General features: G+C 63.7%; 95 protein-coding genes. 52 read left to right on the forward strand and 43 right to left on the reverse strand.

Annotated elements, in window-relative coordinates:
* Window positions 1-24: 24 nt before the first annotated feature.
* Together RA21_RS09600 and RA21_RS09605 are read right to left on the reverse strand one after the other, a co-directional pair.
* Window positions 25-798, reverse strand: coding sequence for an inositol monophosphatase family protein (locus RA21_RS09600; protein WP_039148213.1), 774 nt, complete (start codon window positions 796-798; stop codon window positions 25-27).
* A 191-nt stretch (window positions 799-989) separates the two neighbouring features.
* Complete coding sequence (locus tag RA21_RS09605; protein WP_039148216.1) at window positions 990-1,787, reverse strand: helix-turn-helix transcriptional regulator; 798 nt, start codon at window positions 1,785-1,787, stop codon at window positions 990-992.
* A gap of 98 nt (window positions 1,788-1,885) precedes the next feature.
* Between RA21_RS09605 and speB the strand changes: the two genes are divergently transcribed.
* Together speB and RA21_RS09615 are read left to right on the forward strand one after the other, a co-directional pair.
* Window positions 1,886-2,857, forward strand: a complete 972-nt coding sequence (speB, locus tag RA21_RS09610; RefSeq protein ID WP_019297001.1) for an agmatinase — start codon at window positions 1,886-1,888, stop codon at window positions 2,855-2,857.
* A 25-nt stretch (window positions 2,858-2,882) separates the two neighbouring features.
* Window positions 2,883-3,968, forward strand: coding sequence for an extracellular solute-binding protein (locus tag RA21_RS09615; protein ID WP_039148217.1), 1,086 nt, complete (start codon window positions 2,883-2,885; stop codon window positions 3,966-3,968).
* Here RA21_RS09615 and RA21_RS09620 read toward each other — a convergent pair.
* Window positions 3,957-4,643: a TetR family transcriptional regulator C-terminal domain-containing protein gene (locus tag RA21_RS09620; RefSeq protein ID WP_039148220.1), complete on the reverse strand. Its 687-nt coding sequence runs from the start codon at window positions 4,641-4,643 to the stop codon at window positions 3,957-3,959. The genes RA21_RS09615 and RA21_RS09620 overlap by 12 nt on opposite strands.
* 237 nt (window positions 4,644-4,880) lie before the next feature.
* Between RA21_RS09620 and RA21_RS09625 the strand changes: the two genes are divergently transcribed.
* The 7 genes from RA21_RS09625 to RA21_RS09655 all read left to right on the forward strand — a co-directional run bounded on the left by RA21_RS09625 (window position 4,881) and on the right by RA21_RS09655 (window position 13,781).
* A complete protein-coding gene (locus tag RA21_RS09625; protein ID WP_039148224.1) occupies window positions 4,881-5,744 on the forward strand; it encodes an ABC transporter permease in 864 nt (287 codons plus the stop codon).
* A 32-nt stretch (window positions 5,745-5,776) separates the two neighbouring features.
* Window positions 5,777-6,592: an ABC transporter permease gene (locus RA21_RS09630; RefSeq protein ID WP_082008927.1), complete on the forward strand. Its 816-nt coding sequence runs from the start codon at window positions 5,777-5,779 to the stop codon at window positions 6,590-6,592.
* Between the two features lie 14 nt (window positions 6,593-6,606).
* The gene (locus RA21_RS09635) at window positions 6,607-7,707 is read left to right on the forward strand and encodes an ABC transporter ATP-binding protein (RefSeq protein ID WP_082008928.1); all 1,101 of its coding nucleotides are present in this window, start codon (window positions 6,607-6,609) and stop codon (window positions 7,705-7,707) included.
* Between the two features lie 20 nt (window positions 7,708-7,727).
* Window positions 7,728-8,786: an ABC transporter substrate-binding protein gene (locus tag RA21_RS09640; RefSeq protein WP_039148460.1), complete on the forward strand. Its 1,059-nt coding sequence runs from the start codon at window positions 7,728-7,730 to the stop codon at window positions 8,784-8,786.
* A gap of 76 nt (window positions 8,787-8,862) precedes the next feature.
* Window positions 8,863-10,938, forward strand: coding sequence for an oxidoreductase (locus RA21_RS09645; protein WP_082008923.1), 2,076 nt, complete (start codon window positions 8,863-8,865; stop codon window positions 10,936-10,938).
* Window positions 10,938-12,137: an aromatic ring-hydroxylating oxygenase subunit alpha gene (locus RA21_RS09650; RefSeq protein ID WP_039148465.1), complete on the forward strand. Its 1,200-nt coding sequence runs from the start codon at window positions 10,938-10,940 to the stop codon at window positions 12,135-12,137. The genes RA21_RS09645 and RA21_RS09650 overlap by 1 nt, the downstream gene beginning before the upstream one ends.
* A 72-nt stretch (window positions 12,138-12,209) precedes the next feature.
* Window positions 12,210-13,781, forward strand: a complete 1,572-nt coding sequence (locus RA21_RS09655) for a trimethylamine methyltransferase family protein (protein ID WP_039148227.1) — start codon at window positions 12,210-12,212, stop codon at window positions 13,779-13,781.
* 15 nt (window positions 13,782-13,796) lie between these two features.
* Here RA21_RS09655 and RA21_RS09660 read toward each other — a convergent pair whose 3' ends face one another.
* Both RA21_RS09660 and RA21_RS09665 read right to left on the reverse strand, forming a co-directional pair.
* Entirely contained in the window at window positions 13,797-15,005 is a 1,209-nt protein-coding gene (locus RA21_RS09660) for a mandelate racemase/muconate lactonizing enzyme family protein (RefSeq protein ID WP_039148468.1), read from the reverse strand.
* 13 nt (window positions 15,006-15,018) lie between these two features.
* Window positions 15,019-16,677 carry a GMC family oxidoreductase gene (locus RA21_RS09665; protein WP_039148229.1) on the reverse strand — a complete coding sequence of 553 codons (1,659 nt, stop codon included), beginning with the start codon at window positions 16,675-16,677 and terminating at the stop codon, window positions 15,019-15,021.
* 105 nt (window positions 16,678-16,782) lie between these two features.
* On the opposite strand from RA21_RS09665, the gene RA21_RS09670 reads away from it, so the two are divergent.
* Window positions 16,783-17,670, forward strand: a complete 888-nt coding sequence (locus RA21_RS09670; RefSeq protein ID WP_039148232.1) for a LysR substrate-binding domain-containing protein — start codon at window positions 16,783-16,785, stop codon at window positions 17,668-17,670.
* Between the two features lie 51 nt (window positions 17,671-17,721).
* Here RA21_RS09670 and RA21_RS09675 read toward each other — a convergent pair whose 3' ends face one another.
* The 3 genes from RA21_RS09675 to RA21_RS09685 all read right to left on the reverse strand — a co-directional run bounded on the left by RA21_RS09675 (window position 17,722) and on the right by RA21_RS09685 (window position 21,733).
* Window positions 17,722-18,837 carry a cystathionine gamma-lyase gene (locus tag RA21_RS09675; RefSeq protein WP_039148235.1) on the reverse strand — a complete coding sequence of 372 codons (1,116 nt, stop codon included), beginning with the start codon at window positions 18,835-18,837 and terminating at the stop codon, window positions 17,722-17,724.
* A gap of 115 nt (window positions 18,838-18,952) precedes the next feature.
* A complete protein-coding gene (locus tag RA21_RS09680; RefSeq protein WP_019296987.1) occupies window positions 18,953-20,644 on the reverse strand; it encodes a thiamine pyrophosphate-binding protein in 1,692 nt (563 codons plus the stop codon).
* Between the two features lie 165 nt (window positions 20,645-20,809).
* Window positions 20,810-21,733 carry a LysR family transcriptional regulator gene (locus tag RA21_RS09685; protein WP_019296986.1) on the reverse strand — a complete coding sequence of 308 codons (924 nt, stop codon included), beginning with the start codon at window positions 21,731-21,733 and terminating at the stop codon, window positions 20,810-20,812.
* Window positions 21,734-21,885: 152 nt separating this feature from the next.
* Here RA21_RS09685 and RA21_RS09690 point away from each other — a divergent pair, with 152 nt between their 5' ends.
* The 7 genes from RA21_RS09690 to RA21_RS09720 all read left to right on the forward strand — a co-directional run bounded on the left by RA21_RS09690 (window position 21,886) and on the right by RA21_RS09720 (window position 31,812).
* On the forward strand, window positions 21,886-22,896 hold the full coding sequence (locus tag RA21_RS09690) for a TAXI family TRAP transporter solute-binding subunit (protein ID WP_019296985.1): 1,011 nt from the start codon (window positions 21,886-21,888) through the stop codon (window positions 22,894-22,896).
* A gap of 118 nt (window positions 22,897-23,014) precedes the next feature.
* Window positions 23,015-25,240 carry a TRAP transporter permease gene (locus RA21_RS09695; protein WP_039148471.1) on the forward strand — a complete coding sequence of 742 codons (2,226 nt, stop codon included), beginning with the start codon at window positions 23,015-23,017 and terminating at the stop codon, window positions 25,238-25,240.
* Complete coding sequence (locus RA21_RS09700) at window positions 25,237-26,502, forward strand: NAD(P)/FAD-dependent oxidoreductase (protein ID WP_039148237.1); 1,266 nt, start codon at window positions 25,237-25,239, stop codon at window positions 26,500-26,502. Before RA21_RS09695 ends, RA21_RS09700 begins: the two co-directional genes overlap by 4 nt.
* Window positions 26,499-27,227: an aspartate/glutamate racemase family protein gene (locus tag RA21_RS09705; protein WP_039148240.1), complete on the forward strand. Its 729-nt coding sequence runs from the start codon at window positions 26,499-26,501 to the stop codon at window positions 27,225-27,227. Before RA21_RS09700 ends, RA21_RS09705 begins: the two co-directional genes overlap by 4 nt.
* A 119-nt stretch (window positions 27,228-27,346) precedes the next feature.
* A complete protein-coding gene (locus RA21_RS09710; protein ID WP_039148242.1) occupies window positions 27,347-28,600 on the forward strand; it encodes an aminotransferase class V-fold PLP-dependent enzyme in 1,254 nt (417 codons plus the stop codon).
* A 154-nt stretch (window positions 28,601-28,754) separates the two neighbouring features.
* Window positions 28,755-31,172 carry a GcvT family protein gene (locus RA21_RS09715; RefSeq protein WP_039148245.1) on the forward strand — a complete coding sequence of 806 codons (2,418 nt, stop codon included), beginning with the start codon at window positions 28,755-28,757 and terminating at the stop codon, window positions 31,170-31,172.
* A gap of 106 nt (window positions 31,173-31,278) precedes the next feature.
* Entirely contained in the window at window positions 31,279-31,812 is a 534-nt protein-coding gene (locus RA21_RS09720; protein WP_039148249.1) for a GNAT family N-acetyltransferase, read from the forward strand.
* A 28-nt stretch (window positions 31,813-31,840) separates the two neighbouring features.
* Here RA21_RS09720 and RA21_RS09725 read toward each other — a convergent pair whose 3' ends face one another.
* The 3 genes from RA21_RS09725 to RA21_RS09735 form a co-directional block, all read right to left on the reverse strand.
* A complete protein-coding gene (locus RA21_RS09725; RefSeq protein WP_039148252.1) occupies window positions 31,841-32,227 on the reverse strand; it encodes a type II toxin-antitoxin system death-on-curing family toxin in 387 nt (128 codons plus the stop codon).
* On the reverse strand, window positions 32,224-32,448 hold the full coding sequence (locus RA21_RS09730) for an AbrB/MazE/SpoVT family DNA-binding domain-containing protein (RefSeq protein ID WP_019296977.1): 225 nt from the start codon (window positions 32,446-32,448) through the stop codon (window positions 32,224-32,226). Before RA21_RS09730 ends, RA21_RS09725 begins: the two co-directional genes overlap by 4 nt.
* 81 nt (window positions 32,449-32,529) lie before the next feature.
* Complete coding sequence (locus RA21_RS09735; RefSeq protein ID WP_019296976.1) at window positions 32,530-33,417, reverse strand: LysR substrate-binding domain-containing protein; 888 nt, start codon at window positions 33,415-33,417, stop codon at window positions 32,530-32,532.
* A 209-nt stretch (window positions 33,418-33,626) separates the two neighbouring features.
* Between RA21_RS09735 and RA21_RS09740 the strand changes: the two genes are divergently transcribed.
* Entirely contained in the window at window positions 33,627-34,979 is a 1,353-nt protein-coding gene (locus RA21_RS09740; protein ID WP_039148255.1) for an MmgE/PrpD family protein, read from the forward strand.
* A 29-nt stretch (window positions 34,980-35,008) separates the two neighbouring features.
* Complete coding sequence (locus RA21_RS09745) at window positions 35,009-36,547, forward strand: trimethylamine methyltransferase family protein (protein WP_019296974.1); 1,539 nt, start codon at window positions 35,009-35,011, stop codon at window positions 36,545-36,547.
* 71 nt (window positions 36,548-36,618) lie between these two features.
* Here the strand turns inward: RA21_RS09745 and RA21_RS09750 are convergent, their stop codons facing one another.
* The 5 genes from RA21_RS09750 to RA21_RS09770 form a co-directional block, all read right to left on the reverse strand.
* On the reverse strand, window positions 36,619-37,359 hold the full coding sequence (locus tag RA21_RS09750) for a maleate cis-trans isomerase family protein (RefSeq protein WP_039148258.1): 741 nt from the start codon (window positions 37,357-37,359) through the stop codon (window positions 36,619-36,621).
* On the reverse strand, window positions 37,356-38,423 hold the full coding sequence (locus RA21_RS09755; protein ID WP_039148261.1) for a pyridoxal phosphate-dependent aminotransferase: 1,068 nt from the start codon (window positions 38,421-38,423) through the stop codon (window positions 37,356-37,358). Before RA21_RS09755 ends, RA21_RS09750 begins: the two co-directional genes overlap by 4 nt.
* A complete protein-coding gene (locus tag RA21_RS09760; RefSeq protein WP_039148263.1) occupies window positions 38,420-40,081 on the reverse strand; it encodes a hydantoinase B/oxoprolinase family protein in 1,662 nt (553 codons plus the stop codon). Before RA21_RS09760 ends, RA21_RS09755 begins: the two co-directional genes overlap by 4 nt.
* Window positions 40,078-42,180, reverse strand: coding sequence for a hydantoinase/oxoprolinase family protein (locus RA21_RS09765; RefSeq protein WP_039148266.1), 2,103 nt, complete (start codon window positions 42,178-42,180; stop codon window positions 40,078-40,080). The genes RA21_RS09760 and RA21_RS09765 overlap by 4 nt, the downstream gene beginning before the upstream one ends.
* 256 nt (window positions 42,181-42,436) lie before the next feature.
* Window positions 42,437-43,885 carry an aldehyde dehydrogenase family protein gene (locus tag RA21_RS09770; protein ID WP_241483496.1) on the reverse strand — a complete coding sequence of 483 codons (1,449 nt, stop codon included), beginning with the start codon at window positions 43,883-43,885 and terminating at the stop codon, window positions 42,437-42,439.
* Between the two features lie 282 nt (window positions 43,886-44,167).
* Between RA21_RS09770 and RA21_RS09775 the strand changes: the two genes are divergently transcribed.
* Window positions 44,168-45,577: an efflux transporter outer membrane subunit gene (locus tag RA21_RS09775; RefSeq protein WP_039148477.1), complete on the forward strand. Its 1,410-nt coding sequence runs from the start codon at window positions 44,168-44,170 to the stop codon at window positions 45,575-45,577.
* Between the two features lie 33 nt (window positions 45,578-45,610).
* Here RA21_RS09775 and nqrM read toward each other — a convergent pair whose 3' ends face one another.
* From nqrM to RA21_RS09790, 3 genes are all read right to left on the reverse strand, one after another.
* Window positions 45,611-45,856 (reverse strand): (Na+)-NQR maturation NqrM, encoded by a 246-nt coding sequence (nqrM, locus tag RA21_RS09780; protein WP_019296967.1) that lies wholly within the window; start codon window positions 45,854-45,856, stop codon window positions 45,611-45,613.
* Window positions 45,857-45,892: 36 nt separating this feature from the next.
* Window positions 45,893-46,939 carry an FAD:protein FMN transferase gene (locus RA21_RS09785; protein ID WP_082008924.1) on the reverse strand — a complete coding sequence of 349 codons (1,047 nt, stop codon included), beginning with the start codon at window positions 46,937-46,939 and terminating at the stop codon, window positions 45,893-45,895.
* Between the two features lie 79 nt (window positions 46,940-47,018).
* Window positions 47,019-47,207, reverse strand: a complete 189-nt coding sequence (locus tag RA21_RS09790) for a hypothetical protein (RefSeq protein WP_019296965.1) — start codon at window positions 47,205-47,207, stop codon at window positions 47,019-47,021.
* 112 nt (window positions 47,208-47,319) lie between these two features.
* On the opposite strand from RA21_RS09790, the gene RA21_RS09795 reads away from it, so the two are divergent.
* Window positions 47,320-47,844: a CBS domain-containing protein gene (locus tag RA21_RS09795; RefSeq protein WP_019296964.1), complete on the forward strand. Its 525-nt coding sequence runs from the start codon at window positions 47,320-47,322 to the stop codon at window positions 47,842-47,844.
* 394 nt (window positions 47,845-48,238) lie between these two features.
* Here RA21_RS09795 and RA21_RS09805 read toward each other — a convergent pair whose 3' ends face one another.
* A complete protein-coding gene (locus tag RA21_RS09805) occupies window positions 48,239-49,129 on the reverse strand; it encodes a LysR substrate-binding domain-containing protein (RefSeq protein WP_039148272.1) in 891 nt (296 codons plus the stop codon).
* 105 nt (window positions 49,130-49,234) lie between these two features.
* Between RA21_RS09805 and RA21_RS09810 the strand changes: the two genes are divergently transcribed.
* The 6 genes from RA21_RS09810 to tcuA are packed head-to-tail and all read left to right on the forward strand — an operon-like array spanning window position 49,235 to window position 60,053.
* A complete protein-coding gene (locus RA21_RS09810) occupies window positions 49,235-50,782 on the forward strand; it encodes a trimethylamine methyltransferase family protein (RefSeq protein ID WP_039148275.1) in 1,548 nt (515 codons plus the stop codon).
* The gene (locus RA21_RS09815) at window positions 50,779-52,068 is read left to right on the forward strand and encodes an aspartate aminotransferase family protein (RefSeq protein ID WP_039148278.1); all 1,290 of its coding nucleotides are present in this window, start codon (window positions 50,779-50,781) and stop codon (window positions 52,066-52,068) included. The genes RA21_RS09810 and RA21_RS09815 overlap by 4 nt, the downstream gene beginning before the upstream one ends.
* Complete coding sequence (locus RA21_RS09820; RefSeq protein WP_039148281.1) at window positions 52,065-54,470, forward strand: GcvT family protein; 2,406 nt, start codon at window positions 52,065-52,067, stop codon at window positions 54,468-54,470. Before RA21_RS09815 ends, RA21_RS09820 begins: the two co-directional genes overlap by 4 nt.
* On the forward strand, window positions 54,463-56,874 hold the full coding sequence (locus tag RA21_RS09825; protein WP_039148284.1) for a GcvT family protein: 2,412 nt from the start codon (window positions 54,463-54,465) through the stop codon (window positions 56,872-56,874). Before RA21_RS09820 ends, RA21_RS09825 begins: the two co-directional genes overlap by 8 nt.
* 4 nt (window positions 56,875-56,878) lie before the next feature.
* Window positions 56,879-58,573 carry a thiamine pyrophosphate-binding protein gene (locus tag RA21_RS09830; RefSeq protein ID WP_039148287.1) on the forward strand — a complete coding sequence of 565 codons (1,695 nt, stop codon included), beginning with the start codon at window positions 56,879-56,881 and terminating at the stop codon, window positions 58,571-58,573.
* Between the two features lie 4 nt (window positions 58,574-58,577).
* Window positions 58,578-60,053 carry an FAD-dependent tricarballylate dehydrogenase TcuA gene (gene tcuA / locus RA21_RS09835; protein ID WP_039148290.1) on the forward strand — a complete coding sequence of 492 codons (1,476 nt, stop codon included), beginning with the start codon at window positions 58,578-58,580 and terminating at the stop codon, window positions 60,051-60,053.
* 657 nt (window positions 60,054-60,710) lie between these two features.
* Here tcuA and RA21_RS09840 read toward each other — a convergent pair.
* Window positions 60,711-61,889: an MFS transporter gene (locus RA21_RS09840; protein WP_039148292.1), complete on the reverse strand. Its 1,179-nt coding sequence runs from the start codon at window positions 61,887-61,889 to the stop codon at window positions 60,711-60,713.
* An 89-nt stretch (window positions 61,890-61,978) separates the two neighbouring features.
* Here RA21_RS09840 and RA21_RS09845 point away from each other — a divergent pair, with 89 nt between their 5' ends.
* The gene (locus RA21_RS09845) at window positions 61,979-63,313 is read left to right on the forward strand and encodes an aminotransferase-like domain-containing protein (RefSeq protein ID WP_039148295.1); all 1,335 of its coding nucleotides are present in this window, start codon (window positions 61,979-61,981) and stop codon (window positions 63,311-63,313) included.
* A gap of 230 nt (window positions 63,314-63,543) precedes the next feature.
* Here RA21_RS09845 and RA21_RS09850 read toward each other — a convergent pair whose 3' ends face one another.
* Window positions 63,544-63,987, reverse strand: coding sequence for a MarR family winged helix-turn-helix transcriptional regulator (locus tag RA21_RS09850; RefSeq protein ID WP_039148298.1), 444 nt, complete (start codon window positions 63,985-63,987; stop codon window positions 63,544-63,546).
* 151 nt (window positions 63,988-64,138) lie between these two features.
* Here RA21_RS09850 and RA21_RS09855 point away from each other — a divergent pair, with 151 nt between their 5' ends.
* A complete protein-coding gene (locus RA21_RS09855; protein ID WP_019296952.1) occupies window positions 64,139-64,720 on the forward strand; it encodes a YceI family protein in 582 nt (193 codons plus the stop codon).
* 148 nt (window positions 64,721-64,868) lie between these two features.
* On the opposite strand, the gene nqrF is transcribed toward RA21_RS09855, so the two are convergent.
* The 13 genes from nqrF to RA21_RS09920 form a co-directional block, all read right to left on the reverse strand.
* Window positions 64,869-66,092: an NADH:ubiquinone reductase (Na(+)-transporting) subunit F gene (gene nqrF / locus RA21_RS09860; protein ID WP_039148301.1), complete on the reverse strand. Its 1,224-nt coding sequence runs from the start codon at window positions 66,090-66,092 to the stop codon at window positions 64,869-64,871.
* A gap of 16 nt (window positions 66,093-66,108) precedes the next feature.
* Window positions 66,109-66,717, reverse strand: a complete 609-nt coding sequence (nqrE, locus tag RA21_RS09865; RefSeq protein ID WP_019296950.1) for an NADH:ubiquinone reductase (Na(+)-transporting) subunit E — start codon at window positions 66,715-66,717, stop codon at window positions 66,109-66,111.
* Window positions 66,717-67,370 (reverse strand): NADH:ubiquinone reductase (Na(+)-transporting) subunit D, encoded by a 654-nt coding sequence (locus RA21_RS09870; RefSeq protein WP_019296949.1) that lies wholly within the window; start codon window positions 67,368-67,370, stop codon window positions 66,717-66,719. Before RA21_RS09870 ends, nqrE begins: the two co-directional genes overlap by 1 nt.
* Window positions 67,370-68,173, reverse strand: coding sequence for a Na(+)-translocating NADH-quinone reductase subunit C (locus tag RA21_RS09875; RefSeq protein ID WP_019296948.1), 804 nt, complete (start codon window positions 68,171-68,173; stop codon window positions 67,370-67,372). The genes RA21_RS09870 and RA21_RS09875 overlap by 1 nt, the downstream gene beginning before the upstream one ends.
* Window positions 68,166-69,374, reverse strand: a complete 1,209-nt coding sequence (locus tag RA21_RS09880) for an NADH:ubiquinone reductase (Na(+)-transporting) subunit B (protein ID WP_039148304.1) — start codon at window positions 69,372-69,374, stop codon at window positions 68,166-68,168. Before RA21_RS09880 ends, RA21_RS09875 begins: the two co-directional genes overlap by 8 nt.
* A gap of 5 nt (window positions 69,375-69,379) precedes the next feature.
* Window positions 69,380-70,723: a Na(+)-translocating NADH-quinone reductase subunit A gene (locus RA21_RS09885; RefSeq protein WP_039148307.1), complete on the reverse strand. Its 1,344-nt coding sequence runs from the start codon at window positions 70,721-70,723 to the stop codon at window positions 69,380-69,382.
* Between the two features lie 357 nt (window positions 70,724-71,080).
* Complete coding sequence (locus tag RA21_RS09890) at window positions 71,081-72,205, reverse strand: mandelate racemase/muconate lactonizing enzyme family protein (RefSeq protein ID WP_039148309.1); 1,125 nt, start codon at window positions 72,203-72,205, stop codon at window positions 71,081-71,083.
* A complete protein-coding gene (locus tag RA21_RS09895) occupies window positions 72,202-73,296 on the reverse strand; it encodes an alcohol dehydrogenase family protein (RefSeq protein ID WP_039148312.1) in 1,095 nt (364 codons plus the stop codon). Before RA21_RS09895 ends, RA21_RS09890 begins: the two co-directional genes overlap by 4 nt.
* Before the next feature lie 96 nt (window positions 73,297-73,392).
* A complete protein-coding gene (locus RA21_RS09900; protein ID WP_039148315.1) occupies window positions 73,393-73,632 on the reverse strand; it encodes a hypothetical protein in 240 nt (79 codons plus the stop codon).
* Window positions 73,633-73,635: 3 nt separating this feature from the next.
* On the reverse strand, window positions 73,636-75,087 hold the full coding sequence (locus RA21_RS09905; protein WP_039148318.1) for an aldehyde dehydrogenase family protein: 1,452 nt from the start codon (window positions 75,085-75,087) through the stop codon (window positions 73,636-73,638).
* Window positions 75,084-76,238, reverse strand: a complete 1,155-nt coding sequence (locus RA21_RS09910; protein WP_019296941.1) for an aromatic ring-hydroxylating oxygenase subunit alpha — start codon at window positions 76,236-76,238, stop codon at window positions 75,084-75,086. Before RA21_RS09910 ends, RA21_RS09905 begins: the two co-directional genes overlap by 4 nt.
* A gap of 96 nt (window positions 76,239-76,334) precedes the next feature.
* Window positions 76,335-77,249, reverse strand: coding sequence for a LysR substrate-binding domain-containing protein (locus RA21_RS09915; RefSeq protein WP_039148321.1), 915 nt, complete (start codon window positions 77,247-77,249; stop codon window positions 76,335-76,337).
* A gap of 169 nt (window positions 77,250-77,418) precedes the next feature.
* On the reverse strand, window positions 77,419-78,369 hold the full coding sequence (locus RA21_RS09920; RefSeq protein WP_019296939.1) for a GlxA family transcriptional regulator: 951 nt from the start codon (window positions 78,367-78,369) through the stop codon (window positions 77,419-77,421).
* 212 nt (window positions 78,370-78,581) lie between these two features.
* Here RA21_RS09920 and RA21_RS09925 point away from each other — a divergent pair, with 212 nt between their 5' ends.
* From RA21_RS09925 to RA21_RS09940, 4 genes are read left to right on the forward strand one after another with little or no spacing between them, the layout of a single operon-like run.
* On the forward strand, window positions 78,582-79,292 hold the full coding sequence (locus RA21_RS09925) for a GntR family transcriptional regulator (protein ID WP_039148325.1): 711 nt from the start codon (window positions 78,582-78,584) through the stop codon (window positions 79,290-79,292).
* A 7-nt stretch (window positions 79,293-79,299) separates the two neighbouring features.
* A complete protein-coding gene (locus RA21_RS09930; protein ID WP_019296937.1) occupies window positions 79,300-80,217 on the forward strand; it encodes a dihydrodipicolinate synthase family protein in 918 nt (305 codons plus the stop codon).
* A 3-nt stretch (window positions 80,218-80,220) separates the two neighbouring features.
* Entirely contained in the window at window positions 80,221-81,720 is a 1,500-nt protein-coding gene (locus tag RA21_RS09935; protein ID WP_039148329.1) for an aldehyde dehydrogenase, read from the forward strand.
* Window positions 81,717-83,057 carry an NAD(P)/FAD-dependent oxidoreductase gene (locus tag RA21_RS09940; RefSeq protein ID WP_039148332.1) on the forward strand — a complete coding sequence of 447 codons (1,341 nt, stop codon included), beginning with the start codon at window positions 81,717-81,719 and terminating at the stop codon, window positions 83,055-83,057. The genes RA21_RS09935 and RA21_RS09940 overlap by 4 nt, the downstream gene beginning before the upstream one ends.
* Window positions 83,058-83,127: 70 nt before the next feature.
* Here the strand turns inward: RA21_RS09940 and RA21_RS09945 are convergent, their stop codons facing one another.
* The 3 genes from RA21_RS09945 to RA21_RS09955 form a co-directional block, all read right to left on the reverse strand.
* Window positions 83,128-83,862 (reverse strand): SDR family NAD(P)-dependent oxidoreductase, encoded by a 735-nt coding sequence (locus tag RA21_RS09945; RefSeq protein WP_039148335.1) that lies wholly within the window; start codon window positions 83,860-83,862, stop codon window positions 83,128-83,130.
* A complete protein-coding gene (locus RA21_RS09950; protein WP_039148338.1) occupies window positions 83,859-84,593 on the reverse strand; it encodes an SDR family NAD(P)-dependent oxidoreductase in 735 nt (244 codons plus the stop codon). Before RA21_RS09950 ends, RA21_RS09945 begins: the two co-directional genes overlap by 4 nt.
* Before the next feature lie 66 nt (window positions 84,594-84,659).
* Entirely contained in the window at window positions 84,660-86,216 is a 1,557-nt protein-coding gene (locus RA21_RS09955; RefSeq protein ID WP_019294361.1) for a trimethylamine methyltransferase family protein, read from the reverse strand.
* Between the two features lie 470 nt (window positions 86,217-86,686).
* On the opposite strand from RA21_RS09955, the gene repA reads away from it, so the two are divergent.
* From repA to hutU, 8 genes are all read left to right on the forward strand, one after another.
* Window positions 86,687-87,862: a plasmid partitioning protein RepA gene (repA, locus tag RA21_RS09960; protein ID WP_029204611.1), complete on the forward strand. Its 1,176-nt coding sequence runs from the start codon at window positions 86,687-86,689 to the stop codon at window positions 87,860-87,862.
* Window positions 87,862-88,836: a plasmid partitioning protein RepB gene (gene repB, locus RA21_RS09965; RefSeq protein WP_039148482.1), complete on the forward strand. Its 975-nt coding sequence runs from the start codon at window positions 87,862-87,864 to the stop codon at window positions 88,834-88,836. Before repA ends, repB begins: the two co-directional genes overlap by 1 nt.
* Before the next feature lie 181 nt (window positions 88,837-89,017).
* Window positions 89,018-90,160: a plasmid replication protein RepC gene (gene repC, locus RA21_RS09970; protein ID WP_039148341.1), complete on the forward strand. Its 1,143-nt coding sequence runs from the start codon at window positions 89,018-89,020 to the stop codon at window positions 90,158-90,160.
* 349 nt (window positions 90,161-90,509) lie between these two features.
* Complete coding sequence (locus tag RA21_RS09975; RefSeq protein ID WP_039148485.1) at window positions 90,510-91,835, forward strand: MFS transporter; 1,326 nt, start codon at window positions 90,510-90,512, stop codon at window positions 91,833-91,835.
* 105 nt (window positions 91,836-91,940) lie between these two features.
* Window positions 91,941-93,149, forward strand: coding sequence for an imidazolonepropionase (hutI, locus tag RA21_RS09980; RefSeq protein ID WP_039148344.1), 1,209 nt, complete (start codon window positions 91,941-91,943; stop codon window positions 93,147-93,149).
* The gene (gene hutH / locus RA21_RS09985; protein WP_039148346.1) at window positions 93,146-94,669 is read left to right on the forward strand and encodes a histidine ammonia-lyase; all 1,524 of its coding nucleotides are present in this window, start codon (window positions 93,146-93,148) and stop codon (window positions 94,667-94,669) included. The genes hutI and hutH overlap by 4 nt, the downstream gene beginning before the upstream one ends.
* Window positions 94,666-95,451 carry an N-formylglutamate deformylase gene (gene hutG, locus RA21_RS09990; RefSeq protein WP_039148349.1) on the forward strand — a complete coding sequence of 262 codons (786 nt, stop codon included), beginning with the start codon at window positions 94,666-94,668 and terminating at the stop codon, window positions 95,449-95,451. Before hutH ends, hutG begins: the two co-directional genes overlap by 4 nt.
* Window positions 95,448-97,130, forward strand: a complete 1,683-nt coding sequence (gene hutU / locus RA21_RS09995; RefSeq protein ID WP_039148352.1) for a urocanate hydratase — start codon at window positions 95,448-95,450, stop codon at window positions 97,128-97,130. Before hutG ends, hutU begins: the two co-directional genes overlap by 4 nt.
* A gap of 89 nt (window positions 97,131-97,219) precedes the next feature.
* Here the strand turns inward: hutU and RA21_RS10000 are convergent, their stop codons facing one another.
* Window positions 97,220-97,894, reverse strand: coding sequence for a GntR family transcriptional regulator (locus tag RA21_RS10000; protein ID WP_039148354.1), 675 nt, complete (start codon window positions 97,892-97,894; stop codon window positions 97,220-97,222).
* A 107-nt stretch (window positions 97,895-98,001) separates the two neighbouring features.
* Between RA21_RS10000 and RA21_RS10005 the strand changes: the two genes are divergently transcribed.
* The 7 genes from RA21_RS10005 (at window position 98,002) to RA21_RS10035 (ending at window position 104,050) form a co-directional block, all read left to right on the forward strand.
* Entirely contained in the window at window positions 98,002-98,604 is a 603-nt protein-coding gene (locus RA21_RS10005) for an amino acid synthesis family protein (RefSeq protein ID WP_019294371.1), read from the forward strand.
* Window positions 98,576-99,379, forward strand: coding sequence for an alpha/beta fold hydrolase (locus RA21_RS10010; protein ID WP_039148356.1), 804 nt, complete (start codon window positions 98,576-98,578; stop codon window positions 99,377-99,379). Before RA21_RS10005 ends, RA21_RS10010 begins: the two co-directional genes overlap by 29 nt.
* Window positions 99,376-100,302 (forward strand): flavin reductase, encoded by a 927-nt coding sequence (locus RA21_RS10015; protein WP_039148360.1) that lies wholly within the window; start codon window positions 99,376-99,378, stop codon window positions 100,300-100,302. The genes RA21_RS10010 and RA21_RS10015 overlap by 4 nt, the downstream gene beginning before the upstream one ends.
* Complete coding sequence (locus tag RA21_RS10020; RefSeq protein ID WP_039148364.1) at window positions 100,299-101,336, forward strand: LLM class flavin-dependent oxidoreductase; 1,038 nt, start codon at window positions 100,299-100,301, stop codon at window positions 101,334-101,336. Before RA21_RS10015 ends, RA21_RS10020 begins: the two co-directional genes overlap by 4 nt.
* Window positions 101,337-101,348: 12 nt before the next feature.
* Window positions 101,349-102,812: an aldehyde dehydrogenase gene (locus RA21_RS10025; RefSeq protein ID WP_039148366.1), complete on the forward strand. Its 1,464-nt coding sequence runs from the start codon at window positions 101,349-101,351 to the stop codon at window positions 102,810-102,812.
* Between the two features lie 179 nt (window positions 102,813-102,991).
* Window positions 102,992-103,198 carry a dodecin gene (locus RA21_RS10030; RefSeq protein ID WP_039148369.1) on the forward strand — a complete coding sequence of 69 codons (207 nt, stop codon included), beginning with the start codon at window positions 102,992-102,994 and terminating at the stop codon, window positions 103,196-103,198.
* An 81-nt stretch (window positions 103,199-103,279) separates the two neighbouring features.
* Entirely contained in the window at window positions 103,280-104,050 is a 771-nt protein-coding gene (locus tag RA21_RS10035) for a complex I NDUFA9 subunit family protein (RefSeq protein WP_241483497.1), read from the forward strand.
* Between the two features lie 156 nt (window positions 104,051-104,206).
* On the opposite strand, the gene RA21_RS10040 is transcribed toward RA21_RS10035, so the two are convergent.
* Entirely contained in the window at window positions 104,207-105,181 is a 975-nt protein-coding gene (locus tag RA21_RS10040) for a GlxA family transcriptional regulator (protein WP_039148372.1), read from the reverse strand.
* A gap of 128 nt (window positions 105,182-105,309) precedes the next feature.
* Between RA21_RS10040 and RA21_RS10045 the strand changes: the two genes are divergently transcribed.
* From RA21_RS10045 to RA21_RS10060, 4 genes are all read left to right on the forward strand, one after another.
* The gene (locus RA21_RS10045) at window positions 105,310-107,256 is read left to right on the forward strand and encodes an acetoacetate--CoA ligase (protein ID WP_039148375.1); all 1,947 of its coding nucleotides are present in this window, start codon (window positions 105,310-105,312) and stop codon (window positions 107,254-107,256) included.
* Between the two features lie 18 nt (window positions 107,257-107,274).
* On the forward strand, window positions 107,275-108,192 hold the full coding sequence (locus RA21_RS10050) for a 3-keto-5-aminohexanoate cleavage protein (protein ID WP_019294380.1): 918 nt from the start codon (window positions 107,275-107,277) through the stop codon (window positions 108,190-108,192).
* Window positions 108,193-108,280: 88 nt separating this feature from the next.
* Window positions 108,281-109,702: a carnitine 3-dehydrogenase gene (locus tag RA21_RS10055; protein ID WP_039148378.1), complete on the forward strand. Its 1,422-nt coding sequence runs from the start codon at window positions 108,281-108,283 to the stop codon at window positions 109,700-109,702.
* 230 nt (window positions 109,703-109,932) lie between these two features.
* Complete coding sequence (locus RA21_RS10060; RefSeq protein ID WP_039148381.1) at window positions 109,933-111,624, forward strand: BCCT family transporter; 1,692 nt, start codon at window positions 109,933-109,935, stop codon at window positions 111,622-111,624.
* Window positions 111,625-111,699: 75 nt separating this feature from the next.
* On the opposite strand, the gene RA21_RS10065 is transcribed toward RA21_RS10060, so the two are convergent.
* The 3 genes from RA21_RS10065 to RA21_RS10075 form a co-directional block, all read right to left on the reverse strand.
* Window positions 111,700-112,044, reverse strand: coding sequence for a RidA family protein (locus tag RA21_RS10065; protein WP_039148384.1), 345 nt, complete (start codon window positions 112,042-112,044; stop codon window positions 111,700-111,702).
* 95 nt (window positions 112,045-112,139) lie between these two features.
* Window positions 112,140-113,801: an acetolactate synthase large subunit gene (locus tag RA21_RS10070; RefSeq protein WP_039148387.1), complete on the reverse strand. Its 1,662-nt coding sequence runs from the start codon at window positions 113,799-113,801 to the stop codon at window positions 112,140-112,142.
* A gap of 32 nt (window positions 113,802-113,833) precedes the next feature.
* A complete protein-coding gene (locus tag RA21_RS10075) occupies window positions 113,834-115,342 on the reverse strand; it encodes an FMN-binding glutamate synthase family protein (protein WP_039148390.1) in 1,509 nt (502 codons plus the stop codon).
* Window position 115,343 lies beyond the last annotated feature (1 nt).

The raw sequence follows: 115,343 nt of genomic DNA on the forward strand, positions 1-115,343 counted from the left end.
AGAAAAGTCAGTATTGCCATATGGTTATCCTTTGATCAGCGCCAGCATCTCGGCGTGCAGCGCAGGCGTAGCTGCCGCAACCACCCTGCCATCAGATGCCAGATCCAGCGGCTGGCCGTTCCAATCGGTGATCATCCCTCCCGCGGCCTCGACCACTGCCGAAACGGGCAGATAGTCATAAGGCTGAAGGTCATAGTCGATCACCGCATCCACATGCCCGGCCGCCAGCAGTGCATGCGGGTAGCAGTCATAGGCGAAACGCCGGGTCTGGCCCGCCTGCATCAGCCGGTTGAACAGCTCTGGATGATCGCGGTGGATCTTTTCGCCTTCATTCACATAGAGGACCGCTTGGTCCAGCCGGGTCTGTTCCGACACATGGATGGACTGCCCGTTCAAGGTGGCACCCTGGCCGCGCACCCCGAGATAGGTTTCTCCCAGCGCTGGCATGCCGATTACCCCCAGCTGCGGCACGCCGCCCTGCAGGAAACCCAGCAGGAAACCGAACAGCGGATGCCCCGACAGGAACGAGCGGGTGCCGTCGATCGGGTCGATGATCCAGACCTCCGAGCGATCCGAGCCTGCAAAGCCGTGCTCCTCGCCAAAGATGCCGTGGTCCGGGAAGTGCTGCTCCAGATAGGCGCGCACCTCGTTTTCGACCGCCTTGTCGGCTTGGGTGACAGGGCTTTCATCTGCCTTGAACTCAATCCCCAGGCGGCCGCGGAAGTAGCCGCGCGCGGCCTCCGCGGCGATCCCAGCGATCCGTATGGCGTGGTCAGCATGGGTTTCTGTGGTGAGCATCGTTGCGGCTTTCCTTCCTGAGGCCGGAGACGTTGGCTCTGCGACCGGATTCACCGCCAGAATTTGTAAAAATGTGGGTTTCGTCAACATAATATCCCAAAAAATGACCGAAAAACCAAAGTTTCGCGCCGAGAAATTGCGTTTTCTGCGCAGCTTTTGGGATTTCGCGGGTTTGATGAGCCTGGGCCGGGCTACCCGGCACCCGCCAGATGCCTTGTGGCCATCGAAAACAGCTCCGCCTGCGAAGCGATGCCCAGTTTGGAATAGGCGTGGTGGCGGTGGACTTTCACTGTGCCTTCGGCAATGCCGAGATAGGCGGCGGCGGAGGGGGTTGAATGGCCCTGCAGGATCAGCTGCACCACCTCCCGCTCACGCGGGCTGAGCACACCGGTGCCGAAGGTCTGCATCCGGTCCTCCCAATCCGCAGGCTGATGGGCCGCGGTGGTGTCTTCGCTTTGACCCCACTGGCGCCGGATGGCTGCAGCAATCAGCGTGAAAACCGCATTCAGCCGTTCCGTGTCTGCTGCCTCAAATCTCTGCTGGCGGGCAAACCGTGCCAGCGAAACAATAAACCAGCGCTCTGCCCCGTCCCGCACCAGGATACCGATCTCGTCGCTGATGCTGATCTTGCGATAGAAGGCACGGTAGTATTCGGAGCGGTAGAATGCCTCTGGCGCCAGGTCCATTAGCCGGTAAGCGCCCGGGGTGCAGCCATTGCGGCAGGCCTGGTAAAGCGGGTCCAGCAGATAGGGGCCACTGGCGTAGAACTCCACCGTGATCGCTGCCTGCAGCTCATCTAGATCCTGATACAGCGGCACCGGCGGCTGCGCGCCCGCGTAATGCGAGATGACCATCGAATCAAAGCTGCAGCATTGCGACAGGATCTGCCGCAGCGCGCCGGGAAAGCGCTCCGTTGCGATGGATTCCGCCAGCGCCGTCATCGCCTTGGCCCAGCCGTCGGGCAGCGGCGGGAAGGTAGTGCCACTCATGCCTATAACCAAAGATATATATCCTTGGCCAAGTTTGCCGGCATAACCGCGAAAGTCAAACTGGGTCCAAATGAATTTTCAACATGACGGAGACCCACATGACCGATTCCTCCAGCGTGAACCCCGTGCAGGGCGATCTGGCCTTTACCCGCGAGAGCGACCGCGGCGTGGTGGCCGAGGCCAGCTATGCCGGCGCGCTCAGCTTCATGCGGCGGCGTTATTCGCGTGACCTCAGCAGCGCCGATGTCGCGGTGATGGGGGTGCCCTTCGACTTGTCGGTGTCCAGCCGGTCCGGCACCCGGCTGGGGCCGCGGGCGGTGCGCTCAGGCTCCAGTCATATCGCCTGGTCGGCACCCTGGCCGTGGAAGGTTGACCCTTATGAGGCGCTGCGGGTGGTCGATTACGGCGACTGCGAGTTTGACTATGGCTATCCGCACAAGGTCCCAGGTGAAATTGCCCAGGCGGCAAGGGATATTCTCGAAACCGATACGGCGCTCTTGTCGATCGGCGGCGACCATTTCATCACCTATCCGCTGCTGCAGGCGCATGTGGAAAAGCATGGGCCGCTGAGCCTGATCCAGTTCGATGCCCATTCCGACACTTGGGCGGATGAGGAAGGCCGCATCGACCATGGCACCATGCTGTGGCACGCGATCCGCGAGGGGCTGGTGGACCCTTCCCGGTCTGTTCAGGTCGGCATCCGGACCCACAACCCGGATCCGCTGGGCATGAACATCATCGACGCCATCGAGGTGCAGAAGACTGGGCCTGAAGCGGTGGCGGAAAAGATCCGTGGCATCGTCGGCAACCACAAGACCTATGTAACCTTTGACATCGACGCGCTGGAGCCGGCCTCTGCCCCTGGAACCGGCACGCCTGTGATTGGCGGCCTGTCGCCCTATCAGGCACAGGAGATTATCCGCGGATTGGCAGGCACCGACGTGGTGGGCATGGACGTGGTCGAGGTCGCCCCGGCCTATGACATCTCTGAAATCACCGCCATCGCGGCGGCCACCATCGCCAACGATCTGCTCTGCCTCTACGCTGCCGGGCCCTCCGGCCAGCGCTGAGGCAGCGCACAACAGGGAGGAAACAATGATCAATAACAATATCATGACTGCAACCTTGCTGGCCGCCGCCCTGGCGGCGCCAGCCTCTGCCGGCGATCTGGCGATCTACAATTGGGCGGACTATTTCGGCGAAACCACCATTTCCGGTTACGAGGAGGCAACCGGAACCAGGGTCACGCTGGATTACTTCGACAGCAACGAAGTGCTGGAAACCAAGATGCTGGCGGGCGGCTCGGGTTACGACGTGGTGTTTCCCGCCGCCTCCAACGCCGAACGGCAGCTGCAGGCGGGAGCACTGCATCCGGTCGACACCGCGCGGCTGAAAAACTACGGCAACCTGCGCCCTGAAATCCTGGCTTCGCTTGACCAGGTGCCGGGCGGGCGGCAGCTGGGCGTGCCGTATACCTGGGGGACCATCGGCATCGCCTACAACCCGGCGCTGGTGGTGGAGCGGCTGGGGGACATCCCTGTCGACAGCTGGGACCTGCTGTTCGACCCGGCCAATGCTGCCAGGCTGCAGGACTGCGGCATCGGAGTGCTGGATTCGCCGGTGGAGATGCTGTCGGTGGCCCTGAATTACCTTGGCGCCGACCCCTATTCCGAGGACAAGGCGGACATCGCTAGGGCGCAGGAGCTGCTGGCCGCTGCAGCGGAAAACGTCAGCTATTTCAACAATCAGAAACCTTCCACCGACCTGCCAGCAGGCAACGTCTGCATGGCGGTGATGTATTCCGGTGACGCAGGCATCGCCCAGGCCCGCGCGGCGGAGGCGGGGAATGGCGTCGAAGTGCTTTATTCGATCCCGAAGGAGGGCACCCTGATGTGGATCGACCTGATGGCGATCCCGGAAGATGCGCCCAATGTGGACGCGGCTTATGCCTTTATCGACTACATGCTGCAGCCCGAGGTGATTGCCGGGGTTTCCAATGCCGTGTTCTTTGCCAATGCAAATGCGGCGGCGGACGCCCATGTGCTGACGGAGGTGCTGTCCGATCCGGGGATCTACCCGGATGCTGCCACCCTCGCCCGCCTGTTCCCGGACAAGAGCCTGGGTGCCAAAGCGTTGCGCCAGCGCACCCGGGCCTGGACCAAGGTGAAGTCAGGAATCTGACGCTGCGGGGGCTGCGGGTGCGGCCCCCTTCGACGGCTGGGGTTGGACCGCCCCTTCAAGCGAGAAATGCGCCGGGAACATCGCAGCCAGAAAGCGGAATATGATCCGCGCGGCCTCCCCTCGGTCGAACCGGTCAGGGTGTAGCAGGAAGTCGGTCCACATGCCCTCAAGCAGTGCCAGCGTGCCATGGGTGGCATCGCGCGCAGCACCGGAGGCATCCGGTGTTCCGGCCTCGCGCACAATCCGGGAAAAGGCGTTGTGGATCATGCCGCGCAGGCGTCCGTCACGGGTGTCCGAATGCTCGGCAATGGCGGTGCGGTTGCGGGATTCACCGCGGAAAGCGTACCAGATGTTGACGTTGCGCCGGTTCAGCACCCGCTCGCTGAGGTCGCCGCGCACGATCATCTCGATCCGCTCCTGCGGGCTGTCGCCAGCGGTCTGCAGCAGCGCCTCCAGCCCGTCGTAATATTCTTCCGAGGAATGATGCGCCGCGGCCTGAACCAGGTTGTCCTTGCCGCCGAAATGCAGGTGGATCATGCCGCGCGACAGGCCGGCGCGCTGGATGATTTCGCTGACAGAGGTTTCGGAAATCCCCTTTTCCGCCACCGAATCCAGCACCGCGCCTATCAGGGCGAGGCGGTTCTGCTCGCGATTCTGTTCCCGTTTTCCGGCCATCTTTCCCTTGGATTCTGGTCGTTTCCACCGCTGTTACGCGGTTCAATCCTGTGCGGCAAGCGATGCCGCCTGCCCAGTTTAGGCACAAGCCGGATAGTTTCTCCAGCAAAAATGGACGTTTGTACATTTTTTACAAAATCCTGTTGACAGAACCCCCTGCCAGCCGTCAGATTTTGATGGACGATTGTCCATTTTTAATGGCAGCGCCCACCGAAACCCTGGATGCTACGGAGACACATGGCCGGATTTCTCAGAACCGAGGCTGGAAAAGGCCTGGCGCTCAGCGCGCCCGCTTCGCTTTATGTGGGGCTTCTGGTGGCTGCGCCGCTGGGGATCCTGGTGGCCTACAGCTTCTGGACTCAGACCTATGTCGAGATCGACAAAACGCTGACCTGGGCCAACTACCTGGAGGCCGCCACCGACCCGCTGGTGCGGCATCTGATGCTGCGCTCGATCCTGATTGCCGGGGCGGTGACGGCGGCGACCGTGGCGCTGGCCTATCCGATCGCCTATTTCATCGCTTTCCGCACCCAGAAGAAAACCCTGTGGCTGCTGCTGATCACCATCCCCTTCTGGTCCAGCTACCTGCTGCGGGTGTTCAGCTGGAAACTGATCCTGGGCTTCAACGGGGTGATGAACTCGGCGCTGATCTCATTGGGGCTGATCGAGGAGCCGCTGACCTTCCTGCTCTATAACGAATTCGCGGTGGTGCTGACCCTGGCCCATGCCTGGGCGCCCTTTGCGATCCTGCCGATCTATGTCTCGCTGCAAAAGATCGACCGCTCGCTGCTGGAGGCGGCTACCGACCTGGGCCTTACCAAGCTGGAGCGGTTCATCCGCGTCACCCTGCCCTTGACTGTGCCGGGCATCATCGCCGCTAGCCTGATCATCTTCATCCCGACCGTGGGCGACTACGTCACCCCGTCGCTGGTCGGCGGCTCGCAGGGCAAGATGGTAGCGAACCTGATCCAGGTGCAGTTCGGCCCGGCCAACAACTGGCCGCTTGGCGCGACGCTGTCGCTGGTGGCGATGGCCTCGGTCGGTTTTGTCGCCATCCTGTTTGTCATCCTGGCCACCGCCTTGGGGAGGAGGATCCGTTGAGCACTCCGGTAAGCGAACCCCTGAACAAGCCGTTGAGCGCTGCTGCCAGCAAGTCCCGGCGCAGACCTATCCGCTTCCCCTGGCTGCTGGCCTATGCCATCGGCTACCTGATTTTCCTGTATCTGCCGGTGCTTCTGTTGCCGCTGTTCTCCTTCAACGACGGCACCATCGTGGCCTTCCCGATGAAGGGCTTCACCCTGAAATGGTACGCCCAGCTGGGCGAGCAGGACACGCTCTTGCAGGCAATGGTGAACTCGCTGATTGTCGGCGCGGTGACCGCGCTGGTGGCCACCTCGCTGGGACTGTTCGCGGCCCGCGCCTATGTCCGCTACCGCTTCAAGGGGCGTGAGCTGTCGGAGGGTCTGGTGATGCTGCCCTTGGTCATTCCGGGCATCATCGTGGCGTCCTCGATGCTGGTGCTGTTCATCTCGCTGGGGCTGAAGCCGTCGCTGACGACGGTGATCCTGGGCCATGTCTTTGTCGCGCTGCCCTTTGCTGTCTCAATCATGAAATCGGCTTTCGACGACTTTGACCAGTCGCTGGAGGAAGCCGCCTTTGACCTCGGCGAGAGCGTCATTGGCACCTTCCGCCGGGTGACCCTGCCGATCGTGGCGCCGGGGATTGTTGCCAGCCTGCTGGTCACCTTCACCGTTTCGTTTGACGAGTTTGTGCTGGCCTTCTTTCTGTCCGGCAACCAGCCCACGCTGCCGGTCTATATCTGGAGCCAGATCCGCTTCCCGGCCAAGCTGCCGAACACGCTGGCGCTCGGCTCCTTGCTGCTGCTCGCCTCGGTGCTGCTGCTCCTGACCGCCGAATACTTCCGCCGCCGCTCCGCCAAGTCCGCCTGATGAAGGATACGCAGATGACCACTCAGAACATCATCGAAATCTCCGGGGTAGAGAAACGGTTCGGCACCTTCACCGCGGTGCGCGACCTGAACCTGACGCTTAAGGAGGGCGAGTTCTTTTCCCTGCTCGGACCCTCCGGCTGCGGCAAGACCACCGCGCTCAGGATGATCGCGGGCTTCCAGGACCACGACGCCGGCACCATCCGCATCGGCGGCCAGGACATGGCCCATATCCCGGCCAACAAACGGCCCACCAACATGGTGTTCCAGTCCTATGCGATCTTCCCGCATCTGAACGTCGGCGATAACGTCGCCTTTGGCCTGCGCAAGCTGAAGCTGGGCAAAGCAGAGACCGAAGAACGCGTCGCCGAGGCGCTGGAAATGGTGGAGCTGGGCGGGTTGCAATCGCGCAAGGCGACGGAGCTGTCCGGCGGCCAGCGCCAGCGGGTGGCCTTGGCCCGCGCACTGGTGATGCGGCCCAAGGTCTTGTTGCTGGACGAGCCGCTGTCGGCGCTCGACAAGAACCTGCGCGAGGCGATGCAGTTCGAAATGCGGCGCCTGCAGCAGAAACTGGGCATCACCTTTGTCATGGTCACCCACGACCAGTACGAGGCGATGACCATGTCCGACCGCATCGGCGTGATGTTCAAGGGCCAGCTCAAGCAGGTCGACAAGCCTGAGGTGCTCTATGCCCGCCCCTGCAGCCAGGAAGTCGCGGCCTTCATCGGCGGCATGAACTTTCTGGATGCGGCTGTCACCGGTGAGGTCAATGGCAAGCTGCACGCCGATGTGCGGGGCTTCGGCCCGCTGTCCATCGACGTGAACCCCAACGTGGCGCGGCGCGGGCCGCAGCTGCTGGCAGGCATCCGCCCCGAACAGCTGGAAATCTCGGCGCAAAAGCCGGACGGCTACGACGGCTATCTGCAGGGCACCGTCACCAATGCCGCCTTCTACGGCGAGAACGTGCACTACCACGTCACCGCCGACGGCCTGCCGCAGCCCATCGCGGTATCGGTGCCGAACTACTTCCACACGGTTGATCACAAGCAGGGCGATCCGGTCTGGCTGGGGGTGCAGAACGCCTCCGTCATCGATCTCGGCGCCCGCGAAGCATGAGAATAAAGGGAGGAAGAATGATGAAACACTTCAAAACGGCACTGGCCGCGGCCACGGCTTTGACCGCCTCAGCGGGCATCGCATCCGCCGACGCCGCCAGCCTGTCGGTCTTTGACTGGTCCGGCTACGAGGATCAGGGGTTCTACGGCGATTACGTCGCCAAATACGGCGGCGCCCCCAGCTACACCTATTTCGGCAGCGTCGAGGAGGCCTTCACCAAGCTGCAATCGGGATTTGCGGCCGATCTCGCCCACCCCTGCACCGACGGGCTGCGCAAATGGGTGGCAGCGGGGCTGCTGAAGCCCATCGACACCTCGAAAATCAGCAACTGGGACAGCCTGCTGCCGCAGATCAAAGATGTGGACGGCGTCACCATCGACGGCCAGACCTACATGGTGCCGTTTGAATGGGGCAACACCGGGCTGATCTACCGCACCGACCAGATCGACGAGAGCGCGGTTTCGCTGCAGCTGCTGGGTGACCCCGCCTATCAGGGCAAGATCGCCATTCCCGACGCCGCATCCTCGGCCTATGCGATGGCGGCGCTGGCGACCGGCGCCTCCAGCTATACCGATATGTCGGACGAGGAGTTCCAGAAAGCCTCCGATTTTCTGCGCCAGATCCACCCGAATGTGCGGTTCTACTGGTCCGATGCGGGCCAGCTGGATCAGGCCATTGCCTCGGGTGAGGTGCTGATGGGCTGGGGCTGGAACCAGTCGGAACTGAACCTGATCTGGAACGAGACGCCGGCCAAAATGATGCGGGACGTGGACAAGGGTATAGCCACCTGGGTCTGCGGCTATGTGCATCTGAACTCTTCGACCCAGAGCGATGAGCAGGTCTATGACATGCTGAACGCGCTGAGCGCGGAAGGAAGCGGCAAATACATCATCGAGAACTGGGGCTATGCCCATGCCAATGCCGAGGCGTTCAAATCCGCGGATCAGAGCCTGATCGAGACCTACGGCTTTGCCGATGTGGACAAGTTCTTTGAGGGCAGCCTGTTCTTTGATGCGGTCAATCCGGAGCTGGAAGGCCGGATGCTGAAGGAATTCGAGCGCATCAAGGCCGGGTTCTGATCCCCGCAAGCGGCGGGTCCTGACGCCCCCCGCCCCGCCAAATCCAAACAATCAAGACACAAAAGGATGTGCCAGCATGCCAGGCGCAAATGGGTATTCCATTCTGTTCGAGCCGGTGAAGATCGGCCCCGTCACGACCCGCAACCGCTTTTTCCAGGTGCCGCATTGCACCGGGCTGGGCCATGTCCGCCCGCAGGCAGAGGCCGCGGTACGCGCGATGAAAGCCGAGGGCGGCTGGTCCGTGGTCTCGACCCAGGAGACAGAGATCCACCCGACCTCGGACCTTGGCCCATATGCAGAGCACCGGCTGTGGGACAAGCACGATATCCCTGCGCTGCGGCTGATGACCGAACAGGTCCACGCCAAGGGATCACTGGCGGCGATCCAGCTGGCGCATAACGGCCACCACGCCACCAACCACCTGACCCGCGCCCCGGCGCTGGGAGTCACGGACCGGCCGATTGACCTAGCCTACCCGAAACAGGCCCGCGCCATGGACAAGCAGGACATCCGCGACCTGCGCCGCTGGCACCGGGAAGCGGCGCTGCGCGCAAAGGAGGCAGGCTTTGACATCGTCTATGTCTACGCCGGCCACCAGATGACGCTGCCGCATCATTTCCTGCTGCCGCAGTACAACATGCGCAGCGATGAATACGGCGGCAGCCTCGAAAACCGCGTCCGCCTGACCCGCGAACTGCTGGAGGACACCCGCGAGGTGCTGGATGGCCACTGCGCTGTCGCCTTCCGCTTTGCCGTTGACCAGATGATGGGCGCCGATGGCATGCAGGCCAGCGAGGAAGGCCGCGCCGTGGTCGAAATGCTGGCGGATCTGCCCGACCTCTGGGACGTGAACGTTGCCGACTGGAGCAACGACAGTATGACCACCCGGTTTCAGCCCGAGGATGGCTATCAGATTCCCTACACCGATTTCGTGAAGCAGGTGACGAATAAACCTGTGGTGGGCGTCGGGCGGTTCACCTCCCCCGACCTGATGACGTCCTTGGTCTCCAAGGGTGTGCTGGACCTGATCGGTGCCGCCCGCCCCTCCATTGCCGACCCCTTCCTGCCCAAGAAGATCGAGGAAGGCCGGATCGAGGAAATCCGCGAATGCATTGGCTGCAATATCTGTGTCTCTGCCGACAATCTGGGCGTCCCGATCCGCTGCACCCAGAACCCCACGATGGGCGAGGAATGGCGGCGCAAATGGCATCCCGAGCAGATCGCCCCTAAGCAGCAGGAAGAGGCCGCGCTGGTTGTCGGCTCCGGCCCCGCTGGCCTGGAATGCGCCATGCAGCTCGCCAGGCGCGGCTATCAGGTGACACTGGCAGAAGCGGCAGAGGAATTCGGCGGCCGGGTGCTGAAGGAAAGCAAGCTGAAAGGCTTGTCCGCCTGGAAACGGGTTACCGACAACCGCCTGTGGGACCTGCAGCAGCGCGGCAATGTTCAGATGTTCACCGGCAGCAAACTCGGCGCCGCTGATGTTGCAGAACTTGGCATCCCCAATGTCTTCCTTGCCACCGGCAGCACCTGGCACCGCGACGGGCGCGGGCGCACCTCACCGCTGCCCCTGGAGATCAAGGACATCCCCGTGTTCACCCCCGACGACGTGATGGAAGGCACCCTGCCGCCAGACAATGGCCCGGTGCTGCTGTATGACGACGATCAGGGCTACATCGGCGGGGTGCTGGCCAGCCATCTGGCGGCGACAGGCCGCAAGGTGGTGCTGGCGACGCCTGGCGCCATCGCCTCGGCCTTCACTGATCTGACTCTGGAACAGCACCGGGTGCAGGCGGAACTGCTGGAAGCGGGCGTAGAGATCATTCCGCTGCATTCCCTGCAATCAGCGGATGCTGCCGGTGCAGACCTGTCCTGCGTCTACACCAGCCGCACCCGCCGTGTGGATTGCGCCAGCCTGCTGATGGTCACCTCCCGCCAGCGCGACACCGCGCTGTTTGATGAGCTGAAAGCAAACCACGCGGACAGTTTCACAACACTGGAGCTGTTCGGCGATGCCGCCTCCCCCGGTCTGATTGCCGATGCGGTCTTTGCCGGCCACCTGGCGGCCCGCAACTTTGAACGCGACCCGGCGGCGGCAGACGCCGACTGGTTCCGCCGTGAACTGATTTCCCTCGAAGACATGGGAGGCGCATGATGCCTAAAGACGACCTGCAAGTGATGCGCGAGCTGATGGAGAGCCACCGCGAGGGTTTTGCGCTAGACCGGCATTTCTACACCTCGGAAGCGGTCTATGACCACGACATCAAGATGTTCTGGAACCGCAACTGGATCTGGGTTGGCCACGTCAGCCAGATTTCGGAGCCTGGCGACTATTTCCTGTTCGACTACGGCCCGGAGTCGGTGATCGTGGTGCGCGACCGCGAAGGCGAGGTACGCGCCCATCTGAATGTCTGCCGCCACCGCGGCTCTCGCGTGTGTTTGGAAAAACAGGGCACCGCGCGGGTGTTCTCCTGCCCCTATCACGCCTGGACCTTCGGCCTCGACGGGAAACTGCGCGGCGGCCGCGCCATGGGGCCGGATTTCGACCCCTCGGATTACGGGCTGTTCCCGGTGCAGGTGCAGATTTTCCAGGGGCTGATCTTCATCTGCGCCGATGAAAACCCGCCGCCGCTGGCGGACAGCCTAGACCGTTTGGCACCGCTGTCGGCGCCAATGGGACTGGAAAATCTGAAACTGGCGCATGAGGCCTCCTATCCGGTGCCTGCCAACTGGAAACTGGCGCTGGAAAATTACCTGGAATGCTACCACTGCGCCCCCTCGCATCAGGACTATTCCCGCAGCCACTCGCTCAAGGATCCGGCGGATGTGGAGAAATACGGCGCGGATTTGCGTGAACGCTCCGCCTCCATCGGCCTGCCGGTGGAGGAACTGGACCTGACCGGTCCCAATGCACAGGCGCCGGGATCGGACGTCTATTGGCGCCGCTATCCGCTGTTCCCCGGCTACCAGACCGGCAGCAGGGACGGCGAGCCGCTGGCGCCGCCGCTTGGGGCACTCAGCGGCCATGACGGCGGGGCCACCGATCTGGCCATCGGCACGCTGAACTACTTCCTGATCTATGCCGACCATCTGGTGGGCTACCGCTTTGTTCCCCGCGGGTTGCAGGAAACCGACATTCAGATTGCCTGGTACGTGCGCGGCGATGCCGAAGAAGGGCGCGATTATGACAAGGAAGCCCTTACTTGGCTGTGGCACGTCACCTCGCTCGATGATGAGCGCATCATCCGCCACAACCAGGAGGGCGTGAACTCGCACCGTTTTGCGCCCGGCCCGTTGTCCGAGATGGAATGGAGCCTGCCCGGCTTTTACCGCAGCTATTTCAACATGATCTGAGCCATCAAGGCCCTAATCTCTACTGCAGGCCGCGCCCGCGGCCTGCCCTGACCCCATCCCGGAGACCGCTATATGGTTGACGTCACCAAGACCCGAACCCGCCGCCGCAGCGGCGGCCGCGATGCCCGCGCCGCGGCCCGCACCCAACCCTCAGCCAGCCAGGCGATCTGGCCCGGACTTTCCGGCGGCCGCTACCGGCCTCTGTCCGATGCGGACATGCAGAAGATCCACCATGCCGCACTGACCATTCTGGAACGCACCGGCATCGGCGACCCGACAGAGGAACTGCTGGATCTGGTGCTGCCCAAGGGCGCCATCCTTAGCGAACACGGCCGCCTCTGCTTTCCGCGCGCGCTGATGGAGGACCTGCTGGCCGGTGCGGCCGATGAATTCTACGTCCACGCCCGGGGCAGCCGCGCCGGCAAGGACGACATGCACTGCACCAAGGACAAGGTCTATTACGCCAACTCCGGAACTGCGGTGACGACCTTTGACGCCGCCAGCCGCAGCTATCGCCCCTCCATCATCCGCGACGTCTATGACTTCACCCGGCTGGTGGACCGGCTCGACAACATCCACATGACCGGTGACACCGTGCTGGGCACCGACGTGCCGCAGGATTTCGAACATGACATGTCGATGCTCTATTCCATCCTGGCGGGCAGCGAGAAGCCGTCCTGCCTCACCTTCCGCGACCGCTCCCACATCAAGCCGGCGATCGAGATGTTCGATATTGCTTCGGGCGGCGAGGGGAAATTCCTGCAAAAACCCTCAGTAATTTTCGGGGGCTGCCCGATTGTCTCGCCGCTGCGGCTGGGGCGCGAGAATCTGGAGATCATGATCGACACCGCCAAGCTGGGCCTCACCTGCGATCTGGCGGTGCCGCCGCAGGCCGGTGCGACCTCCCCTGCCCCGCTGGCCGGCACGCTGGCGCAGGCAGTGGCAGAAACCCTTGCCTGCGTCGCCATCGTGAACCTGATCAATCCCGGCACACCGGTTGTCTTTGCCGCCTGGCCCTTCATCACCGATCTGCGCACCGGTTCATTCACCGGCGGTTCCGGTGAGCAGGCGCTGATCGGCGCGGCCGCGATCCAGATGGGTAATTTCTACAACCTGCCCACGTCCGTGGGCTGCGGCATGACCGATTCCAAGATCCCCGACGCCCAGTACGGGCTGGAAAAGGCGCTGACCTTCAGCCTTGCCGCCCACGCCGGCGCCAACCGCCTTTGCGAGTTCGGCGGCATGGTCGGCTCGCTGATGGGCTGCTCCTTCGAGTCGATGGTGATCGACAACGAGGCCGCAGGCATGATCTCCCGTACCCTGCGCGGGATCGAGGTCAGCGATGACACCCTCTCGGTCGATGTGATCCACGACTGCGCCACCGGACCGGGCCATTTCCTCGGCAACACCCAGACGCTGCAGTATATGGAGACGGAATATGTCTATCCCGACCTGATGGACCGGGAACTGACGGATACCTGGGAGAAGGCGGGCAAGCAGACCATGTTCGACCGCGCCCGCGAGGTGTCGGACAGGATCCTGGGTGAGCATTACCCGAATTACTTCGGCAGCAAGTTGGATGCTGAGGTCCGCGCAAGGTTCCCCGTCAAACTGCCGCCGGAGGCGATGCGCCCCGGCAGCTGATGCCGGGGGCCGCGTTCACTGAACCACCGGTTCCTGCGCCAGTTCCAGATGCAGTTCTTTGCCGGTATAGGGGCTGGCAGCGATGGCTTCGTCGTCCAGCTCCACCCCCAGTCCTGGTTCCTTGGAGGGGATCACATAGCCGTCCTCCCAGGTGATCGCGGACTTGAGGCAGGACATATAGGGGCCTTCAAAGGTGCCGATCGACTCGAGGATCAGGAAGTTCGGGCTGCAGGCCGAGATCTGGATGTTCGCCGCCGCCACCACCGGCCCGCAGTAAAGATGCGGCGCGATCTGGGCCTGCCGGGTTTCGGCCATGGATGCGATTTTCTTGGCCTCCAAGAGGCCCCCGACCCGCCCCAGGTCCATCTGCAGGATCGATGCCGCCCCGGTCTCCAGCACCCGGGCGAACTCATGCTTGGTGCAGAGCCGCTCGCCGGTTGAAATCGGCACCGAGGTGAACCGCGCCACCTCCGCCATATCGGCGGGGTTTTCCGGCGGCACCGGTTCTTCGAACCACAAGGGCTCATAGGGTTCCAGCCGCCGCGCCATTCGTTTGGCGCCGGAGACAGTGAACTGCCCGTGGGTGCCGAACAACAGATCCGCACGGGTTCCAACCGCCTCGCGGATGCGCTTCACGAACATCTCGCTGCGCTCCAGGTCCTCAAGCCGCGGCTGATGACCGTCATAGATCGTGTAAGGGCCTGCGGGGTCGAATTTCACCGCGGTAAAGCCCTGCTCCACCCGCTGAAGCGCAACTTCCGCCGCCATGTCCGGGTCGTTGTAGACATTGGGCGTGTCCGGGTCCGGGTAGACGTCGCCCTCCGGCGGATAGAGGTAGGTATAGCTGCGCAGCCGCTCATGCACCTGGCCGCCCATCAGCTCGTAAACCGGCTTGCCCGCGGCCTTGCCGATGATGTCCCAGCAGGCCATTTCCAGCCCGCTCAAAACCCCCATCACCGTCACATCGGGCCGCAGCGTGTAGCCGGCGCCATAGGATTTGCGCCACAGCTTCTCGATATGATGCGGATCGCAGCCTTCGAACTGGCGGGCAAACATCTCCTCCGCCATGGCGCAGCACAGGTCCGGGCCGAAGGTCGCGTTGTATATCTCCCCCACCCCGGTGATGCCGCAAGCGGTGGTCAGGCGCACAAAGATGAAATAGCGCCCGCCGTGGCGCGGCGGCGGGTTGCCGAAAACAAAGGTTTCAATCTTATCGAGCTTCATCTGAAATTCCTTGTCATTCCGCCGCCAAGGGCCTGTTTTCATTATCGTCCAGCACCATCTGCGCACCGCGGGCGGCCAGCATCATGGTGGGCGCGTTGGTATTGCCGGAGGTCACATTCGGAAACGACGAGGCGTCAATCACCCGCAAACCCGCAACCCCATGCACCCTGAGCCGCGCATCCAGCACTGAGTCGGTTGCAGTATGCCCCATCCGGCACGTGCAGCTTGCATGAAACACGCTGCCTGCGCGTTCGCGGAAGTTTTCCAGCAGTGCTGCATCATCCATCCCGGCGATATCCGGCACCCGCCGCTCCCGCGTGACCCGCTTCATGGCGGGGGTTGCTGCCAGCGCCTGCAGCAAGTGGCTGGCGCGGATGGCGGTTGCCTTGTCTTCCTCCGCCGACAGCGAGTTCGGCTCTATCAGCGGTGCCTGGCCGGGGTCGGCGGATTGGATAGTGATCTGCCCGCGGCTTACCGGGCGGCTCGGCTGAACGCACAGCAGGAAGCCGTTGTCCTTGTCGATCTGCGGCTTTCCGTTTGCCTGTGTCGAGTAAGACGCCGGGTTGCAATAGACCTGCACATCCGGCAGCGCCGCGCCCGCGGTGCGGACAAAACCGCTGCACTGATTGACCGGTACGCTCAGCGGCCCCTTGCGGGTCAGGACATACTGTAGACCGGCCTTCATCTGCTTGGCAAAACTGCCCAGCCGGTCGTTCAGCGTCGCGGTGTTGGCCCAGTAGAAATGCGAGACCGCCAAATGGTCCTGCAGCCCCTGCCCCACCTGCGGCAGATCCTTCGCCACCTCGATCCCGTGCCGCTGCAGCAGCGCCGCCGGGCCGATGCCGGAAAGCTGCAAGAGCTGCGGAGAGTTCACCGCACCCGCGCTCAGGATCACTTCGCGCGCCGCCATGGCGGATTGCGGCTGGCCCTTCAGCCGGAATGCGACGCCGGTGGCGCGCCCGCCGCTGGTCAGCACCTTCTCCACCAGCGCGCCGCTGATCACGGTCAGGTTGCCGCGTTTCATCGCAGGCCGCAGGAACGCATCCGCCGAGGACCAGCGCCGCCCGTCTTTCACCGTGCTGCGGACATAGCCCATGCCCTCGCCGGGCAGTGTGTTGGCGCCTTCCTCTGCCGCGGCATTCATGTCCGGCAGGAACGGCCAGCCCATGTCCTGCCCAGCCGCCAGAAAGTTCCTGGCAAAGGGATGCATCCGCTCGCTGAGGTCGGTTACCCGCACAGGACCGTTGCCGCGCAACCGTCGGCGGCCCTGGTGCCATTCGTCGTTTGTTTCCAGCGCCTCATAGCTGCGGCGCACGTTCTCCCAGCCCCAGCCGGTGGCGCCTGCGGCCTCCCAATCGTCGTAGTCATGCGGCAGACCGCGCACATAAGCCATTGCGTTGATGGAGCTGGAGCCGCCCAGAACCTTGCCCCGCGGCCAATAGGCCGCGCGCCCGTTCAGCCCCGGATCCGCTGCGGCGGAATAGCGCCAGTTCACCTTAGGATCCGAGAAGGTGAAGCCATAGCCCACCGGGATCTTGATCCAGAACCGCCGGTCGCTGCCGCCGGCCTCTATCAGCAGCACCTTGTGGCGGCCATTAGCGGTCAGCCGGTCGGCCAGCACACAGCCCGCCGAACCGGCTCCTACGATAATGAAATCAAATGTCTGCGCCATGGCACGCCCGGGTCCGTTGGTTTCCCATCAGATTGCGCAGCGCGAATGGCATAAATCAAACAATGTGTTTTGCCCCTATGGCATAGCTGTGCTTAAAGCTAAGTCATGACCGACCTGCCCCACGTCACCTGGCTCAAGGCCTTTGAAGCCGCCGCGCGGCTGAACAGTTTCTCTGCCGCGGCGGAGGAGCTGGGCTTGACACCTGCCGCCATCAGCCAGCAGATCCGCCTGCTGGAAAAGCATCTGAACACCCAGCTGTTCAAACGTCTTCCCCGCGGGGTGGCACTTACTGACACCGGCCAGGCCTATTCCCAGCCGATCCGCAAGTCCTTCATCGACATGCAGCAGGCCACCGCCGGTCTGTTCGGCAAGAAGCGCAAGCGGGTGGTCCGGGTGCGGGCCTCGATTTCCTGCGCCGCCTTGGTAATCGCGCCCCAGCTTGGCCGCTTTCAGGCGGCGCACCCGGATATTCTGGTAGAGCTGACCACCTCCATCTGGGCCAACCGGTTTGACGAGGAAGGCCTGGACATCGACATCCGCTATGGCGGTGACTGGCAGGAGAGCGAGGTCCTGCATCTGGGCCACGAAAACGCTGTGCCAGTCTGCAGTCCGGGCTACCTGCACGATCTGGGCGGCAGCCCCTCCATTCATGACCTTGCAGGATCCGACGTGGTGCAGATCTTCGGCTCGGAAACTGACTGGGGCCGCCTGTCAGAGCTGCACGGGCTGAACCTGCAGACACCCGCGGATTGGCTCAAGGCGGACTCGTCGTTGCTGGCGCTGCAGACCGTGGCGGCCGGCCACGGGGTGACGATGGTGCTGGAAAGCTTTGCCCGGCAGTACATCGAGCAGGGGATGGTGGTGGTTCCGACCGCGTACAAGCTGCCGAAGCGTCGCTCGCATTACATCGTGATCAACGACCGGGCAGGCCAGCGGGAGGAGGTCAAGGCCTTCTGCAGCTGGCTCATGGCGCTGTACCAGTCGCTGAACTGAAGGGGTTTCCCCGCCGGTCCCCGCGGGGACAGAGACGGAAAACACTGCCCCTTACCCCTGAAGCGTGTCCAGCGCAGCAGCCATTGCGTTCCACAACTCCTCTGCCGGTTCGGTGCCGACCGAGATGCGGATAAACCCCGGGGCCACCGCATCGCCCCAGCGGGCGCGGCGCTCAGCCGAGGTATGCACCCCGCCGAACGACGTTGCGGAGCGGATCAGCGGGCAGCTGTTGATGAAAGCATCGGCCTGTTCCGCGCTGTCCAGGGTGATGGAAATTAGAAAGCCAAACCGCGCCATCTGCTGTTTCGCCAGGTTGTGCGAGGGATCGGATTTCAGCCCCGGAAAGCGGATCGCCTGCACCAGCGGATGCGCGGCGAGCCGTTCGGCAAGCACCTCAGCGGTGCTGCACATCCGGTCAAAACGCACGTCCAAAGTTTCCAGCCCCCGGTGCGCCAGCCAGGCCTCTTGCGGGCCGGGGATGCCGCCGCCGAACTGGCGCCACTCGCGCGCGGCCTGCAAAACATCCGCATTGCGGGTCGCCAGATGCCCCATCAGCACATCCGAATGCCCGCCCGGCGCCTTGGTGTCTGAGGCAACAACCACATCCGCGCCCAGCTCCAGCGGGCGCTGGCCCAGCGGGGTCATAGTGGTGTTGTCGACGATCAGCAGCCCGCCCGCCGCGTGCACCGTCTCCGCAATCGCGCGCAGATCGCAGAGGTCCAGACCAGGGTTCGAAGGTGTTTCCGCAAAAACAACGTCAAATCCATCAAAGCCGCCCTCGGCAAATGCGGTGGTGGGGCGCTGGTGCACCTCAACGCCAAGGCTCTGCAAGAAGCGCTCGCTTAGGCGCCGGGTGACGTAGTAGCCATCCGACGGGATCAGCAGTTTCGACCCTGCTTTGACGGTGGCAAACAGCGCCGCCGAGATCGCCGCCATGCCCGACGGAAATGCCAGCGCGGGCGCGTCTTCCAGATAGCCCAGCACATGCTCCAGATGCTCCCAGGTGGCATTGTCCACCCGGCCATAGCTGGGGCCGCCGGTCCAGTCGCCCGGCAAGTGGTACATCGAGCTTTGCGTCAGCGGCAGCGCCACCGGATCGCCCTCGGACAGGGAATTGCCGCGCAGGTGCAGCATGGCACCGGATTTGGGAGCGGTAGGGGTGTCCATTTGAGCGCCTTTCCTGACTGCGGGTTTCGCAAATTCATAACGGGCGCCCGGCGAAAGAGACAAGGCCGGAAACGCACTGCTCCCGGCCATCAGTTCTTTCCGCTTTCTTGGCCGCTCACCCCATCCAGCGCCGGACAGGCGCGGCGGAGTCCTCCAACGCCTGGCAGACCACGTCAATCAGGGTCGGGCCGTCGTGGGCAAAGGCCTCCTTGATCGCTCCGTCCAGGTCTTCCGGCTTCTCCACCCGCCAGGTCTTGACGCCGAACGCTTCAGCCGCCGCCGCATGGTTGGTGCGGTTGAAGTCCACATTGTAGTAGCGTTTGCCGCAGTCGTCGCGCTGGCTGGCCTTGATCCAGCCGAAGTTGGCATTGGAGAACACCACATAGGAGATCGGTGCGTTGCAGCGCACCACCGTTTCCAGCTCGCCGCAGGTGAAGTTGAAGGAGCCGTCGCCCATCATCCCCACGACTTTGGCTTCGGGACGCCCGAACCATGCGCCCAGCGACGCCGACAAAGAATACCCCAAGGCGCCATGGGCGCGGTTGGTGATGTACTGGCGGCCCGGGTGCTTTTGCTGCGAATAGGCGTTGTAATACGGGCAGCTGGTGCCGGGGTCGGAGACCACGATGGCATCCTCCGGCAGGTTTTGATTGAGGGTGTGGATGATCTGCTCCGGAAGAACCTGATCGGTTTTGCTGTGCGCCAGCTCCTCAAACTTGGCAAACTTGCGCTGCTTGATGTCGGAAATTTTTGCGGCACCACCAAATGAGGGCAATTCGCCCTCCCGGCCATCCAGATAGGCGTTCACCGCCTGCAAGCTGAGCTTCAGGTCGGCCACCACACCAACCTCGGTCGGGTAGTTGGCCCCGATGGTCATCGGGTCGTTGTCAAAATGCACGATCCGCTGCCCTGGCTTCGGTGCCTCCCAGCGCGAGGTGGTGGTGGACCCGGCACGGCAGCCCATGAAAACCACCAGATCGGCCCCTTCCATCATCTCCCAGGTCTCATCCGTGCCGCCGTTGGAACCGACCACGCCCAGCGATTGCGGATGCGTATCGGCCAGCGATCCCTTGCCGGAGATCGAGGTTCCCACGGCAATGTCGAGGCGGGAGGCGAGCCTATCCAGTTCCTCCATAGCGCCCGAGATCACCACACCGCCGCCGCAGACGATCAGCGGCGATTTGGCAGTGAGGATGGCTTCCACCGCAGCCTCTGCCGCGCCCGGTTCCGGAGCTGCACGATAGGCGGGGTAGCTTTGGTGTTTTGGATCGCCCCAGACGTCATCCGCCGGAACATCGTCATACTGGATGTCATAGGGCAGTCCCAGATGCGCCGAGCCGGAGCGGCCGGTGGTCATTGCCCGGAACGCCTGGCGCACCATGCGCGGGATGTGGTCGGCGCGTTTGATCACCGTGTTGAACTTGGTCAGCGGCCCCATCAGAACCTCTTGGTTGACCTCGGTCAGCGGGTATTTCCCGTAAGACCCCACCGAGATGTCTGTAGTGATCGCCAGCACCGCATAGGAGCTTTCGTTGGCCTCGATCAGCCCCGGCAGAATATATGTGGCACCGCCGCCAGAGGGACCCTCGCAAACCCCCACCCGTCCGGTCACGCGGGAAAACCCGTCGGCCATATAGGCCGCACTGCGCTCATCGCGGGTGAGGACATGGGTGATGCCATGCTCCAGCCGGTTCATCGCGTCATAAAAGGGCAGCGTGGTATCGCCGCAGAGGCCGAAGATATGGGTAACCCCATGTGCCTCAAGCGCGCGCACCATCGCCTCGGCACCGTTCATCGTGTTCTTCATCGGGACCTCCTAAAGCCTGATTGATACCTGTCCCGAGGCAAGCCCGGAATCTGCGTTCCAAACTGTATACAATATTGTAGATCAATGTGAAGGCAAAAGGTCAGACACTCTGCACCCGGCTGCGGTTCTTCGGAATGGACGGGGATAAATTGAAAAATCAGATGTTTACCCGGACGTTCGCGCCAAGATTTCTGCCACATGCTCTTGCCAGGCGGCGGTAAAGCTGGCTGCAAGCTGGGACAGCGGACGCTCGCTGGGTGTCAGAATTGAATAGCCAAAGGGAATCGCCGGCTCAAAAGGCAGGAAGCGGATGCGTTCGTCGCCCGCATTGCTGCGGCGGTAGCTCTCGGCGCTCAGCACATCGACGACAGCGCAGGCCTGGCCGGCCGCGACAAAGTGGAACAGCGGCAGGAAGTATTCCGCGTCATAGCGCAGGTTGAAATCCGCATCCGCCTGCACAAAGGCCTGGGCAGTGGCCTGGTGGGTGCTGTGATCGGGCTGCAAGGCCCCCATGGGCTCGCCGCTCAGGTCCTGCACTGAGATGCTGTCCTTGCGGGCAAGCCGATGGCCGGCCGGCACGGCACACAGGCAATTGCAGGGCAATTCCACGGTCTTGTAAAGCTTCCGGTCCCCTTGGTAGCGCGTCATGTCACAGAACCCGATGTCAAAGCTGTTGGCCGCAATCAGGCTGCGGACTTGCGGCGAAGACCGGGTGGCCAGCGTGACATTGACCTCGGGCTTGTCTGCAACAAACCGGCTGACGAACTCCGGCAGCAGGATGACGGATGGCCCCGGCATCGCCACAACCCGGATCGCGCCGCGCACCCGTTCGCGCATCTTCACCAGGTTCTGCTGCGCCGTCTCCAGCCGGTTCAGGATTTCAGACGCTTCGACCATCAGGTAATGCGCTTCCGGCACCGGCACCAGGCGGCGGCCCTCGCGCAAGAACAGTGTCAGGCCCAGTTCCTCCTCCAGCGTCTTGATGGCAGCGCTGACCGCGGGCTGGGTACGGTGCAGGTTGCGCGCCGCCTGGCTCACTGAGCCGGTTTTCATAACTTCGCGGAACACCGCAAGCTGGTGAGAGTTCATGATCTGCTCCCGGCGTAAAGCCAACATAAATTCAATCTATATAAACAGTATAATTTTAAATTTGAACTTATGCTTTGCCTTTTCCATGATGCAAAGATCACAGGTGAATGCTGCGCAAGAGGAGACGCAGCCAATACTCCAGGGAGGACATTATGGGGTTTTTCAAGAAACTGACCGGGGCTGCATTGGCCTGCACCATGCTGACCGGCGCCGCTGCGGCGCAGGACATGACCTTTTTCCGTATCGGCACCGGCGGTGCGGGCGGCACCTATTTCCCGATTGGCGGCATCATCGCCAACGCCATTTCCAACCCGCCCGGCTCGCGCGCCTGCGACGAGGGCGGCAACTGCGGCGTGCCCGGCCTGGTGGCGATGGCGCAGTCGACCAATGCCTCGGCGCATAACGTGAATGCCATTCAGGCGGGCCAGATGGAGGCAGGCCTGTCCGGTGCCGCGACGCTGCATTTTGCCTATCACGGCAAGGGCAAGTTTGAAGGCAATGCCAAGCCCGACCTGCGGGTGATTGCCAACCTGTTCCCGGAAGACCTGCATCTGGTGCTGCCCAAGGGCCATTCGCTGGGCGGGCTCGCCGATCTGAAGGGCAAGCGTGTCGGCATCGCCCAGGCCGGTTCCGGCACCCAGATCGCGGTGGAGCTGATCCTGAATGACCACGGCGTCAACCGCGACAACATCGACGAGGCGGAACTGAACAATGCCCAGTCCGCCGAGCGTATCGCCGACGGCCAGCTGGACGCCTATTTCTATGCCGCGGGCACGCCTGTTGCGGCGATGATCCAGCTCGACAACACTAAGGGCATGGAACTGCACAACTGGTCCGAAGAAGAGATCAAGCAGGCCAACACCACCGTGCCCTACTACATTCCCTCGACCATTCCGGCGGGCACCTACCCGGGTGTGGGATATGACGTGAACACCGTGGCGGTCTCCGGCATGCTGGTCACCAACGCCAATATGGACGAAGAGCTGATCTATCAGATCACCAAGGCGATGTGGTCCGATACCGCCCGCAAGCTCTTGGACAACGGCCACCCCAAGGGCAAGGCGATCACCCTGGAAACCGCGCTGGACGGCGTCGAGGGCATCGGTGTGCCGCTGCACCCGGGCGCTGAGCGTTTCTACCGCGAAATCGGAATGCTCAACTAAACTTCCCCTGAACTGCGGCAGCAGGGTGCGCCTTGCTGCCGTTTTTGTTTCCCGGCGCCCCTGTCCGCAATGCGGGTGAATGGCGCGCGCCGGCACGGCCCCCGGACTGGAGACTCCGATGTCCATGGACACCCATCTCGACAACAAGGCGCTTGAGGAGCTGGAGAAGCAGTATGACTCTGCTCTGAACACGCGCGACAACGGACCCAGGCTGACTGGCGTCATCTATTGGGCCAGCATCGCCTTTGCCCTCTACCACCTGTGGACGGCCGGTTTCGGCACCCCGGTGGACCATGTGCATATGGGTATTCACCTTGCGGGCCTGTTCCTGTTCATCTTTGTGGGCTTTCCGCTGATCAAATCAGCCCGCAGCCTGGAATGGCGCGGACCCCATCCGCTGCGCCCCGGCAATGTACCGCTCTATGACTGGGCGCTGACCGGGCTCAGCATGGCGGCGGCGCTGTTTCTCTGGGTCAGCTGGCGCGGCTTTGACATGTTCGGCTTCGACATCGCCGAACAGGCGCTGCGGCAGGGCAATCCGTCCAGCCTGGATGTGTTCTTCGGCTCGGTTCTGATCCTGACGGTGCTAGAGATCGCGCGCCGCACCATCGGCTTTGTGCTGCCGCTGATCATCCTGGTGTTCATGGTCTACGCGCTGTTCGGGCCATACATGCCCGCGCAGATCCTCAAGCATCCAGGCGTCAATTGGCAGCAGTTCGTCAACAACATGTACTTCCCAGCCGAGGGCATCTTTGGCGTGACGCTGTGGGTGGTCTCCACCGTGGTGTTTCACTTTGTGCTGTTCGGCGTGGTGGCGCAGCGGATGGGGTTGGGGCAGTTCTTTGTCGACAACGCCATGCTGCTCGCTGGCCGCTACACCGGCGGACCGGCCAAGGTGTCGGTGGTGTCATCGGCCTTCTTCGGCACGATTTCCGGATCGTCGATTGCCAACACGGTGTCCACCGGCTCGCTGACCATCCCAAACATGAAGAAACTTGGCTACCCCGGCCATTTTGCAGGCGGGGTTGAGGCCGCGGCCTCGGCCGGCGGCCAGATCACCCCGCCGATCATGGGGGCTGCGTCCTTCCTGATGGCAGAGTATCTGGAGGTGCCTTACACTACCATCGTGATTGCGGCGATTGTGCCTGCGCTGATGCATTATATCGGGGTGATCTCGATCGTGCATTTCACCGCCAAGAAACTAGGTCTGACCGCCTATCCCAAAGACCAGCTGCCCAAGTTCCTGCAGGTCTGGAAGGATGGCTGGTACACGATCATTCCGCTGATCGCGCTTCTTCTGGTGCTTTTCTCCGGATACTCGCCCAACATGGCCGCTTTCATCGGTCTCAGCCTGTGCATCGTTGTCGGTTTCTGCGCCTTTGACAAACCCGCCACGCTGCTGATCCCCTTTGCCCTGCTCGGCTTTATCTTGTGGAAGGCCTCGCCCTACTCCGGCGAGGGGTACACCCCGGTGATGGCCGGGATGCTGGCCGCACTCACCATCATCGGCTGCCTGCACAGGAATGAGCGGCAAAACTTCCGCGACTTGTTCGACAGCTTCCACGTCGGCGTGCAATACGCGCTGGCAGTGGGCGCGGCCTCTGCCGCGGTGGGCATCGTGGTGGGTGTGATCAACACCACTGGCGTCGGCTTCCGCCTCGGCTTCATGGTCACCGGCGGCGCGGCGGACATGGCGGCAGCGATTGCGCCGTTCCTCGACTGGACCTCCATCGAGGCGTTCAGCCAGTCGTCGATCCAGCAGTTCCTGTCTCTGGTGCTGATCGCCATGGCCTGCATCCTGATGGGGGCCGGCCTGCCGACCACGGCGCTTTATATCATGCTGGTTGCTGTTGCGACGCCTGCGCTCAGCCAGCTCGGCGTGCCGCCGCTCGCCACGCATATGTTCGTGCTCTACTACGGTGTGATTTCCGAAATCACCCCGCCGGTTTGCGCCTCGGCTTATGCGGCAGCAGGGATTGCGGGGTCCAACCCGTTCCGCACCGGGCTTAATGCCTTTACCCTGGGGCTGGGCAAACTGATGGTGCCGATGGTGTTTGTCTATGCGCCCACCATGCTGATCGTGCTGCCGGAATACTTCACTCTGCTGAGCTTCACTCAGGTCACCCTGACATGCGCGGCAGGCGTCTTTGCCATCGCCACTGCTGTCTCGGCCTACTTCCTGGCACCGCTCAGCGGCATCTGGCGGCTGCTAATGGCCATTGGCGGCCTGCTGCTGGTGGCGCCTTCCGGCGGCTCTGACATCGCAGCGCTGGTTGTGATGGCACCGGTGCTGATCCAGCAACTGGGCCAGCAGCGCAAACTGCAAGCAAAGGCGGCGCAATGAGCGCATCGTCTTCGCCCGATGTGACGGTCCTGGGCGCCGGGATCGTCGGCATCTGCTCGGCCCTGTCCCTGGCTGGGCGGGGCCTCCGGGTCCGGCTCATCGACCGGGACGCCCCGGGCCAGGCGACGTCTTATGGCAATGCTGGCATCATTTCCCCCTGGTCGGTGGTGCCGCAATCCATGCCGGGCCTTTGGAAAAAAGTGCCCGGCTGGCTGCTGGACCCGCTGGGGCCGGTGGCGGTGAAGCCCGGCTACCTGCCCAAGGTCGCCCCCTGGGGGCTGCGGTTTCTGGCCGAGGGGCGTGACCGGCGGATACATCAGATTTCCGACGCCATGGGCTTTCTGTGCCGTAATTGCGTCGAGGGTTTCCGGCTGCATCTGGCCGGCACCGGCCATGAGGATCTGATCAGGGACAGCTATTATGTCCATGCCTCGCGCAACCCGGAGGAGGCTGATCTGAACAGCCTTGGCAACCGGCTGCGGGCGGCGCAAGGCGCCGAAATGGAGCGGATTGGCGCCGCTGAACTGCGCGATCTGGAACCAGCGCTGACCCCGGAGTTCCAGGCCGCGATCCTGATCAAGGGTCAGGCCCGGGCGCTTTCCCCGGGCAGGATCGGTGCCGTTCTCGCAGAGAAATTTCTATCCATTGGTGGCGAGATTCAGACCCGGACCGTGCGGGGCATCCTGCCGTCTGAAACCGGCGGCTGGACCTATACCACCGAAGCGGGCCAGGACTGGACGCCCAAGCTGGTGCTGGCAATGGGGGTCTGGTCCGGGGAACTGCTGAAGCCGCTTGGTATCAAGATCCCAATGGAAGCAGAGCGCGGTTATCACGTGTCGTTCCCGGCCCCCGGCGTCGCGCTCAATAACTCGATCATGGATATGGACATGAAATTCGTGGCCTCCTCGATGGAGGAAGGGCTGAGGGTGGCCGGCACCGCCGAATTTGCGGGCCTTGATCAGCCGCTTAACCGGAAACGGCTGGACGGGCTGGCGGAACTGGCCAAGGCGCTGCTGCCGGACCTGCGCGCGGATGGCATGGAAACCTGGTCCGGCCAGCGCCCCAGCCTGCCCGACAGCCTGCCCTGCATCGGTGAGGTCGAGGGCTTCCCGGACCTCATCGCCGCCTTTGGCCACAGCCATTACGGTCTGATGATGGCTCCGAAAACCGGGCGGCTGGTGGCGGATATAGTCAGCGGAACGCCCGTGAACGAAGACCTCTCGCCTTTCCGCACACGGCGGTATGAAAGGACCAAGACATGACCATCCACCTCGGCGGCCAGAACATCTGCGGCGTCTCCATTGGCGTGCTGGCATTGGAAAGCTACTTCCCCAAGCCGCCCGGCCATATCAAGAACCCCTCCAGCCTGCCCTTCACCACGCTCTATGAAATGCTGGACGGGATCACCGTGCCGAAACTGCTGGCCAACCCGACCGGCGAAATGAAGAACCGGCTGATCGAGGCTGCCCGGCGGCTGGAGGCCAAAGGCGTGCGGGCGATCACCGGCTCTTGCGGGTTCCTGGCGATTTTCCAGAAGGAGATCGCAACCGCGGTGAATGTGCCGGTGTTCGTCTCCTCGCTGATCCAGGTGCCGCTGGCGCATCAGATGACAGGCCGCACCGTTGGGGTGATCACCGCCTCAGCCGCCAGCCTGACCGAGGCGCATTTGCGCGGCGTCGGTGCAGAAAACACGCCCGTGGTTGTGCAAGGGCTGGATGACGCAGAAGAATTCTCCACCGTGATCCTGCGCAATGAACGCACCGCAATGGATCTGGCCAAGGTTGAGGCTGAACTGCTGGACGCCGCCAGGGCCATGATCGCGCGCAACCCGGAAATCGGCCCGATTGTTCTGGAATGCACCGACCTGCCGCCCTATGCCCACGCCCTGCAAGCAGCGCTGAACCGGCCCGTCTTCGACATCATCACCCTGTCTGAGATGGTGCACAGGGCGGCCTTCCGCGCCCCTTTCCACGGTTTCATCACCTGAAAAATGCGCTGAGGGCTGGCACAGAGATTTCCAGCCCTCAGCCCTGGATATTTTTGTATCTCCGGCTGGGGTAATCCCCCTAATGTGGCGCAGAACAAACCTTTGCTGCTGGACGTGCCATGCCCCATATCTCCGACACCTTGCTGGACCAGATCCGCACCCGTTTTGCCCAGGTGGACAACTGCCCCGAACAAGGTGCCCGTATCTTCTTTGAAAATGCAGGCGGCGCGCTGGCGCTCAATTCGGTGGTGGAAACATCCGCACGCTACGCCGCGATCCCCGACAACCAGGGCCGTGACAACCCCGGCAGCCACGAACTGGTGCGGGTCATCAACAAGGCCAAGGACGACATGCGCGTTTTCATGAACGCACCCGGCGGCCAGTTTTTCGCAGGTGAAAGCGGCACAGAGCTCTTGTTCCGCCTGATCATGAACGCCTGCCTCGGCACCTCCGAAGGCACGACTGTGCTGGGCTCGACGCTGGAGCATCCCGCCACCCGCTCCGCCTGCGCCCGCTGGGCCGGGGTGGCGCGGCAGAAACACGTGCTGATCCCGCATGATGATACCACCGGCACGATTATGGCCGATGCCTATGCTCAGGCGGTTTCGCCGGACACAGTCGTGGCCACAATTGTCCATACGTCTCCTGTCACAGGCATGGGCGTGGATGTCGCCGCCTGCGCTGCCGCCATCCGCGAGGTTGCACCGGAGTGCTTCATCATCGTGGACGGCATCCAACACGCCGCCCATGGGCGTATCGACCTCACCGCCTATGGCGTCGATGGCTATGTAATCTCGCCCTACAAGATGTTCTCGCGCCACGGCTACGGGCTGGCCTGGATCTCCGACCGGCTAACCGCGCTGCCGCATAACAGCCTGATCAATGGGCCTGCGGACAATTGGGAAATGGGCACCCGCGACACCGGCAGCTATGCAACGCTGTCCGATGTTGCAGACTACCTGGAGTGGCTCGGCGGCGAGGTAAGCGATGCAACGGAGCGGCGTGCGAAATTCGTGGCCGCGGGAGAAGCGATCCATGCCCACGAGAAAACCCTGACCGACGCGATGATCCTTGGCACCGGCAATCTGCCGGGATTGGCGGAAATGGAAGGCGTCACCATCCTGGGCGGCCCGGACAACCCGGCCCGCGAGGGGTTGGTTTCGCTGACCGTGGACGGCGTGCCCTCGGTGGATGTGGTCAAACGGCTGAACGAACAGGGCATCCGCACCCACCTGCGCAAGGCGGACCACTACTCCGGCAATATCCTGTCGCCTTTGGGCATGGACAGCTGCGTGCGCGTCTCCATGTGCCACTACAACAGCATCGGCGAAGTGGCGAAGTTCCTGGGCGTGATGAAAGAGATCACCGGGTGATGGCCGGATGACCCATCGAATCCGGGGCCATTGGGTCTGAATTCTTCACGGGTCATCCAGCCCCGCCGCCGCTAGGGTCGCCGGAAGGAATTGGCGGCCCGCCCCGGCCTGCAGGGCGCGCTGTTTCAGGCACGCAGGCAAGGGAACATGACGCATGAAAACCCATGCACAGGCAGTTGTCATCGGCGGAGGCCTTGTCGGCTGCTCGATCCTCTACCACCTGGCCAAGCTCGGCTGGACCGACGTGGTTCTGCTGGAACGCGATGAGCTGACCGCGGGCTCCACCTGGCACGCGGCGGCCAACATCCACGGGTTGCACGACAACAACAACGTGACCCGCATCCAGCACTACACGATGAACCTGTACAAGGAGCTGGAGAAGGAAACCGGCCAGGGCTGCGGCGTTTTCCAACCGGGATCCCTGTACCTTGCAAAGACCGAAGAGCGCGAGCACCAGCTGCGCCTGCAGGAAGCCAAGGCAAAATACTACGGCCTGAACTTCCACGAGGTCAGCCGCGAGCAGGCCAAGGAACTGCACCCGCTGGCCCAGTTCGACGACATCCGCTGCATCATGTTCGAACCCGATGGCGGCAATGTGGACCCCTCGGGCGTCACCATGGCCTATGCCGCCGGCGCCCGCGCCATGGGCGCGCAGATCGAACGCTTCTGCCCTGTGATCGGCACTGAGCAGCAGCCCGACGGCAGCTGGATTGTGAAAACCGAAAAGGGCGACATCCACACCCAATGGGTGGTGAACGCAGGCGGCCTTTGGGGCCGCGAGGTGGCGGCGATGGCCGGCCTCACCCTGCCCTTGCAGCCGACCGAGCATCAGTATTTCGTCACTGAGTCCATCGACGAGGTCGCCAATCTGGGCCGCCGCCTGCCCTCAATCGCCGACCGCGACGGCGAATACTACTTCCGTCAGGAGGGCAACGGCTTCCTGATCGGCGCCTATGAAAAGGACATGCGCTTCTGGGCCGAAAACGGCACGCCGCTGGACTTCGCGCATGAGCTGTTCCCCGACGATCTGGACCGGATCATGGAAAACGTGATCCGCGCCACCGAGCGGGTGCCCTGCGCCGAAACCGCCGGCGTCAAGCGCGTCATCAACGGTCCGATGATCTGGTCGCCGGATTCAAACGCCATCTGGGGCCCGGTGCCGGAGCTGAAAAACTACTTCTGCTGCACCGGCATCATCCCAGGCTTCTCCCAGTCCGGCGGCCTCGGCCTGCTGGCGGCGCAGTGGATGATCGAGGGCGAGCCGCAGTACGACATGTTCGCCTGGGACCTGGCGCGCTTTGGCGACTGGGCCGACAAGAAATTCACCAAGGCCCGTGTCGAGGATCAATACGCGCACCGCTTTGCCATCCATTTCCCGAACGAGGAACGCAGCGCCGGCCGCCCGGCCCGTGTGCGCCCCGCTTATGAGGTGCAAAAGGAAATGGGCTGCGTCTTTGGCCTCAACTGCGGCTGGGAGCATCCCCTGTGGTTCTCCGGCACCCCCGGCACCACCGATACCAACAGCTTCACCCGCCAGAATTGGTGGGAGCCGGTGGGACGCGAAGTGAAGATGCTGCGCGAGAACGTCGGGGTGATCGACATCTCCAACTTCGCCAACTACGTGATCAAAGGCCCGGGCGCGTTTGAGTGGCTGGACAAGCTGGTCGCCAACAAGGTGCCAACCGAGGTCGGCCGCTCCTGCCTCACCCCGCTGATTTCCGTGCGCGGCGGCGTTGCCGGCGACTTCACCATCACCAAGGTGGCGGATGATGAGTACATGATGGTCGGTTCCGGCATGGCGGAACGCTATCACCAGCGGTTCTTCAACATGGTGGAGCTGCCCGCGGGCACCACCTTCGAGGTCGCCACCAACCGCATCGCGGGCTTCAACGTGGCTGGTCCGAAGTCGCGCGACATGCTGCAACGGATGACCAACGCGGATCTGTCGAACGAGGCTTTCCGCTTCATGCGCTCCCGCACCATCGACGTGGCGGGTGTGGAATGCCTGGCGATCCGCGTCTCCTTCACCGGCGATCTGGGCTGGGAACTGCACTGCGCCGAGGAAGATCAAGTCAAACTCTATTCCGCGTTGCTGGCAACAGCCGCAGAATTCGACGGCGGCCCGGTCGGCGGCCGCGCGCTGGGGAGCTTGCGGATCGAAAAGGGCTACGGCTCCTGGGGCCGCGAGTACAGCCAGGAATACTGGCCGCAGGAGGTTGGCCTGGCCGGTCTGATCAAGCTGGACAAGAACTTCCTCAACAAGGACGCCTATCTCAAGGTCAAGGATAACGCCCCGCGCGAAATGCTATCCGCCTTTGAAATCGACGCGGTGAACGATGCCGACGCCTCCGGCGGCGAGCCAGTCTTTACTCCGGACGGCAAGCCGGTGGGCCGTGTCACCTCAGGCGCTTATGGCTACTCGGTCGGCAAATCGCTGGCGCTGGGGTACGCCAACCCGGCCTTTGCCAAGCCAGGAGATGAGGTTGAGGTCTATATCCTCGGCAAGCCGCACAAGGCACGCATTCTGGAAGCGGCAGCCTTTGACCCTTCGGGCGCGCGGCTGCGGGCATGAGCCCTAAAATAGCCGAATGAATACCTGCAGCCCCGGTCCAATGGCCGGGGCTGCAGGCTTTGGCCCGCCGGTAAGGTTGACTATATTATCCGGCAGGGAGCACAGCATGATGCAAGATATCGAGATCATTCACTGCGATGCATTGCCGCCAAAGCAGGAGCTGAACAGAATTCTGGCGCAGTATTACGACCTCATTGTCCAGCGGATGGGCGATATGGGCTTCGCCATCGACCCGGCGGCCCCGCAAAGCGCACTGGCGGAATTCTGGGCCAACGCCAGCGATTACCTGCCGCCGAACGGCTGCCTGCTGCTGGCGCGGAGCGAGACCGGCCAGATCGTCGGATGCGGCATGCTGAAACGGCTGGACCGGGAAACCGGAGAGCTGAAACGGGTCTTTGTCGTCGAGGCCGCGCGCGGCACCGGGACCGGGCGGCGGCTGATCGAGGCGCGCGAGGAGTCAGCTCGTAAAATGGGCCTCAAACGGCTGGTGGCCGACACGCTGACGCCAAATGTCGAAATGCGCAGTCTTTACCCCAAGCTGGGTTTCACAGAGGTGGAGACACCAATGGAAACAACGACCTATCTGGACCAGCCCATGCTGCGGCCACACCTGCATTTCTTTGTAAAAATCATCGGTTAACGCTGCACCCGGCCCCGGCGCACCGGCATCAAAGCGGCTGCATCCCCGCCGTGAGCCATGCTGCAAATGCGGCCTCATCCACGTCCCCCGTGGCCAGATCCTCCATCATCCGCACACCCTCCACCGGGTCCGGGCGGAACTGGTAGCCGTTGAGGCGCAGGAAGGTCACAGCGGTCACAAAGGCCGTGCGCTTGTTGCCATCCACAAACGCATGCGCCTTGGCGATGCCGAAGGCATAAGCCGCGGCAACCTCCGCCACGCCTGCATCGGAATAGGCAGCCAGGTTCATTGCCCGCGCGCATCCCATTTCCAGAAGCGCCTTGTCACGCATCCCCGCCGCGCCGCCATGGCGCGAGATTTGCCGGTCATGGAAAATGGTTACCGCCGCCAGCGGCACCCAGGTGTATGTGCTCACGCCAGCGCCTGAAGCAGGTCGCGGTTTTCATCCATCACGACCTCAGCTGCGGCCAGCGCCTCGGCCACCGTTGGATCATGCGCCATCACCCGCAGGCTGCCATCATCGCCGCGCACCACAAACAGCGTGTCGCCTTCCTTGGCGTCCAGCATCGTCAGCATCTCTGTCGTCAGGGTGATGACGGCAGAGTTCCCGACTTTCCTGATCTTGGTCTCAATCATTGGCAAGCCTCACGTATATATACCCGTATATACGCGAAACACCGCCAGAATTCAATGCTGCCTGCGGCTCGCCTTGATGCCCTACAGTTCCATCTCCGCTGCCGCCTTCAGCAGCCATGCCTTGAAATGCTTGACCGAGGGCGTCGCCGCCTTGTCCTTGAAGGTGGCGAAATAGGTCCAGGGGCAATCCAGGTCGAAATCAAACGGTTCCACCAGCCGCCCGTCTGCCACATGGGACCGGACCAGTGTTTTGGGCAGAACCGCACAGCCCATTCCATTGGCGGCAAACTCCAGCCCCATGTTGGAGGAATTGGTCTGCAAGCCGCCCTTCAGCTCGATCCCGGTAAGCCCGTAATGCTTGGCGATCTTCTCCCAATAGATCGGCCGCCCCAGAATGTGGATCAGTTTCGCCTGCACCAGCTGTTCCGGCCGGGTCAGCGTCTCTCCCGCAACCTGGAAACCGGGCGCACAGACCAGCGCCAGCTTCTCGTCCCACAGCTTAACCGCCGGCCCCATCACATCATCCACATGGTTGATGGTGATCGAAATGTCCGAGACATTGGTCTCCACATCCACCCAGATCGTACTGTGAATGGTCAGGTCGATATCCGGATGCGCCGCTGAAAACCCCTCGATCACCTTCAACAGCCAGCGCTCCGCCAGGCTGACAGGGCAGGAGATCACCACCTCCCGCTTATGGCTTTGCGAGATCAGCAGCTGGGTCGCGCTGTCGATTTCCTGCAGCGCGTGGCGGACAGAGGGCAGATAGGCCTCCCCCACGTCAGTCAGCGACAAGGACCGCGGATGGCGCACGAACAGCGGGCGGCCGATGAACTCCTCCAGGCTGCGCACGTGGTTGGACACCGCCGACTGGGTGCAGTTAAGCTCATCCGCCGCCGAGGTGAAGCTGAGATAGCGCGCCGCGGCCTCAAAAGAGCGCAGGAATGTCAGGTGGGGCAGGTTTTTCATCAAGAGGTCCGCTGGCGGTTTCGGGGCCATGTTCCCATGCAATGGATTGGGCTGCAATTCCAAAGGGATCACGCCCCGAGAGAAGCGAAAAACGACGTCTAGCACGCATTTCGCGAAATATAACGGCCCTATGACCCCGGTTTATTTGCGGGTCACCTGCGGCGGCGGCCCCTAGGCTTTGGCCAACGCCCCCATATGGACCGCCTGACATGACAGCCACATTTGACCGCGCCGCCGATTTCACCTTTGGCCTGACCCCCGGCGATCTGCCGGAAACCACCCGCAAGGCTGCGGCACTGATGTTCCTGGACACACTGGGCATCACCATCGGCGCCACCCCGATGGAGGCCGGGCGCATCGCCCGCGACACCGCCGCAGCGCTTTATGGCTGCGGTGAGGACGGCTTCGGCGCCCGGATGCTGTTCGACGGGCGCCGGGTCAGTGTTGCAGGCGCCGCCTATGCCGCCGCCACTGCCACCGACAATCTGGACGGCCACGACGGCTATTACCCGACCAAGGGCCACATCGGCGTGGTGGTGATCCCGGCAATTGCGGCCTTGGCGGAAACGGTGCCGGATTTCTCAGGGCCGGAGGCGCTGGCGATCACCACGCTGGGCTATGAGCTGGCAGGCCGCGCCGCGCTGTCGCTGCATGCAACTGTCAGTGACTACCACACGTCGGGCGCCTGGAACGCGCTGGGGGTGGCGGCAATGGCCGCCCGGATGCGCGGCCTCAGCCGCGGCCAGCTGCGCCAGGCGCTGGGGATCGCCGAATTCCACGGCCCCCGCAGCCAGATGATGCGCGAGATCGCCAACCCCTCGATGCTGCATGACGGTTCCGGCTGGGGCGCGATGGCAGGCATGTCAGCGGCTGTGCTGGCAGAAAAAGGCTTCACCGGCGCGCCCGCAATCACCATCGAGGAAGACCGGGTGGCGGAACATTGGGAGGACCTCGGCCGCTTCTGGCAGATGGAACACCAGTATGTGAAGCCATACCCGATCTGCCGCTGGGCCCATGCGCCGATCGACGCCGTGCGGCAGGTGATGCTGGAACACGATCTGAGCCACGAGCAGATCGCCAAGATCCACATCAACACTTTCCACGAAAGCGCCTGCCTCTATCCGGGTATCCCCTCGACCACCAGCCAGGCACAGTATTCGCTGGGCTTTGCCGTTGCCAATCAGGCCGCATACGGGCGGATCGGGGTCGAGCATATCTCCGGAGCGGGCCTTGCCGACCCGCTAGTTGCATCAATCCACGAGCGCACCACCGTCTCTGAGGCCGCGCGCCATTCCGTCCGCTTCCCGGCTTGCCGGGTTGCCGATGTGGTGGTGACGCTGACCGACGGACGGGTCATCGAATCCGGCGACGTCCATGCCCGCGGCGGCCCAGAAGCGCCGTTCTCGCAGGAGGACATCGAGCGGAAATTCATGGAGTTCGCCGCGCCTTCGCTGGGCGAGGCCCGCGCCGGTGCCATCCGCGATGCAGTGCTGGGCTTCACCAATGAAGGCAGCAATTTCTCCGATCTGGGGCGTCTCATCTATGACGCGCCCGAAAACTAAGCCACCAACCTGACCAGAAAGACAGACACATGGCACGCGACAGACGCGGCGGCGGGCGCCGCGGCAAATCCTCCCGCTCCGGCGGCAGTATCGACCAGCTCCCCTGGAGCCAGGTAAAAAACACTTACCCTGCGTTTGAGCTCCTGAACACGGAGCAGATGGACCAGCTGCACGCCACCTCAATGCGGATCCTGTCAGAGGCCGGCATCCGGGTGATGGGCGAGAACGTGATGGGCATTTTCGAGGCCGCGGGCGCCATTGTCGACCGCGACACCAAGACCATCCGCATCGACGAAACCATCGTCACTGAAGCGTTGAAGACAGTCCCGGCGGAGTTCACCCTGACCGGCCGAAACCGGGACAAGCGGATCACGCTCGGCGGCAACAACGTGACCTTTGGCCTGGTGGCCGGCCCGCCCAACGTGCATGACTGCATCAACGGGCGCCGCTCCGGCAACCTCCCCGACTACCAGAACTTCATCAAGCTGGCGCATCACTTCAACGCCATCCACCTGATCGGCAACCAGGTCACCGCGCCGCTGGAGCTGCCCGCCAACAACCGCCACTTGGACACCTATCTGGCCAATATCACCTATGCCGACCTCAGCTTCCACTGCTCCGCCATCGGCCGCGGCCGGGCACTGGACGGGATCAACATGATGGCAATCTCCCGCGGCCAGACACCGGAGGAGATGAAGGGAGATCCGGGCGTGATCACCATCATCTCGGTCAACTCGCCGCGGCTGTTTGACGACGCGATGGGCGACGGGCTGATTGCCATGGCCGAATACGGCCAGCCGGTGACGGTGACGCCCTTTACCCTGATGGGGGCGATGACGCCGGTGACCCTGCCCGCGGCGCTGGCCCAGCAGAACGCCGAGGCGCTGTTCGGCGTGGTGCTGACCCAGCTTGTAAACCCCGGCACCCCGGTGATGTACGGCTCCTTCACCTCCAACGTCGATATGCGCAGCGGCGCCCCTGCCTTTGGCACGCCGGAAAACGCCAAGGCCAATATCGTCGGCGGCCAGCTGGCGCGGCGTTACGGCATCCCCTACCGGACCTCCAACGCCAATGCCTCCAACGCGGTGGACCTGCAGGCGGCTTATGAAACCATGATGGCGACCTGGGGCGCGGTGCTGGGCGGTGCCAATATCGTCTATCACGCGGCCGGCTGGCTGGAGGGCGGGCTGACCGCGTCCTATGAGAAGTTCATCCTGGATGTGGAGATCATCCAGAACATGATCGAATTCCTGAAACCGATGAAGTTCGACACGGATGAACTGGGCTTTGATGCCATCCAGTCAGTCCCCACCGGCGGCCATTTCTTTGGCGCCGAACACACGATGGCGCGTTATGAGACCGCGTTCTACCGGCCGATGCTGTCGGACTGGCAGAACTACGAGAATTGGGAGGCGGCAGGTGCCAAGGATGCACTGCAGCGCGCCACCGGCCTCTGGCAGCAGGCGCTGCAGGATTACGAGGAGCCCGCAATGGAGCCCGCCGTTCGCGAGGAGCTGGACGCCTATGTCGCCCGCCGGAAAGAAGAAATCGGCTCCGGCGAGCCTTGATGGGACGGGTGCGAGGGGCCTGCCCCTCGCGCTCCCCGGAGTATTTTCGCAAAGATGAAACAGACGCCAGTTTAGAGCCGATCAAACAGCCGCCCCGGCAGCCCGCGATGCCGCGGCAGGCCAAGCGCCCGCATCACGCAGAACATCATCGCCTGGTTGGAAGTGATAACCGGCTTGCCCAGATGCGCCTCGATCCGCTCCCCGGCCTCTACCGCGCGCATGTCGGTGCAGCTCAGCACGATGGCCTCTGCCTCCGGATGATCCGCCTGGCAGGCCAGATCAAACACCTCCTGCGGCGTCAGCTCCCCCTGGCCGTAGTTGCCCAGCTCACGCCCGATGTCCGCGCATCTGACAGTTTCGATGCCGTTCGCCGACAGGAACTCCATCGCCTGCCTGTTGATCTCCCCTAAATAGGGGGAGGAAAACCCAATCTTCACCGCCCCCAGCGCCCGTATTCCCGCCACCAGAGAACCGGCGGCGGTCAGGGAAACCGCACCCGACCCCGCCTTGATCTGCGCCGCCAGATCCGCATCAAACTCCGGCCCGTGGGTCAGCGTCGCCGAGGTGCAGCCGTAAAGCACAACATCAGGCCGCACCCCTGCAATCATCCGCAGGTCATGGCTGATATCCGACGCCCCCAGCCCCGCCATCTGATCAGAACCGGGGATCTCCTCCACGTCATATCCGCCCATGCGCTGGAAATGCACCGTGGTGTCCGGGCAGCGCATCAGCATCATGTCGGCCTCAAGGTTGGTGTTGGTGAAAGGCACCAGAACGCCGATCTTCGCGCGGGTGCGGGTTTCATGTTTCATGCCAGCACTCCCTTCAGCACGTCCAGCGCCCGGTCCATCACGTCCCGCCCGCACATGGTGGCGCGCAGGCAATCGCCCAGCCCGTAACCGCCCATTCCACGCATCAGCAGGTTCTGCCCCCGCAGCGCCGCGTCCGCCGCCTGCGCCTGACTGGCGGAGGCAAAGCGGATCAGCACAAAGTTGGTATGGCTCTGCGGCACCTCCAGCCCCAGCGCGCGGCAGTCTTCGGCAAACGTGTCCCGGATGGCAGCGGTTTGGGACACCACGTCCCGCATATGCGCCTGATCCCGCATCGCCGCCGCCGCCATCGCTTGCGAGGGAATGGAGATATTGTTGGGGTTCAATAGCTTGCGCACTTCCCCGGCAATCGCTGGCGGAAAATACCCCCAGCCGGCCCGCGCCCCCGCCAGCCCATAGGCCTTGGACAGCGTCCGCAGCACCACGGTATCGCCGCGCTCTGCCAGCGCAAAGATTTCGCCCGGATTGTTGTCCGCATCAGCAAATTCGGCATAGGCCTGATCGACCACCAGCAGCACATCCGCAGGCAAGTCTTGGCGCAGGCGCAGGAGGTCCGCGTTGGGGATCAGCGTGCCGGTCGGATTGCCTGGATTGCAGACAAACACAATCCGCACCTCAGGCGTCACCGCCGCCAGGATATCCTCCACCGACACCGTCAGCTCCCGCTCCCGCGCCTTGACGTAATCCGCCTGCACTTGCGCCGCAGCGGTGGCCGCGAAGGCATAACCGTATTCGGTCCCCAGCACCCGGTTCCCCGGCCCGGCAAAGGCGCGGATCAAGCAGCCGATCAGCTCCATCGACCCGGCCCCGCACAGCACCTTGGCCGGGTCCAGCCCATGCACCTCCGCCACTGCGGCGCGCAAGTCCGGCCACTCCGGATCCGGATAGAGCGGCATCTGCTCCAGCACCGCCCGGCCCGCCGCAAGTGCCGCCGGGCTGGGTGGGAACGCACTTTCATTCTGGGCGAGCGAGACCGTCCCTACCACGCCCAGATCCGCCAGCGCATAAGACGCCATGGCCGCCACATGCGGCACCGCACGGATCATTGGCCACACCCATAGGCGCGCGCGCCTTCTTCCGTCACCAGACCGCGCTCCATGTCCAGCGCCAGCGCCTCCGGGTCGCGCTGCAAGGGATCGCCAAACCCGCCGCCACCTGGAGTTTCAAAGATCAGATAATCGCCTGCCTCCACCCGCAGCTCGCCCTTGCCCGCAATGTCCTGTTCCCCATCGCGGAACCGGATACGCCCCGGCGCGCCGGGCAAGCCGCCCATGCGCCCCAAGGCCGGGAACTTCAGCCGCTCCACCGACAGGAACACGATAAATGGCGCGCCGTTGGAGGATGTCATCTCGATCCGCTGCCCCAGCCCGCCGCGGTATTTGCCTGCGCCGCCCGAGTCGGGCCGCAACTCGCGCCGCCACATAACGACAGGCGCCACCGCCTCGGTGATCTCCACCTGGCTGCCATAAACGCCCGAGGGATAGGCGGTTGCCGACAAGCCATCCGCATGGGGCCGGGCGCCGGTGCCGCCGTTGTGGACCGGCTCGATGGCAAACTCCCGCCCGCCGTCGCGGGCCACTTCCGGCGCGTGCCGCATCGGCAGGTCAAACATGCAGCTGGCACCCTCCGCCGGAACCTGGTCCGGCAGCGCCTGATGCAGGCAGCCCAGCACCAGATCCGGCGCTACCTGCCCCAGCGTATGCCGCATCGCCACCGGCACCGGGCGCTGCGCATTCAGGATGCAGCCCTTGGGGCCATCGACAGTGAAGGGTGCCAGCGATCCCGCGTTGTTCGGAATATCCGGCCCCACAATGCAGCGCAGCGCAAACACCGTATAGGCGGTGGCATAGTTCAGCGGCACGTTGATGCCCTTGCTGGAACAGCCCGAGGTGCCGGTGAAATCCACATGCATACCGCCCTTGGAAACGGTCAGCGCCGCGTGCAGCTCCAGCTCATTCTCGTAGCCGTCCATTTTCAGCACATTGCGGTAGACCCCCTCCGGCACCTCCGCGATGGCCTGCAATGTGCCCCGGCGGGAGGTCTCGATGATATAGGCCCCGAGCGCATTCAGATCGCTGAGGCCAAACTCCTCCATCATCCCTGCCAGCCGTGCCGCCCCGGCCTCGCAGCAGGCAATCAGCGCATATATGTCCCCCTCATTGGCAATCGGCTCGCGGCTGTTGGCACGGACAATGTCCAGCAGCAGCGCGTTCGGCTCGCCCTCCTCCACCAGTTTGCAGGGCGGGATCAGCAGCCCCTCGTCATAGATGTCAGACCCCTCTGGCCCCATGCCCAGCCCGCCCAGATCCACCAGATGCGAGGTGCAGGAGGTGAAGCCGACCACCCTGCCCCCTTTGAACACCGGCATCATCAACAGGAAATCGTTCAGATGCCCCGAGGCCAGCCAGGGATCGTTGGTCATGTAGATATCGCCCGGCTTCATGGTCTCCGCCGGGAAGCGTTCGCGCAGGTGCATCACCGCCTCTGCCATGGTGTTGATATGGCCCGGCGTGCCAGTGACCGCCTGCGCCAGCATCTGCCCCATTGCGTCGAAAATCCCGGCAGAGATATCGCCGCATTCGCGCACGATCGGGGAAAATGCGGCGCGGATCAGGGTCTGCCCTTGCTCCTCGACCACGGCCAGCAACCGGTTCCACATCACTTGCAGGCGGGCTGGCGACAGGTCCTGTGACAAGGCGGTCATTGCTTATCTCCTTTTTGGTCCCGGATCAGGACAAGGTTGCCGATGGCATCCGCATGGGCAGAGAAATCCGCCGAGACCAGCGTGGTGGTCTGCGGCTCAGTGATCAGCGCCGGGCCTGGGATGCGGTCGCCGGGTTTCAGACTGGCCCGCGACACAAATGCCGCCTGCTTTTCGCGGCCATCCACATCGCAGATGATGGGCCGGTGTGAAGCCGGGTTGATGGTCCGCAGCTCCGGCGTCTCCGGCACCGGCGGCACCTTCGCATCCGGTGTTGCCACCCGCACCGCCCAGTTCAGGATCTCGATCTTCATCCCTGGCACGGGACGCGAAAACTGCCGGGCGTATTCCGCCTCAAACGCCGCCGTCAGCGGGCCAAGATCCTGTGCAGCCAGATCACGGTCCGGCAGGGCAATCTCGATCTCATGCCCCTGCCCGCTGTAGCGCATGAAGGCCGTCCGCTGGACCAGCGTTTCAGCATCGCCCGCGCCCTGCGCCACCACCGATTGCGCCTCGTCGATCATCTGGGCAAACAGTGTATTGATGCCGTCCAGATCCAGGTCCTCCAGCAGCGAATAACGCGAGCGCACGATTTCAAAACTGACCGGCGCAAACAGGAAGCCCACGGCTGAGCCAACACCCGGATTGGGCGGGATCACGATACGCGCCACCCCGGCGGAACGCGCGACCCGGGTTGCGTGCAGCGGCCCGTTGCCGCCAAAGGCAATCATCGTGCGCGCGCCCAGATCCTTGCCCGACTCCACCGCGTGCATCCGTCCGGCGCTGGCCATGCTTTCATCGACAATCCGGCTGACGCCGTCGGCAGCGCCAGTGCCATCCAGTTCCAGCCGCGAACCAATCACCCGGCTCAGCGCTTCCTTAGAAGCCTCCAGGTCAATCTGGATATGCCCCTCGGCAAAGGTCTCCGGCACGATATAGCCCAGCGTGATGTCGCTGTCGGTCACGGTCGGCTCCGTGCCGCCGCGCCCGAAGGCCACCGGACCCGGCTCGGACCCCGCCGATTTCGGCCCCACGGTCAGCCGGCCCAGCTGGTCCACCCCGGCGATGGAGCCGCCCCCGGCCCCGATCTCTATCATCTCGATCACCGGGATCCGCACCGGCATGCCCGACCCTTTGATGAAGCGCGCGGCGCGGGCAATTTCGAACTGGCGCGAGGTCTGCGGCCGGGCGCCATCAATCAGGCACAGCTTGGCGGTGGTGCCGCCCACGTCAAAGGACAGCACCTGCTCCAGCCCCGCCTGCGCCGCAATCCGCGCCGCCAGGATGGCACCGCCGGCAGGCCCCGACTCCACCAGCCGGATCGGAAACCGCGCCGCGGTCTGAATGGTGCACATGCCGCCGCCCGCGGTCATCATCAGGATCGGGCATTTGACCCCTTCCGCCGCAAAGCGCTCGGCAAACCGCGCCAGATAGGTCTCCATCAGCGGCTGGATATAGGCATTGGCAACCGTGGTGCAGAGCCGGTCGAACTCCCGCGCCTCGGGGCTGACCTCCGAGGAGACCGAGACCGTCAGCCCGGGCCGCCGCGCCGCCAGAATGTCCCTCAGCCGCCGCTCATGGTCCGGGTTGGAATAGGCGTGCATCAGGCAGACCGCCACCGCCTCCGCACCGCTGGCATCCAGCTCCGCAATCAGCGCCTCTACCGCGCTGTCCTCCATGGGGATCAGCACTTCTCCTGTTGCCGACATCCGCTCCCGAATTGTCAGCGCGCGTTCCCGCGGCACCAGCAGGTCCGGCTTCTCCAGGTTGATGTCATACTGGGAATAGCGCCGCTCATAGGCGATCTCCAGAATGTCCCGGAACCCTTCAGTCGTCACCGTCGCCACCCGCGCCCCGCGCCGCTCGATCAGCGCATTGGTCGCCAGGGTGGTCCCGTGGATAAAACCGGTGACTTCGCCCAAAAACCGGCCCGCCTGCGCCATCACCCGCGCCGCGCCTTCCATCGCGCCAATGCCCGGGTTCTGATGCGTGGTCAGGGTCTTGGTAGAGGCCAGAATATTATCTTCGCCCGCCACCAGAACGGTGTCGGTGAATGTGCCGCCAATATCAATGGCAAGGCGCAGCGCTTGTGATGCTGTCATGTGTCATTCCAATGTCCGCCGTTGAGAAACCGTCAAAGCCCGCGAAGGGCGGCGGAACTCAGGCAGCGACCAGGTTGCACCCGGTTGCGCGGCGGTCCATGCGTTTTGGAACGAAGCTCTGTGTCATGCCCCCATCCTGAGGCGCTGCCGGGCGGCACGCTTTGCGGATTGCGACACGCGCACAGTCAGATAACGGCATCTGACAGGCCAATGGCGGCACCCCTCCCGGCAGTTTCCCGCCGGGAGGAAGGGCTTCTCAGCCGAAATGCAGGGTTTTCACTTCCTGATAATCCTCCAGCCCCAGCATGCCGCCTTCGCGACCGTTGCCGGATTGCTTGTAGCCGCCAAAGGGCGAGCCGTAGTTGAAGCCGCCGCCATTGATATGCACTGCGCCTGCGCGCAAACGGGCGGCAACACGCTCGGCCCGCTCCGGGTCGCCGGTCTGCAAATAGGCCGCCAGCCCGTAAGGCGTGTCATTGGCAATGCGGATGGCGTCTTCCTCGTCCTCAAACGGGATGATCACCAGCACCGGGCCAAAGATCTCCTGCTGCGCGATGACCATATCGTTGGTCACACCGGCAAAGACGGTCGGGCGCACATACCAGCCCTTGTCCAGCCCCTCGGGTCGGCCCAGACCACCCGCCAGCAGGGTGGCACCTTCGTCGATACCTTTCTGGATCATGGTCTGCACCCGGTCGTATTGGATGCGGTCGAACATCGGGCCGATGTGATCGCCCTCCTGGCTCGGGTCGCCAACGGCCTGGCCCTCCGCGGCGGCCCTGGCAATCTCCAGCACCTGATCGTAACAGCTGCGCTCCACCAGCATCCGGGTCGGCGCATCGCAGCTCTGGCCGGTGTTATACATGCACTCCAGCACCGAGGCAGTGACCTTCTCCTCAAGGTCAGCATCCGCGAACACCAGGTTCGGAGACTTGCCGCCCAGTTCCAGCGTCACCCGCTTCACCGTTTCGGCCGCATCCTTGGAGACCGCTATGCCGGCCCGGGTCGAGCCGGTGAAGGACATCATGTCAACGTCCACATGCCGCGACAGGCCCGCGCCCACCGTCGGCCCGTCGCCGTGGATCAGGTTGAAGACGCCTGCCGGATAGCCCGCGTCATGGATCATCTGCGCATAAACGGCGGCGGACATGGGCGTGTGCTCCGACGGCTTCAGCACGCAGGTGCTGCCCGTCGCCAGCGCCGGCAGCACCTTCAGCGCGATCTGGTTCACCGGCCAGTTCCAGGGCGTGATCAGCCCGCAGACGCCGATCGGCTCGCGCACCAGGATGTCGCCATTGGGCAGGGTTTCCCGCAGTTCCTGGCTTTTCAGCGCCGCCAGAATACCCTCCAGATGCCCGATGCCCGAATCGGCCTGCGCGTCCCGCGCCATGGTAACCGGCGCCCCCATCTCTGCGCTCATCGCCTGCGCCAGCTCCTCGCGCCGGTCCCTGCTGATCTCCAGCAGGCGTTCCAGAAGCGTAATCCGCTCAGCACGGGAGGTCTGCGAAAAACTCCCGAACGCCGCCTTGGCCGCCGCAACCGCAGCGTTCACATCCTGCTCATCCCCCAGGATGATGGTGCCGATCCGCTCTTCCGTGGCCGGGTTCAGCACCGGAAACTCGCGGGCCGAATGCGGCGTCACCCAGGCGCCGCCGATATAGAATTTTTGCAGGTCCATCAGGTTGTTCTCACTGTTGCGTCGCATATGCGGTTAAGACCGGGGCAGAGGCGCGGACCATCTGCCTGCGGCGGATGCTGCCAGGAGTTCCAGACAGCGGCATTGATCCGGCAGCCTGCCCGGCTTCCCGCGTACAGGATAGGCCAAAACCGTCACCGGGCTGGCATTATTTCGACATTTTCAGGCTGTGGGATGCACGCATCAGTAGCCGGGAAAGACTCCATTGCAAGCCGGAACCGCTTCGCGGCCGGTTCCCGCCTTGGCTATGCTGTCCGAAAGCCCGCCAAAAAGGGCGCCCAGAGGCAGAATATGAGCAAACCCCATTGGACAGCACGGTCCGTGCTGCTGGCAGGCACGTTCCTGTGCGGCTGTACCGTTGTCGGCATCGACTACCACCGCCCCGATTTCGCGGTGCCGGTCAGCTATTACCAATCCCGCAGCTATGCCACCGCCAAGGGCGCGTCTGAGACCTGGTGGCAGGGCTTGAACGACCCCGCGCTGAACCGGCTGGTTGCCGCAGGCCTGCAGCAGAACCTCGGCCTCAAGGCCGCCAAGGAACGGCTGATCGCAGCCGAAGCCCTGCGCCGGGGATCAGGCCACCGGCAGCAGGTCAGCGGTGATCTGGAGGCCAGCTCGATCTTCTCGCGCCGCGAATCGCAGGACGGATCTACCAGCACCGACACCGCCGCCGTTGGCGCCACCTATGTTTTTGACCTGTTCGGCGAGTTCCAGCGCCGCTCCGAACGGGCCGTGGCGGACCGTGATGCCCAATTCTACCAGCTGGCCACCACCCGGCTGGCGGTGATCGACGCCATTACCCGCACCTATATCCAGGCCCGCTTCTTTCAGCGCGGTGCCGCGGTCACCCGCAAGACCATCCAGCTGCGCCAGCAGATCCTGCAAACGGTGGAGGAGCTGAAAGAAGCCCGTGCCGTGCTGGCACTGGACCTGGAACGCACCAAGCTGCAGGTCGCCAGCGCCAAGGCGGACCTGCCAGCCTTCATCGCCAGCTACGAATCCTCGGTCTATGCCCTGGCCACGCTGCTGGACCGCGATGCGTCAGAGGTTTTTGCGATGATGCAGGGCAGCTCCGGCCAGCCCTCCCCCGCGACTCAGCCGGAACTGGGCGTGCCCGCCACCCTGCTGCGCAACCGTCCCGACGTGCTGCTGGCCGAAGCCCAGCTGCGCGGCGCCACCGCGAACATCGGCGTCACCGAGGCAGAACTCTATCCTTCGCTGGAAATCACCGGATCGGTTCAGGCCATACGCGGCGTGGATGACCTTTATTCCATCGGCCCGGCGCTGAACCTGCCGCTGTTCAACCGCCCGGTTCTGCGCGCCTTCCACCAAAGCGCGATGGCTGAGGCCAAGGCCGCTCAGTACGACTACCGAACGTCCGTGCGCACTGCGGTTGAGGAGGTCCAGTCGCAGCAAAGCAACCTGCGCGCCGCCCGTGAACGCACCGCTGCCCAGGCGCGGGCGGTCAACCTCGGTTCCAAGGTCGCCGATCTGGCGCGTGAAACCTTCAAGGCCAATGAAATCACCCTGTTCGATCTGTTGAACACAGAAGAAGCCCTGCGCGACAATGAGCTGAGCCTGATCACAGCCCGGCGCGACCTGGTGCTGGCCTGGGCCCGCCTGCAGATCTCCCTGGGCAAGGGCTGGGCGCCGCACCAGGATCCGGAAAGCGCGGTGGTTCTGGTTAAGAAGTCAGACTAGGCCAGCCCTGCAGCGCAGACGCGGCAGCCGGCCTCAGGCCTGCTGCGCTTCGCGTTCCATCTGCTCGACCATCTTGCGGGCGCGCTTGCACTGCAGCTTGTCACGCAGCGGGCTGTCGGGGTCGATGTCCTTGGAGCAGACCACGCATTTGTCGGCACCTGAAATCGCATTCAGGCCGCCGCAGCTGCCTTTGATCTTCTTGCCCATCAGAATGACCCCCAGCGACATGCCCAGGGTAACGATCAGCAGCAGGATAAAGGCCAGAAGAAAGGTGCTCATAAAGTGGTCCCTCGCAGGATGGCTTGGTGCGCGGTGTCAGTTGGCGGTTAACGCCTCAAAGGCGCTGCTTGCCGCTGTCATATAGGCATCCGGCCCGGCTTGCACGTCCCGATCAATGAAAAACACGGCAAGTTTATGCTGCTCGGCCAGCTTCAGCCCGTTTTCGCGGCCCAGAACCAGCATTGCGGTGGCCCAGGCATCGGCCAGCATGGCGTTTTCTGCAATCACTGTGACCGAAGTGGTCGCATGAGTCACCGGCCGCCCGGCAACGGGATCGAGGATATGGGAATAGCGCTTCCCCTCATGCTCGAAGTAATTGCGGTAATCGCCGGAGGTCGCCAGCCCATGATTGCTGACCGGCACGATCAGCTGCACCGTCTGCGCCGCCGCATCCGGTTTCTCGATGCCGATGCGCCAGGCCTCGCCCTTGGCATTTTCGCCCTTGGTCACCAGATCGCCGCCGATCTCGACCAAATAATGCTCGACGCCAAATCTCTGCAGCGCCTCTGCCACCGCATCCACGCCATAGCCCTTGGCGATGGCCGACAGGTTGATTCCGGTTTCCGGCGCGGATTTCTTGAGCGTGCCGGCCTCTGCGTCCAGCACCAGCAGCCGCGCCTGCCCGACGCCCTCCAGCGCCTTGGCAATGGCCGCATCCGATGGCACCGGGTCTTCGGGTTTGCGCGGGCCAAAGCCCCACAGCTCGATCAGCGGGCCGAGGGTCACATCGAACTTGCCGCCGGTCTTGGCGTGCACATCATTCGCCGCCGCCAGCACATGGGCAAACTCCGGCGACACCCGCACCGGCGCGGTGCTGCGTTCGGCGGAAAAGGTGGAAACCTCCGAGGCCGGATCCCAGTTCGACATCTTGGCATTGACCGCCGCCAGGGTGCCCTCCACCGCAGACCCCAGCGCCTCCTGGTCCAGATCCTCGCCAATGGCAATCACGCTGTAGGTGGTGCCCATGGTTTCACCGGTCAGCCGCACCTCTTCCGGCGCGCTATCGAACCAGCAGCCGGACACGGCCAGCACCGCGGGCAGGGTCAGGGCGATCAGGACCTTTCTGGGCATCAGGCTGGGCATTCGGCAACCTCCGGCAGCAAAACTGGCGCAGCTATGCCCCTGCCCCGCGCCAGAGTCAAACGGAGCGCCAGGGCAGGCCTCAGAACTTCAAGGGCAGAAAGGCCAGTGCCAAGAGTCCCACCGCGGCAGGCAGCCCGTACAGCCAGGCCCGGAAGCGCGCGTTGGGTGCTTCACTCTTCCAGTTCTGCCGGTACAGGTGGCCGCAGACAACCACCAGGAACACGGTCAGCGCACCGGTCACGGGGGTCAGGTAGAGGCTTTCGAACATGTTGTTTTTCCGCTGTTGTTAGCGCTCGCGTCATTTCGCCCCTTTCCGGATCATAATCCGCCGCTAAGATGGGGGTATGACCTGATGCAGGATACAGGAGGAGACCCCGCGCATGGCACCGTTCTCATACCAGCCTCCCACCCGGGGCGACAAGGCCGGGCAGGAAAGCCACAGCCAATCGCCCGAGTCGAATTTGTCGCACGGCCAGTCGACCGTCGCCAGTTTGCTGGAGGCCAAGGGCGACGCGATCTTTGCGATCCGCCCCAACGATACGGTCGGCCACGCGGTCGAGGCGCTGAAGGCAAAACGCATCGGCGCGCTGGTGGTCACCGACCAGAACGGCGCGCTGCAGGGCATCCTGTCGGAACGCGACATCGTGCGCCGCCTGGCAGACACCCCGGGCCACACCCTGCCGCAACTGGTTGAGGAGATCATGACCCGCGAGGTCAAGACCTGCGCGCCGGACGACCTGCTGATTGATGTGGCCAAGGTGATGAACGAGGGCCGCTTCCGCCACCTGCCGGTTCTGAAGGACGGCAAGCTGGCGGGCATGATCACCGTCGGCGACGTGGTGAACTTCCGTCTGAAGGAGCTGGAATACGAAGCCCTGCGCATGAAGCAGATGATCGTCGGCTGAGGCTCATACCAAATGGTCCGCCTTCGGCCGGATCACCTCTGGCGGCAGGCCTTGCTGCATCCTGCCGCCATTCACGCCTTGCGCAGCAAACACCGGTTTGAACCCAAACTGAATATTCGAAATCCTCGCTGCGTGCGCACACAGCAACCGGAATGCTGCAAACGTGTGAAGTTCGGTGCCGCCACGCATTGGCAGAACCGGTCATTCATGCAGACCGCGGCGAAGACCCGTCGCTGAATTCACAAGAAACGAAGCAAAGTGGCCATCGCCCGAAAGTGATTGAATGTCCGCAATACCAGCGTTTTTGCTTATGTTTTAAAAGAGTAGCTGGCATTGGGCGTTCGTCAGCCCATACAAACAAGCCGGCTTGGCCGAGGCAAATAACAAAAAGGTTTCAGCAGCGGGGAAAATCAGCCTGGGTGCTTTGGGCTGTCAGCCATTCAATGGCGAGCTGTGTCTGGCGGCGCGTATGGCTGCCTTTGCGCACGTCCAGGAAATACCCATGGGTAGGTGTGATGTCTTCGCCGAACAGGCGCACCACTCTGCCTTCGGCCAGATCCTGATCAATCAGCGGCAGCCATCCGACGATCACGCCCTGACCTTCGGCCGCGCCGCGCAGCAGAACATTGGCGTCTTCAAACACCGGCCCGCGCAAGGTGTCCGGAACCCGCACGCCCATGGCTGAAAACCAGTCCAGCCAGCCCCAATGATTCCGTTGGTGCAGCAACGGCATGTGCAGGAGGTCTGCCGGTGTTTCCACGGGGCCGAACCGGGTGAGGAAAGCCTCTGAGGCAATCGCCACCGGGCTGAGTTCAAGCAGTTTGACGGCCCCCTCGGGCATCTCCGATATGCGTTCCCAGCGGATCACGATATCCACGTTTTCGCGGTCCTGCGCGCCGGGCTGATACGTCGGCACCACTTCCAGCCCGGTTCCGGGGTGCTGTTCCCAGAAATTGCTGATCCGCGGCATCAGCCAGCGGGCGGTGAAAATGGGGCCGGCGGCAATGCGCACGGCCCTGCGGGTGGTGCGCCGGAGCGCGCGGACGGCATCCTCGAGCATGCCAAAGGCCTGAACCGCCGTTTCCGCCAGCCGCTGCCCGTCTTCGGTCAGCACCACATCGCGCCCGGAGCGTTTGAACAGCTTGGTGCCAAGCTGCTCCTCAAGGCCGCGGATGTGGTGGCTGATTGCGGTGGGGGTTACGGACAGATGCTCCGCTGCAGCGCGGAAGCTGCCCGTGCTGGCGGCGGCTTCGAAGGCGCGCAGGGCGGAGAGAGACGGCAGCATGCGGAATCCATAGATGAGTACAGCTCATTAGTTGCTGAGCAATGACCATTTGTAAATGGGCGTTTCAAGGGGCACCGTTTGAAAGAAGTTAGCTGGGCTCATGAAATGGCGGCATCCGGAAAACGAAGGCGGGGGCGTAAGGAACGCCTCCTTGAAGCTGAGGAAGCTGGCAGCGTTTCGCCGGTCTGGCCCGGCGTTGAAGGCGGGCGGCTGAAACCGCTTGCGCCGGAGGAGGTAGCGCTGGTGGAGGAAACGGCGCTGTCGCTTCTGGAAACGCTGGGGCTGAGCCAGGCCATTCCGTCCGTGATTGACAAGGTCTGCAGCGCCGGCGGGCGGCTGACCGAAGACCGCAGGCTGCTGTTTCCGCGGGTGCTGGTGCACTGGGCCGTGGAGGGTGCGCGGAAGGCGTTCACGCTGTGCGGCCAGGAGCCGGAAAACGATCTGCAGATCAGTGGTGCGCGGGTCCACATGTCGACGGGCGGGGCGGCACCGGGGGTGTTTGACCTCGACACCGGGGCCTACCGCGACTCCACGCTGGCGGACCTCTATGACTCGGCGCGGATTGTCGACCGGATGGAGAACATCCACCATTTCAGCCGCTCGGTGGTGGCGCGCGACATCGAGGACAACGCGGTGATGGATCTGAACACCGCCTATGCCTGCCTGATGGGCACCTCTAAGCATGTCTCGATCTCAATCAGCGCACCGGAGAACGTGCGGCCAATCGCGGAGCTTTGCTACCAGATCGCCGGCGGCGAGGCCGCGTTCCGGGCGCGGCCCTTCCTGACGGTGATGGTCTGCCATGTAGTGCCGCCGATGCGTTTTGCCGAGGAGGCCTGCGAGGTGCTGGAGGCCGCCATAAAGGCAGGGTTCCCGGTGCAGCTGATCAGCGCTGGCCAGGCCGGGGCAACCAGCCCCGCCACAATCGCCGGGTCGCTGGTGCAGGCGGTTGCCGAAACATTGGCCGGGCTGGTTTTTGCCCGGCTGGTGGACACGGAGGCCAAGGCGATCTTTGCCCCCAAACCCCTGGTGGCCGATCTGCGCACCGGGTCGATGTGTGGCGGCGGCGGCGAGCAGGCAATCCTGATGGCGGGCGCGGCCCAGATGGGGCGGCATTTCGGCCTGCCGGTTTCCTCCATCGCGGGGATCACCGATGCCAAATGCCTGGACGCGCAATACGGCGCCGAGAAATCGCTGGCCGTTGCGATGGCCGCCCATGCAGGGTCCAACATTGTGACCCAGGCAGCGGGCATGCAGGCGAGCCTGCTGGGCGTCAGCCATGCGGCCTACGTCAGCGACAATGACCTGTTGGGCAACATCCTGCGCACAATCCGCGGGGTCGAGGCAACGCCGGAAAACACTGCCGCCGATGTGATCGCCCAGGTGTGCCGCGGCGAAGGCCACTATCTGGGGGAGCAGCACACGTTTGAGCGGATGAAATCAGACTACTTCTATCCGCACATCGGCGACCGCCGGTCCCCGCGCGAATGGCAGGAGGATGGCGCCCGGCCGGTTGGCGACGCCGCGCGGGACACGGCCCGTGAAATTCTGGGCACGCATTTTCCGCAGCATGTCAGCGATGAGACCGACCGCGCGCTGCGCGCGGTGTTTGATATCCGGCTTTCCCGTGAACAGATTGGCAGGCCCGCATGAGCAACAGCGAACTGAGCAGCCGCGCCCGTGCGGCGCTGCCGGGCGGGGTCAGCCACGAGTTGCGCTACCGCGCGCCGCATCCGGTCTTCATCGAACGCGCCGCAGGTGCCGAGAAATGGGACTCGGAGGGGCGCCGCTACATCGATTTCAAGATGGGATCGGCCAGCCAGATGCTGGGCCATGGCCACCCTGCAATTGTCGAGGCGCTGCAGCGGCAGGCCAACCGCGCGATTTTCAGCGCCGATTGCCACGCGGCCGAGATTGAATGGGCGGAATGGGTCAACCGGCTGTTTCCCTGCGCCGAACGCACCCGTTTCACCGCCTCTGGCAGCGAGGCGACGATGCTGGCGATGCGGCTGGGCCGGGCCTGGTCGGGCAGGGACAAGGTGCTGCGGGTGGACGGCCATTACCACGGCTGGCACGACCACGCGTTGAAAGGGGCCAGGGCGGGCAGTCTGCAGGCTGCGTCGCTGGGGGTGCCGGATGCGGTGAACGGCCTGGTGGAAGTCTGCGCGGCCGATCCGCAGGCGATGCAAGCGGCCCTGCAGGACAACAGCATCGGCACCGTGATTATCGAGGCATCCGGAGCGAATTACGGTTCGGTGCCGCTGTCCGTGGAAACATTGCGCGCTTTGCATGATGCGGCCCGGGCTGCCGGGGCGGTGCTGATCTTTGATGAGATCATCACCGGCCTGCGCTGGTCGCCCGGCGGGCGGCAGGCGCGCGACGGCATCGTGCCGGACCTGACGACGCTGGCCAAGGTGGTGACCGGCGGCCTGCCGGGCGGGGCCGTTTGCGGGCGTGCGGACCTCATGGAGCTGATGAACAACGCAGCCGCGCGGGACGGGCTGTCGCCGCCGGTCAGCCACAAGGGAACCTTCAACGGCTCCCCGCTGATTGCCGCGGCCGCCTGTGCTGCGATGCCTCTGCTGGCCACCGGAGAGGCGCAGGCACAGGCCGATGCCATGGCAGAGCGCCTGCGCCGCGGCCTTAATGCGCGGCTGGCGCGGCACGAGATTGCGGGATGCGCCTATGGGGAGAGTTCAACCTGCCACCTGCTGTTCGGCGCTGCAGACCCGGCGGGGCTGAGCCCGGCTGAAATCCGCAGCGTGCCGCCTGCCTTGGTGGCGGGCCTGCGCAGCGGCCTGCTGGCGCGCGGTGTGGATTTGATGAGCCATACCTCCTGCGTGACCTCCGCGGCGCATACCCCGGAGCTGATAGACGAGGCGCTGGACGCCTTTGACGCGGTGTTTGCCGCGCTTGTTCAGGACGGAGTGCTGCAATGACCCTGCCATCCCGCGCCCGCACCGTGATCATCGGCGGCGGCGTCATCGGCTGTTCCATCGCCTACCACCTCGCCCGAGAGGGGCGGACGGATATCGTGGTGCTGGAGCGCTCCAAACTGACCAGCGGCACCACTTGGCACGCGGCCGGGCTGGTACGCCGGCTGCGGCCCTCGGCGGCGCTGACCAGGCTGATCAATTATTCGATCGACCTGTATGGCGCGCTGGAAGTGGAGACCGGCCAGGCCACCGGCTGGACCCAGACAGGCTCGCTGACGCTGGCGACCAACCCAGACCGGCTGACCAATATCAAGCGGCAGGTGTCGCTGGGCCGCGCATTCGGGCTGGAGGCCGAGGTGGTGGATGCAGCCCGCGCCAAGGAGCTATGGCCGCTGATCGAGACAAGCGATGTAATCGGCGCGGTCTGGTCGCCAGCGGACGGGCGGGTGAACCCCTCGGACGTGGCGCTGGCGCTGTCCAAGGGCGCGCGGGCGCGGGGAGTGCAGATCTTTGAGGATACTGCCGTTACGGGCCTGCAGAAAACGGGGGGGCGGATTTCCGGCGTCGAGGTGGGTGAGCATCTGATCGAAGCCGACGAGGTGGTCATTGCCTGCGGCCTCTGGTCCCGCGAGGTTGCGGCGATGGCGGGGGCGCATATGCCGCTTTATGCCTGCGAGCATTTCTACATCCTGACCAAGCCGTTGCAGGACGTGCAGGCGCTCGGCAAGGGCGCGCATCTGCCGACGCTGAACGATCAGGACGCGTTTCTTTATGCCCGTGACGATGTGGAGGGGCTTCTAGTCGGCTGTTTCGAACCGCAGGCCAAGGGGCTGCCCCTGGACCGGCTGCCCAGGGATTTCTCCTTTGACCTCCTGGATGAGGACTGGGACCACTTCATGCCGATGATGGAAAACGCCCTGCGCCGCATTCCCGCCTTGGAGAAGGCCGAGGTGCGGATGCTGCTGAACGGGCCGGAAAGCTTCACCCTCGACAGCCAGTTCATGCTGGGGGAAAGCCCAGAGGTGCCGGGGTTGTTCCTGATGGGCGGCATGAATTCCACTGGCATCGCGCTGGCTGGCGGCGCAGGGCGCGCGATGGCGGAGTGGATCATCGCGGGCGAGCCAACGATGGATCTGAACGAGGCCGACATCCGCCGCTTCAGCCCGGAGATGAACGTGCTGGGCGCGCTGGAGGCCCGTATTCCCGAGGTGCTGGGCCGCCATTACGACAACCCCTATCCGGGCCGGTCCATGGAGACCGCCCGCGGCCAGCGCCGCTCGCCCATCCACGCGGGTCTGGTTGCGGCCGGGGCAAGGTTTGAAAGCCGCGGCGGCTGGGAGCGGGCGGTGCATTTCGGCGGCAAGGCCGCGCATCTGCCGCTGACCTTCGGGGTGCCTGCCTGGCGCGATCAGGTGGGCCGCGAGGTGGAGGCCTGCCGCAACGGCGCCGCCATCCTGGATCAGAGTGCCTTTGGCAAGATTTGGGTGCAGGGGCCGGATGCCTGCGCCTTCCTCAACCATCTCTGCGCGGCGCAGATGGATATTGCTGAGGGCCGTATCGCCTACAGTCAGATCCTGAACCGCAAGGGCGGCATCGAAAGCGATGTCACGGTCCAGCGGCACGGGCCGGAGACCTATCTGCTGATCGCGGGCGCCGGGGAAGTGGTGCGGGATCTGAAACGGATGCGGGAAACCAAGGGGGATTTCCGCGTGGAATTCACCGATGTGACCAGCGGTTATGCAATCCTTGGCCTGGCGGGCGCTCAGGCCCGCGCGGTGCTACAGGCGACCTCCAACAGTCCTGTGCCGGACCTGAAACGCTTTCAGTTTGGCCCTGTCGAGATCGGCCTGGCGCGCGGCTGGGCCGGGCGGCTCAGCTTTACGGGCGAGGAAGGCTATGAGCTGTATATCCCTGCCGACATGGCGATGGCGGCCTATGAGGCGCTGGTGGCAGCAGGGGCAAGCCAAGCCGGGCTTTATGCCAGCGGTTCGCTGCGGATCGAAAGCGGTTTCCGGGCCTTTGGCCATGAACTGGGCCCCGGCACCACGCCGCAGGAGGCCGGGCTGGGGGCCTTTTGCGCATTTGGCACCGGGTTTGTGGGGGAGGCGGCCTTGAAGGACCATACCCCGGAACGCAGGATCGTCTCGATCCTGTTCGACGACCCGGCGGCGGTCCCGATCCATGACGAGCCGGTTTACTACGGCGGCCAGGTTGCGGGCCAGATCACCTCGGCGGCCTGGAGCTACCGCTATGGACGGTCTGTTGCGCTGGCGATGATTGATGCGCCGCTGGATCAGCTTGCGAGGGAAACTATTGTTTCCGGCTTCGAGGTCGAAATCGCCTGCACCCGCTTTGCCGCCAAGGCGTCGCTGAAACCCGCCAAAGAGGCGTTTGCCCATGACTGACACCTTTCGCACCACACAGGTTGCCATCATCGGTGGCGGTATCATGGGCGTGGCGGCCCAGTTCCAGCTGGCCGAGAACGGCTGGACCGACACGATCCTGTTTGAGAAGGCGGAGCTCACCTCAGGCTCCACCTGGCACGCGGCGGGACAGATCGCCCATGCGGTGGGCAGCCGGTTGATGGGCTGGATCAACAAGACCTCAATCGAGACCTACAAGCGGGTCGAGCAGGAAACCGGCCAGAGCATCGGCTGGCATGAGGTGGGCGGATTCCGCATTGCCACCACTGATGACGAGGTCGACTGGATGAAGTCGATCATGGGGGTCGGCAAGCTGCTGGACCTGCCGATGGAGCTGGTCGGGCCGGAAGAGGTCGCCCGGGTGAACCCGTTTTACAATGTGGACGATGTCAAGGCGGCGGTGCGCACCTATGAGGACGGGCATATTGATCCGTCCTCCGTCACCATGGCATTGGCCGCCGCCACCCGCGCGCGCGGCGCAAGGATCGAGCGGCGCAATCAGGTGCTGGGCGCCACCCGCAAGGGGGATATGTGGCTGTTGCGCACGGAAAAAGGCGACGTGCTGGCCGAGCATGTGGTGATCGCTGCGGGCTCTTATGCCAACCAGGTCGGGGCGTGGTTCGGGCTGAAAATTCCGTCTGTCAGCTGCCTGCACCATTATCTGGTGACAGATACCGTGCCCGAGTTCATGGACCGCCCCGAACTGCCGGTGATGCGCGACAATGCCTATGGCGGCTATATTCGTCAGGAGCAGAAATCCGGCCTCATCGGCATTTACGAGGGTCATGTCTGCCCCACCGTCTGGGAGATGCCGCAGGGCGCGCCCTGGGCTGCGGAGAATGAGCTGTTTGAGGCTGATTACGACTCCATCGGGGATTTTCTGATGGTGGCGTTTGAGAAGATGCCGGTACTGGCCGACCTCGGCATCAAACGCGTGGTGCGCGGGGCGATCACCCATACGCCGGACGGCGGCATGCTGGTGGGCCCCTCGGGTGCGCCCAATGTCTGGCTGTCCTGCGGGTCGTCCATCGGCCTTGCCTGGGGCGGCGGCGCGGGCAAGGTGCTGGCCGATTGGATGGTGCATGGCGAAACCCCGATCAACACCCGCGGTCTTGATCCGCGCCGGTATGGCAATTTCTCTACCGATCATTTCATTGTTGAGCGCACCAAGGATGAGTTCATGCGCCGCCATGACACCCCTTGCCCCGGCAAGCAGTTCCAGAGCCTGCGGCCGCTGAAGCGTCACCCGCTGTATGACCGGTTGGCCGCCAAGGGTGCGGTGTTCGGCGAAGTGGCTGGCTGGGAACGCCCGCGCTATTTCGGCGAGGTTGGCGAAGTAGAGCAGATCGGCTGGGGCCACCAGCCCTGGCACGCCAACGCCATGGCCGAGGCCAAGGCGACGCGTGAAGCGGCAGGTGTCATCGACCTCTGTGCCTTTGCCCAGTTCGAGATCACCGGCAAGGACGCAGGCAAGCTGCTGGACCGCCTCTCGGCCAACAAGATCCCGGCCAAGGACGGCCGGATGAGCCTGAACCACCTGCTGACCGAAAAGGGCCGCTTCGAGACTGAGATCACCATCTGGCGCATAGCTGAGAACCGCTTTTTCACCGGCTCGCCCATCGCCCGCTGCAACCCGGACTTCGATTGGATCAAGTCGCACATCCGTGACGGCGAAGACGTGCAGATGATCAACCGCACCCACGACTGGGGCATGCTGGCGCTTTCCGGCCCGGCCTCGCGCCGGATTCTGGCGGAGCTGACGGATGCGGATCTGTCGAACCGGGCGTTCCCCTGGCTGTCCGGGCAGGAGATCACCGTGGCCGGCATCCCGTGCTATGCGCTGCGGGTCTCTTTCGTGGGGGAGCTTGGCTGGGAACTGCACGCGCCGCTGGAGCAGATCGGCGAACTCTACGACGCGCTGTTTGCAGCCGGAGAGAAACACGGGCTGGCCGATCTGGGGTCTTATGCCTTCAACGGCATGCGGATGGAGAAGGCCTACCGTGCCTCCGGCGAGCTGACCACCGACGCGGGGCCGCTGGATGTGGGGCTGGAGCGGTTTGTGGCGGCGGAGGGCCGGGAGTTTCTGGGCAAGGAAGCCTTGCTGCCCCGCGATCCGGGCTGGGAGCTGTTCTACGCGGAACTGTATTCTGACGGCGTTGATATCCACGGCGGCGAGCCGGTGCTGCGGGAGGGAAAGCCCGTCGGCCTGACCACCTCCGGCGGTTATGGCTACACGGTTGGCAAGTCGCTGGGCTGGCTGTTTGTCCGCAAGGGCACGCCGCGTGAAGGGCTGACCGTGCAGATCCTGAACCGGGAATTCCCCGTAACCATCCATGATGACGCAGTTTTTGACCCGCAGAACCTGCGGCCCCGATCCGAGGATTGAGACCATGACCACAATCAGCACCAAGATCACCGGAGGCGAGGCCGTCTACCGCGTTTTGAAGGCCAATGGCATCGATACCGTGTTCGGCCTGCTGGGCGGGTCGATGCTGGAGCTGTACGACGCGATGCATCAGGGCGGCGAAATTGCCTATGTCGGTGCACGGGATGAGCGTGCGGCGGGCCATATGGCCGACGCCTGGGCACGGATGACTGGCAACCCCGGAGTGGTGCTGGGGGCGCAGGCGGGACCGGGCGTGGTCAACATCGTGACCGCCGTGGCCGAGGCGCAACTGGCCTATTCGCCGCTGGTAGTGATCGCTGGAGCCATCACCCGGGCCGACCAGGCCAAGGACACCTTTCAGGAAGTTGACCAAGTGGCGCTGTTTGCACCGATCTCCAAACGCTCGGTCATGGTCACCGATCCGTCGCGCCTGGCGCCGATGCTGGAGGATGCGATCCGGCTGGCCAATTCAGGCCGCCGCGGGCCGGTGGTGCTGCATGTGCCGCGCGACCTGTTTGCCGCCGAAGTTGCGCCCATAGACTCCAAGCCGGTGAACATCGCCCGCCCAGGGCCTGCGGCGCCGGAAGACATCAGCGCCATTGCGGCCATGCTTTCCACCGCAAAACGTCCGGTAATCTTCGCGGGCGGCGGGTTCAAATGGGGCCAGGGGCGCGAGGCGCTTACCGCTTTGGCGGAAACGCTGGAGGTGCCGGTGGTGGCCTCGACCGGCCATGCCGACGTGATGCGTCATGGCCACCCGTGGTTTGCAGGCCAGGCCGGGCCGCGGGGCAACCAGGTGGCCAGCCGCCTGACCAAGGAAGCCGATGTGATGGTGGTGCTGGGCGCGCGGCTGGGTTTCAATTCGACGTTCCACAGCAACGACTATGTCGGCGCAAAGACACGCATCGCCCATGTGGACATCGACGGCTCTGCCGTGGGCCGCTATTTCCCGGCGGAGATCGCGGTTCAGGCCGATGCCCGGCTGACAGCCGAAGTCTTGACCGCAGCGGCATCGAAACCGGCGGCGGATGAATGGCGGGCAGCCTTCAAGGCGGATATGGAAAGCCTTGCCGAAAAACGTGCGGAAGAAGCGCGGATCGCCACTCTGCCGATGCACCCGCGCCGGGCGCTGGCAGAGATCCGCGCCGCACTGCCGGAAAACGCTATCGTAACGCTCGACACCGGCAACACCTGCCTGCAGGCCGCCGACCGGCTGGCGCATTACGAGCCGATGAGCCTGATCACGCCGCTGGATTTCGGCCTGGTCGGCTTTGGCCTGGCGGCGGCCATCGGTGCCAAGGCGGCCGCACCGGAGCGCCCGGTGGTCGCGGTGATGGGCGACGGTGCCTTGGGTTACACGATGATCGAGATCCAAACCGCCATTCAGCACAGGCTGCCGGTCATAGTAGTGGTTCTGGATAACGAAGCCTGGGGGGCCGAGAAGGCTTATCAGCAGGAATTTTACGGCGGCCGCCTGCTCGGTGCGGAGATCACCTCGCCGCGCTATGACAAATTTGCCGAGCTGTGCGGGGGCAGGGGCATCTGGGTCGAGGGTCCCGGCGAAATGGGCCCGGCGCTGGAGGCGGCGCTGGCCAGCAACGAGACCACCATCATTCAAGGCAAGATTGATCCGGGTGCGCTGATGACGCTGCGCAAGGATCTGTTCAAGGCCCCGGAAAATACCCCGCAGGAGGACTGAGACCATGACCACCTGGGACACGATCATCATCGGCGCCGGCAACGCGGCCTTTTGCGCCGCCCATGCCGCACGGGAAAAGGGGGCAAGCGTGCTGATGCTGGAATGCGCGCCCGAGGCGGAAAACGGCGGCAACTCCCGCTATACCGCAGGCGCCATCCGCTTTGCCTATGACGGGGTGGAGGACATCCGCGCGCTGTGCCCGGACCTGAGTGAAGAGCAGATCGCCATCACCGATTTCGGCACCTACACGCAGGAGCAGTTCTTTGACGACATGTTCCGCGTGACCCGCTACCGCACCGACCCGGCCCTGTGCGAACGGCTGGTGACCACCTCTCGCGAGACGATGCACTGGATGCGCGGCAAGGGCATCCGCTTCATGCCGATCTACGGGCGGCAAGCGTTCAAGGTCGACGGAAGGTTTAAATTCTGGGGCGGGCTGACGCTTGAGGCCTGGGGCGGCGGCCCCGGCCTGGTGGATGCCCACACCAGAATTGCCAAAGAGGCCGGTGTCGAAATCCGCTATGAAACCCGTGCCGTTGAGATCCTGACCGACGGTTGTGCGGTGACCGGCGTCAAGGTCCGCCACAAGGGGGAGCTTCAGGATTTGCGCGCGAAATCCGTGGTGATTGCCTCGGGCGGTTTTCAGGCCAGCCCGGAAATGCGCACCCGCTACCTCGGCCCCGGCTGGGAGATGGCCCGGGTGCGCGGCTCCCGCTTCAACACCGGCGAAGGCATCAGGATGGCGATGGCGGCGGGCGCCTCCACCTATGGCAACTGGTCGGGCTGCCACGCGGTCGGCTGGGACTACAATGCGCCGGAGTTCGGCGATCTGGATGTCGGCGACGGTTTCCAGAAGCATTCCTACCCCTGGGGGGTGATGGTGAACGCCACGGGCCGCCGGTTTGTCGACGAGGGCGCGGATTTCCGCAATTACACCTATGCCAAATACGGCCGGGTGATCCTGAACCAGCCGGACCAGTTCGCCTGGCAGGTTTTCGATGCCAAGGTCACCCATCTGTTGCGCGACGAATACCGCATCAAGCGGGTGACCAAGGTGACCGCGCCGACGCTGGAGGAGCTTGCGCACAAGCTGGAAGGCGTGGACCCGCAGGGCTTTCTCGATGAAATCCGCGCCTACAATGCGGCGGTGGACACCGCCACGCCGTTTGATCCGAACGTCAAGGATGGCCGCGGGACGCGGGGGCTGGCGGTGGCAAAATCCAATTGGGCCAACACCATCGACGAAGGCCCGTTCGAAGCCTACCAGGTCGGTTGCGGCATCACCTTTACTTTCGGCGGCCTCCGGATCGACCCGGACAGCGCGCAGGTCCTGGACAATGATCTTGCGCCGATCCCCGGCCTGTTCGCGGCAGGGGAACTGGTCGGCGGCATTTTCTATTTCAACTATCCTGGCGGGACCGGCCTGATCAGCGGATCTGTTTTCGGCCGGCTGGCGGGGGCGCATGCCTTTGGCGGATAGGCGGCAGCTGGCTTGCTCAAACGGAGACGGCAAGCAACCGGACAACAGCCGTTCAAACCGCCTGTATGGCTCAGGTGTCAGCGCGGTGCTGATGTCTGGGTTTGGCGGGAGGACTGGAGGGAGCACTATGCCAATAGTCCAACTTCCCGCTGTTGCCCAGCAACGAAAGGCCGGGAACGGCCACTGTTGCCGAAACAGGCCCGGGCGATCCGCGCGGCTGGAACTGGCGGGCAACCTGCGTGATCTTGCACTGTTCAACGTGGCATTTGATAGCAAACTTCACGGATGCAATTTGGTCAAACTGGCCGTCAGTGACTTGGTGAGGGATGATCGCGTTTGCGACAGGGTGTCAGTGATCCAGAGCAAATCCTAGCGGCCCGTTCAGTTTGACCTCCCAGAAAACTCGCAGGATACCATTGCCCCGTGGGCCAAGCCGCCGAAAATGACCGGCCACTGTTTCACGCACCCCCGCGCCGCGAACTCCCTTTCATTGCAGTTGGTCTTCCGCATGAAATCTCGCGATCCCGTGCGCAATCAGTTTCTCAATAAGCGTGCTGTCTCCAGAACATTGGTTGCCGGAAGTAGCGAAACCTCATGCTCTGCCGACCGGCCGCCAAACAGAACCATGACCCTAAGACGATCTCCCTTAGTTCTCATTCACACGCTCCTTTTGCTTGCCTCAAGTGCCTCGCCTGCAGGCCCAGATTTCCGGTTCCGCAATTTCATGATCAGCAGTGTGGCCGACAATTGGACCACGGCAAAAATGGCCATGGCCGTCAGCAGCCCAAGCATATCAGCAAGCGCGCCGCTTGCGATGACAGGCAGAGAAAACCCTGAATAGGCATAAACAAACAGACCTGCAGTGGCGCGTGCGCGGTCATCTGGAGCGCGCAATGACACTTCTGCCAGTGATGCAAGATACGTGAAGCCATAACTCGCTGCGCTGGTGATGCAGGTTCCGGCAAGGACCAGGATCAGCAGTTTCAGCCAGACACCGGCCAAAAGCACGAGGAAGCCGAGCGGGATCAGTACAAACCCGAGGGTGAGCGCCTGATCGTTTGTCATTCGCCGGGCGATGGGCTGGCAAAGAAAGCCCACGAAAATGGCGAGGAAAATCACAAGACCGGTCCAACCGCCGAGGCCATTGGCCGCCAGTTGCAGAGGCACGACAGCAATGGTCATGCCGGTCGTGGACCAAGCCAGCGCCATCGCGGCACCAAACATCCATGTGCCCGGCGGAAAGACCGGCAGCCGCAGAAGCGAGACAGGTTTCGGGCGGTCCGCCTTGGGCAAGGCAAAGGCGGCCACCGCCAAGGCTGGCGCCGCTGCAAACAGAACAATATAGCTGACCGGCATCAGCGTCGCGCCCTGAACCGCCAAGCTTATACCGGTTGCGAGGGCGCCGCCGCCGAAACCAAGTGACGTTGCCGATGTCACAACCAAGGCCGCATTTCGTGCGCGGCCCGCACCGAGAATTTCAGCCATGTAAGCAGCCCCGGAAGTGGTCGCCAGACCAGTTCCGGTACCTAAGAAAAACCGCGCGGCCACAAGACTTGCCCAGTTAGGGGATTGCACCAGTACTGCTGTTGCCGATGCGCCGAGGATCAGGGCCAGCGCAATGGGAATACGCCGCCCAATCCGGTCCGACAGTCCCCCTAGCAGCAACAGCGTTGGCATGAGACCGCCAGCATAGGCAGCAAATGCCACCGTCACAGCCGTGGCGCCGGCACCGCTCTCAGCCGCATATACATCGTAAAGCGGAGCTTGAAGGTTCACGGCAAAGGTGACGGTGAACAGGCTCGCGGCAAGCAGGCAGGAAGAGATGAAGCGCGGCATCCGGTGACCCTTATGGATTGACTTTGTTCCGGATTGCCATGAGGTTTTCTGTATGACAATTTTTCTATTGTACTAATGACAGTGGGCGCATGAAGAAGCCTCGATACGCGCGTCTTGCCGACATGCTCGCCAACGCGATCCAGGACGGGAAACTGGTCCCTGGCTCCAAACTGCCGACACACCGGGCATTTGCTGAGAAATCCGGTGTCGCTCTGGCGACGGCAACACGCGTTTACAAGGAACTGGAGCAGCGCGGCCTGGTTGCCGGCGAAGCCGGCCGCGGCACATTTGTGCGCGATCCCGGCCTGCCGGTGACGCTTGGCGTCCATCAGACCGCTGCCGAGGGCGTCACTGACCTTGTCTTCAACATGCCGGGGGATGCCGCCGACGCCGGCATGCTGCGCAGCGGATTGCGGCGGCTGGCAACTGCAGGTGATCTGGAAGCGATGCTGCGCTATCAGCCTCATGGCGGGCGGCTGCACGAACGCCGGATCATTGCCGAAAGCCTTGCCCCGGGCCTGGGCCGGGTTGACCCTGAATGCCTGCTGGTAACATCGGGCAGCCAGCATAGTTTGGCAGTCACTTGTTTGGGGCTTTTCCGGTATGGCGATTTGATTGCAGCAGATACTCTCACCTACCCCGGTTTCAAATCCGCCGCAGCTTTACGCGGTCTTAACCTCCTCCCGGTCGAAGGATCGCAGGGAGTGATGGACCCTGATGAACTTGAGCGGTTGTGCCGATTACGGGAGGTTCGCGCCGTTTACCTGATGCCGACGGTCCATAGCCCCTTGGGATCGGTCATGGATGAGGCAACACGCCGCCGCCTTCTCGACGTTGCACAGCGGAACGACCTGCTGATTATTGAAGACGCCGCCTATGCGTTCCTGGAGCGAGACCCGCCGCCCAGTTTCTATTCCCTGGCACCTGACCGGACAGTTCACATCGGCGGGTTTTCAAAGAATCTCGCGACAGGGCTGCGTCTGGGATATGTGATAGCCCCTGCAAGCCAGACCCTGCCACTCCTGGAGGCCATCCGTGCGACGACTTGGAATGCTCCGGCGCTGATATCTGGTTTGGTCGCGGGCTGGATCGAAGACGGGACTCTGCAGGTGTCTGAAGAAAACCGCAGGCGCGATGGAGCGGCGCGCCAGTCTGTCTTGCGGAAAGTTTTCGGTACGCTGCCCCTCCAGTCACATCCTAATGCGGGCTTCGCCTGGATGCCGCTCGAGAAAGGTGTTCGCGCTCAACCTATTGTCACGCGCTTGAAGGAGCACGGTCTCTCGGTGTCCGGCGCGGAGCCGTTCGCAACCACTACCGCAGCTCCGCAGGCGTTAAGGCTCGCCTTTGGCGGTGTACCTAAGACTGAGCTGGAAGGCGTGCTGAATACGGTCCGGGATGCGGTATGCATTGACCAGGCCGGCTAGGGTCAGGACCCTGCAATACTGGAATAGTGGGTCCAGAGCCTAAGATCGCTAGATGCTATCGTCGGCATATGTTGCAGCAAAGGACCGGAAAGTCCTGCTTTCCAACTTGCCGCATGTCCCGTTCTGAAGGCCCGGTTCGCCTCAGAATAGCCTGGCAGCCAGCGATCCAGGATTGTGTAAGGTCTGCTCCAGTCTACAGCGCAGGGCCTATTCAGCCCGGCGCCTGACCATCACGGAAACGGCCCGCCGCCTGTATTCTGCAGGCGTTCCAGAAACACCTCCAGATCCTCCGCACTGTCCAGCGGTTCCATCGACTGTTTGATCGCCGCACCGTAGATCTGCCACATCTGCAGCCGCAGCGCCGCGCCGGCCTCTGTCAGGTGCAGCAGCTTGCCGCGGCGGTCCTGTTCGAACACGGTTTCGCGCACCAGCCCCTGTTTCACCATCTGCGCCAGAATGCGCGACAGGTTGGATTGCTCAAACAGCAGGTTGCGGGTCAGCTCATAGGCCCGCACACCCTCCGCCCCGGCCATCTCGATCCCCCACAGAACGTCATACCACCTGAGCGGCGGCAAACCCGCCGCCCGCAGCTTGGCCTCCATGTCACGGTGGGTCTGCCGGTGGGCGCGGTTCAGCAGGATCCAGATTGCGGTTTCGCGTGGGCTGGGCGTCATCACGTCTTCACGAGTTGGTGAACAGGGCTGCGGTTCCGCCGTTGCCGGTGGATGCGCCAAAATAGATGTCATAGCATCCATCCCGGATCAATCGCATCCTCACGTAACAAGAGCCGTTCCCGGCCCAACCCCACCCGACAGGAAAACTGCCATGATGACCAGGATTGCCTCCCTCGCCGCCGCCGCGCTGCTGGCCGCCCCCGCTGCCTTTGCCGCCACCACCTACAAGACCGATCAGGGCCATACCGAGGTCAAATTCAGCTGGAGCCACGCCGGCGTCTCGATGCAGAGCGGCGAGTTTACCGACGCCCAGGGCACTCTGGTGCTGGATCCGGAAAACCCCGAAGCCTCCACCCTGAATGTGACCATCAAGGCGGACAGCGTCGCCACCGGGTTCGGGCCGCTGGACGACCACCTGTCCAGTGCCGACTTCCTGGAGGTCGCAACCTACCCCGAGATCACCTTTGTCAGCACCGGGATCGAGAAGACCGGCGACAAGACCGCCAAGGTGACCGGCGATCTGACCATTCACGGCACTACCCAGTCCGTGGTGCTGGATACCACCATGACCCACCTCGGCCCGCACCCGCTGGGCGGAGCGATCGAATACTACCAGGGCGACTGGGCGGCGTTTGAAGCCACCACAACAATCGACCACCAGTCCTTTGGTGTCGGCGGCTTCTCCACCGGGCCGATCACCATCCAGATCGTCAGCGAACTGAAGGCTGAGTGATTTCTGCCCAGCCAGTGCATCAGGCGGTGCACGGGGGGTGTACAGGGGGTGCATACATGTCACCCCCCTCCCCGGCCCGCTCATGAGAACAGAAAAAGCCCCGGATGTGTCCATCCGGGGCTTTTGATTTTCTGCTCTGCGCTTCGGCTCAGCCGCCGAAGTCGTCCAGCATGATGTCCTCGCGGTCCACACCCAGATCCAGCAGCATGTTGATCACCGACTGGTTCATGATCGGCGGGCCGCACATGTAGAATTCGCAGTCTTCCGGCGCCGGGTGGTTCTTGAGGTACTCCTCGAACAGAACGTTATGGATAAAGCCGGTGTAGCCTTTCCAGTCGTCCTCCGGCTGCGCGTCGGACAGGGCGACGTGCCAGTCGAAGTTGTCGAACTCCTCGGCCAGCTGGTCGAAGTCCTCGACAAAGAACATCTCCTTCTTCGACCGCGCACCGTACCAGAAGCTGATCTTGCGGTCGCGGTTCTGCAGCCGTTTCAGCTGGTCGAAGATATGGCTGCGCATTGGCGCCATGCCGGCACCGCCGCCGATGAACACCATTTCCTTCTGGGTCTCGCGGGCAAAGAACTCGCCGAAGGGCCCCGAGATGGTGACTTCGTCGCCCGGCTTCAGGTTGAAGATGTAGGACGACATCTTGCCTGCCGGAATGTCGCTGCTGCCCGGAGGCGGCGAGGCGACGCGGACGTTCAGCATGATGATGCCCTTCTCGTCCGGGTAGTTCGCCATCGAATAGGCGCGCTCGACCGGCTCATCCACGACGGATTTGTACTGCCACAGATTGAAGCGGTCCCAATCCTCCCGGTACTCCTCCTGAATGTCGAAGTCGGTGTAGGCCAGCTGGTGCGCGGGCGCTTCGATCTGGATGTAGCCGCCGGCGCGGAAGTTCACATCCTCGCCTTCGGGCAGTTCCAGCACCAGCGCCTTGATGAAGGTCGCCACGTTGTCGTTCGACCGCACCTTGCAGCGCCACTTCTTGACGCCGAAGACCTCTTCGGGAACCTCGACTTCCATATCCTGCTTGACCGCAACCTGACAGGACAGGCGGTCGCCGCAAGACGCCTCGCGCTTGGTGATGTGGCTTTCCTCGGTCGGCAGGATAGAGCCGCCGCCGGAATGCACACGCACCCGGCACTGGGCGCAGGTGCCGCCGCCGCCGCAGGCGGAGGGGACAAACAGTTTCTCAGCCGCCAGCGTCTGCAGCAGCTTGCCGCCCGCAGGCACCGAGATGGTTTTTTCACCGTTGATGGTGATGTTGACGTTGCCGGACGCGACCAGGCGGGAGCGGGCGGCCAGGATGATGGCCACCAGCGCCAGCACGATCAACGTGAACAGGACAACGCCGAGCGAGAAAGTTTCCATAACTTCAGACGCTCCCTTACAGTTTGACGCCGCTGAAGGACATGAAGGCCATCGCCATCAGACCCGCGGTGATAAAGGTGATGCCCAGGCCCTGCAGGCCGTCCGGCACGTCGGAATACTTCAGCTTCTCGCGCACGCCCGCCATCGCGGTAATTGCCAGCGCCCAGCCAAAGCCGGAAGAGAGGCCGTAAGTGGTTGCTTCCGCGAAGTTGTAGTCGCGTTCCACCATGAACAGCGAGCCGCCCAGGATGGCGCAGTTCACCGTGATCAGCGGCAGGAAGACCCCCAGCGCGTTGTAGAGCGGCGGGAAGTACTTATCGAGGATCATCTCCAGGATCTGCACCATCGCCGCAATCACCCCGATATAGGAGATCAGACCGAGGAAGGTCAGGTCCACATCCGGGAAACCCGCCCAGGCCAGCGCGCCGGGTTTCAGCAGGTAGGTCAGCAGCAGGTTGTTGGTCGGCACAGTGATCGCCTGCACCAGCATCACCGAAATCCCCAGACCCAGCGCGGTGGAAATCTTCTTGGACACCGCGATAAAGGTGCACATGCCCAGGAAGAAGGAGAGCGCGAGGTTCTCGACAAAGATGGCCTTAACGGCGAGTGAAATCAGCCCTTCCATCAGTGCGCCTCCACATTCTGGATTTTATATTCACGCTCTTCGACCTGGTTCGGCTTCCAGGTGCGGAACGCCCAGATCAGCAGGCCGATCACGAAGAACGCCGAGGGCGGCAGCAGCAGCATACCGTTCGGCACATACCAGCCGCCGTTGTTCACGGTTTCCAGGATGGTGATGCCGAACAGGGAGCCGGAGCCGAACAGCTCGCGGATGATGCCGACCAGCATCAGGATAAGGCCATAGCCCATGCCGTTGCCGAGGCCGTCTATGAAGGACGCCACCGGCGGGTTGCTCATGGCGAACGCCTCGGCACGGCCCATCACGATGCAGTTGGTGATGATCAGGCCAACAAAAACCGACAGGGTCTTGGAGATCTCAAAGGCGTAGGCTTTGAGCACCTGATCCACCAGGATCACCAGCGAGGCGATGATGACCATCTGCACGATGATCCGGATCGACGAGGGGATCTGGTTCCGCAGCATCGAGATGAACATCGACGAGAACGCGGTCACGAAAGTCACCGCCAGGGTCATCACAAAGGCCACCTGCAGCGAGGAAGTCACCGCCAGCGCCGAGCAGATGCCCAGAACCTGCAGCGTGATCGGGTTGTTGTCGACCAATGGGTCGACCAGCATGTCTTTCTTGGTCTGCGCCATCAGAGCTCTCCCGCTTTAAGGGCGGCCAGGAAGGGTGCGTAGCCCTCTTCGCCCATCCAGAATTTCACCAGGTTGTCCACGCCGACAGAGGTCAGCGTCGCACCAGCCAGCGCATCAATGTGATGCTCCGGCCCGGCGGGGCCTTGCGCCTTGGCAACGCTGATCTGCAGTTCGCCGCTTTCGTCATGCAGCTTCTTGCCGCTCCACAGGGACTTCCAGCGCGGGTTGTCCACCTCGGCGCCGAGGCCTGGGGTTTCGCCGTGCTGATAGAACTGCAGGCCAAAGATGTCGTTGCCGTTTTCCTCAACCGCGATGAAGCCATAGAGGGTTGACCATAGGCCGTAGCCGTGAACCGGCAGGATCACCTTGTCCAGATCGCCGTTTTCCTCGCGCAGCAGGTACACGGTCTTGTAGCGCGACTGGCGGCCGATGCCCGCCGGATCATTGTCCAGCGCGCGGCTCAGTTCCGGATCCTGCGCGGCGGCCAGATCGTCGAAATTGGCGGCGTCGAACTGGTCGGTGAATTCACCGGTTTCCAGATCCAGCACCTGCGGTTCAAAGGCGGCGAAGGCCTCAGCCACTTTGATGCCCGGCTCATAGAGGCCGGCCACCTGCAGAACGTTCAGCTGCTTGTCGCGTTTGCGGTTCACTTCCTGCACCGGGCGCAGGGACACCGCGGCGGTGGACACGATCATCGAGGCCACCAGGCAGACGGCAACTGCGATGAACAAGGTCTTGCCGACGGAATCCGGCGATGCGGCCAGGAAGCGGCCAATCAGGCCCTTGCTTTGGGTATCAGCCATGGCGGCGCGCCCTCCGTTTGATGTTGGCCTGCACGACGAAGTAGTCGATCAGCGGTGCAAAAACGTTGCCGAACAGGATCGCCAGCATCATGCCTTCGGGGAAGGCCGGGTTCAGCACCCGGATCAGCACCACCATCACGCCGATGAGGGCACCGTAGATGTAGCGGCCTGCGTTGGTGTGGGATGCCGAAACCGGCTCTGTCACCATGAAGACCAGGCCAAAGGCATAGCCGCCCAGCACCAGGTGCCAGTACCACGGCATCGCAAACATCGGGTTGCTGTCGGAACCGATCAGGTTCAGCAGCATCGAGAAGGCGATCATGCCCGCCAGACAGCCCACAATCAGGCGCCAGTTGGCGATCTTGGTGAACAGCAGGAAGCAAAGCCCGATGGCACAGGCCAGCGTCGAGGTCTCGCCAAAGCTGCCCTGAATGGTGCCAAAGAACGCATCCGACCATTCGATGCCCTTGGCGGCCAGCGCCTGCACGCCCTCGGCAGCAGTCACACCCAGCGCGGTCGCGCCGGAGAAGCCGTCAACCGGGGTCCAGACAGCGTCGCCCGACATGTTCGCCGGATAGGCGAAATACAGGAACGCACGGCCCACCAGCGCCGGGTTCAGGAAGTTCTTGCCGGTGCCGCCAAAGACTTCCTTGCCGATCACCACGCCGAAGATGATGCCAAGCGCTACCTGCCACAGCGGCGCGGAGGCCGGCATGATCAGAGTGTAGAGCATCGAGGTCACCAGGAAGCCCTCGTTCACCTCGTGGCCACGGACGGTGGCAAAGATCACCTCAAAGATGCCGCCCGCAACCAGCGTCACGATGTAGATCGGCAGGAAATACAGGAACCCGTGCGCGATGTTGGCCATCGGGTTCGCCGCATCCAGCGAGATGCCGAACATCTGCAGGATGGCGATCCGCCAGCCGGTGGCCGCGTCAGCACCCAGCGCGGCAATTGCCGAGTTCGCCTGATAGCCGGTGTTCCACATACCCCACAGGATGCAGGGGATGGTGGCGATAACCACATAGGTCATGATCCGCTTCATATCGACGTATGAACGGGCATGCGGCGCCACCGAGGTGACGGTTTTCGGGGTATAAAGGAAGGACTCCACCATCTCGTAGACGGGGAAGAGCTTTTCGTACTTGCCCCCCTTCTCGAAATGGGGCTCGATCCTGTCAAAGAAGCTGCGCAATCCCATCCGGCTCAGCCCTCCTTTTCAATCTTGGTCAGGCAGTCGCGCAGCGCCAGCCCGTATTCGTACTTGGCCGGGCAGGCAAAGCCGACGAGGCCCATGTCCTCTTCGTCCAGCTCCAGCGCACCCAGCGCCTGTGCGGTGTCGGTGTCCATCACCAGCAGCGCGCGCAGCAATTGCGTCGGCAGGTAGTCCTGCGGCATCAGCTGCTCAAAGGTGCCGGTGGGCACCATCGCCCGGCGGCCGCCGTTGAGGTTGCTGGTGAGGTTGAACAGCTTGCGGCTGAGCGCTGAGCCCAGCACCGGCTGCACCGCGTATTTGCTGCCCATCGGGCGGATCCAGCCCAGCGGGATCTGCTTGCGGTCTTCTTCGATGATGGCAACCTGGCGGGCAAAGCGGCCCAGGAACGCCAGCGAGCCAGCCGCGTGGCGGCCCGACAGGATCGACCCGGAGATCACCCGCACCGGACCGTCCGAGGCGATCTCGCCGCGGGTCAGTTCATCGGTGGAGGCGCCTGTCACGGTGCGGACCAGACGGGGGCTGCGCGCAGCGGGACCGGAGATGGCAACCACGGTGGAGGGGTCCAGGTGACCGGTCAGCAGCAAGCGGCCGATGGCGATCACGTCCTGATAGGACACGGTCCAGACTTGGTCGTTCGCGCGGACGGGATGCAGGAAGTGGATGTGGGTGCCCGCCAGACCCGAGGGATGCGGGCCGGAGAAACCCGCAGCCTCGACACCGGCAAGGTTCGCACCCGGAATGCTGTCGCCTGCCTTCTGGCACAGATAGGTGGTGCCGTCGGTCAGCAGGGTCACGGCCTTCAGGCCCGCCTCAAACGCCTCAGCCGCGTCATTGATGATCACGGCGGCATCTGCGGCCAGCGGCTCGCTGTCCATCGCGGTTACAAAGATCGCGGCGGGCTTGGACCCCGGCTGCGGCATCTTGGAATAGGGACGGGTGCGGAAGGCGGTCCAGAGGCCAGCGGCGCACAGCTTTTCGGTCAGGCCCTCAGCCGTGTCAGCATTGCCGGTGGCGGAGAAATCAAGGCCGGTATCTTCGGCATCGGAAATCGCAATCACCACGCTTTCCAGCACCCGGCGCGCACCGCGGTTGATCGCCACGACCTTGCCGGTCATTGGCGCGACCATCATCGCGGCCTCGGCATCCTTGTGGCAGAACAGCGGAGTGCCGCGGCGGACCTCCTCGCCTTCCTGCACCAGCATGCGGGGTTTCAGGCCCATGTAGTCGGGGCCCAGCACGGCCACCGAGGTGATGGAGGGGCCATCGTGGATCACCTGCTCCGGTGCGCCTGTCACCGGCAGATCCAGCCCCTTTCTCAAGTTAAATGTCTTCATATTTGCGCTACGTCCCTCCAAGGCCGAATCCCGTGGCGGTTCTTACCCCGTTCCGGCAGCGGCGGCAAAGAAAACGCACAAAACGCCGTTTTCCGCACATCCGCACAGCCTGTCCTGATTTCCGGCGCACTCGAATCAAATTCGGCGCCGATTGGCAAGGCTGTGCCCCTGCCAGTTTCCCGATTTCCTGTGTGTGCCGCGCTTTTATCAGACTGTTGGCGCTCACGCCCTTCGGGAAACCGTCAAAGCGGACAGGCGGAAACGGCAACGCCGTTCCCGCAGGCGCCGCCAGGGCGGGCCAGTCTGCCTGCCAGTCTCAACACGCGGTTGAAACTGATTCTACCAAATACTGCGTATTCAGGCCTCCCAAACGGCCTGCGGCGCGCCCATCAGGCCGCGGTCGACGGTGATCCCCAGCCCCGGCGCGTCGGGCACCAGCACGCCGCCGTCCTGCACTGGTGCGTCGAATTCCGCCGTTTTCAGCGTCACCATATCGCGGCAGTCCAGAATGCAGCGCAGGGACCGCTCCGGCACCGTCGCACCCAGATGGGCGATGGCGGAAAACGCGACCACGGACCCGACGGTATCCTGCACGCTGACCGTCGCACCCGCAGCCAGGCACATGTCCCGGTGCCGCCGCCCATGGGTCAGCCCGCCCGCCTTGGAGATCTTGAGGCCGATACCGTCGGCCACGTCCTCCGCCAGCATAAGAGCGATGTCCTCATCCTGCTGCACCAGCTCATCCAGGATGATCGGCACGTTGCAGCGCTTGCGCAGCGACATGGTCTCGCGCCAGGTCTTGCAGGGCGCCTCCAGCACGAAATCCAGCCCCTCCGGCAGCATCCGCAGCATCCGCAGCGCGGTTTCCGGCGTCAGCCCGCCGTTGGCATCAACCAGAAAGAACTCGCCCGGCTGACGGTCCGCCAGCGACGCGCGGATGCGCTCGGCGTCCAGCGCCGGGCCGCCTTCGCCGTCCAGCGCGCCGATCTTCACCGAATGGCCCAGGTAGCCCATCTCCCGGTGCTGCGCGACACGGGCGCGCATGTCTTCCGGGCTGCCTGCATAGATTGAAGAGATCACCGGCAGACGTTTGCCCGTCGAGCCGCCCAGCAGCTCGCACACCGGCATATTCACCGACTTGCCGAACAGGTCCCAGCAGGCCAGATCAATTGCGGACTTGGCGTGGTTGTGGCCCAGCAGCGCCTCGTCCATTGCCTCGTTGATGCGGTCCATCTGCCGCGGGTCGCGGCCCAGAAGATAGGGCGCGATCTCGGCAATGCCTGCCCTTACACCCAGGGCATGCGCAGCGATATAGGTGGAGCCGAACGGCGTGCTTTCGCCCCAGCCCTCCAACCCCGTATCGGTGGTGATGCGCACGAAGGACGCATCAAAGCTGCGGTACTCCCGCCCGCCCGACAGGGTGTAGACGCCGCCGGAATAGGGCAGGTCCAGCTGGTACAGCTCGATCTTCTTGATTTTCACCCGGACACCTCCGGGACCATCAAAACCAGCTTGCCGGTATGCTTCTTGCTCAGGAAATCCTCCTGCGCAGTGGCGATGTCGCTCAGCGGATAGGTCTTGGCCACCAGCGGCCGGATTTCTCCGGCTTCGATGTAGGAGATCAGATTGGCGAACACCTCATCCTCCTGGAAGGTGCAGCCCATCAGGGTCAGGTCCTTGAGGTAGAGCGTGCGCACGTCGATCTCGCTGATCGGCCCGGCAATGGCGCCGGCGGTGGTGTACCGCCCGCCCCGGCGCAGCACATCCAGAAACGACGGCCACTGCGGACCCGCCACCAGATCCACCACCACGTCGATGGAGCCTTCACCCAGTTCCTTGACCAGATCCGCATTGCGGTCCACCACCCGGTCGGCGCCAAGCGCCAGCACTTCATCCGCCTTGGCGGCAGAGGACAGCGCAATCACCGTGGCGCCGCGGCGCTTGGCCAGCTGCACGGCGGCAGAGCCCACGCCGCCGGAGGCACCGGAAATCAGCACGGTCTCCGCGCCCAGGCCCACCCGGTGCAGCATGTTTTCCGCGGTGGAATAGGCGCAGGGGATCGAGGCGAGTTCCGCATCGGACCAATCGCAGTTCACCGCATGGGTTTCGCGCGCAGGCGCCACCGCAAACTGGGCAAAGCCGCCGTCGCATTCGCTGCCGAAAGTCCAGCATTCATAGGGGCGGTAGTCGACGTAAGTCCGCAGCATGTTGCGCACCAGCACCCGCTCGCCGATGCGGGCGGGATCGACCCCCTCCCCCACCGCCGCGATTTGGCCGCAAGCGTCAGCGCCTTGGATGCGCGGGAATTCCAGCGGCTTGCCGGACCAGCTGGCGTCGTCGTCGTTGACACTGTCGAACCCGGTGGCGCCGCCCGCGTTGGTGTCAGCCTCCACCGCCTTGGAATACCAGCCGATGCGGGTGTTGATGTCAGTGTTGTTGATGCCCGCTGCCGCCACGCGGATCAGCACCTCGCCAGGACCGGGCTGCGGCACCGGCACATCGGTGCGGTACTCAAGCTTCTCGATACCACCATGACCAGTCAGCAGAACCGCCGCCATTTTCTCCGGAATCATGCTCGTGCCTCCCCTTTTAGAATATGATTGGCCGGCCCTCCCCTGCCGGCCAAAACAGGGCGCCGTCCCCGCGGGGACAGTGCCCTGAGACTTGTCTCACAGCTCCAGCGGATGCGCCCGGCCCCGGTCCGCCAGCCGGCGGTTCAGCTCTTTTGCCTCCGGCAATCCGGCCTCCAGCGCAAAGACAAAGGCGTGGGTCAGGTAGAAGCAGGCGGCGTCAATGTTGCCCGCCTCCTCCGCCTGATCCCCAGCCAGTGTGTACAGCCGGACCAGCACGGCGCTGTCCTTGTCCTCATGCGCCTGCAGCAGCGCCTGGTCGAGGTCTGCGCGCTCCATCCCTCAGCCCTTCAGCGAGATCGCGATGTTCTTGGTGCGCACGTAATTATACAGCGCCTCCAAGCCCTTCTCGCGGCCAAAGCCGGATTTGCCGACGCCGCCGAACGGGGTGGAGATGCCGCCCGCGAACCATTCGTTCACGAACACCTGCCCGGCGCGCAAACGGTTCGCGACCCGATGCGCCCGCGCCAGATCGCGGGTGAAGACGCCTGCGACCAGCCCGAACTCGGTGCCGTTCGCCATGGTGATGGCTTCGGCTTCGGTATCGAAAGGCGTAAAGCAGGTGACCGGGCCAAAGATTTCCTCCTGCGCGACGCGGGACGCGGGGTCCACGTCCGCCAGAATGGTCGGCGCCATGAAATAGCCCTCCCGTTCCAGACGCTCGCCGCCCGAAGCCGCGCGGGCGCCGCTTTGGCGGGCAGTGGCGGCCAGGGTTTCGATCCCGTCCAGCTGGCGGGCAGAGATCACCGGGGTCAGGCCGGGGTTTTCCAGCCCGTGGCCAACGCTGAGGCCATTTGCCAGCGCGGCGGCGCGTTCCACCGCCTCGTCATAGATCGAGCGGTGCACCAGCACCCGCGACATGGCAGAGCAGACCTGACCGGCGTTGTAGAAGATGCCGCTTTGCAGGGAGGACATCAGCGTGTCCAGATTGGCGTCCTCGAACGCCACCGCAGCGGACTTGCCGCCCAGCTCCATCAGCGCGGGCGTGACCGGATTGGCGGCGGCGCGCAGGATCGCCTGGCCGGTCGGGACCGAGCCGGTGAAGACGATCTGATCCACCATCGGGCTTTCGACCAGCCGCGCACCCAGCTCAGCACCGATGCCGTTCAGGATCGCCACTGCGCCTGCCGGTACCTCTGCGCGCTCCAGCGCCACGCCCAGCATCGCCAATGCCATCGGGTCCAGTTCCGGCGATTTGATAATCACCGAATTGCCCGCCGCCATCGCAGGCGCCAGCGAGCGCGCCGCAATCGACACCGGGAAATTCCACGGCACGATCTGGGCGGAAACGCCGTAGGGCTCATAGACCGTATAATCAGCGTAATCGGGGCCGAGCGGGATCGACTTGCCTTCGATCTTGTCGGCCATGCCGCCGTAGTATTCGAAATACTGCGCGGCCTCTTCGAATTCATCATGCGCAGCGCTCAGGCTCTTGCCGCTTTCCCGGCACAGTAAGTCTGCGCCCTCATCGGCAATTCCGCGGATCTCCGCCGCGATGCGCTGCATCAGCTGGCCGCGCTTGGCGGGCTTCATGGCGGCCAGATCGCCGCGCTCGAAACTTGCCCGCGCCGCTTCCAGCGCTTTCGCCAGGGTTTCCTCGCCCGCCAGCGCGCAGTCGCCCACGTGCTGGCCGTTGCCCGGATCCTCGACAGCCATGCGTGCACCGCCGTCGCCCTCGGCCCATTCGCCGGCCAGGAAGTTCCTGGCCAGCCCGTCTTTCAGGAAAGAACTCATGCCTCGCGGCCCTTGGTCACCTGATCGGCCACCCAGGCATGGAAATTATGGGTCGGCCCGTCCATCGCCGGCGAGAAGCGGCCGCCGTCGAACAGCTCACCATGGCGGCCCTTCTGCATGCCCTCGACAACAAAGACGTCCTCTTCGAACACGGTTTTCCACAGCTTGGCGTTCTCGGTGCGCAGGTTTTCCAGCTCCGGCGTGTCCTCGTTGGACTTCGCGTAGTAGAGCTCGATGTGCTCAACGGTGTTTTCAGTGTCGACCGGCTCCAGGATGATCGCAAAGGCATGGTCGCGCTGCACACCCAACAGGACGTTGGGGTAAACGGCCACATATTCGCCGCCCTCGTCCCACTTGCTGCTGAGGCCTTCGAAATCCGGGAACACCTTGCCGTCTTCGCCCTTCATCTGGCGGTAGACCAGGGTGCCCTGGCCGGAATAGTGGCCCGGCACTTCGATATTGTAGTGGTCTTCCAGGCGCGAATAGCTGTTCAGCCCCGGATGCACCCACGGCAGGTGATAGCTTTCACAGTAGTTTTCGACCGCCAGTTTCCAGTTGGTTTTGACTTCCAGCTTGAAGCCGGAGTCTTCGCCGCCGTGATGCACCGGGGTTTCGAACTCCTTCCAGCGCTCCAGCAGACCTGCATGGACCTCTTCGAACTCTGGCGCGGTGCCGTCAACATTCACAAACACCACATCGCGCCAGACGTAAGAGCGGATGCGCACCAGGCCCAGCTCATCCAGCTTGATGTCTTCATGCTTGTTGTTGCCGGGGCCGCCCACGTGGGGAGTGGAGACCAGACGGCCATCAAGGCCATAGCACCAGCTGTGATAGGCGCAGCGGATGGCGCCGCGGATCTTGCCGGCCTTCTCGACCAGGATCATGCCGCGGTGGCGGCAGGTGTTCTGGAAGACGCCGATCTCGCCGTCCTTGTCGCGCACGATCAGCAGCGGCATGCCGAGGAAATCCACCGGCTTGGCATAACCCGGCTCCGGCACATCCTTGCCAAAACCGATGCCGGACCAGTTCTTGAACAGGACCGAGCGTTTCTCTTCGGCAAAGACGGCGGGGTCGATGTAATGGGCGTTCGGCAGGCCGTTGGCAACGTTGACCGGAGCCATCACCGGGGCAAGCGTGTCATGCTTGTTCATCTGGGGTCTCTCCAAGGCAGGAAAAAGATGTGCGCGTTTTGCGCCATTGAAGGCAGAGACCAGATTCACTCAATATCAGGAATTTTCGCGCTGGAGTTAGCTGAGCTCATCCGAGCTTCGATTGACCTCGCCAATCACCCATTTGCGAAGCAAACGGGCGGATTCCGACAATTCCGCATCGGGTCGGCCCACCAGATGGAAACCATGCGGCGCCGCCAGAACATGCGGGCCGATCGGCACCAGCTGGCTGGTTGTCAGCAGGGGGTGCAGCAGCCGCTGCCAGCCCAGCACCAGCCCGACCCCATCCTGCGCCGCCTGCAGCGCCACCGCGTAATTGTTCACCCGCACGCCTGTTGCGATGGGACCGTCGTAGCCCAGCTGCTGAAACCAGTCGGCCCAGGTGGTCCAGCTTTTGTCATCGGACTCCAGATGCACAAGCCGCTGTTGCGCCAGCTCCTCCAGCGGGCAGCCGGTGAGCTTCTCCGCCAGTTCCGCATTGCCGACAGGCACCAAGTGATCGCGGTACAGTTCGGTCTGCTCCAGCCGCGTGTCCCGTTCGCGCCCGTAACGGATATAGAAGTCCACATCCGGCATGCTGCGCAGGGGCCGGTCATTGACGATCTGGTTGACGTTCACATCCGGGTGCCGGCCCCAGAACCGCACCACCGAGGGTGACAGCCACAGCGAGGCAACGGCAGAGGTGGAGCCGATAGTCACGGTATCCCCGGTCTGGCGGTCGCGGATGGTCTTGAGGCTGAGGGAGATCTTGGAAAACGACGAGGCCAGGGTTTCAAACAGCGCTTCGCCCTCCTCAGTCAGCTCCACGCCACGGTGCTTGCGCTGAAACAGCGGCGCCTGCAACTCGGCCTCCAGCGCCTTGACCTGATGGCTGACCGCGCCGGGCGTGACGGACAGCTCCTGCGCCGCGTTCTTGAAGCTCAGATGCCGGGCCGCAGCCTCAAAGGCCGCAAGGGTGGTCAACGGCGGCAGGTTGTAGTGGCGGCGGGACATCTGCGGCTCCTGGCCTGTGGGCTGGGATGAAAGGGTTTCATTTCAATATGAGGAAAACATCTTTGAAGACCAGACCGGAAATTTCAGGCACCCGCCGTTTTTCCACGGGAAAAACGGCCATGAAAAATCAATTTTTCATGGCCGGAAACAGCGCCGGTTTCCGGCAGCCTCACTCAATTCGCCCGCGCTGCAGCATCGGGGTCACGTTGAAGGCCGCCTTGTAGACCCGGGAAAAATGCCCCGGGCTGTCGAACCCGCAGGACAGCGCCACGTCGGTCACCGAGGCCTCAGTCTGGATCAGCAGATTGCGGGCGCGTTCCAGCCGCATCTCCATCGAGTATTTCTTGGGCGAGGTGTTGAGGTATTTGCCGAACAGCCGCTCCAGCTGGCGGGTGGAGATACCAATCTCCTCGGCAATGCGGGCGGGGGAGATGGGATCGCTGATGTGGTCATGCATCATCTGAATCGCGCGGGCCAGATGCGCGTTGCGCATCCCGTTGCGCGACTGCAGCGACACCCGCTGCTCAGCCGTGGCATTGCGCACCGCGTTGTAAACCATCTGGTCGGCCACCGCGACCGCCAGGTCATAGCCGTGGTCCCGCTCGATCAGATGCAGCATAAGATCCGCCGTGGCGGTGCCGCCTGACGCTGTCACGTGCTTTTCGTCTGACACAAACACGTTGCGCACCAGGTTCACCTCCGGGAACGCCTCCATGAAGCTGTCGTGGTATTCCCAATGGATCGCCGCCTGCATGCCATCCAGAAACCCGGCCTCTGCCAGCACCCAGGCACCGGAGCACAGCGCGCCCACGGCAACGCCGCGCGCCTTCTCCCGGCGCAGCGCGGCCAGCAGCGGCTTGGTCACATGATTGCGCATATGGATGCCCGACAGGGCAAACAGCCGGTCGCATTTCGGGACCGCGTCAAAGCCGTAGTGCACCAGTGTCACTGACCCGTTGGAGCAGGTCGCGGTCTCGCCATTCTCCGAGCCGAGCGACCAGTCATAGAGGTCCTGGCCGCTGACCAGGTTGGCGATCCGCAGCGGTTCCACCGCGCAGGAAAACGCCAGATGGGAAAACTCCTCGAGCAGGAGAAAGGCGAAATGCTGGGTTTTGGTCATGGGTCAACCGCCTGACAAGTAACGCTGTGCGGGCCTGGCTGCATTGCCCTCGCGCCCGGACAGGCTAGGCCCCCTGCCCTGCCTGCTGCAAGCCGCGTTGCGCCCGCTGTTTGCACACACCACATTTTTTCTGTGTACACAATATGTATTTTTGTGTCATAGAGCCCGCAAGCCAGAGAATCCCGTACCGCAAAGCGGCAGGAGAGAAGCCCATGAAAGACGCCTCAAAGAACCGGAAGGCTGCGCTCTACAGCCGCCTGAAAACCGCAATCATGACGCTGGAGCTGCGCCCCGGCGCCGATCTGGACGAGGCCAAACTCTCTGAGGAGTCGGGCCTGTCGCGCACCCCGCTGCGCGAGGTGCTGCGCCAACTGGCGGGCGAGGGCTATGTGGATCTGCGGGAAAACCGCGGTGCGCGGGTCAGCGAGATGTCGCACATGACCCTGCGCGACTTCTTCCTGGCCGCACCGATGATCTATGGCGCGGTGATGCAACTGGCGGCAAAACACGCCACGCCCGCGCAAGTCTCGGCGCTGAAGTCCGTACAGGAGGATTTCAAGGCAGCGCTTCGCACCGGCTCCAGCGCCGACCGGGCGATGGCCAACAACCGTTTTCACGAAATCACCGGCGAGATGGCGGACAACATCTATCTGCTGCCGTCCTTTCAGCGCCTGCTGATCGACCATGCCCGCATCGGCATGACCTTCTACCGCCCCCAGGACGCCCGGATGGCGGAAAACCTGGATGAGGCCAGCTCCCAGCACGACGCCATCATCGCCGCCATCGAGGCCGGCGACGAGGCGGCGGCGGGCCAGCTGGCGATTGAGCATTGGAACCTGTCGCGCGACCAGATTGAGCTGTTCGTCATGCCCGCCGGGCTGGACGTGCCGCTGGGAACCGTCGCACGCAAAACCCCTGCATGAGGATGACATGACCCCGATTTTCCGCTTTGAGGGGATATACACCCCTGTGGTGACACCCCATTTCGAGGACGGCAGCGTCAATTGGGACGCGCTGGCCGAGGTGATTGAATACCTGGTTGAGAACGGCGTGCACGGGCTGATCTCCGGCGGCTCAACGGGCGAGAACTATGCCCAGACCGTCGAGGAACGCATTGCACTTGCCCGCTTCACCCATGAACGGCTGAAGGGCCGCCTGCCGCTGGTCGTCGGCACCGGGGCGATGCTGACCAGCGACTCCATCGCTCTGGCAACAGGCGCCAAGGAGATCGGTGCCGATAGCATCCTCTTAGCTTCGCCGCCCTACTCGGTCCCGACCGACCGCGAAAACGCACTGAACGCGCTGGCGATTGATAAGGCCGCCGATCTGCCGGTAATGCTCTACAACTATCCGCACCGCACCGGCACCATGATGGGGGAGGAGTTCCTGGACCGGGTCGGCCGTTCCCGCAATTTCTGCGGCATCAAGGAAAGCTCCGGCGATATCAACAGGGTGCACCTCTTGGCCCGCGACTACCCGCATATCCAGCTGGGCTGCGGCATGGACGACCAGGCGCTGGAGTTCTTTGCCTGGGGCGCGCCCTTCTGGGTCTGCGGCGGCTCTAACTTCCTGCCCAAGGAACACGTCGCGCTCTACAATGCCTGCGTGATCGAAGGCAACTTTGCCAAGGGCCGCCGCATCATGTCGGCAATGATGCCCTTGATGCGCGTGCTGGAACAGGGCGGCAAGTTCATCCAGACCATCAAGCATGGCGTCACCATGAACGGCATCGAGGCCGGCGCCATGCGCGCGCCGCTGAAGGGGCTGAACAAGGACGACAAACGCGCGCTGGAACAGGTCGTGCGGGTGCTGAAACAGAAAATCGCAGATATCGAGGCGGAGGGTTAAGGAATGACTTTGCTTACTCAAGACGAATACAAATCCATCGCCGCCAATCTGGACCTGCCCACGGCTGCGTTCATTGATGGCAAGTACTGCCCCGCGGCCTCTGGCAAAACCTTTGAAACCGTGAACCCGGCCACCGGCGAGAAGCTGGCGGATATCGCCGCCTGCGGGGCCGCGGATGTGGATGTTGCGGTTGAAAAGGCGCGCGAAGCCTTCGACGATGGCCGCTGGTCCCGTCTGCACCCGTCAGAGCGCAAGGACGTGATGATCCGGCTGTGCAAACTGATGACCCGCAACGCCCATGAACTGGCGGTGATGGAAAGCCTGGATTCCGGCAAGACCATCTATGACTGCGAAACCGTCGATGTGCCGGAGACCATCCACTGCATCAAATGGCACGCGGAAGCGATCGACAAGATCTATGACCAGGTGTCGCCCGCCTCCGACGATCACATCGCGATGGTGGTGCGTGAACCCATCGGCGTGGTTGGCCTGGTATTGCCGTGGAATTTCCCGCTCCTGATGCTGGCGTGGAAGATCGGCCCGGCGCTGGCCGCAGGCTGCTCTGTGGTGGTGAAACCCGCCGCGGAAACCACATTGACCGCGCTGCGTGTCGCGGAACTGGCGATGGAAGCGGGCCTGCCGCGAGGCGTGCTGAACATCGTGCCCGGCGGCGGTGCTGATGTGGGAGAACCCATCGGCCGCCACATGGATATCGACATGGTTTCCTTCACCGGTTCCACTGTGACCGGCAAGCGCTTCCTCTCCTACTCAGCCGAGAGCAACGCCAAGGAAGTGGTGCTGGAGATGGGCGGCAAGAACCCCGCCATCGTGATGGACGACGCCGAGAACCTGGACCGGGTGGCATCGCACATCGTCAACGGTGCCTTCTGGAACATGGGCGAAAACTGCTCCGCCTCCTCCCGCCTGATCGTGCACAAGGACGTGAAGGCTGAACTACTGGAACGCATCGCACATCACGCCAAGGCCTGGAACGTCGGCGACCCGCTGGACCCGGAAACCCGCATGGGCGCACTGGTGTCCCAGGCGCATTTCGACAAGGTCTGCAGCTACTTGGAACAGGCAGAAAACGTGGTGCTGGGCGGCAAGGCGCAGGGCGGCGCCTTTGTCGAGGCGACCGTGGTCGAGGTGCCGGGCAACGACGCGGTTCTGGCGCGCGAGGAGATCTTCGGCCCCGTCCTGTCGGTGATCGAGGTCAGCGGCTTTGACGAGGCGATCCGCATCGCCAATGACACCCAGTATGGCCTTTGCGCCTCGATCTTCACCGCCAACGCCAAACGCGCGATCCGTGGCGCCCGCGCCATCCGGGCAGGCACGGTGACCGTGAACAGCTTTGGCGAGGGCGATATCTCCACACCCTTCGGCGGCTACAAACAGTCCGGCTTTGGCGGCCGCGACAACTCCGTCCATGCCCACGACCAGTACACCCAGCTGAAAACCATCTGGATCGACCTGGCCGACGACGCAGACGAGGCCGTGGATTGACCGCCTACACTGCCAAACGCCTGCCCCGGCAGACCGGTGCGGCGGGATGGAATGCCATCCTGCCGCAGCAAGCCCCCCTGCCGGTGCTGGAAAATGATCTGACCGCCGATGTCACCATCATCGGCGGTGGATTTGCGGGCCTGTCCGCCGCCCGCCGCCTGCACCAGCTGGATCCGGCGCTGAAGGTGGTCTTGCTGGAGGCCGGCCGCTTTGCCGAAGGCTCCGCCGGGCGCAATTCCGGTTTCATGATCGACCTGCCGCATGACCTGGCCTCCGACAATTACGCTGGATCGGGGCTGGAGGCCGACAAGGCCGCGATTGCCTTCAACCGTAAGGCCATCGGGTTCGCCAAGGGCGTGGCGCAGGACTGCGCCCTGCCGCAGGAGATGTTCGACCCCGCAGGCAAGATCAACGCCGCCGCGACTAAGGCCGGCGACCAGCACAACCGCGATTTCGCCGCCCATCTGCAGCGGCTGGGCGAGCCGCATCAGCTGCTGAGCCAGCAGGACATGCAGGAGCGCACCGGCAGCCCGCACTACACCTCCGGCCTCTATGCGCCCGGTACGGTGATGATCCAGCCCGCCGCCTATATCCGCGCCCTGTCGGCGCGTCTGGCCGGGCAGATCAGCGTCTTTGAAAACACCCCCGCCACCGGGTTTGAAAAACAGGCGGATGGCTGGCTCGTCAGCACCCCCAAGGGCCGCATCAGCACCGGCAAAATTATCCTCGCCAACAACGGCCACCTGGAAAGCTTCGGCTTCTACCAGCGCCGCTTGATGCACATCTGCCTTTACGCCTCGATGACCGAACGCCTGACTCCGGAGCAGGTCAAGCGGCTTGGCGGCACACCGCGCTGGTCAGTCACGCCTGCAGACCCGATGGGCACCTCCGTGCGGCGGATCTCAGGCTCCTATGGCGACCGGATCCTGGTCAGAACCTGCTCCAGCTTCCACCCCACCATCGAGACCAGCGAAATGCGCCTGCGCAACGCCGGCTGGGTGCAGGACCGCAAGTTCAAGGAACGCTTCCCGCATCTGGAAGGGGTCAAGATGGAACACCGCTGGGCCGGGATGCTCTGCCTCAGCCGCAACGGTTCTGCCGCATTCGGAGAGCTGGACCAGGGGATCTATTCCGCCTGCTGCCAGAACGGCCTCGGCATCGCCCGCGGCACGTTGCAAGGGATGGGCATTGCCGAGATGCTGCTGCAGGGCGGCTCACAGATTGCCAGCCATTTCCTGGCCCAGCCGATACCGCCCAAACTGCCGCCTGAGCCCTTTGCCTCGCTGGGCGCCAATACCTACCTGATGTGGAAGGAATGGCGGTCCGGCAAGGAGTAGAGGACGGAGGGGGCGCTGCCCCCGGCCTGCGGCCTCCCCCGGGGTATTTCGGACCAGAAGGAAGCGGCTGTCAGGGCAGGCTCAGCTTGGCCATCCGGCCGCCGTCCACGGTATAGACCTGGCCGGTTATGAAGCCCGCGTCCTCTGACGCGAGGAAGGCCGCCAGCGCCGCCACTTCTTCCGGCTTGCCGGTGCGGGCCACCGGGTGGATGCCGGCAATATCGCGGCGGAAGGCCTGTGGATCAGGCATCCCCTCGATGAAATCCATGTTCAGTTCAGTGTCGATCCAGCCCGGCGCCACCGCGTTGCAGCGGATGCCCTCGTGCCCATGATCCACCGCCACCGCGCGGGTGAGCCCGTGCAGCCCCGCCTTGGAGGCGCAGTAGGCGGCGTGGCCGGGATTGCTGCCCAGCCCCTCGATCGAGCCGGTGTTGACGATGCTGCCGCGGGATTTGCGCAAATGCGGCAGCGCCGCCTGGATCATCAGGAACGGCGCGGTCAGGTTCACCGTCAGATTGCGCTGCCAGCCGGCGAGGGTCATCTCCTCGACGCGTGCCTCCTGCATCATGCCGGCATTGTTGACCAGCACATCCAGCCCCCCTGCCCTGTTGACCGCCTCGGCCACCACCTGCGCCGGGCTGTCCGGGTCGGTGAAATCCGCCGGGATTGCCTCAAACTCCGCATCCGGCCCGCGCTGCGCGGTGAACACCCGCGCGCCTTCGTCCCGCAGCCGCCGGGCAATTGCCAAACCGATGCCACTGCGGCCGCCGGTGACCAGCGCTACCTTGCCCTGAAACCGCATCATGACACCGGTTTCCCGCCGTTCACCTCCACCAGCGCCCCGCACATGTAGCGCGCCGCATCCGAGGCGAGGAACATCACCACATCGGCAATGTCCTCCGGCTCGGCAATCCGGCCCAGCGGCACCGTCTTGCCCAGCTCCGCAACGGCGTTGTCCGGATCAAAGCCGCGCTTGGCAAAACCGGTCCGCAGCATCGGCGTGTTCACCTCATTCGGGCAGACCGCGTTGATGCGGATGCCCTGGTGGGCGTGATCCATCCCCATGCATTGCGTCAGCGAGGCAATCGCCGCCTTGGTCATGCAGTAGAGCGCGTGGTTCGGTCCCGGGTTTTTGCCACCCCAGCAGGAGGAGGTATTGACGATGGCACCGCCGCCAGTTTGCGCCATGATCGGGATCGCTGCGCGGCAGATGCGGAACGGCGCCTCCACGTTCACACCCATCGACAGGTCCCAATCGGCGTCCGAGGTCTCGGTCACCGGGCCGCGGGTGATAACGCCGGCGTTGTTGATGACGATGTCCAGCCCGCCAAGCGCCTCTGCCGCTGCTTGCGGCAGCGTGTTGGCATATGCTGCGTCCAGCAGATTGCCGGGCAGATGCACCTCGGCCTCAATGCCGCTGATATCGCGGTCGGCAACCGCCACGGTGGCGCCGGCGGCACGCAGGCGCTGAACGATGGAGGCGCCTATACCGCCCGCCGCGCCGGTGACCAGCGCACATTTTCCATGAAATTCCATTACGTTCCCTTTCCTGTCAGAAAAAAAGCCCGCCCTATCGAAGGGCGGGCCAGTCGGGGAGGAAGCCTAGTAGCTTTGGTTCAGCTCATCCGCCGCGGGGATCTCCCGCTCGCGCCGGGCGATGTAATCCAGCAGTTCTTCGTTCTTTGCCTCGTCCAGCTTCGGCTCCTGATACTCCGCCAGCAGCTTCTTGGCGCGAGTCAGGGCACGTTCGGTAATCTCGACGCTGCCCTCCGCCTGCCATTGCTCGATCGAGTTATTGTCGAACAGTTCCGGCATGAAGAACGCCTCCTGGAAGTTCTCCTGCGTATGCGGATGGCCCAGATAGTGGCCGCCGGGGCCGACATCCGGAACCGCGGCAATCGCCTGGTCGAAATCGTCCCATTTCGGGCCTTCCGCCATCCGGTAGGCCATCGCGCATTGCTCCGCATCGACGATGAATTTTGCAACCGAGCAGTGCATCCCGGCTTCGTTCCAGCCTGCTGAATGCCAGATATAGTTGGCGCCCGCGTGCATCACTGCCGACAGTGTGGTGGCGGATTCATATCCCGCTTGCGCGTCAAACGTCTTGGCACCGCCCAGGGTGTTGGAGGTCCGCCACGGCACATCGTAGTAGCGCGCCATCTGGCCGATCATGAAATTCATCAGGCTGATTTCCGGGGTGCCCGCCATCGGCGCGCCGGATTTCATGCTGACGGTCGAGAGATAATGGCCGTAGATCGCCGGGGTGCCCGGGTTGCAGACCTGGGTATAAGCCAGCGCCGACAGCGCCTCTGCGTTCAGCTGCGCCACCGAGGCCGCGACAGAGGCCGGGGTGTTGGCGCCGCCCAGAACAAAGGGTGAGCACAGCACCGGCTGACGGCGGGCGCCAAAGGCGCGCATGGCGCCCAGCATGGTCTCATCCCAGACCAGCGGCGAGTTGCCGTTGCAGTTGCCGGTGGTTACGGGATTGTTCATGATGAACTCTTCTCCGAACAGGATGGCGCACATATCCATCACGTCCTCGGCGTTCTTGGGGCTGGTGGTCATGCCCATGAACGTCTTGTCGGAGTATTTCATCGAAGAATAGGTGATGCGCAGATGGCGCTGGCTGATCGGATGGTCATATGGCTCCACGATGTGGTGCGCCGAGGAGTGCAGGGCCGGCATCATATGCGCCAGCTTATGGAACATCGCCAGGTCGTCCAGCATCGGGTTGCGGCGCACATCCTCCAGGTCGCGCAGGAACGGCGCGCCGGTCATCGGCACAAAGATCGAATGCTTGCCGCCCAGGCGCACGTTCTTTTTCGGATCCCGCGCGTGATAAGTGAAATCGCTGGGAATGGTCTTGATCAATTCCCGCACCAGGCCGCGGTCGAGGTAAACCAGTTCTCCCACGACCTTGGCCCCTGCCCTCTTCCAGTCCTCCAGCGCGATGGGGTCGCGGAACTGGACGCCCACATTCTCCAGAATGTCCATCGAGGCGTTGTCGATCTTTTCGACCTGGCCGCCGTCCATCACCTCGCACAGCGGGATGTTGCGGGTCAGCCCCGGCAGCATGTCGAACTTGGGCGCGGTGCGCAGGGCGCGGCGGGCGTTGCGGCCGCCGGAGCGGGCGCGGGTGGCAGTGGCTTGCTCAGTCATCGCAGGGGTCTCCTTTGACGGTGAGTTTCTCCAAATGAATCGGGTTTCACCTGCAGGATTGCGAAATCCGGTTGCAGAAACCGACACTCTGTCCGGCGGAACCGGCCTGGGGTCAGATCCGGTTTCTTCCGCTCAAGGCTCAGAATGTGCATTTAGAGCCTATACCGGCTGTTTTTCAGGGAATCTCTCTGACTTGGCGACTCGCCGGCCGCGCCGGTCTTGCGCATCATGCATACCGCAGCGAAAAATTATCCACAGGCCGTGAAAGCTCATTTGACCTTTGGCAATTTTCATAATTTCAATGAGTTACGGGAAATTCACCCGAAATGCACCGTGTATGGCGGAGAACCAAAACGCCCGGCTGCAACCTCTAACTGAAGGAATCTATTGCACAACTGCGTTCGCATTGCGTATAGAAACGATAAATAAAGCGCTGACGCAAAACAGCGTTACTATCGAGAGGGCAGCAGGTGGCAGTAGCACTCCACATCAATCAGCGTATCCGCGAGAACGCGGAGAACCTCAGTGCGGCCCTCAACAGCCACATGCTGGCAAGTTTTGCGCCGGATGCAAGGAAGGAATTGCGCCTGTTCAGCGCGGGCGAGGCAGCTGAGATGCTGGGCATCTCTCCCAGCTTCCTGCGCAAGCTGCATTTTGACGGCAAATTCCCCGAGGTGCACACCACGCCCGGCGGGCGCCGCCATTATTCCGCCGCCGACCTGATGGAGATGCGCAAGATCCTGGATGCCGCGGCCAAGACGCCGGGCACCTACCTGCGCGGGCGGCGTGAAGGCGACAAGGTGCAGGTGCTGTCGTTCCTGAACTTCAAGGGCGGCTCGGGCAAGACCACATCGTCCATTCACACTGCGCAGCGGCTGGCACTCAAGGGCTACCGGGTGCTGGCGGTGGACATCGACCCGCAGGCGTCGCTGACGACGCTTTTCGGCTACCAGCCGGAGGTCGATTTCCTCGAAACAGGGACGATTTATGACGCAATCCGCTATGAAGACCCCCTGCCCCTGCGCGACATCATCCAGGAAACCTATTTCGCCAATCTGGATCTGGCCCCCGGCGGGCTGATCCTGCAGGAGTTTGAACACGAGACCCCGCAGGCGCTGATCAACAACGTGCAGCCCGCGTTTTTCTCGCGCATGGCCGCGGCGCTGCAGGAGGTCGAGAAGGATTACGACGTGATCATCTTCGACTGCCCGCCGCAGCTGGGGTATCTGACCATGTCAGCGCTCTGCGCCTCCACTGGTGTGATCATCACCGTGGTGCCGAATATGCTCGACATCGCCTCGATGTCGCAGTTCCTGCAGATGTCAGCCGAACTATTGGACGTGGTTTCCAACGCCGGCGCCACGCTGGAGTTCGATTTCCTGCGCTTTCTCATCAACCGGTACGAGCCGAACGACGGCCCCCAGCAACAAGTGGTTGCATTCCTGCGGCAGCTGTTCGGCGAGGAAGTCATGGTTGCCCCAATGCTGAAATCCACCGCGATTTCCGATGCGGGCCTGACCCAGCAAACCGTCTATGAGGTCGAAAGGTCCATGTTTCACAGGTCAACCTACGACCGTGCGGTCGATTCACTGAATCAAGTTAACGATGAAATAGAATCGCTCCTTCAACAAGCATGGAGGCGTTGATGGCACGCAAAGGCATTCTCAGCACGGCACTCAGCAACCCCGCAGCATCCGCTCCGGGGCCGAAACCCAAGATGATGCCCCGCGGCGCGGTCGGGGCGCTGCAATCCTCGCTCAGCAAGCTGCAGGAAAGCGCGGTGCAGGAGATCGACGCCGCGCTGATCGACGACGCGGGCTACGAGGACCGGCTGGGCCTGGACGGCGCCGCGCTTAACCAGCTGAAGGAGAGCCTGCGGACCTATGGACAGCAGGTGCCGGTGCTGCTGCGTCCGCACCCCAAGGCGCCGGGGCGGTTCGAGATCGTCTATGGCCGCCGCCGCCTGATGGCACTGCGCGAACTTGGCATGGCCGTAAAGGCGATGGTGCGCCAACTGGACGACCACGCGCTGGTGATGGCGCAGGGGCAGGAAAACACCTCGCGCCTGGACCTCAGTTTCATCGAGAAGGCATCTTTTGCGGCGCAGCTGCAGAACGACGGCTATGACCGGCCGACAATTGCCGCGGCGCTGTCGATCGACCTGCCAATGGTGTCGCGGATGCTGAAGGTCGGCACCGCGTTTGAGCTGCCGTTCCTGCGGGCCATCGGCTCTGCCCCCGGCATCGGCCGCGACCGCTGGATGCAGATGGTCAAGCTGTTTGACGATCCCGCGGCTCGGGCCAGGGCCATTACCCGGACAAACCGGCCCGATTTCACCACTTTTGACTCCGACGGGCGGTTCGAGGCGGTTCTGACCCATGCCCAGGGCGTGAGCCAGGAGGTGAAAGCCCCCCCTGCCCCGCCGAAATCCCGCGCCCTGCCGGGCAGCAACGGCGCTGAGGTCGCAGGCATCAAGACAACCGCCAAGGGCATCACCCTGACGATCTCCGGCAAGCACGCGCCCGGCTTTGACGCCTGGTTCGACGAAAACGCCGAAGAGATCATGGCAGAGCTTCACGGCCGCTGGCAGCAAGACCAGCCCGAGCAGCCGGAAGACTGAGCAAGAGCAGAGAAAACAGGACAGGAGGCACGTAGCAGGCAAAAGAAAAGCCCCCCAGGACATTACATCCCAGAAGGCCGTTCTCAGATTTAGCACCTTTGGAATAGCCTCTCAGACTCGTCAGTGTCAACTCTGTGCGCCGCACAGGGGCGGGTATTTTTTGTCTTTCGTGAAAATAATCATGGAACAGGCGTCCCAAATCGCATTTGGGCGGCAGGATCCGTGCGGCCAGCTGGCGGGTACTCACGACAAGTGGGACCTTCTGGCTGCGCTGACGCACGCCGCCGCGGAATTTGAACTGAGCCACCGCACCCTTGGCGTCCTGAAGGCGCTGCTGACGTTCTTCCCGGAGCGCGCCTTGCCTGCGGCGCCCGACAGCGCCATCGTGTTCCCGTCGAACCGCAAGCTGATGGAGCGGCTCAACGGGATGCCCGAAAGCACCCTGCGCCGCCACCTGGCTGCCCTCACCCGGATTGGCATTGTCAGCCGGAAGAACAGCCCCAACCGTAAGCGGTATGCGCGCCGCAGCGGCGAAGACATGGCCCTTGCCTTTGGCTTCGATCTCTCCCCCCTCGCCCGCCATGCCAGCCAGATCTTTGATGCCGCGCTAGACGCCAAGGCCCGTGCCGAGCGCCTGGCCCTGCTGCGCGACCGGGTTGCCGTGCTGCGGCAAGAACTGCTGGAGCTGGCGGAGGGCGGTGCTGACGTGCTGCTGGAAGCCGCCCGCAAACTGCTGCGCCGCAAACCTTGCGCCACCGAATTGACCGCAATGGCCAACGCCCTGCAGGATGAAATTGCCAGCCGGACACCCGAAGAGCCTGCCCAGGAAACCAAACTTCCTGCACGCCAAATGAGCGGCCCTGACAGCCAAAATGAGCGGCACATACAGGATTCAGTAAAAAAAGATTCTGACTCTGAACAGACGGCCACGGAAGTGCCCTGCCCTCAGCCACAGCATTCTGTAGCAACTGGTGGACCGGCAAAGAAAGACACTGATCTGGCAGCGGTTCTGCGTGCCTGCCCGGAGGTTCAGGGATATTACCCCGGCGGCCTACGAAACTGGCAGGATGCCGACCGGATTGCCGAGAGCCTGTCACCCATGATGGGCATTGATATGCCAGTCCTAAGCGATGCACGCGCCGCAATGGGCCGCAAGGACGCGGCAACCGTAGTGATCTGCATGCTGGAGAAAATAAACACAATCCGCAGCCCCGGCGCCTACCTCAGACGCTTGGCGCAAAAGGCTCGGGCGGGCCAGTTCTCCACTGCCCCCATGCTGAACGCACTGCTGCAGGCGGGGAACCGGGCGGAGATTGCCAGCTGACAATTTTCACAAGCTGCCGGTCTTCAGTGACTGGTTTGACGCGGTGAACACTGGATTTCGGCTTCTCCAGTACAGGAGCTAGAAGTGAATTGTCAGCTGACAACTTTTGGGAATACCGCGAAGCCCGCCCTGCGCGTGAAGCCGGTTTCCACCGGGGAAAGGATGTGGACCGGCGCAGAGTTTGAGGTTGAAAATCACCCGCGGCGCCTCCCGGCACCGGATACTTTTGACTGATATTGTCAGCTGACAATTTTTTTGCTTGGGGCTCCGGCCGCAGTGGACCATTGCTTTCCGCGCCGGGCCGCGGCCACAGTGGCAGAAACATTCTCAGCCAGAAGGCAAGGCCTGCATGCTCTCTATCCTGAAGAACCGGACCTACCGGCACCTGTTCCTCGCCCAGATCGTGGCGCTCAGCGGCACCGGACTTGCGACCGTGGCGCTTGGCCTTCTGGCCTATGATCTGGCCGGGGAGCGCGCCGGTGTGGTGCTGGGCACAGCATTGACGATCAAGATGGTGGCCTATGTCACTGTTGCCCCGGTTGCCGCCGCCTGGGCTGAACAGGTGGACCGGCGCCGGATGCTGATCGCGCTCGACATGGTGCGGATGGCGGTTGCGGTTTGCCTGCCGTTTGTCACGGAAGTCTGGCAGGTCTATCTGCTTATCTTTGCGCTGCAGTCCGCATCGGCCGGGTTCACGCCCGCCTTCCAGGCCTCGATCCCCGATGTGCTGACTGAGGAGAAGGATTATACCCAGGCGCTGTCGCTGTCGCGGATGGCCTATGAGCTGGAAAGCCTCATCAGCCCGATGCTGGCGGCGGCGCTGCTGGTTCTGGTCAGTTCCTCGACGCTGTTCTGGGGCACCGCGGCTGGGTTTGCGGCCTCGGCCTTTCTGCTCGTGTCAATCATTCTGCCGTCGCCAGCGCCCAAGGCGCCGCGGCCCATCTGGCAGCGCACCACCCGCGGCATTCGCAACTATCTGCGCACACCGCGTCTGCGCGGGCTGCTGGCAATGAACTGGGTGGTCTCGGCAATGGCCGCGATGGTGCTGGTCAATACAGTGGTGCTGGTGCGCGCCGGGCTGGGGCAGGGGGAAAGCGCAGTGGCGCTGGCCTTGGCCTGTTTCGGCGGCGGCTCGATGCTGTCGGCAATGCTGCTGCCGCGGCTGCTGGAGCGTGTGCCGGACCGCAGCGTGATGCTGGCGGGCGGCGTGCTGGGGACTGCCGCATTGGGGCTGCTGGCGCTGGCAGCACTGGCACTGCCGCTGAACTTTGCACGGCTGGCAATTGCCTGGTTCGTGATCGGCCTTGGCTATTCCGCCGTGATGACGCCTTCAGGGCGGCTGCTGGCACGTTCTGCCCATGCAGCGGACCGGCCTGCGATCTTTGCCGCACAGTTCACCCTGTCGCATGCCTGCTGGCTGGTCTTCTATCCGCTGTCGGCCTGGCTGATGGCGGCCTGGGGGGCAGGGGCCGCAATGCTGGTGCTGGCGCTGCTGGCCGCCGCCGGGCTGTTTGCCGCGCAGCGCCTTTGGCCTGCGGACAGCGCAGCACCGGTTGCGCATGAGCACCCGGACCTGCCGCCTGACCATCCGCATCTGCAGGGCGGCCACCCGCATGCGCATCCGATCATCATCGACGATCTGCACCCGCGGATACCGCAGAAAGAGGGTCTCTAGCATCGCCGGGCCAAGTCGCAGCCAATTCATTTTATGACTAGACATAATCGCCTAAATGAGTAGCTTATTGCCAAACCGGCAACCAAGCGACTCGGGGGGATTTGCGTGACTGGCAACTATGTTCTGACAGGCGCCAAGCTGGCCACGATGGCCGGCTCAGATGCGCTTTACGGGCTGATTGACGACGGGGCCGTTGCGGTTTCGGACGGGAAAATCGTCTGGGCCGGGCTGCGGCAGGAATTGTCAGCTGACAATTTTCCCTGGAAGCATGTGGATCTGGACGGGCGGCTGGTGACACCGGGCCTGATCGACTGCCACACCCATATCGTCTTTGGCGGCAACCGCGCGATGGAGTTTGAAATGCGCCTGAATGGCGCTTCCTATGAGGAAGTCGCGAGGGCAGGGGGCGGCATCGTCTCCACCGTGTCTGCCACCCGTGAGGCCGCGCTTGAAGATCTGGTGCAGGGCGCGCTGCCGCGCCTGGATGCGCTGATCGCGGAAGGCGCCACGGTGGTGGAGGTGAAATCCGGATACGGGCTGGACCTGAAGACCGAACTGAACATGCTGCGCGCTGCCCGCCGCCTCGGTGAACTGCGTCCGGTGACGGTAAAAACCACCTTCCTCGGCGCCCATGCCACGCCCGGCGAATACAAAGGCCGGGACGACGACTACATCGATCAGGTCTGCATCCCCGCGTTGCGCGCCGCCCAAGCGGAGGGGCTGGTGGATGCGGTCGACGGCTTCTGCGAGAACATCGCCTTTGCCCCGGCGCAGATCGAACGGGTGTTCAAGGTGGCGCGGGAGCTGGGTCTGCCGGTGAAACTGCACGCCGAGCAGCTGAGCCATCAGGGCGGCACCGCATTGGCGGCGCAGTACGGTGCATTGTCAGTTGATCACGTCGAATACGCCACCGAGGACGACGCCAGGGCGATGGCCGCGGCGGGTTCTGTTGCGGTGATCCTGCCGGGTGCGTTCTACACCATCCGAGAAACCCAAGCGCCGCCGATTGAGCACTTCCGCGCCCACGGCGTGCCGATGGCGCTGGCGACCGATTGCAACCCCGGCTCCTCACCGCTGACCTCCTTGCTGCTGACCATGAACATGGGCTGCACCCTGTTCCGCATGACGCCGGAGGAGGCGCTGGCAGGTGTCACCTGCAACGCAGCGCGCGCGCTGGGGCTGACGGACCGCGGCCAGATTGCCGCCGGCATGCGCGCCGATCTGGCGGTCTGGGACGTGGAGACGCCCGCAGAGCTCGCCTACCGCATCGGCTTCAACCCGCTTTACACCCGTATCTATGAGGGAAAACGATGATCGAGATGATCCCCGGCACCGTGACGCTGTCCACGCTGGAAGATATCTACCGCAACCTGACCCCGGCCAAGCTGGATGCCTCGGCGCGTGAGCCGGTGGAGGCCGCCGCGCAGATGGTGGCGGATGCTGCTGCCGGAGAAGAAGCGGTTTATGGCATCAACACCGGCTTCGGCAAATTGGCCTCGACCAAGATCGCACCGGCTGACACCGCCACCCTGCAGCGCAACCTGATCCTCAGCCATTGCTGCGGGGTAGGGGAGGCGCTGCCGGAGGACAAGACCCGGCTGATGATGACGCTGAAACTGCTGTCGATGGGCCGCGGCGCGTCAGGTGTGCGCTGGCTGGTGATTGAGCAGATCGAACAGATGCTGGCGCGCGGTGTGGTACCGGTGATCCCGTCGCAAGGCTCCGTTGGTGCATCGGGCGACCTGGCGCCGCTGGCGCATATGGCAGCAGCGATGATCGGGGCAGGGGAGGCCACCTTTGAAGGCACCCGCATGTCCAGCGCGGAAGCGCTGAAAAAGGCCGGATTAGAGCCTATTGTTCTGGGTCCAAAGGAAGGCCTGGGGCTGATCAACGGCACCCAGTTCTCGACCGCTTGCGCGCTGGCCGGCTTGTTTGACGCCTGGCGCATGGCTGAGGCCTCGATGGTGATTGCCTCGCTTACCACAGACGCGATCATGGGCTCCACCGCGCCTCTGGTTGCCGACATCCATAGCTTGCGCGGCCATGCCGGGCAGATCGATGTGGCGCGGGAAATGCGCGGCATCATGGATGGCTCCGAGATCCGCGAAAGCCACCGCGAGGGCGACACCCGGGTGCAGGATCCGTATTGCATCCGCTGCCAGCCGCAGGTGGTGGGCGCGGCGCTGGACGTGCTGCGGATGGCCGCCAAGACGCTGGAGATCGAAGCCAACGCCGTCACCGACAACCCGCTGGTGCTGGTGAACGAAGGCCGGATCGTCTCGGGCGGCAACTTCCATGCGGAATATGTGGGCTTTGCCGCCGATCAGATCGCGCTGGCGGTGGCCGAGGTTGGCGCCATCGCGCAGCGCCGGGTGGCGCTGATGGTCGACCCGACCCTGAGCCACGACCTGCCGCCGTTTCTGACCCCCGATCCGGGCCTCAACTCTGGTTTTATGATTGCCGAAGTCACCACCGCCGCGCTGATGAGCGAGAACAAGCATCTGGCCAACCCCTGCGTGACCGACTCGACCCCGACCTCGGCCAACCAGGAGGACCACGTGTCGATGGCCGCCCACGGCGCCCTGCGGCTTGCCAGGATGAACGCCAATCTGTCGGTGATCCTCGGCGTTGAAATGCTCTGTGCCGCGCAAGGGGTGGAGGCGCGTGCGCCGCTGCAAACCTCGGCCCGCCTGCAGGATGTGCTGGCAATGCTGCGCAACGATATCCCCGCGCTGGCTGAGGACCGCTATCTGGCGCCCGACATTGAAGCCGCCAGCGCCATGGTCCGCGCGGGCCGGGTTGCGGATGCCGCTGGCGTGAAGGTGGCGGCATGATCGAAGTGACCCAAGGCACCTCGCCGCTGGTGCTGGGATTGCCCCACACCGGCACCGATGTGCCGCCGGAAATCTGGGACAGCCTGAACGAGACCGGCCGGGCGCTGGCCGATACCGACTGGCACATTCACGACCTCTACACGGGGCTGGTGGAGGACATCACGACCGTCCGCACGCCGATCCACCGCTATGTGATCGACGTGAACCGCGACCCCGCAGGTATCAGTCTCTATCCAGGGCAAAACACCACCACTCTGGTGCCGCTGACGGATTTCGACGGGCTGCCGATCTGGCAGGAGGGCAAGGAGCCGGACGAGGCGGAGATCACCCGCCGCCGCGACGCCTATCATGCGCCCTATCACGCGGCGCTGATGGCGGAGCTGGAGCGGGTGAAGGCGATTCACGGCTTTGCCATCCTCTATGATTGCCACTCGATCCGCGGCGACATTCCGTTCCTGTTCGAAGGCCGCCTGCCGGATTTCAACGTGGGCACCAACATGGGTGAAACCTGCGACGCGTCGATCGAGGCGCTGACCGTGGCCCATTGCGACGCGGCGGAGGGCTATACCGCCATCCTCAACGGCCGTTTCAAGGGCGGCTGGACCACCCGCCATTACGGGCGCCCTGCGGACGGCCTGCACGCGATCCAGATGGAGCTGGCGCAGGCCACCTACTGCCAGGAAAGCCCGCCCTGGACCTATCTGCCGGAGCGCGCGGAACAGCTGCGCGCCCCTCTCACCAAAATCCTGACTGATCTCAAAAACTGGAGGCCCTCGGCATGAGCGATCCCCGCAAGAACACCCGCGACATCTTCCCGCCCACCGGCCCGGAAATCACTGCCAAGCATTGGGTCACCGAGGCGCCGATGCGGATGATGATGAACAACCTGCATCCCGACGTCGCCGAAAACCCGCATGAGCTGGTGGTCTATGGTGGAATCGGCCGCGCGGCGCGCACCTGGAAGGATTTCGACCTGATCGTCGAGACCCTGAAGAACCTGGAAGAAGATCAGACCCTGATGGTGCAGTCCGGCAAGCCGGTGGGCGTGTTCCAGACCCACAAGGACGCGCCGCGGGTGCTGATCGCCAACTCCAACCTGGTGCCGCATTGGGCCAACTGGGACCACTTCAACGAGCTCGATAAAAAGGGCCTGATGATGTACGGTCAGATGACGGCTGGGTCGTGGATCTATATCGGCACGCAGGGCATCGTGCAGGGTACCTACGAGACCTTTGCCGAAGCCGGCCGCCAGCATTACGGCGGCGACCTCAAGGGCAAGTGGATCCTGACCGGCGGCCTGGGCGGCATGGGCGGCGCGCAGCCGCTGGCCGCTGTATTCGCCGGTGCCTGCTGCCTGGCGGTGGAGTGCAACCCCGACAGCATCGACTTCCGCCTGCGTACAAAATACCTGGACGAGAAGGCCGAGACCCTGGACGAGGCGCTGGAGATGATCGAGCGCTGGACCGCCGCAGGCGAGGCGAAATCCGTGGGCCTCTTGGGCAACGCGGCAGAGATCTTCCCGGAGCTGGTGAAGCGCGCCGAAGCAGGCGGCATCCGCCCCGATATCGTGACCGACCAGACCTCCGCCCACGACCCGGTCAACGGCTACCTGCCGCTGGGCTGGACCATGGGCGAATGGAAAGAGCGCCGGGAAACGGACAAGAAAGCGGTGGAAAAGGCCGCCCGCGCCTCGATGAAGGTACAGGTCAAGGCGATGTGCGATTTCCACGCGATGGGCGTGCCCACGGTGGATTACGGCAACAACATCCGCCAGATGGCGCTGGAGGAGGGGCTGGAGAACGCTTTTGACTTCCCCGGCTTTGTGCCCGCCTATATCCGCCCGCTGTTCTGCAAGGGCATCGGCCCGTTCCGCTGGTGCGCGCTGTCGGGCGACCCGGAGGATATCCGCAAGACCGACGCCAAGATGAAGGAGCTGTTCCCGGAGAATGAAGGCCTGCACCGCTGGCTGGACATGGCGCAGGAACGCATCGCCTTCCAGGGCCTGCCCGCGCGGATCTGCTGGATCGGCCTGGGTGATCGCCACAAGGCCGGCCTCGCGTTCAACGAGATGGTCCGCAATGGCGAATTGTCAGCGCCGGTGGTGATTGGCCGCGACCATCTGGACTCGGGCTCTGTCGCGTCTCCGAACCGTGAGACCGAGGCGATGATGGATGGCTCCGACGCGGTCTCAGACTGGCCGCTGCTGAACGCGCTGCTGAACACCGCCTCTGGCGCCACATGGGTGTCGCTGCACCACGGCGGCGGCGTTGGCATGGGCTTCTCGCAGCATTCCGGCGTGGTGATCTGCTGCGACGGCACCGAGGACGCCGACCGCCGTATCGGGCGGGTGCTGTGGAATGACCCGGCCACTGGCGTCATGCGCCACGCGGATGCGGGGTACGACATCGCCAAGGATTGCGCGCGCGAGCACGGGCTGAACCTGCCCGGCATTCTGGGCTGACGTCCGAGCGAGAGAAAGGCAGAAATCCGGCGCGGATTTCTGCCATGAAAAATCGATTTTTCATGGCCGTTTCCCTCGCAGGGAAACGGCTATTTTTCGTTCAGCAGCCGTTCGGCGGTGTTTTTGGCGTCGCTCAGGTGCCGTTCGATGGCGGCTTGCGCAGCCTTTGCATCCCCCGACACAATCGCCTCGCAAATGTCCTGCATATGGGCGGGGCCGGGTTTCTGGCGCTCCGCGGTCGACAGCGTCACCGCCCGCAGCCGGCTGATGCGGCCGTTCAGACGCTGGGCGATTTCCCAGGCGACGTTGTGGCCTGCGCCGTCAAAGATGATCCGGTAGAACTCTGTCGTGGCGCGCAGCATCGGGGTGGGCACGCCTGCGGCCACGGCCTCTTGCAGGTTCTGCAGCGCCGCCCGCAACTGCTCTGCCAACTGCGGCGTGATGTTCTGTGCGCAGGCGGTGGCGGCGGCTGTCTCCAGCATCTGGCGGATGTCGTAGATCTGCTGCGCGTCGGCCCATGTGAGCTGCGCCACAATCGGGCCCTTGCCGGGCAGGATCTCCACCAGTCCCTCTGCCTCCAGATAGCGGATGGTTTCCCGCACCACGGTGCGGCTGACGCCAAGCTGGTCGCACAGGGGCCGCTCCACCAGCCGTTCGCCGGGGGCAAACTGGCCGGAGATGATCGCCTCGCGCATCCGCTCCTGCACGATGTCGCGCAGGGTCTGCGGCTGGTGGTCGATTTTGCTCATGATGGGGCTGGTCATAGTTCTTCCGATAACAACGGGGGCAGGGCGGAACAAGTCTGCATTGACATACTGTATGATGGTATACCATATTACGGCAACTGGAATCAGACAAGAAAGACCCGCCCATGCCTGCCGAAATCCGCAAGACGCTGCTGCATGTCGAAGAAACCCTGATCGAGGGCGGCAAGGCAGCGGAAACCCCGCTCAAGATGATTGCCGCGGTGGCGGTGATCAAAAACCCCTGGGCAGGGCAGGGATTTGTCGAGGACCTGCGCCCGGCGATCCATGACTGCGCGCCCGGTCTGGGCGAGAAGCTGACCGCGATGATCCTGGAAGCGGCCGGCGGCGGCGACAAGGTGGAGGGCTACGGCAAATCCGCCATCGTCGGTGTGAATGGCGAGGTCGAGCATGCCTCTGCCCTGATCCACACGCTGCGGTTCGGCAATCACTTCCGCGAGGCGGTGGGGGCGAAATCCTATCTGGCCTTCACCAACACCCGCGGGCCGGCCAATGCCTCGCTGCAGATCCCGCTGATGGACAAGAACGACGGCGGGCGCCGCAGCCATTACCTGACAATCCAGCTGTCGGTTGCGGACGCGCCGGGCCCGGATGAGATCGTGATCGCGCTGGGTGCTTCGATAGGCGGCCGTCCGCATCACCGCATCGGCGACCGCTATCAGGACCTGAAGGAACTGGGCCATGACGTCGACAATCCTGCCGCTGTCTGAGCCTTACGGGGCCGTCTCCTGCCATAGGGCAGGGGAGGGGTCTCCGCTGGTGCTGATCCACGGGGTCGGCATGCAATCGGCGGCCTGGGGGCCGCAGATTGAGGCTTTTGCGCAGACCCATGAGGTCATCGCGCTGGACATGCCCGGCCATGGCGGCAGCGCGCCGCTGCCGGAGGGCACCGAACTGCCGGATTATGTGGCCTGGCTGCACGCGGTTTTGCAGGCGCTGGATCTGGGGCCGGTTTCCTTGGCTGGCCACTCCATGGGCGCGCTGATTGCCGGCGGCTATGCTGTCAGCCATCCGGAGAACGCGGCCCGCGTGGCGCTGCTGAACGGGGTGTTCCGCCGTTCCTCAGACGCACGGGCTGCGGTTGAGGCGCGCGCGGCTGAAATCCGCGCGGGCAGCTTTGATCTGGAGACACCGCTGGCGCGCTGGTTCGGGCAGAATGAGACCGACCAGGCGGCACGGGCGCAGGTCGGGGAATGGCTGTCGGCTGTGAACCTGGCGGGCTACGCAGCCGCCTATACCGCCTTTGCCCGCGGTGACAGCACCTATGCGGACGGCTTTGCGGGCATCCCTTGCCCGCTGCTGGCGCTGACCGGCGATGGCGATCCGAACTCGACACCCGCGATGGCGCAAGCCATGGCGGATGCCGCGCCGCAGGGCAGGGCGGTTGTCATCGAAGGCCACCGGCATATGGTCAACTTGACTGCACCCGCAGCGGTCAATGCCGCCTTGCAGGGCTGGCTGGATACGGAAGGAGCACCGTCATGAGCGAGATCGACCCGCGCGCCTTGCGCAATGCATTCGGCACTTTCATGACCGGCGTTACCGTGGTGACAACCCATGATCCGGACGGAAACCCGATCGGCTTTACCGCCAACTCCTTTACCTCCGTGTCGCTGGACCCGCCGCTGGTGCTGGTGTGCATCGCCAATTCCTCCAGCAACTACGCCGCGTTCGAGCAGGCGGGCGGGTTTGCCGTCAATGTGCTGGCGGAGGACCAGAAGGACGTCTCGAACACCTTCGCACGGCCTGTCGAGGACCGTTTTGCCGCCGTCAGCTGGCAAAGGGGACCGCAAGGCAGCCCGGTGTTCGAGGGTGTCTCCGCCTGGTTCGACTGCACCATGCACAACCGGGTTGAGGCGGGCGACCACCTGATCCTGATCGGACGGGTCGAGGCGTTTGAGACCTCGCCTGCGCCGGGGCTGGGATACGCCCGCGGCGCCTATGTGACAGCGGCGGCGGAGGCCGAAGCCCTGACTCAAGGAGCCAAGCTGATCGTCTCGGCATTGATCGAGCATGAGGGCAAAGTGCTGCTCATGGGCAACGATCAAGGCAAGCTGACGCTGCCGGAAATCCGGGTCGGCAAGGAGGGTGCCTCAGCCGCCCTGGCCAAGCTGATCGCGGACACCGGCGTCGAGGCGGAGCCGGGGTTCATCTATTCCGTTTACGAAGACAAAGCGCGCGAACATCAGCACATCTCGTTTCTGTGCCAATCGGCCGGCGGCACACCGGCCAAGGGGGTTTTCACACCGCTGACCCAATCCACGCTGATGGACATTGCCGACGCGGCGATGTGCACCATGCTGGAGCGGTTCGCGAGTGAATCCCGGATGGGCAATTTCGGGGTGTATTATGGCAATCAGACCACCGGGCAGGTCCGCCCCGTGGCGACAGGGAGCAAGGGCGCATGAAATTTTCCCTCTTTGCGCATATGGAGCGGATTTCCGCGGCAGATGATCAGAAGCGGCTTTATGACGAGTTCATCCAGCTGTGCAAAATCGCCGATGACGGCGGTATGCACGCGGTTTGGACCGGCGAGCATCACGGGATGAACTTCACCATCTCGCCGAACCCGTTTCTGAACCTCATCGACGTGGCGCGGCACACCAAGAACGTGCGGCTGGGCACCGGCACGGTGATTGCGCCGTTCTGGCATCCGATCCGGCTGGCCGGCGAGGCGGCGATGACCGACATCATCACGGATGGCCGTATGGATCTGGGCATCGCCCGCGGGGCCTATTCGTTTGAATACGAACGCATGATGCCCGGCATGGACGCCTGGGAGGCGGGCCAGCGGATGCGGGAGCTGATCCCGGCAGTGCAGGGGTTGTGGCAGGGCGACTATGCGCAGGAGGGGGAGTTCCATTCCTTCCCGAAAACCACCTCCTCGCCCAAGCCGCTGCAGCAGGACGGCCCGCCGATCTGGGTGGCGGCGCGCGATCCGAACAGCCATGAATTCGCGGTGAAGAATGGTTGCAATGTGCAGGTGACGCCGCTGTGGAAGGGTGATGAGGAAATCACCGACCTGATGGGCAAGTTCAACGATGCCTGTGCGAAACACAGCGACGTGCCGCGGCCCAAGATCATGCTGCTGCAGCACACCTATGTCGCGGACAGCGCCGAGGATGTGAAACGCGGGGCGGAGGAGCTGAACCGTTTCTACTGCTACTTCGGGGCCTGGTTCATGAACAAGCGGGACGTCAGCCAGGGCCTGATCGACCCTCTGAGTGACGAGGAGATTGCCGAGCATCCCTTCTACTCGCCCGAGGCGATGGAGCGCGATCTGGTGATTGGCGAACCGGCGGCGGTGATCGAGCGGCTGAAAAAGTATGAGGCGCTGGGATATGATGAATACTCGTTCTGGATCGACAGCAGCATGAGTTTCGAGCGCAAGAAAGCCTCGCTTGAGCGGTTCATCACCGAAGTCATGCCCGCGTTTCAGTAAGGGAACCTGAGAATGCAGACCTTCCAGCAGTACATCGGCGGTGCGTTCGAGGACGCGAGCGAGACCTTCGAGAGCCTCGATCCGGCTACCGGCAAAGCCTGGGCGCAGATGCCGGCCGCTTCGGCGGCGGATGTGGACAGGGCGGTGCGGGCTGCGGAGGCTGCGTTCTTCTCCCCTGAATGGGGTGGGATGACGGCCACCCAGCGCGGCAAACTGCTGATGCGGCTGGCTGATCTGGTGGCGGAAAATGCGCCGCGACTGGCGGAGCTGGAGACTCGTGATACCGGCAAGATCATCCGCGAGACCTCGGCCCAGATTGCCTATGTGGCGGAATACTACCGCTACTATGCCGGCCTCGCCGACAAGATCGAAGGCGCGCATCTGCCGATCGACAAGCCCGACATGGAGGTCTGGCTGCGGCGCGAGCCGGTGGGCGTGGTGGCGGCCATCGTGCCGTGGAATTCGCAGCTGTTCCTGTCTGCTGTCAAAATCGGCCCGGCGCTGGCGGCGGGCTGCACGGTGGTTCTGAAGGCGTCGGAAGAAGGCCCGGCGCCGATGCTGGAATTTGCCCGTATCTTTGATCAGGCGGGCTTCCCGCCCGGCGTGCTGAACGTGATCACCGGCGGGCCGGAGGCGGGTGCTGCGCTGACCAGCCACGCATCGGTCGCCCATGTGGCCTTCACCGGCGGGCCGGAGACCGCGCGCCATATCGTGCGCAATTCGGCGGAAAACCTCGCCTCCACCTCGCTGGAACTGGGCGGCAAGTCGCCCTTCATCGTGTTTGACGATGCGGATCTGGACAGCGCAGTGAATGCGCAGGTTTCCGGCATCTTCGCTGCCACCGGGCAAAGCTGCGTCGCGGGATCCCGGCTGGTGATCCAGAAGGGCATCAAGGACGCCTTCTTTGCGCGGCTGAAGGAGAAAGCCGAAGCGGTGGTGATCGGCGCGCCGGATGACATGGCAACCGAGGTCGGGCCGCTCTGCACCCTGAAACAGCGAGATCACGCACTGCGGCTGATCGAAGCCTCAGTTGCTGCCGGTGCCAAGCTGGTCACCGGCGGCACCGTGCCGGAAGGGCAGGGGTTCTATTTCCCGCCCACGGTGCTGGATTGTTCCGCCGCGCCGGAGGCACCCTGCCTGTCGAACGAATTCTTCGGCCCGGTGCTGTCGGTGGTGGAGTTCGAGACCGAGGCTGAGGCGATGGAGATTGCCAACAACACCGCATTCGGCCTCGCCTCGGGTGTGTTCACCCAGAACCTCACCCGGGCGCACCGGATGATCCGGGGCATCCGGGCGGGCATCGTCTGGGTCAACACCTACCGCGCGGTCAGCCCGATTGCGCCATTTGGCGGCCACGGTCTGTCGGGTCACGGGCGCGAGGGCGGGCTGCAGGCCGCTTTGGACTACACCAAGGTGAAGGCCGTCTGGCTTCGCACCAGCGATGATCCAATCCCCGATCCCTTTGTGATGCGCTGATCTGAGGCGCTCAGGAACGAGGGGGCTGCCTGCCCCCTCGCGCCCCCCCGGGGATATTTTCAGCCAGGAGAAGAGGGGATCCGCGCCGTGCGGCAGCGGAATCTCTGGACGCGGGCGCTGATCGGGGCACACTTAACCAATACTGCAGCCGCTTTGGATGCAGGTTGAGGAGGTGTGTGATGAGTGACGCAATTTACAAGACGGTGGATGTGATTGGCAGTTCGCAGTCCAGCATCGAGGACGCGATCAGCGGCGCGATTGCCCGCGCGTCCAAGACCATTGACCATATCAACTGGTTCGAGGTCGGGGAGATCCGCGGCCATGTCGAGGACGGCAAGGTGGCCCATTACCAGGTGGGGCTGAAGATCGGCTTCCGGCTGGACTGATCCGGCAGAGACGGGCGCAAGTGGCGCAGCGGCGCGGATGCGCTATCTGTTGGCGCAGACCCGGATGGGGAGCGCGAACAGATGCAGATCAGCCCCCGCAGCGTGATTGTGCTGGGCGGCACGGGGTTTCTCGGCCGCCGGGTGGTTCGGCGTCTTCAGCAGCAGGGATGCCGCGTCAGCGCAGGCACCCGCACCCCTGGCGCACCAGCGCCGGAGGAATGGGAGACCGGGGTGCAGCAGGTGCAGGTCGATCTTGCGCAGCAGGGTGTCATGGCGCGCGCCCTCAGCGGCGCCGGCTGGGTGGTCAACTGCATCGGATTTTACACGGAGACACGGCAGCAGAGTTTTCAGGACGTGCACCTGGCAGGCGCCCGCAGGGTTGCCCGGCTGGTGCAGGAGACACCTGGCCAGCGGCTGATCCACGTCTCCGGGATCGGTGCCAGCCTGCATTCGCCCTCAGCCTATGTGCGGGCCAGGGCAGAAGGCGAGGTGGCCGTGCGAAATGCCTGCCCCGATGCGGTGATCCTGCGGCCCAGCGTGATGTTCTGCCAGGGCGGCGTGTTCTTTGGCGATCTGCAGAAGATCGCAGCCCGCCTGCCGGTGATCCCGCTGTTCGGGGCCGGACGCACCCGGCTGCAGCCGGTTTGGGTGGAGGATGTGGCCAAAGCGGTGGCCTGTGTGCTGGAAGGGCCGCGCGCGCAGCGGAAAGTCTATGAGCTGGGCGGGCCGGATGTGTTTGCTTACCGCGACATCCTGCGGCGGCTGGCGGCCCGCAGTGGCCGCCGCCGCCTGCTGCTGCCGGTGCCCTTTGCGCTGTGGCGGCTTGCGGCGGCGCTGCTGGCGCCGCTGTAAAAACCGCCGGTCACCCCGGCGCAGATTGCGCTGATGCGGCGCGACAATACCGTGGGCGCAGGTGTTGCAGGGTTCACCGATCTGGGGATCAAGCCGCATTCCGCCGTGGCGATGGGGCTGGTGTAGATCGAAGGGGTCCTGCCCCCGTCCGCCCTGTCAGCCGCTGGTGTTCCTGACCCAGGGCTTCTCCTGCACTCGTGCCTCGCGGATGGTCCGCCCGTAATGCCCGCTGAACGACCGCCCCAGCGAAGAGGCAGAAGAAAACCCGCAGCGCATCGCAATCTGCTCCAGGCTGAGGTGGGTTTCCTCCGACAGGTAGCGGGCGTGCTGGAGCCGCAGCATCTTGTAGTATTTTCCCGGCGTCATGCCGAGTTCGCGCTGGAACGCCCGCGCCAGGGTGCGTTCGGACAGCGACACCCGCTTGGCCAGGGCCGCCGTGCTCAGCGGGGTTTCGATGGTCTCAGCCATCAGGTTCGCGGCCTTCAGGATCTTGGGCGAGCCGCGCTGCTCCAGCCTCGCCGCGCCGCGGTTCAGTTCTGACTGGCGCGACGGGTCATAAACAAACATCGTTGAGGCGCCGAAGGCGGCGGCGGAACCGTAAAGATCCTGAATGAGGCTCAGCATCATGTCGAGCGCGGTGCTGGCGCCGCCGCAGGTCAGGAACGGGCCAGAGCGCACAAACCGCGCGGTGGAGACCTCGGCCTTCGGGAAGGCCTCGGCAAAGGCGTCCAGCTCCTGCCAGTGGATCGTCGCGCTATGCCCGTCCAGCACCCCGGCTGCAGCCAGCAGCCAGGCGGCGGTATCGAGCGCCAGTACGAGCCGGGCAGCCCGCGTGGCTGCCCGGAGCTTGGCCAGCAGGGCAGGCGTCACCTGTTCGCGCACATGGTAGCCTGCAACCAGCACCAGGGTGCGGTTGCCCTGGCGTTCGTCAAATGCGCCGTCCGGCGTGATCTGCAGCCCGCTGGAGCTGCGCACCGGCGCCCCGTCCAGCGTGCTGACACGCCATCCGGCAACATCCTGGCCCGCATTCATCCGCACATCGCGCAGCGGTTCCATGGCGCTGGCCAGCACCATGTTGGAAAACCCCTCGAACAGCAGGAATTCGAATATTGGCGGCGGATTTGTCTGCATCTGTATAGTATTTGACCGAAATTGTGTAAGCGCTGCGTCAACTCCTGCGCTAATCACGCAGGAAGTCAAGCATCTTGACGATCCGCCGAAGACCACCTGACGCCTGCTCTCTAACCGCTGATACCTTCATGACCACCGCTCCTCTTCTCTGGCAGCCGGATCTTTCGGCGCGCCGCAAACCTTTGCTGTCCGGCTTCATGGCGCAGGCTTCTGCTGCCGCTGGCACAGCTCTGGACAGCTTCGCCGCACTGCACGCCTGGTCGGTTGCGCAGCCGCAGGACTTCTGGCCGCTGGCCTGGGACTTTTGCGGGCTGCAGGGCGATCAGGGCACGGTGCCGCTGCTGGCCCATCAGGACCCGATGCAGGTCCGCTTCTTCCCCGAAGCGCGGCTGAACATCGTGGAGACATTCCTGAAGAACGCTGACGGGCGCGAGGCAATTGTGTTCATCGGTGAGGATGGCCGCCGCATGGCCTGGACCCGCGCAGAGCTGAAGCGCGAGGTTGAAATGCTCGCTGCCGCCCTGCGGGACGCCGGGATCGGCGCTGGCGACCACGTCGCGGGCTATGTGCCGAACATGCCGCAGACCGTGGCGGCGATGCTGGCCACGGCCTCTCTGGGGGCGGTCTGGTCCTCCTGCGCGCCGGAAAGCGGGCCGGATGTGGTGGTCGACCGCTTCGGCCAGATCGAGCCCAAGCTGATGTTTGCCGCTGATGGCTACTTCTACAACGGCAAGGTGTTTGAAACCCGCGCCGCCATTGCCGAGGTCGCCGCCCGGGTGCCGTCGGTCCGGCAGATCGTGGTCTGGCCCTATGCGGGCGAGGCGCAGGACCTGCCGAAAGGCATGACCGCCTATGAGACTTTCAAGCAGGCAGACGCCCCGGCGCTGGACTGCCGTCCCATGGGCTTTCGCGATCCGCTCTATGTGATGTTTTCCTCCGGCACCACGGGCAAGCCCAAGTGCATTGAGCATTCCGGCGGCGGCACCCTCCTGCGGATGCTGGTGGAGCAGCAGCTGCACTGCGACCTGCACCCGGGCGACCGGATGTTCTATTACACCACCTGCAACTGGATGATGTGGAACTGGCAGGTGGCGGCGCTGGCCTCCGAGGCTGTGATCGTGCTGTTTGACGGCAATCCGATGTATCCGGGCATGCGGCGGCTGTTCGATCTGGCCGAGGCCGAGAAGGTCACCCATTTCGGCATTTCCGCCAAATACATCGATGCCTCGCTGAAGCGCCGCAACCGGCCTGCGGACAGTCATGACCTGGCTTCGCTGCGGGTGGTTTTGTCCACCGGATCGCCGCTGTCGCCCGAGGGCTTTGCCCATGTCTATGCCGATTGGAAGGCGGATGTGCAGCTGGCCTCGATCTGCGGCGGTACCGATATTCTGGGCTGTTTCATCGGCGGCTGCCCGGTGCTGCCGGTGTATCAGGGCGAGATTCAGGCGCCGATGCTGGGGCTGGACGTCGCAACCCTGAACGATCAGGGCGAACCGGTTGAGGGCACGGCGGGGGAGCTGGTCTGCCGCAATGCGCATCCGTCGATGCCGACCCGGTTCCTGAACGACCCGGACAATGCCCGTTACCGCGCCAGCTATTTCGAAACCTATCCGGATATCTGGCGGCAGGGCGATTTCACCATCCGCACAGAGCACGCCGGCTATGTGGTGCTGGGCCGTTCGGACGCGACGCTGAACCCTGGCGGCGTGCGGATCGGCACGGCAGAGATCTACCGGCAGCTCGACAAGATAGACGAGGTCGCGGATGCGGTGGTCGTGGGCCAGAGCTTCGACAACGACGTGCGGGTGGTGCTGTTTGTGGTTCCTGCCGAAGGTGCAACGCTAGACGACGCGCTAACCACCCGGATCAAAACGGAAATCCGCAAGAATGCCTCACCGCGCCATGTGCCGGCGAAAATCATCGCCGTCGCTGACATCCCGCGCACCAAGTCCGGCAAGACCGCCGAGCTGGCGGTGCGGGATGTGGTGAACAAACATCCCGTCCGCAACCTCTCCGGCCTCGCCAATCCGCAGGTGCTGGAGCTGTTTGCGGATCACCCTGAATTGCAAGCTTAACCCCAAAGGAGCGAAACCATGCCCCTGACCATGAACCGAGACGTCTTCATCACTGCCGCCGTGACCGGCTCTGGCGGCACCCAGGACAAATCCCCCCATGTGCCGCGCTCACCCAAGCAGATTGCCGAATCCGCGATCGCGGCGGCCAAGGCTGGTGCGGCGGTGGTGCATTGCCATGTGCGCGACCCCGAAACCGGTGCACCGTCCCGGAAACTTGAGTATTACCGGGAGCTTACTGACCGCATCCGCGATTCCGAAGTTGACGTGGTGCTGAACCTGACCGCGGGCATGGGCGGCGACATCGTGTTCGGCTCGACCGAAGCGCCGCTGCCGGTCAATGAGGCTGCGACCGACATGATCGGCGCCACCGAGCGGATGGCCCATATCGCCGAATGCCTGCCGGAAATCTGCACGCTCGACTGCGGCACCATGAACTTTGCCGAGGCCGATTACGTCATGACCAACACACCGGGCATGCTGCGGGCGATGGGTCAGATGATGACCGATCTGGGCGTGAAACCTGAGATCGAAGCCTTTGACACAGGCCACCTGTGGTTTGCCAAGCAATTGGTAAAAGAAGGAATTCTGGAGCCGAACGCGCTGGTGCAGCTGTGCATGGGTGTTCCGTGGGGCGCGCCGAACGACCTCAACACCTTCATGGCGATGGTCAACAACGTGCCGTCCGACTGGACCTGGTCGGCGTTCTCGCTGGGCCGGGACCAGATGCCCTATGCGGCGCAGTCGGTGCTGGCGGGCGGCAACGTGCGGGTCGGCCTTGAGGACAACCTGTTCCTGGACAAGGGCGTGCTGGCCACCAACGCGCAGCTGGTGGAGCGCGCGGTCGGCGTGATCGAGGGCATGGGCGCCCGGATCATCGGCCCGGAGGCGGTCCGCGAGAAGCTGGGCCTGACCAAGCGCGCGCCGGTGGCGAAATAAGCCGAAATGCGGGGGTGCCACGCGTGCACCCCCTGTACACCCCCTGTGCACCGGCGGGCGCACAGGGAAGGCCATCAGAGGATAGATCATGAAAACAGCAGCAATCATCGGCGGCGGGGTTATCGGCGGCGGCTGGGCCGCGCGGTTCCTTTTGAATGGATGGAACGTGCGGGTGTTCGACCCGGACCCGGAAGCGGAGCGCAAGATCGGCGAGGTGCTGGCCAACGCCCGCCGCTCGCTGCCGTCGCTGTATGACAAGGCGCTGCCGGCCGAAGGCGAACTGACCTTCCACACCGACATGGCTGAGGCGGTGGCAGATGCCGCCTGGATCCAGGAGAGCGTGCCGGAGCGGCTGGACCTGAAGCACAAGATCCACGCTCAGCTGCAGGAGCACGCACCGGCATCTGCGGTGATCGGCTCCTCGACCTCCGGCTTCAAGCCCTCGGAACTGAATGCCGAAGGCGCCCGCGCCGTGGTGGCGCATCCGTTCAACCCGGTTTACCTGCTGCCGCTGGTCGAGCTTGTGGGCGATGCGGACACCTGTGCCAAGGCTGCGGATCTGCTGCGCGAGGTGGGGATGTACCCGCTGACCGTGCGCAAGGAGATTGACGCGCATATCGCCGACCGTCTGCTGGAAGCGGTCTGGCGCGAGGGGCTGTGGCTGATCAAGGACGGCATCTGCACCACTGAGGAGCTGGACGAGTCGATCCGTATGGGCTTTGGCCTGCGGTGGGCGCAGATGGGTCTGTTCGAGACCTACCGGATTGCCGGCGGCGAGGCGGGTATGAAGCATTTCATGGCGCAGTTCGGCCCGGCGCTGGAATGGCCCTGGACCAAGCTGATGGATGTTCCGGAGTTCACCGAGGAGCTGGTCGACCTGATCGCGGGCCAGTCCGATGCGCAATCCGGCCATATGCCGATCCGCGCGCTGGAACGTCTGCGCGACGACAACCTGGTCGGCATGATGCGGGCGCTGAAGAAATCCGGCAGCGGTGCCGGCGGTGTCATCAACACCCATGAGGCCACGCTGCCCGTGCCGGACGCGGTGGAGCTGCCGGTCACCGTAAGCCGCCCGGTGCCGCAGAGCTGGACCGACTACAACGGCCACATGAACGAGGCGCATTACACCGAGGCCTCGGCCCAGGCGACCGACCGGTTCATGGAGATGATCGGCGCGGATGCAGACTACATCGCCGCGGGCGGCAGCTACTTCACCGTCGAGAACCATGTGCGCTTCCTGGATGAGCTGCATGAGGGCGATGCGCTGACAGTCACGACCCAAGTGCTGCAGGGGACCGGCAAGAAGATGCATCTGTTCCACCGCCTGTTCGGCCCCGAGGGCAAGCTGGCGGCGACCGTGGAAACGCTGCTGCTGCACATGGACCTGAACGCGCGCGGCACCTCGCTGCCGTCGCCGGAGGTTGCGGACAAGCTGGCAGGTTTCGCTGCGGCGCACGCGGGTCTGCCGCTGCCCGAAGGTGCCGGGCGCCACGTCGGACAGCGCGGATGACTTGGAAACCCGGCGGCTCGCGCGCTGCCGGGTTTCTTTTTGCGGGCCGGGTCTCCTCCCCGATCCGGCCCGTTTTTTATTGATTGGCGGTCTGCTGCGGATGCGGCGGCCGGGGGAGGATCAAGCCGGAGCGCGGCGGGGAAAGCTTCATCCCGTCAGGGCGTTCTGATCAGCCTGCCGGGCAAGGAGGGTCCCGGCGCTGAGACACCTGAAATCTACGGGAGGACCAAATGTCTGAAGAAAACTCCAACAGCCACCTGGTGGCAAAATCCGGTTTCTTTACCGGCCTGCATCCGGGGATGAGCATTGCTGCCAAGGGCATGATTGCCGCCTTTGTGATCTTTACGGTCATGAACGTCGAGTTCGCCGGAGGCCTTTACAAGTCGATCCGCAGCTGGATCGAAAACGGGCTCAGCTTCTATTACATCACCCTGTTTTCCATCGGGCTTTTTGTCTGCTTCTGGCTGATGTTCTCGCGTTTCGGCAAGATCCGCCTGGGCGATGACGACTCGCGTCCCGAATTCAGCAACTTCAGCTGGTTCTCGATGCTGTTCTCCGCAGGCATCGGCATCGGCATCCTGTTCTTTGGTGTTGCCGAGCCGATCTTCTACTTCGACACCTCTGCAGTCTGGGGCTATCCCAACAACCCGCATGCGGACCTTGCGGGCCATACGGAAATGGACATGCAGCGGGCGGTGGACGCGATGCGCGTGACCTTCTTCCACTGGGGCTTCCACGGCTGGGCGTTTTACGTACTGGTTGGTCTGAGCCTGGCGTATTTCGGGTTCCGCAAGAAGCTGCCGCTGACCCTGCGGTCGGCGCTCTATCCGCTGATTGGCGAGCGCATTTACGGCCCCTGGGGGCACGCAGTGGACCTTCTGGCGGTGTTCGGCACGGTGTTTGGCGTCGCGACCTCGCTCGGTCTGGGCGTCAGCCAGATGGCGGCGGGTCTGAACCATCTGTTCGGTGTTGATCCCGGCACCGGCACCAAGCTGGTTCTGATCGCGGTTGTGTCGGTCATCGCAACTATTTCCGCGGTGTCCGGAGTTGGCAAGGGCATCCGCATCCTGTCGGAATGGAACATCTGGCTGTCGATCGTGCTGCTGGCAGCCTTTGTGATCTTTGGGCCGTTCCAGTGGCTGATGGGCCTGTTTGTGACCACTCTTGGTGACTATGTTGCAAGCTTCGTTCCGATGGGGTTCTGGACGGCAACCGAAGGCCCGGATGTGGCCTGGCAAGGTGGCTGGACGATCTTTTACTGGGGCTGGTGGATTTCCTGGTCGCCGTTTGTCGGCGTGTTCATTGCCCGCATTTCGCGCGGCCGGACGATCCGCGAATTCATGGTCGGCGTGATGTTCGTTCCCACCACCATCGCGTTCTTCTGGCTGTGCATGTTCGGCGGCAACGCGATCTGGCAGGAAATGCACATGGGCTCCGGCATTGCTTCGGCTGACGGGGCGGGCATCATCCAGACCGTGCGTGACTGGAACCTGCCGAGCGCGCTGTTCGGGACCATCGACAACATCGGCGCCACCAGCTGGATGGGCGACATAAGCTGGGTCAGCTGGCCGATGTCGCTGCTGGCGACGTTCCTGTTGTTCTCGTGGTTCATCACCTCGTCGGACTCCGGCACGCTGGTGATCACCACCATGCTTTCGATGGGGGATGACAACCCGCCGAAGAAGTTCCGCATCATCTGGGGCCTGGGCGAAGGCGTGGTTGCGGCGGCGCTGCTGCTGGCCGGGGGGCTTGGCGCGCTTCAGACCGCGTCGATTGCGGCGGCCTTCCCGATTTCCTTTGTGCTGATCGCAATGATCTGGGGTTTGCTTAAGTCGCTGCACGACGATCCTTCGGCGTCGCCGATCTCGGTTGAGACGGTGGCAGCGGACGGAACCCGTATGAAGCAGGACCTGCACGCCTGAGGCACGTAAGGTTTCCGCAAAAGGAAAGCGCCGGGCTGGTGAGGCCCGGCGCTGTTTTTTTCCTGCTGGTGCGGGTCAGTCGCAGGCGGCGGTGACAATGATTTCCACCTTCAGGATTTCGCGGGCCAGCTTGGCCTCGCCGCAGGCGCGGGCCGGGGCGTGGCCTTCGGGGACCCAGGCGTTCCAGACCTCGTTCAGCTCTGCGAAATAGGACATGTCGGAGAGCCAGATCACGGTCTGCAGCAGGCGGGTCTTGTCGCTGCCGGCCTCGGCCAGCAGGGCGTCGACCTTGGCGAGGATCTCGCGGGTCTGGTCGGCGGCGGTTTCGGCCTCGGACACCTGGCCGCTAAGATACACAACGCCGTTGTGCTTGACGATTTTGCTGGAGCGGGCGGTAGTGCCGATGCGGGTGATGGTCATGGGATTTGCCTTTCCTTAGGTAAGCTGCCGCGGTCATAGCGGCCGCGGCAGCCGGGGGAAAGGGCGGGCAGATCAGGCCACCTGGATCAGGCCCTTCAGATCAGGCAGGTCTTGGCGGCCAGCTCATCAATCAGCACCCGCTGGTTTTCGCTGTAATCGACCGGCACGTCGATCAGATGCACGCCGCCCGCGGCAAAGGCGGCCTCGAACGTTGGCGCCAGGTCTTCGGTCCGTTCAATCCGGTGGCCGGTGGCGCCATAGCTGGCGGCGTATTGCACGAAATCGGGGTTGTTAAACTCCAGCCCCCAGTCGGCAAAGCCGACATGCGCCTGTTTCCAGCGGATCATGCCGTAGGAACTGTCGTTCAGCACCGTGACCACGAGGTTGAGGCCAAGCCGCACCGCGGTTTCCAGTTCCTGGCTGTTCATCATGAAGCCGCCGTCGCCGCAGATCGCCATCACCCGGCGGTCCGGGTTCAGAAGTGCGGCCATCATTGCCGAAGGAAGCCCCGCGCCCATGGTCGCCAGCGCGTTGTCCAACAGGACGGTGTTGGGGTGATAGGCCTTGTAGTTGCGGGCATACCAGAGCTTGTAGATGCCATTGTCGAGCGCGATGATATCGCAATCCGCCATCACCTTGCGGGTGTCGGCGACCAGCCGCTGCGGGATCACCGGGAAGCGCGGATCATCGGCGAGTTCAGTGATATGGCTGTCGGTCTCCGCCTTCATACGCTGGAAGAAGCTGCGGTCGAAATCGAGCGGCCCGCCGAGGATGTCTCCCAACCGGGTGATGGATCCTTCCAGATCGCCCACCACCTCGGCTTGCGGGAAATAGACCTGATCGACCTGCGCCGCCTTGTAGTTCACATGGATCACTTTGGTGCCGCCCTCGGTCATGAAGAAGGGCGGTTTTTCGACCACGTCATGGCCCACGTTGATGATCAGATCGGCGCGTTCGATGGCGCAGTGGAGGTAGTCGCCGTCTGACAGCGCAGCGGTGCCGAGGAAAAGGTCCGAGCTTTCGTCGACCACCCCCTTGCCCATCTGGGTGTTGAAGAAGGGGATTTGCACCCGTTCGATGAAATCACAGAGTGCCGAGCGTGCCTTGCGGCGGTTGGCGCCGGCGCCGATCAGCACCAGTGGCATTTTGGCGGCGTGGATCATGTCAGCCGCTTCGGTCAGAACGGCCTCGTCCGGCACGGCGTAATGGCGGACGTGGGGCGGGATGACAGAGGCGTCTGTGTCCTCCGCCGCGATATCCTCTGGCAGTTCCAGCAGCACCGCGCCGGGGCGTTCTTCTTCGGCCACGCGGAAGGCCTCGCGGATCAGCGCGGGGATGGTGTTGCCGTGCACGATCTGACGCGACATCTTGCAGACCGGATCAAACAGGTTCACCACGTCGATGATCTGGAACCGGCCCTGTTTGGATTTCTTGATCGGTTTCTGCCCGGTGATCATGATCAGCGGCATCGCCCCCAGATGGGCATAGGCCGCCGGCGTGGCGAGGTTGGTGGCGCCGGGGCCAAGCGTTGCCATGCAGACGCCCGGTTTGCCGGTGAGGCGGCCATAGGTCGCCGCCATGAATCCGGCGCCCTGCTCATGCCGGGTCAGCACCAGCTTGATGTTTGAGGTGCGCAGGGAGTCCAGCAGATCAAGGTTTTCCTCACCCGGGACGCCAAAGACGTATTCGACGCCTTCAGCCTCCAGCGCGGCCACAAGAAGGTCGGATGCTTTGGCGGGGCGGTCAGAATCTGGCATGGAATCTCCTTTAATTTTTCAGGCGGGGCGGGTTACTGCGCGGCGTGCTGCTGGGCCTGTTCCGGGTAAAGCTCCGCCATCGAGACCGAGCGGCCGCTGTCCTGCACGATCCGCGCGTGGTAGCGGCGCAAAAGCCGCGGTTCGGTGACGCCGCAGCTGTGGGCGAGGATGGTCACCTCCTTGAGCATGTTCTTGGCATAAGAGGCGACCCGTTCCGCCTTGTCGGCGGGGTCGAGGCCGAACTGCAGTTTGGGATTATGGGTGGTGATGCCGGTGGGGCAGGTGTTCTTGTTGCACTGCAGCGCCTGAATGCAGCCGAGCGCAAACATGAAGCCGCGCGCCGAATTGACGAAATCGGCGCCGGCGCAGAAGGCCCAGGCGACCTCCGAGGGGTTGATCAGCTTGCCGCTGGCGCAGACCTTGATGCGCTGTCGCAGGCCGTAGCGGGTTAGCACATCCACCGCCTTGGGCAGGCTTTCGCGCAGGGGCATGCCCATGTTGTCGATCAGGCTCATCGGGGCGGCGCCGGTGCCGCCGTCGGCGCTGTCGATGGTGATGAAATCCGGCGCGCTGGCCTCGCCGCGGGAGAGGATCTCCTGGCAGAGGCCATCAAGGAAGCCGTGGGCGCCGAGCACCGCCTTGAACCCCACGGGCTTGCCCGTGACCTCGCGCACATAGGCGATCATGTCGAGGAGTTCGCCCACGTTGGACGCCTCCGGGTGGCGGTTGGGACTGATCGCGTCCTCGCCCGGCGTCAGCCCGCGGATAGCCGCGATTTCCTCAGTCACCTTGGCGCCGGGGAGGATGCCGCCCTTGCCGGGCTTGGCGCCCTGGCTGAGTTTCAATTCGAACATGCGGACGGTTTCGTGGGCGGCGACGGCGCGGAGTTTCTCCTCGTCAAAGCCGCCTTCGGGCTTGCGGACGCCGAACTTGCCGGTGCCGATTTGGAAGACGATGTCGCAGCCGCCCTCCAGGTGGTAGGGCGACAGCCCGCCCTCGCCGGTGTTGAGCCAGATGCCGGCCTTCTTGGCGCCGCGCGACAGGGCGCGGACGGCCGGAACCGAGATGGCGCCGTAGCTCATGCCGGAGATGTTGAAGATCGACGAGGTGGTATAGGGCGTGCGCGCGTGGGGGCCGATGGTGACTTCGGCAGGCGGGGTTGTGCCGTGTTCCAGGTCCGGGAACGGCGCGTTGGCGAAATAGACGGTTCCCGCCGGGCGCAGGTCGCGGGTGGAGCCGAAGGCGACGGTGGAATCCACGTTCTTGGCGGCGCGGTAGACCCAGGAGCGTTCAGCGCGGTTGAACGGCATCTCCTCGCGGTCGAGGGCAAAGAAATACTGCCGGAAGAACTCGCCCAGATGCTCGAACAAATAGCGGAAGCGGGCGATTACCGGGTAATTGCGGCGCAGGGTGCTGGCGGTCTGGGTCTTGTCGTGGATGTAGATTGCAATCACCCACAACAGGCCTGCACCCAGGGCGAAGATGAAGGCATAAGACAGGATTTCGAGCAGCGCCAGGACGGTGCTGGATATCTGGGACATG

The organism is Leisingera sp. ANG-DT (assembly GCF_000813785.1).
In the GTDB taxonomy this organism is placed as follows: Bacteria; Pseudomonadota; Alphaproteobacteria; order Rhodobacterales; family Rhodobacteraceae; genus Leisingera.

Excerpts from the sequence above, each read along its gene's own strand:
- RA21_RS09910 (WP_019296941.1), bottom strand. The coding sequence starts at position 76,238 with ATGAACAAGCATGACACGCTTGCCCCGGTGATGGCTCCGGTCAACGTT.
- RA21_RS09975 (WP_039148485.1), top strand. The coding sequence starts at position 90,510 with ATGCTCTCTATCCTGAAGAACCGGACCTACCGGCACCTGTTCCTCGCC.
- RA21_RS10020 (WP_039148364.1), top strand. The coding sequence starts at position 100,299 with ATGAAATTTTCCCTCTTTGCGCATATGGAGCGGATTTCCGCGGCAGAT.
- RA21_RS09900 (WP_039148315.1), bottom strand. The coding sequence starts at position 73,632 with ATGGAGCGCGCAGACCTCGACCAGGCGCTGCTGCAGGCGCATGAGGAC.
- RA21_RS10015 (WP_039148360.1), top strand. The coding sequence starts at position 99,376 with ATGAGCGAGATCGACCCGCGCGCCTTGCGCAATGCATTCGGCACTTTC.
- RA21_RS09615 (WP_039148217.1), top strand. The coding sequence starts at position 2,883 with ATGATCAATAACAATATCATGACTGCAACCTTGCTGGCCGCCGCCCTG.
- RA21_RS09740 (WP_039148255.1), top strand. The coding sequence starts at position 33,627 with ATGACAGCCACATTTGACCGCGCCGCCGATTTCACCTTTGGCCTGACC.
- RA21_RS09695 (WP_039148471.1), top strand. The coding sequence starts at position 23,015 with ATGTCCATGGACACCCATCTCGACAACAAGGCGCTTGAGGAGCTGGAG.
- RA21_RS09655 (WP_039148227.1), top strand. The coding sequence starts at position 12,210 with ATGGTTGACGTCACCAAGACCCGAACCCGCCGCCGCAGCGGCGGCCGC.
- RA21_RS09915 (WP_039148321.1), bottom strand. The coding sequence starts at position 77,249 with ATGTCCCGCCGCCACTACAACCTGCCGCCGTTGACCACCCTTGCGGCC.
- RA21_RS09810 (WP_039148275.1), top strand. The coding sequence starts at position 49,235 with ATGGCGGCATCCGGAAAACGAAGGCGGGGGCGTAAGGAACGCCTCCTT.
- RA21_RS09840 (WP_039148292.1), bottom strand. The coding sequence starts at position 61,889 with ATGCCGCGCTTCATCTCTTCCTGCCTGCTTGCCGCGAGCCTGTTCACC.
- speB (WP_019297001.1), top strand. The coding sequence starts at position 1,886 with ATGACCGATTCCTCCAGCGTGAACCCCGTGCAGGGCGATCTGGCCTTT.
- RA21_RS09660 (WP_039148468.1), bottom strand. The coding sequence starts at position 15,005 with ATGAAGCTCGATAAGATTGAAACCTTTGTTTTCGGCAACCCGCCGCCG.
- RA21_RS09760 (WP_039148263.1), bottom strand. The coding sequence starts at position 40,081 with ATGACCGCCTTGTCACAGGACCTGTCGCCAGCCCGCCTGCAAGTGATG.
- hutH (WP_039148346.1), top strand. The coding sequence starts at position 93,146 with ATGATCGAGATGATCCCCGGCACCGTGACGCTGTCCACGCTGGAAGAT.
- RA21_RS09855 (WP_019296952.1), top strand. The coding sequence starts at position 64,139 with ATGATGACCAGGATTGCCTCCCTCGCCGCCGCCGCGCTGCTGGCCGCC.
- RA21_RS09765 (WP_039148266.1), bottom strand. The coding sequence starts at position 42,180 with ATGACAGCATCACAAGCGCTGCGCCTTGCCATTGATATTGGCGGCACA.
- RA21_RS09715 (WP_039148245.1), top strand. The coding sequence starts at position 28,755 with ATGAAAACCCATGCACAGGCAGTTGTCATCGGCGGAGGCCTTGTCGGC.
- RA21_RS09755 (WP_039148261.1), bottom strand. The coding sequence starts at position 38,423 with ATGATCCGTGCGGTGCCGCATGTGGCGGCCATGGCGTCTTATGCGCTG.
- RA21_RS09670 (WP_039148232.1), top strand. The coding sequence starts at position 16,783 with ATGACCGACCTGCCCCACGTCACCTGGCTCAAGGCCTTTGAAGCCGCC.
- RA21_RS09805 (WP_039148272.1), bottom strand. The coding sequence starts at position 49,129 with ATGCTGCCGTCTCTCTCCGCCCTGCGCGCCTTCGAAGCCGCCGCCAGC.
- RA21_RS09955 (WP_019294361.1), bottom strand. The coding sequence starts at position 86,216 with ATGACTGAGCAAGCCACTGCCACCCGCGCCCGCTCCGGCGGCCGCAAC.
- RA21_RS09730 (WP_019296977.1), bottom strand. The coding sequence starts at position 32,448 with ATGATTGAGACCAAGATCAGGAAAGTCGGGAACTCTGCCGTCATCACC.
- RA21_RS09925 (WP_039148325.1), top strand. The coding sequence starts at position 78,582 with ATGAAAGACGCCTCAAAGAACCGGAAGGCTGCGCTCTACAGCCGCCTG.
- RA21_RS09775 (WP_039148477.1), top strand. The coding sequence starts at position 44,168 with ATGAGCAAACCCCATTGGACAGCACGGTCCGTGCTGCTGGCAGGCACG.
- nqrM (WP_019296967.1), bottom strand. The coding sequence starts at position 45,856 with ATGAGCACCTTTCTTCTGGCCTTTATCCTGCTGCTGATCGTTACCCTG.
- RA21_RS09605 (WP_039148216.1), bottom strand. The coding sequence starts at position 1,787 with ATGAGTGGCACTACCTTCCCGCCGCTGCCCGACGGCTGGGCCAAGGCG.
- RA21_RS10000 (WP_039148354.1), bottom strand. The coding sequence starts at position 97,894 with ATGACCAGCCCCATCATGAGCAAAATCGACCACCAGCCGCAGACCCTG.
- RA21_RS09945 (WP_039148335.1), bottom strand. The coding sequence starts at position 83,862 with ATGATGCGGTTTCAGGGCAAGGTAGCGCTGGTCACCGGCGGCCGCAGT.
- hutU (WP_039148352.1), top strand. The coding sequence starts at position 95,448 with ATGAGCGATCCCCGCAAGAACACCCGCGACATCTTCCCGCCCACCGGC.
- RA21_RS09640 (WP_039148460.1), top strand. The coding sequence starts at position 7,728 with ATGAAACACTTCAAAACGGCACTGGCCGCGGCCACGGCTTTGACCGCC.
- RA21_RS10050 (WP_019294380.1), top strand. The coding sequence starts at position 107,275 with ATGCCCCTGACCATGAACCGAGACGTCTTCATCACTGCCGCCGTGACC.
- RA21_RS09685 (WP_019296986.1), bottom strand. The coding sequence starts at position 21,733 with ATGAACTCTCACCAGCTTGCGGTGTTCCGCGAAGTTATGAAAACCGGC.
- RA21_RS09680 (WP_019296987.1), bottom strand. The coding sequence starts at position 20,644 with ATGAAGAACACGATGAACGGTGCCGAGGCGATGGTGCGCGCGCTTGAG.
- RA21_RS09850 (WP_039148298.1), bottom strand. The coding sequence starts at position 63,987 with ATGACGCCCAGCCCACGCGAAACCGCAATCTGGATCCTGCTGAACCGC.
- RA21_RS09600 (WP_039148213.1), bottom strand. The coding sequence starts at position 798 with ATGCTCACCACAGAAACCCATGCTGACCACGCCATACGGATCGCTGGG.
- RA21_RS10075 (WP_039148390.1), bottom strand. The coding sequence starts at position 115,342 with ATGTCCCAGATATCCAGCACCGTCCTGGCGCTGCTCGAAATCCTGTCT.
- RA21_RS09745 (WP_019296974.1), top strand. The coding sequence starts at position 35,009 with ATGGCACGCGACAGACGCGGCGGCGGGCGCCGCGGCAAATCCTCCCGC.
- RA21_RS09950 (WP_039148338.1), bottom strand. The coding sequence starts at position 84,593 with ATGGAATTTCATGGAAAATGTGCGCTGGTCACCGGCGCGGCGGGCGGT.
- RA21_RS10030 (WP_039148369.1), top strand. The coding sequence starts at position 102,992 with ATGAGTGACGCAATTTACAAGACGGTGGATGTGATTGGCAGTTCGCAG.
- repC (WP_039148341.1), top strand. The coding sequence starts at position 89,018 with ATGGAACAGGCGTCCCAAATCGCATTTGGGCGGCAGGATCCGTGCGGC.
- RA21_RS10070 (WP_039148387.1), bottom strand. The coding sequence starts at position 113,801 with ATGCCAGATTCTGACCGCCCCGCCAAAGCATCCGACCTTCTTGTGGCC.
- RA21_RS09675 (WP_039148235.1), bottom strand. The coding sequence starts at position 18,837 with ATGGACACCCCTACCGCTCCCAAATCCGGTGCCATGCTGCACCTGCGC.
- RA21_RS09790 (WP_019296965.1), bottom strand. The coding sequence starts at position 47,207 with ATGTTCGAAAGCCTCTACCTGACCCCCGTGACCGGTGCGCTGACCGTG.
- RA21_RS09735 (WP_019296976.1), bottom strand. The coding sequence starts at position 33,417 with ATGAAAAACCTGCCCCACCTGACATTCCTGCGCTCTTTTGAGGCCGCG.
- RA21_RS09710 (WP_039148242.1), top strand. The coding sequence starts at position 27,347 with ATGCCCCATATCTCCGACACCTTGCTGGACCAGATCCGCACCCGTTTT.
- RA21_RS09830 (WP_039148287.1), top strand. The coding sequence starts at position 56,879 with ATGACCACAATCAGCACCAAGATCACCGGAGGCGAGGCCGTCTACCGC.
- RA21_RS09795 (WP_019296964.1), top strand. The coding sequence starts at position 47,320 with ATGGCACCGTTCTCATACCAGCCTCCCACCCGGGGCGACAAGGCCGGG.
- tcuA (WP_039148290.1), top strand. The coding sequence starts at position 58,578 with ATGACCACCTGGGACACGATCATCATCGGCGCCGGCAACGCGGCCTTT.
- hutG (WP_039148349.1), top strand. The coding sequence starts at position 94,666 with ATGATCGAAGTGACCCAAGGCACCTCGCCGCTGGTGCTGGGATTGCCC.
- RA21_RS09620 (WP_039148220.1), bottom strand. The coding sequence starts at position 4,643 with ATGGCCGGAAAACGGGAACAGAATCGCGAGCAGAACCGCCTCGCCCTG.
- repB (WP_039148482.1), top strand. The coding sequence starts at position 87,862 with ATGGCACGCAAAGGCATTCTCAGCACGGCACTCAGCAACCCCGCAGCA.
- RA21_RS09870 (WP_019296949.1), bottom strand. The coding sequence starts at position 67,370 with ATGGCGCAGACCAAGAAAGACATGCTGGTCGACCCATTGGTCGACAAC.
- nqrF (WP_039148301.1), bottom strand. The coding sequence starts at position 66,092 with ATGGAAACTTTCTCGCTCGGCGTTGTCCTGTTCACGTTGATCGTGCTG.
- RA21_RS09935 (WP_039148329.1), top strand. The coding sequence starts at position 80,221 with ATGACTTTGCTTACTCAAGACGAATACAAATCCATCGCCGCCAATCTG.
- RA21_RS10045 (WP_039148375.1), top strand. The coding sequence starts at position 105,310 with ATGACCACCGCTCCTCTTCTCTGGCAGCCGGATCTTTCGGCGCGCCGC.
- RA21_RS09635 (WP_082008928.1), top strand. The coding sequence starts at position 6,607 with ATGACCACTCAGAACATCATCGAAATCTCCGGGGTAGAGAAACGGTTC.
- RA21_RS09705 (WP_039148240.1), top strand. The coding sequence starts at position 26,499 with ATGACCATCCACCTCGGCGGCCAGAACATCTGCGGCGTCTCCATTGGC.
- RA21_RS09820 (WP_039148281.1), top strand. The coding sequence starts at position 52,065 with ATGACCCTGCCATCCCGCGCCCGCACCGTGATCATCGGCGGCGGCGTC.
- RA21_RS09875 (WP_019296948.1), bottom strand. The coding sequence starts at position 68,173 with ATGGCTGATACCCAAAGCAAGGGCCTGATTGGCCGCTTCCTGGCCGCA.
- RA21_RS09665 (WP_039148229.1), bottom strand. The coding sequence starts at position 16,677 with ATGGCGCAGACATTTGATTTCATTATCGTAGGAGCCGGTTCGGCGGGC.
- RA21_RS10065 (WP_039148384.1), bottom strand. The coding sequence starts at position 112,044 with ATGACCATCACCCGCATCGGCACTACCGCCCGCTCCAGCAAAATCGTC.
- RA21_RS09905 (WP_039148318.1), bottom strand. The coding sequence starts at position 75,087 with ATGAGTTCTTTCCTGAAAGACGGGCTGGCCAGGAACTTCCTGGCCGGC.
- RA21_RS09845 (WP_039148295.1), top strand. The coding sequence starts at position 61,979 with ATGAAGAAGCCTCGATACGCGCGTCTTGCCGACATGCTCGCCAACGCG.
- RA21_RS10060 (WP_039148381.1), top strand. The coding sequence starts at position 109,933 with ATGTCTGAAGAAAACTCCAACAGCCACCTGGTGGCAAAATCCGGTTTC.
- RA21_RS10035 (WP_241483497.1), top strand. The coding sequence starts at position 103,280 with ATGCAGATCAGCCCCCGCAGCGTGATTGTGCTGGGCGGCACGGGGTTT.
- RA21_RS10055 (WP_039148378.1), top strand. The coding sequence starts at position 108,281 with ATGAAAACAGCAGCAATCATCGGCGGCGGGGTTATCGGCGGCGGCTGG.
- RA21_RS09770 (WP_241483496.1), bottom strand. The coding sequence starts at position 43,885 with ATGCGACGCAACAGTGAGAACAACCTGATGGACCTGCAAAAATTCTAT.
- RA21_RS09885 (WP_039148307.1), bottom strand. The coding sequence starts at position 70,723 with ATGAAGACATTTAACTTGAGAAAGGGGCTGGATCTGCCGGTGACAGGC.
- RA21_RS09930 (WP_019296937.1), top strand. The coding sequence starts at position 79,300 with ATGACCCCGATTTTCCGCTTTGAGGGGATATACACCCCTGTGGTGACA.
- RA21_RS10005 (WP_019294371.1), top strand. The coding sequence starts at position 98,002 with ATGCCTGCCGAAATCCGCAAGACGCTGCTGCATGTCGAAGAAACCCTG.
- RA21_RS09700 (WP_039148237.1), top strand. The coding sequence starts at position 25,237 with ATGAGCGCATCGTCTTCGCCCGATGTGACGGTCCTGGGCGCCGGGATC.
- RA21_RS09825 (WP_039148284.1), top strand. The coding sequence starts at position 54,463 with ATGACTGACACCTTTCGCACCACACAGGTTGCCATCATCGGTGGCGGT.
- RA21_RS09645 (WP_082008923.1), top strand. The coding sequence starts at position 8,863 with ATGCCAGGCGCAAATGGGTATTCCATTCTGTTCGAGCCGGTGAAGATC.
- RA21_RS10025 (WP_039148366.1), top strand. The coding sequence starts at position 101,349 with ATGCAGACCTTCCAGCAGTACATCGGCGGTGCGTTCGAGGACGCGAGC.
- RA21_RS09720 (WP_039148249.1), top strand. The coding sequence starts at position 31,279 with ATGATGCAAGATATCGAGATCATTCACTGCGATGCATTGCCGCCAAAG.
- nqrE (WP_019296950.1), bottom strand. The coding sequence starts at position 66,717 with ATGGAAGGGCTGATTTCACTCGCCGTTAAGGCCATCTTTGTCGAGAAC.
- RA21_RS10010 (WP_039148356.1), top strand. The coding sequence starts at position 98,576 with ATGACGTCGACAATCCTGCCGCTGTCTGAGCCTTACGGGGCCGTCTCC.
- RA21_RS09880 (WP_039148304.1), bottom strand. The coding sequence starts at position 69,374 with ATGGGATTGCGCAGCTTCTTTGACAGGATCGAGCCCCATTTCGAGAAG.
- RA21_RS09895 (WP_039148312.1), bottom strand. The coding sequence starts at position 73,296 with ATGATTCCGGAGAAAATGGCGGCGGTTCTGCTGACTGGTCATGGTGGT.
- RA21_RS09650 (WP_039148465.1), top strand. The coding sequence starts at position 10,938 with ATGCCTAAAGACGACCTGCAAGTGATGCGCGAGCTGATGGAGAGCCAC.
- RA21_RS09785 (WP_082008924.1), bottom strand. The coding sequence starts at position 46,939 with ATGCCCAGCCTGATGCCCAGAAAGGTCCTGATCGCCCTGACCCTGCCC.
- RA21_RS09690 (WP_019296985.1), top strand. The coding sequence starts at position 21,886 with ATGGGGTTTTTCAAGAAACTGACCGGGGCTGCATTGGCCTGCACCATG.
- RA21_RS09920 (WP_019296939.1), bottom strand. The coding sequence starts at position 78,369 with ATGACCAAAACCCAGCATTTCGCCTTTCTCCTGCTCGAGGAGTTTTCC.
- RA21_RS09815 (WP_039148278.1), top strand. The coding sequence starts at position 50,779 with ATGAGCAACAGCGAACTGAGCAGCCGCGCCCGTGCGGCGCTGCCGGGC.
- RA21_RS09625 (WP_039148224.1), top strand. The coding sequence starts at position 4,881 with ATGGCCGGATTTCTCAGAACCGAGGCTGGAAAAGGCCTGGCGCTCAGC.
- RA21_RS10040 (WP_039148372.1), bottom strand. The coding sequence starts at position 105,181 with ATGCAGACAAATCCGCCGCCAATATTCGAATTCCTGCTGTTCGAGGGG.
- RA21_RS09750 (WP_039148258.1), bottom strand. The coding sequence starts at position 37,359 with ATGAAACATGAAACCCGCACCCGCGCGAAGATCGGCGTTCTGGTGCCT.